The 115343-nt window shown below is 56.6% G+C and carries 100 protein-coding genes, 2 tRNA genes, 1 other RNA gene and 2 pseudogenes (2 of these 105 cut by a window edge); 82 read left to right on the top strand and 23 right to left on the bottom strand.

Going from position 1 to position 115343, the window contains the following annotated elements; genetic code table 11:
* From H0484_RS05785 to recR, 5 genes are all read left to right on the top strand, one after another.
* On the top strand, window positions 1-661 hold the end of the coding sequence (locus tag H0484_RS05785; protein ID WP_226953559.1) for a UvrD-helicase domain-containing protein. It extends 2654 nt beyond the left edge of the window; only the last 661 of its 3315 coding nucleotides appear in the window; its start codon lies beyond the left edge, outside the window; it ends in the stop codon at window positions 659-661.
* A 46-nt stretch (window positions 662-707) separates the two neighbouring features.
* Window positions 708-805: signal recognition particle sRNA small type (gene ffs, locus H0484_RS05780), an RNA gene on the top strand.
* 24 nt (window positions 806-829) lie between these two features.
* On the top strand, window positions 830-2884 hold the full coding sequence (locus H0484_RS05775) for a DNA polymerase III subunit gamma/tau (protein ID WP_226953557.1): 2055 nt from the start codon (window positions 830-832) through the stop codon (window positions 2882-2884).
* 38 nt (window positions 2885-2922) lie between these two features.
* Window positions 2923-3249 carry a YbaB/EbfC family nucleoid-associated protein gene (locus tag H0484_RS05770; protein ID WP_226953555.1) on the top strand — a complete coding sequence of 109 codons (327 nt, stop codon included), beginning with the start codon at window positions 2923-2925 and terminating at the stop codon, window positions 3247-3249.
* A gap of 10 nt (window positions 3250-3259) precedes the next feature.
* Complete coding sequence (gene recR / locus H0484_RS05765) at window positions 3260-3865, top strand: recombination mediator RecR (RefSeq protein WP_226953553.1); 606 nt, start codon at window positions 3260-3262, stop codon at window positions 3863-3865.
* Between the two features lie 23 nt (window positions 3866-3888).
* Here recR and tal read toward each other — a convergent pair whose 3' ends face one another.
* A complete protein-coding gene (tal, locus tag H0484_RS05760; RefSeq protein ID WP_226953551.1) occupies window positions 3889-4848 on the bottom strand; it encodes a transaldolase in 960 nt (319 codons plus the stop codon).
* A 211-nt stretch (window positions 4849-5059) separates the two neighbouring features.
* On the opposite strand from tal, the gene carA reads away from it, so the two are divergent.
* The 3 genes from carA to H0484_RS05745 all read left to right on the top strand — a co-directional run bounded on the left by carA (window position 5060) and on the right by H0484_RS05745 (window position 10896).
* The gene (gene carA, locus H0484_RS05755; RefSeq protein WP_390624815.1) at window positions 5060-6214 is read left to right on the top strand and encodes a glutamine-hydrolyzing carbamoyl-phosphate synthase small subunit; all 1155 of its coding nucleotides are present in this window, start codon (window positions 5060-5062) and stop codon (window positions 6212-6214) included.
* 11 nt (window positions 6215-6225) lie between these two features.
* The gene (gene carB, locus H0484_RS05750) at window positions 6226-9468 is read left to right on the top strand and encodes a carbamoyl-phosphate synthase large subunit (protein WP_226953550.1); all 3243 of its coding nucleotides are present in this window, start codon (window positions 6226-6228) and stop codon (window positions 9466-9468) included.
* A gap of 84 nt (window positions 9469-9552) precedes the next feature.
* Window positions 9553-10896 carry a solute carrier family 23 protein gene (locus H0484_RS05745; RefSeq protein WP_226953547.1) on the top strand — a complete coding sequence of 448 codons (1344 nt, stop codon included), beginning with the start codon at window positions 9553-9555 and terminating at the stop codon, window positions 10894-10896.
* Window positions 10897-10915: 19 nt separating this feature from the next.
* Here H0484_RS05745 and H0484_RS05740 read toward each other — a convergent pair whose 3' ends face one another.
* Together H0484_RS05740 and H0484_RS05735 are read right to left on the bottom strand one after the other, a co-directional pair.
* Window positions 10916-11938 carry a FomA family porin-like outer membrane protein gene (locus tag H0484_RS05740; protein WP_449288522.1) on the bottom strand — a complete coding sequence of 341 codons (1023 nt, stop codon included), beginning with the start codon at window positions 11936-11938 and terminating at the stop codon, window positions 10916-10918.
* Window positions 11939-12022: 84 nt separating this feature from the next.
* Window positions 12023-12505: a nucleoside deaminase gene (locus H0484_RS05735; RefSeq protein WP_226953544.1), complete on the bottom strand. Its 483-nt coding sequence runs from the start codon at window positions 12503-12505 to the stop codon at window positions 12023-12025.
* Between the two features lie 577 nt (window positions 12506-13082).
* On the opposite strand from H0484_RS05735, the gene H0484_RS05730 reads away from it, so the two are divergent.
* The 3 genes from H0484_RS05730 to H0484_RS05720 all read left to right on the top strand — a co-directional run bounded on the left by H0484_RS05730 (window position 13083) and on the right by H0484_RS05720 (window position 15398).
* Window positions 13083-13571 (top strand): GlcG/HbpS family heme-binding protein, encoded by a 489-nt coding sequence (locus H0484_RS05730; RefSeq protein ID WP_226953541.1) that lies wholly within the window; start codon window positions 13083-13085, stop codon window positions 13569-13571.
* 99 nt (window positions 13572-13670) lie between these two features.
* Window positions 13671-14795, top strand: a complete 1125-nt coding sequence (locus H0484_RS05725; RefSeq protein ID WP_315859932.1) for a metallophosphoesterase — start codon at window positions 13671-13673, stop codon at window positions 14793-14795.
* 276 nt (window positions 14796-15071) lie between these two features.
* Complete coding sequence (locus tag H0484_RS05720) at window positions 15072-15398, top strand: type II toxin-antitoxin system HicB family antitoxin (RefSeq protein ID WP_226953538.1); 327 nt, start codon at window positions 15072-15074, stop codon at window positions 15396-15398.
* A gap of 203 nt (window positions 15399-15601) precedes the next feature.
* Here the strand turns inward: H0484_RS05720 and H0484_RS05715 are convergent.
* Window positions 15602-15686: transfer RNA gene (locus tag H0484_RS05715), tRNA-Leu, on the bottom strand.
* Window positions 15687-15962: 276 nt separating this feature from the next.
* On the opposite strand from H0484_RS05715, the gene rnr reads away from it, so the two are divergent.
* From rnr to H0484_RS05675, 8 genes are all read left to right on the top strand, one after another.
* Window positions 15963-18434, top strand: a complete 2472-nt coding sequence (rnr, locus tag H0484_RS05710; protein WP_226953537.1) for a ribonuclease R — start codon at window positions 15963-15965, stop codon at window positions 18432-18434.
* A gap of 74 nt (window positions 18435-18508) precedes the next feature.
* Window positions 18509-19258, top strand: a complete 750-nt coding sequence (gene rlmB / locus H0484_RS05705; RefSeq protein ID WP_226953536.1) for a 23S rRNA (guanosine(2251)-2'-O)-methyltransferase RlmB — start codon at window positions 18509-18511, stop codon at window positions 19256-19258.
* A gap of 46 nt (window positions 19259-19304) precedes the next feature.
* Window positions 19305-20543 carry a cystathionine gamma-synthase family protein gene (locus tag H0484_RS05700; protein ID WP_226953534.1) on the top strand — a complete coding sequence of 413 codons (1239 nt, stop codon included), beginning with the start codon at window positions 19305-19307 and terminating at the stop codon, window positions 20541-20543.
* Window positions 20544-20811: 268 nt separating this feature from the next.
* Complete coding sequence (locus tag H0484_RS05695; protein ID WP_226953532.1) at window positions 20812-21084, top strand: HU family DNA-binding protein; 273 nt, start codon at window positions 20812-20814, stop codon at window positions 21082-21084.
* Window positions 21085-21208: 124 nt separating this feature from the next.
* Window positions 21209-21284, top strand: a tRNA-Val gene (locus tag H0484_RS05690).
* A gap of 419 nt (window positions 21285-21703) precedes the next feature.
* Window positions 21704-21904, top strand: a complete 201-nt coding sequence (locus H0484_RS05685; RefSeq protein WP_226953530.1) for a CsbD family protein — start codon at window positions 21704-21706, stop codon at window positions 21902-21904.
* A gap of 51 nt (window positions 21905-21955) precedes the next feature.
* A complete protein-coding gene (locus tag H0484_RS05680; RefSeq protein WP_226953529.1) occupies window positions 21956-22117 on the top strand; it encodes a DUF1328 domain-containing protein in 162 nt (53 codons plus the stop codon).
* A gap of 89 nt (window positions 22118-22206) precedes the next feature.
* Window positions 22207-22542 (top strand): BON domain-containing protein, encoded by a 336-nt coding sequence (locus H0484_RS05675; RefSeq protein WP_226953721.1) that lies wholly within the window; start codon window positions 22207-22209, stop codon window positions 22540-22542.
* A gap of 53 nt (window positions 22543-22595) precedes the next feature.
* Here the strand turns inward: H0484_RS05675 and H0484_RS05670 are convergent, their stop codons facing one another.
* Window positions 22596-23747, bottom strand: a complete 1152-nt coding sequence (locus H0484_RS05670; protein ID WP_226953527.1) for an alpha-hydroxy acid oxidase — start codon at window positions 23745-23747, stop codon at window positions 22596-22598.
* Window positions 23748-24183: 436 nt separating this feature from the next.
* Between H0484_RS05670 and H0484_RS05665 the strand changes: the two genes are divergently transcribed.
* The 18 genes from H0484_RS05665 (at window position 24184) to pbpC (ending at window position 51009) form a co-directional block, all read left to right on the top strand.
* Window positions 24184-25128 (top strand): Gfo/Idh/MocA family oxidoreductase, encoded by a 945-nt coding sequence (locus tag H0484_RS05665; RefSeq protein ID WP_226953525.1) that lies wholly within the window; start codon window positions 24184-24186, stop codon window positions 25126-25128.
* Between the two features lie 14 nt (window positions 25129-25142).
* The gene (locus H0484_RS05660) at window positions 25143-26996 is read left to right on the top strand and encodes an acyltransferase family protein (protein ID WP_226953524.1); all 1854 of its coding nucleotides are present in this window, start codon (window positions 25143-25145) and stop codon (window positions 26994-26996) included.
* 9 nt (window positions 26997-27005) lie between these two features.
* On the top strand, window positions 27006-27590 hold the full coding sequence (wbpD, locus tag H0484_RS05655) for an acyltransferase (RefSeq protein WP_226953523.1): 585 nt from the start codon (window positions 27006-27008) through the stop codon (window positions 27588-27590).
* A 51-nt stretch (window positions 27591-27641) separates the two neighbouring features.
* Window positions 27642-28736, top strand: a complete 1095-nt coding sequence (locus H0484_RS05650) for a DegT/DnrJ/EryC1/StrS family aminotransferase (protein WP_226953521.1) — start codon at window positions 27642-27644, stop codon at window positions 28734-28736.
* Window positions 28737-28750: 14 nt separating this feature from the next.
* Window positions 28751-29983, top strand: coding sequence for a lipopolysaccharide biosynthesis protein (locus H0484_RS05645; RefSeq protein WP_226953520.1), 1233 nt, complete (start codon window positions 28751-28753; stop codon window positions 29981-29983).
* Complete coding sequence (gene hisH, locus H0484_RS05640) at window positions 29980-30591, top strand: imidazole glycerol phosphate synthase subunit HisH (protein WP_226953516.1); 612 nt, start codon at window positions 29980-29982, stop codon at window positions 30589-30591. Before H0484_RS05645 ends, hisH begins: the two co-directional genes overlap by 4 nt.
* A complete protein-coding gene (locus H0484_RS05635; protein ID WP_226953514.1) occupies window positions 30592-31341 on the top strand; it encodes an AglZ/HisF2 family acetamidino modification protein in 750 nt (249 codons plus the stop codon). It abuts the gene before it with no gap.
* Window positions 31338-32645, top strand: a complete 1308-nt coding sequence (locus tag H0484_RS05630; protein ID WP_226953511.1) for a hypothetical protein — start codon at window positions 31338-31340, stop codon at window positions 32643-32645. The genes H0484_RS05635 and H0484_RS05630 overlap by 4 nt, the downstream gene beginning before the upstream one ends.
* A gap of 49 nt (window positions 32646-32694) precedes the next feature.
* On the top strand, window positions 32695-33843 hold the full coding sequence (locus H0484_RS05625) for an N-acetyl sugar amidotransferase (protein ID WP_226953510.1): 1149 nt from the start codon (window positions 32695-32697) through the stop codon (window positions 33841-33843).
* Entirely contained in the window at window positions 33840-34961 is a 1122-nt protein-coding gene (locus H0484_RS05620) for a glycosyltransferase family 4 protein (RefSeq protein WP_226953509.1), read from the top strand. Before H0484_RS05625 ends, H0484_RS05620 begins: the two co-directional genes overlap by 4 nt.
* Window positions 34958-36019: a non-hydrolyzing UDP-N-acetylglucosamine 2-epimerase gene (gene wecB, locus H0484_RS05615; protein ID WP_226953508.1), complete on the top strand. Its 1062-nt coding sequence runs from the start codon at window positions 34958-34960 to the stop codon at window positions 36017-36019. Before H0484_RS05620 ends, wecB begins: the two co-directional genes overlap by 4 nt.
* A gap of 76 nt (window positions 36020-36095) precedes the next feature.
* Window positions 36096-37856 carry a glucosamine 6-phosphate synthetase gene (locus H0484_RS05610; protein ID WP_226953720.1) on the top strand — a complete coding sequence of 587 codons (1761 nt, stop codon included), beginning with the start codon at window positions 36096-36098 and terminating at the stop codon, window positions 37854-37856.
* Window positions 37857-37876: 20 nt separating this feature from the next.
* Entirely contained in the window at window positions 37877-39094 is a 1218-nt protein-coding gene (locus tag H0484_RS05605; protein WP_226953507.1) for a glycosyltransferase family 4 protein, read from the top strand.
* A 39-nt stretch (window positions 39095-39133) separates the two neighbouring features.
* Window positions 39134-40081, top strand: coding sequence for an NAD-dependent epimerase/dehydratase family protein (locus H0484_RS05600; protein WP_226953506.1), 948 nt, complete (start codon window positions 39134-39136; stop codon window positions 40079-40081).
* Between the two features lie 80 nt (window positions 40082-40161).
* Window positions 40162-40752: a sugar transferase gene (locus tag H0484_RS05595; protein ID WP_226953505.1), complete on the top strand. Its 591-nt coding sequence runs from the start codon at window positions 40162-40164 to the stop codon at window positions 40750-40752.
* A 42-nt stretch (window positions 40753-40794) separates the two neighbouring features.
* Window positions 40795-42633 carry a polysaccharide biosynthesis protein gene (locus H0484_RS05590; RefSeq protein WP_226953504.1) on the top strand — a complete coding sequence of 613 codons (1839 nt, stop codon included), beginning with the start codon at window positions 40795-40797 and terminating at the stop codon, window positions 42631-42633.
* Between the two features lie 169 nt (window positions 42634-42802).
* Window positions 42803-48721, top strand: coding sequence for an alpha-2-macroglobulin family protein (locus H0484_RS05585; protein ID WP_226953502.1), 5919 nt, complete (start codon window positions 42803-42805; stop codon window positions 48719-48721).
* Complete coding sequence (pbpC, locus tag H0484_RS05580) at window positions 48718-51009, top strand: penicillin-binding protein 1C (RefSeq protein ID WP_226953501.1); 2292 nt, start codon at window positions 48718-48720, stop codon at window positions 51007-51009. Before H0484_RS05585 ends, pbpC begins: the two co-directional genes overlap by 4 nt.
* 16 nt (window positions 51010-51025) lie before the next feature.
* Here pbpC and H0484_RS15145 read toward each other — a convergent pair whose 3' ends face one another.
* A complete protein-coding gene (locus tag H0484_RS15145; RefSeq protein ID WP_255644534.1) occupies window positions 51026-51157 on the bottom strand; it encodes a hypothetical protein in 132 nt (43 codons plus the stop codon).
* A 188-nt stretch (window positions 51158-51345) separates the two neighbouring features.
* Between H0484_RS15145 and H0484_RS05575 the strand changes: the two genes are divergently transcribed.
* Complete coding sequence (locus H0484_RS05575) at window positions 51346-51948, top strand: hypothetical protein (protein ID WP_226953496.1); 603 nt, start codon at window positions 51346-51348, stop codon at window positions 51946-51948.
* A gap of 136 nt (window positions 51949-52084) precedes the next feature.
* Here the strand turns inward: H0484_RS05575 and H0484_RS05570 are convergent, their stop codons facing one another.
* Window positions 52085-52891, bottom strand: coding sequence for an AraC family transcriptional regulator (locus H0484_RS05570; RefSeq protein ID WP_226953495.1), 807 nt, complete (start codon window positions 52889-52891; stop codon window positions 52085-52087).
* A gap of 277 nt (window positions 52892-53168) precedes the next feature.
* Here H0484_RS05570 and H0484_RS05565 point away from each other — a divergent pair.
* The 5 genes and pseudogenes from H0484_RS05565 (at window position 53169) to H0484_RS05545 (ending at window position 59007) form a co-directional block, all read left to right on the top strand.
* A pseudogene (locus H0484_RS05565) lies at window positions 53169-54845 on the top strand (2-isopropylmalate synthase).
* 179 nt (window positions 54846-55024) lie between these two features.
* The gene (locus tag H0484_RS05560; RefSeq protein ID WP_226953494.1) at window positions 55025-56317 is read left to right on the top strand and encodes an aspartate carbamoyltransferase; all 1293 of its coding nucleotides are present in this window, start codon (window positions 55025-55027) and stop codon (window positions 56315-56317) included.
* 133 nt (window positions 56318-56450) lie between these two features.
* Complete coding sequence (locus H0484_RS05555) at window positions 56451-56723, top strand: hypothetical protein (protein ID WP_226953493.1); 273 nt, start codon at window positions 56451-56453, stop codon at window positions 56721-56723.
* 182 nt (window positions 56724-56905) lie between these two features.
* Window positions 56906-58210, top strand: coding sequence for a hypothetical protein (locus H0484_RS05550; protein ID WP_226953492.1), 1305 nt, complete (start codon window positions 56906-56908; stop codon window positions 58208-58210).
* Window positions 58207-59007: a hypothetical protein gene (locus tag H0484_RS05545; RefSeq protein WP_226953491.1), complete on the top strand. Its 801-nt coding sequence runs from the start codon at window positions 58207-58209 to the stop codon at window positions 59005-59007. The genes H0484_RS05550 and H0484_RS05545 overlap by 4 nt, the downstream gene beginning before the upstream one ends.
* A gap of 10 nt (window positions 59008-59017) precedes the next feature.
* Here H0484_RS05545 and H0484_RS05540 read toward each other — a convergent pair whose 3' ends face one another.
* Window positions 59018-59206 (bottom strand): hypothetical protein, encoded by a 189-nt coding sequence (locus H0484_RS05540; RefSeq protein WP_226953490.1) that lies wholly within the window; start codon window positions 59204-59206, stop codon window positions 59018-59020.
* Between H0484_RS05540 and H0484_RS05535 the strand changes: the two genes are divergently transcribed.
* The 10 genes from H0484_RS05535 to H0484_RS05490 all read left to right on the top strand — a co-directional run bounded on the left by H0484_RS05535 (window position 59205) and on the right by H0484_RS05490 (window position 71864).
* The gene (locus H0484_RS05535; RefSeq protein WP_226953489.1) at window positions 59205-59819 is read left to right on the top strand and encodes a hypothetical protein; all 615 of its coding nucleotides are present in this window, start codon (window positions 59205-59207) and stop codon (window positions 59817-59819) included. The genes H0484_RS05540 and H0484_RS05535 overlap by 2 nt on opposite strands.
* A gap of 12 nt (window positions 59820-59831) precedes the next feature.
* Window positions 59832-60785: a Flp pilus assembly protein CpaB gene (gene cpaB, locus H0484_RS05530; RefSeq protein ID WP_226953488.1), complete on the top strand. Its 954-nt coding sequence runs from the start codon at window positions 59832-59834 to the stop codon at window positions 60783-60785.
* Entirely contained in the window at window positions 60772-62229 is a 1458-nt protein-coding gene (locus H0484_RS05525; RefSeq protein WP_226953487.1) for a type II and III secretion system protein family protein, read from the top strand. Before cpaB ends, H0484_RS05525 begins: the two co-directional genes overlap by 14 nt.
* 3 nt (window positions 62230-62232) lie before the next feature.
* Window positions 62233-63975 carry an ATPase, T2SS/T4P/T4SS family gene (locus tag H0484_RS05520; RefSeq protein ID WP_226953486.1) on the top strand — a complete coding sequence of 581 codons (1743 nt, stop codon included), beginning with the start codon at window positions 62233-62235 and terminating at the stop codon, window positions 63973-63975.
* 13 nt (window positions 63976-63988) lie between these two features.
* On the top strand, window positions 63989-64813 hold the full coding sequence (locus tag H0484_RS05515) for a type II secretion system F family protein (protein WP_390624818.1): 825 nt from the start codon (window positions 63989-63991) through the stop codon (window positions 64811-64813).
* 9 nt (window positions 64814-64822) lie between these two features.
* A complete protein-coding gene (locus H0484_RS05510) occupies window positions 64823-65689 on the top strand; it encodes a type II secretion system F family protein (RefSeq protein WP_226953484.1) in 867 nt (288 codons plus the stop codon).
* Window positions 65686-66036, top strand: a complete 351-nt coding sequence (locus H0484_RS05505; protein ID WP_226953483.1) for a DUF192 domain-containing protein — start codon at window positions 65686-65688, stop codon at window positions 66034-66036. The genes H0484_RS05510 and H0484_RS05505 overlap by 4 nt, the downstream gene beginning before the upstream one ends.
* Before the next feature lie 72 nt (window positions 66037-66108).
* Window positions 66109-66675, top strand: a complete 567-nt coding sequence (greB, locus tag H0484_RS05500) for a transcription elongation factor GreB (RefSeq protein ID WP_226953481.1) — start codon at window positions 66109-66111, stop codon at window positions 66673-66675.
* Between the two features lie 98 nt (window positions 66676-66773).
* Complete coding sequence (gene purL, locus H0484_RS05495) at window positions 66774-70820, top strand: phosphoribosylformylglycinamidine synthase (RefSeq protein ID WP_226953479.1); 4047 nt, start codon at window positions 66774-66776, stop codon at window positions 70818-70820.
* Between the two features lie 144 nt (window positions 70821-70964).
* Window positions 70965-71864 (top strand): pirin family protein, encoded by a 900-nt coding sequence (locus H0484_RS05490; protein WP_226953475.1) that lies wholly within the window; start codon window positions 70965-70967, stop codon window positions 71862-71864.
* A gap of 58 nt (window positions 71865-71922) precedes the next feature.
* On the opposite strand, the gene H0484_RS05485 is transcribed toward H0484_RS05490, so the two are convergent.
* The gene (locus H0484_RS05485; RefSeq protein WP_226953473.1) at window positions 71923-73158 is read right to left on the bottom strand and encodes an MFS transporter; all 1236 of its coding nucleotides are present in this window, start codon (window positions 73156-73158) and stop codon (window positions 71923-71925) included.
* A gap of 123 nt (window positions 73159-73281) precedes the next feature.
* Here H0484_RS05485 and H0484_RS05480 point away from each other — a divergent pair, with 123 nt between their 5' ends.
* The 5 genes from H0484_RS05480 to tadA all read left to right on the top strand — a co-directional run bounded on the left by H0484_RS05480 (window position 73282) and on the right by tadA (window position 77509).
* Entirely contained in the window at window positions 73282-73650 is a 369-nt protein-coding gene (locus H0484_RS05480; RefSeq protein WP_226953472.1) for a CidA/LrgA family protein, read from the top strand.
* Entirely contained in the window at window positions 73647-74351 is a 705-nt protein-coding gene (locus tag H0484_RS05475) for an LrgB family protein (RefSeq protein ID WP_226953470.1), read from the top strand. The genes H0484_RS05480 and H0484_RS05475 overlap by 4 nt, the downstream gene beginning before the upstream one ends.
* A 112-nt stretch (window positions 74352-74463) precedes the next feature.
* Window positions 74464-75960 carry an NAD(P)H-hydrate dehydratase gene (locus tag H0484_RS05470; protein ID WP_226953469.1) on the top strand — a complete coding sequence of 499 codons (1497 nt, stop codon included), beginning with the start codon at window positions 74464-74466 and terminating at the stop codon, window positions 75958-75960.
* A gap of 123 nt (window positions 75961-76083) precedes the next feature.
* Window positions 76084-76932, top strand: a complete 849-nt coding sequence (locus H0484_RS05465) for an HAD family hydrolase (RefSeq protein WP_226953466.1) — start codon at window positions 76084-76086, stop codon at window positions 76930-76932.
* A 52-nt stretch (window positions 76933-76984) separates the two neighbouring features.
* Window positions 76985-77509: a tRNA adenosine(34) deaminase TadA gene (tadA, locus tag H0484_RS05460; RefSeq protein ID WP_226953719.1), complete on the top strand. Its 525-nt coding sequence runs from the start codon at window positions 76985-76987 to the stop codon at window positions 77507-77509.
* On the opposite strand, the gene H0484_RS05455 is transcribed toward tadA, so the two are convergent.
* Window positions 77406-78722 (bottom strand): MFS transporter, encoded by a 1317-nt coding sequence (locus H0484_RS05455; protein WP_226953465.1) that lies wholly within the window; start codon window positions 78720-78722, stop codon window positions 77406-77408. The two genes, tadA and H0484_RS05455, sit on opposite strands and share 104 nt — an antisense overlap.
* A gap of 111 nt (window positions 78723-78833) precedes the next feature.
* On the opposite strand from H0484_RS05455, the gene H0484_RS05450 reads away from it, so the two are divergent.
* Complete coding sequence (locus H0484_RS05450) at window positions 78834-79802, top strand: LD-carboxypeptidase (protein WP_226953464.1); 969 nt, start codon at window positions 78834-78836, stop codon at window positions 79800-79802.
* Window positions 79803-79934: 132 nt separating this feature from the next.
* The gene (locus tag H0484_RS05445; RefSeq protein ID WP_226953463.1) at window positions 79935-81536 is read left to right on the top strand and encodes an ABC-F family ATPase; all 1602 of its coding nucleotides are present in this window, start codon (window positions 79935-79937) and stop codon (window positions 81534-81536) included.
* On the opposite strand, the gene H0484_RS05440 is transcribed toward H0484_RS05445, so the two are convergent.
* Window positions 81533-82783, bottom strand: a complete 1251-nt coding sequence (locus H0484_RS05440; protein ID WP_226953462.1) for a ParB/Srx family N-terminal domain-containing protein — start codon at window positions 82781-82783, stop codon at window positions 81533-81535. The two genes, H0484_RS05445 and H0484_RS05440, sit on opposite strands and share 4 nt — an antisense overlap.
* Before the next feature lie 248 nt (window positions 82784-83031).
* On the opposite strand from H0484_RS05440, the gene H0484_RS05435 reads away from it, so the two are divergent.
* Window positions 83032-83643 (top strand): IMPACT family protein, encoded by a 612-nt coding sequence (locus tag H0484_RS05435; RefSeq protein WP_226953460.1) that lies wholly within the window; start codon window positions 83032-83034, stop codon window positions 83641-83643.
* 39 nt (window positions 83644-83682) lie between these two features.
* Here the strand turns inward: H0484_RS05435 and trxA are convergent, their stop codons facing one another.
* Both trxA and H0484_RS05425 read right to left on the bottom strand, forming a co-directional pair.
* Window positions 83683-84057 (bottom strand): thioredoxin, encoded by a 375-nt coding sequence (gene trxA, locus H0484_RS05430; RefSeq protein WP_226953459.1) that lies wholly within the window; start codon window positions 84055-84057, stop codon window positions 83683-83685.
* A 123-nt stretch (window positions 84058-84180) separates the two neighbouring features.
* A complete protein-coding gene (locus H0484_RS05425) occupies window positions 84181-85473 on the bottom strand; it encodes an NCS2 family permease (protein ID WP_226953457.1) in 1293 nt (430 codons plus the stop codon).
* 91 nt (window positions 85474-85564) lie between these two features.
* Here H0484_RS05425 and tsaD point away from each other — a divergent pair, with 91 nt between their 5' ends.
* Complete coding sequence (gene tsaD, locus H0484_RS05420; protein WP_226953454.1) at window positions 85565-86602, top strand: tRNA (adenosine(37)-N6)-threonylcarbamoyltransferase complex transferase subunit TsaD; 1038 nt, start codon at window positions 85565-85567, stop codon at window positions 86600-86602.
* A gap of 38 nt (window positions 86603-86640) precedes the next feature.
* Here tsaD and purT read toward each other — a convergent pair whose 3' ends face one another.
* Both purT and plsY read right to left on the bottom strand, forming a co-directional pair.
* Entirely contained in the window at window positions 86641-87861 is a 1221-nt protein-coding gene (purT, locus tag H0484_RS05415) for a formate-dependent phosphoribosylglycinamide formyltransferase (RefSeq protein ID WP_226953450.1), read from the bottom strand.
* Entirely contained in the window at window positions 87858-88505 is a 648-nt protein-coding gene (plsY, locus tag H0484_RS05410; protein WP_226953449.1) for a glycerol-3-phosphate 1-O-acyltransferase PlsY, read from the bottom strand. Before plsY ends, purT begins: the two co-directional genes overlap by 4 nt.
* Before the next feature lie 150 nt (window positions 88506-88655).
* Here plsY and surE point away from each other — a divergent pair, with 150 nt between their 5' ends.
* The 5 genes from surE to rlmD are packed head-to-tail and all read left to right on the top strand — an operon-like array spanning window position 88656 to window position 93135.
* A complete protein-coding gene (surE, locus tag H0484_RS05405) occupies window positions 88656-89414 on the top strand; it encodes a 5'/3'-nucleotidase SurE (protein ID WP_226953447.1) in 759 nt (252 codons plus the stop codon).
* Window positions 89399-90211 carry a protein-L-isoaspartate(D-aspartate) O-methyltransferase gene (locus tag H0484_RS05400; protein WP_226953446.1) on the top strand — a complete coding sequence of 271 codons (813 nt, stop codon included), beginning with the start codon at window positions 89399-89401 and terminating at the stop codon, window positions 90209-90211. Before surE ends, H0484_RS05400 begins: the two co-directional genes overlap by 16 nt.
* Before the next feature lie 15 nt (window positions 90212-90226).
* A complete protein-coding gene (locus H0484_RS05395; protein WP_226953444.1) occupies window positions 90227-91036 on the top strand; it encodes a peptidoglycan DD-metalloendopeptidase family protein in 810 nt (269 codons plus the stop codon).
* Window positions 91033-91809, top strand: a complete 777-nt coding sequence (locus H0484_RS05390) for a 3'-5' exonuclease (protein ID WP_226953443.1) — start codon at window positions 91033-91035, stop codon at window positions 91807-91809. Before H0484_RS05395 ends, H0484_RS05390 begins: the two co-directional genes overlap by 4 nt.
* 18 nt (window positions 91810-91827) lie before the next feature.
* On the top strand, window positions 91828-93135 hold the full coding sequence (gene rlmD, locus H0484_RS05385) for a 23S rRNA (uracil(1939)-C(5))-methyltransferase RlmD (RefSeq protein ID WP_226953442.1): 1308 nt from the start codon (window positions 91828-91830) through the stop codon (window positions 93133-93135).
* 63 nt (window positions 93136-93198) lie between these two features.
* Here rlmD and H0484_RS05380 read toward each other — a convergent pair whose 3' ends face one another.
* Both H0484_RS05380 and argH read right to left on the bottom strand, forming a co-directional pair.
* Complete coding sequence (locus H0484_RS05380) at window positions 93199-93420, bottom strand: SlyX family protein (protein WP_226953438.1); 222 nt, start codon at window positions 93418-93420, stop codon at window positions 93199-93201.
* A 6-nt stretch (window positions 93421-93426) separates the two neighbouring features.
* Window positions 93427-94851, bottom strand: coding sequence for an argininosuccinate lyase (argH, locus tag H0484_RS05375; RefSeq protein ID WP_226953436.1), 1425 nt, complete (start codon window positions 94849-94851; stop codon window positions 93427-93429).
* 66 nt (window positions 94852-94917) lie between these two features.
* Between argH and H0484_RS05370 the strand changes: the two genes are divergently transcribed.
* The 5 genes from H0484_RS05370 (at window position 94918) to H0484_RS05350 (ending at window position 99958) form a co-directional block, all read left to right on the top strand.
* Window positions 94918-96222, top strand: a complete 1305-nt coding sequence (locus H0484_RS05370; RefSeq protein WP_226953435.1) for a mechanosensitive ion channel family protein — start codon at window positions 94918-94920, stop codon at window positions 96220-96222.
* 69 nt (window positions 96223-96291) lie between these two features.
* Window positions 96292-97941 carry an NAD+ synthase gene (locus H0484_RS05365; protein WP_226953434.1) on the top strand — a complete coding sequence of 550 codons (1650 nt, stop codon included), beginning with the start codon at window positions 96292-96294 and terminating at the stop codon, window positions 97939-97941.
* Between the two features lie 27 nt (window positions 97942-97968).
* Window positions 97969-98307 carry a P-II family nitrogen regulator gene (locus H0484_RS05360; RefSeq protein WP_226953432.1) on the top strand — a complete coding sequence of 113 codons (339 nt, stop codon included), beginning with the start codon at window positions 97969-97971 and terminating at the stop codon, window positions 98305-98307.
* Between the two features lie 23 nt (window positions 98308-98330).
* On the top strand, window positions 98331-99227 hold the full coding sequence (locus tag H0484_RS05355) for an amino acid ABC transporter substrate-binding protein (RefSeq protein WP_226953430.1): 897 nt from the start codon (window positions 98331-98333) through the stop codon (window positions 99225-99227).
* Window positions 99224-99958 carry a pseudouridine synthase gene (locus tag H0484_RS05350; protein WP_226953429.1) on the top strand — a complete coding sequence of 245 codons (735 nt, stop codon included), beginning with the start codon at window positions 99224-99226 and terminating at the stop codon, window positions 99956-99958. The genes H0484_RS05355 and H0484_RS05350 overlap by 4 nt, the downstream gene beginning before the upstream one ends.
* A 141-nt stretch (window positions 99959-100099) precedes the next feature.
* Here H0484_RS05350 and H0484_RS05345 read toward each other — a convergent pair.
* A pseudogene (locus H0484_RS05345) lies at window positions 100100-100963 on the bottom strand (23S rRNA (adenine(2030)-N(6))-methyltransferase RlmJ); the annotation flags it as partial.
* A gap of 127 nt (window positions 100964-101090) precedes the next feature.
* Here H0484_RS05345 and H0484_RS05340 point away from each other — a divergent pair.
* Complete coding sequence (locus tag H0484_RS05340) at window positions 101091-103067, top strand: SurA N-terminal domain-containing protein (RefSeq protein ID WP_226953423.1); 1977 nt, start codon at window positions 101091-101093, stop codon at window positions 103065-103067.
* 35 nt (window positions 103068-103102) lie between these two features.
* Here H0484_RS05340 and H0484_RS05335 read toward each other — a convergent pair whose 3' ends face one another.
* Window positions 103103-103744, bottom strand: a complete 642-nt coding sequence (locus H0484_RS05335) for an arylesterase (protein ID WP_226953422.1) — start codon at window positions 103742-103744, stop codon at window positions 103103-103105.
* Here H0484_RS05335 and H0484_RS05330 point away from each other — a divergent pair.
* A complete protein-coding gene (locus H0484_RS05330; protein WP_390624814.1) occupies window positions 103722-104417 on the top strand; it encodes an ABC transporter ATP-binding protein in 696 nt (231 codons plus the stop codon). The genes H0484_RS05335 and H0484_RS05330 overlap by 23 nt on opposite strands.
* Window positions 104418-104495: 78 nt before the next feature.
* Window positions 104496-105380, top strand: coding sequence for a DMT family transporter (locus H0484_RS05325; RefSeq protein ID WP_226953420.1), 885 nt, complete (start codon window positions 104496-104498; stop codon window positions 105378-105380).
* Window positions 105381-105426: 46 nt separating this feature from the next.
* Here the strand turns inward: H0484_RS05325 and H0484_RS05320 are convergent, their stop codons facing one another.
* The 4 genes from H0484_RS05320 to H0484_RS05305 are packed head-to-tail and all read right to left on the bottom strand — an operon-like array spanning window position 105427 to window position 108995.
* Entirely contained in the window at window positions 105427-107721 is a 2295-nt protein-coding gene (locus tag H0484_RS05320; protein ID WP_226953416.1) for a RelA/SpoT family protein, read from the bottom strand.
* Window positions 107722-107749: 28 nt separating this feature from the next.
* Window positions 107750-107953, bottom strand: a complete 204-nt coding sequence (gene rpoZ, locus H0484_RS05315) for a DNA-directed RNA polymerase subunit omega (RefSeq protein WP_226953415.1) — start codon at window positions 107951-107953, stop codon at window positions 107750-107752.
* A 33-nt stretch (window positions 107954-107986) separates the two neighbouring features.
* Window positions 107987-108631: a guanylate kinase gene (gene gmk / locus H0484_RS05310; RefSeq protein WP_226953414.1), complete on the bottom strand. Its 645-nt coding sequence runs from the start codon at window positions 108629-108631 to the stop codon at window positions 107987-107989.
* A gap of 43 nt (window positions 108632-108674) precedes the next feature.
* Window positions 108675-108995 carry a hypothetical protein gene (locus H0484_RS05305; RefSeq protein ID WP_226953413.1) on the bottom strand — a complete coding sequence of 107 codons (321 nt, stop codon included), beginning with the start codon at window positions 108993-108995 and terminating at the stop codon, window positions 108675-108677.
* Window positions 108996-109191: 196 nt separating this feature from the next.
* On the opposite strand from H0484_RS05305, the gene xth reads away from it, so the two are divergent.
* The 7 genes from xth to H0484_RS05270 all read left to right on the top strand — a co-directional run.
* A complete protein-coding gene (gene xth, locus H0484_RS05300; RefSeq protein WP_226953412.1) occupies window positions 109192-109977 on the top strand; it encodes an exodeoxyribonuclease III in 786 nt (261 codons plus the stop codon).
* Between the two features lie 3 nt (window positions 109978-109980).
* Window positions 109981-110742, top strand: coding sequence for a spermidine synthase (locus tag H0484_RS05295; protein WP_226953411.1), 762 nt, complete (start codon window positions 109981-109983; stop codon window positions 110740-110742).
* Between the two features lie 29 nt (window positions 110743-110771).
* Window positions 110772-111740: an ABC transporter substrate-binding protein gene (locus H0484_RS05290; protein WP_226953410.1), complete on the top strand. Its 969-nt coding sequence runs from the start codon at window positions 110772-110774 to the stop codon at window positions 111738-111740.
* Window positions 111741-111762: 22 nt separating this feature from the next.
* Window positions 111763-112641, top strand: coding sequence for an ABC transporter permease (locus tag H0484_RS05285; RefSeq protein WP_226953409.1), 879 nt, complete (start codon window positions 111763-111765; stop codon window positions 112639-112641).
* A 16-nt stretch (window positions 112642-112657) separates the two neighbouring features.
* Window positions 112658-113452, top strand: a complete 795-nt coding sequence (locus H0484_RS05280; RefSeq protein ID WP_226953408.1) for an ABC transporter ATP-binding protein — start codon at window positions 112658-112660, stop codon at window positions 113450-113452.
* Between the two features lie 304 nt (window positions 113453-113756).
* Entirely contained in the window at window positions 113757-115025 is a 1269-nt protein-coding gene (locus H0484_RS05275; protein WP_226953407.1) for an efflux RND transporter periplasmic adaptor subunit, read from the top strand.
* A 69-nt stretch (window positions 115026-115094) separates the two neighbouring features.
* Window positions 115095-115343, top strand: partial view of an efflux RND transporter permease subunit gene (locus tag H0484_RS05270; RefSeq protein WP_226953406.1) — the start only. It continues 2955 nt past the right edge of the window; only the first 249 of its 3204 coding nucleotides appear in the window; the start codon lies at window positions 115095-115097; its stop codon lies beyond the right edge, outside the window.

Genomic DNA, 115343 nt, shown 5'->3' with positions numbered 1-115343 from the left:
GCCGCCGGTTGCAATGGCGTCTCTTAGCGACACCTTGGCCGTGGCCGTCCCCGCGAATCGTCCACTGCGTCGTCAAGCGTTAGAGAGTCTGCCTCCTGTCGTCGAAGCTTTACGCATGCCGACTGAACTCAGCTGGCAATGGCAGGCGGATGCGCAGCAGGATGAAGCTGTCGTTGGTACGGTGGCGCATGCATGGCTAGAGCGCATAGGTCGAGACGGCCTGGAGGCATGGCCTCGTGAACGTTTGGCCGACAGCTTGGGCTTGATGGTGCGCCAGTTGAGTCGCGCGGGAGTGGCTGGCGAAAGAGCGCAGGCCGCGGCCCAGATTGTGTTGGATACCTTGTTCGCAACATTGGCAAGCGAGCGAGGGCGCTGGCTGCTGCGGGTGGCGCAAGCCTCTAGAGAATGGTCTTTGTTGGATGCCAGCGGTCGAGTGTCGGTTATTGACCTGGCCATATCGGATGAGCGGGGCTGGTTGGTAGTGGACTATAAAACTGGCGTACCCAGAGAAAACGAAGGCCCTGCGCAGTTCGAGCAACGCATGCGCCAGCGGCATGGTGAACAACTGTTACGGTACTGCGCTCAGGTTTCCGCACTGGATGGTCGATCAGCGCGTGGCGCCTTGTATTTCCCGCGCGCAGACATCTGGGTCACATGCTAGAAGTCAGACAAAGACGCCGCGCGCCGATGCTGTTAAACTGTGGGCTGGCGGGCCCCTTCGCATGGTTCGGCGGCGAACCTGGTCAGGTCGGGAACGAAGCAGCCATAGTCGTGCAGAACCAGTGCCGAAGTCAGGCTCGCCTTCCTATTCTTCATTCTTGCCCCCCGCATGTCTTATCTGGTATTGGCGCGTAAGTGGCGGCCTCGTTTGTTTGACACCCTGGTTGGCCAGGATCACGTGGTCCGGGCGCTGACGCACGCGCTGTCTACGCAACGACTGCATCATGCCTGGTTATTCACCGGCACGCGCGGGGTGGGAAAAACCACCTTATCTCGCATACTTGCCAAGTCTTTGAATTGTGAGACCGGCATCACGGCTACCCCCTGTGGAGTCTGCCGTGCTTGTACCGAGATCGACAGTGGGCGTTTTGTGGATTACGTCGAGCTCGATGCCGCTTCCAATCGCGGCGTCGACGAAATGACGCAACTGCTTGAGCAAGCGGTATACGCGCCCGGAGTCGGTCGCTTCAAGGTCTACATGATCGACGAAGTGCACATGCTAAGCGGCCATGCTTTCAACGCCATGCTCAAAACGCTGGAAGAGCCGCCACCCCACGTCAAGTTCATCCTCGCCACGACTGACCCGCAAAAAATTCCTGTCACGGTGTTGTCGCGCTGCTTGCAGTTCAACCTCAAGCAGATGACGCCCGACGCCATCGTCGAGCATCTGCAGTATGTTTTGGGCCAAGAGGGCATCCCCTTCGAAGTCCCCGCGCTGCAACTGCTTGCGCGAGCTGCGAGCGGCTCCATGCGTGATGCGCTTTCTCTGACGGATCAGGGTATTGCCTATAGTGCCGGTAATCTGACTCAGGCCGCTATTCAGGGCATGCTGGGCACCATAGATCAACGCTATCTGGTGCGTTTGCTGGAGGCGTTGCTGCAAGCTAGCGGGCCCGGTGTATTGGCCATTGCCGACGAACTGGCTGACCGGGGATTGTCCTATCAAAGCGCGCTAGATGACTTGGCGGGCTTGCTGTCGCGTATAGCTATTTTGCAACGCGTACCCGATGCGCCTACGGGTGACGTGCAACTTGCGGCTTCGCTGCAAGATATTGCCCAGCGCATGCATCCCGACTTGGTACAGCTTTTCTATTCGGTGGCTGTGCACAGCCGCAGCGAGCTTGCCTTGGCGCCCGACGAATACGCGGGTTTTGTCATGGCTTGCTTGCGTATGTTGGCTTTTGTTTCGCCCGATGTGGCTACCCCTTCAGGTAGTGGCAGCGGGGGAGGGCAGCCCGGTGCTGAGAATCCTGGCCCGGAGGTAAAAGAGGTCGCTGAGGCTACGGTGCCTGCCGTCTCTGCCCAAGCGGCAACACCTGTCTTGCCCGTAGCTGTCACGCCTAAGCAAAACCTGCCTACCGAGGCACCTGTCGCCAAAGCCGAGGCTGAGGCTAAGCCTGTTGCAGCGCCTGAAGATGTCCCTGCATGGGAAGAATTGCCTGCTACGGTGCAAGCGGCCAAGTCCGTGCCGGCAAGGCCAAAGGCATCCGCCGCATCCGAACCCACTCACCCAGAGCCTCCGCCCGAATCAGTACCCGAAGTCACTCCAGTTTCCTCGCAGCCGGAAACCGCCGTCTCGGTAGCGTCCGAAGATAGCAGCGAACCGCCGGCTTGGTTGGAGGACGTGCCAGACGACGACACGTATGGTCCGGTAAGCGATGACGACGCGTATGCAGCGGATCTGGCAGGCGCTGTTTCGGCTCAAATGGCGTCGCTTGACGATGTCGAGGACTCTTCCACGCCTCCGCGTCTTGACGCGATGACGTCGGCGGCTTGGCCGGCGTTGGCGGCAGCGCTGCCCGTAACCGGTTGGGCTTCCGAGCTGGCGCGCCAAAGCGAATGGCTAGGTGTACAGAAAAATGTGGTCAAGCTTCGCGTAGGCTTGCTGACGCCAGAGCAAAGCGCAGGCCGTGCACGCTTGGCCACCGTCTTGGCCGAGCATTTCAGCCAGCCGCTGCGCCTGGAGATCGAGTTTGGCCAAACCGGCGAAGATACGGCGCATGCCGTCGCGCAAGCCGAGCGTGCCGAACGCCAGCATCAAGCCGAATTGGCGGTGCAACGAGATACCGTTGTGCAAGCCTTCATTGAAACCTTTGACGCGCGTATTATTGCGGGTTCCATTCGTCCCGAGCAGCCGATCGCGGTCGGTCGCACGGGTGCTTGAATTCTTATTTCACACAGAAAGATAAAGGATCGCTCCTCATGATGAAAGGTCAGATCGCGGGCCTGATGCGCCAAGCGCAGCAGATGCAAGAAAACATGCGCAAGGCTCAAGAAGCGCTTGCAGATATAGTGGTTGAAGGTGCGTCGGGTGGTGGCCTGGTCAAAGTCAACATGACTTGTCGCCACGATGTACGCCGGGTTGAAATCGACCCCAGCTTGCTGGAAGACGACAAAGACATGCTCGAAGACCTGGTGGCTGCCGCCATTAACGACGCCCTGCGCAAGGTGGAGTCTACCTCCCAAGAGAAAATGGCGGGTGTGACCGCTGGAATGCCATTGCCCCCCGGCATGAAGCTGCCTTTCTGATTTCGTACTCATGGACGTACTGGGTGAGCCCGCGCCTCTTCAAACCCTGATAGAAGCGCTTAAGCGTTTGCCGGGAGTGGGGCCGCGCACCGCGCAGCGCATGGCTTATCACCTGCTTCAGCATGACAAGCCAGGTGCGGCTCAGCTCGCGCTGGCTTTATCGCATGCCGTAGAAGGCTTGCTTCATTGCGAGCGCTGCAACGGTTTTACTGAAACCCCCATCTGTGCCACCTGTTCGCATCCCAAACGCGACGAATCTTTATTGTGCGTAGTGGAAACGCCCGCAGATCAGAACATGATCGAAGCCAGCCATGGTTATAAAGGCTTGTATTTCGTTCTGATGGGGCGCTTGGCGCCTCTAGAGGGGGTCGGCCCAGCGCAACTTCAGTTTGATCGCCTGCTTGCGCGCGCCACAGATGGCCTGGTCAAAGAGGTTATCCTGGCCACGAATTTCACCGCCGAAGGCGAAACCACTGCGCATTATCTCGCCGAGCTACTGCGCGAGCGAGGCCTGAAGGTGACCCGTTTGGCTCGCGGCGTGCCCGCCGGTAGCGAGCTCGAATATGTCGACGCAGGCACCATTGCCTGGGCGCTCATGGAGCGTAAGGCCCATTAATGGTGCCGCGTGCGAGCGGGGCGCTATTTTTGGCGCGCCTGCTCTAGTAGGGCGTCTAGATGCAGGGCGTCTGCTACAAACGCGCGTATTCCTTCTGCCAGTTTTTCGGTGGCCATGGCGTTTTCGTTAAGCCCTGTGCGAAATCCCACTTCATCCAGTACTTGACGCGTCAGCGCCAGCGCTGAACTATCGCTGGTTTTGAGCTGTGCCGACAGGGGGGTGTTGTCGGCGTTGAGCTCCGCTAGCAGTTCGGGGCTGATGGTTAGCAGATCGCATCCGGCCAGCGCACGGATTTGGCCGATATTGCGAAAGCTGGCGCCCATGACTTCGGTGACGATGCCGTGCGCTTTGTAATAATGAAAAATAGTACGCACGGACTGCACGCCGGGGTCGTTGGCCTCGGTGTGAGCGGCCTCGTCCCAATTGGCGCCGGCCTGTTTCTTGTGCCAGTCGTAAATACGGCCCACGAAAGGGGAAATCAACTGTACACCCGCTTGGCCGCAGGCAATCGCTTGTTCTAGAGAAAACAGTAAAGTCAGATTGCAGGCTATGCCTTCTGCCTGCAGGGCGCGAGCTGCTTGTATGCCTTCCCAGGTAGAAGCAATTTTGATCAGTATGCGTTCCCGCTCTATGCCGGCTTGGGCATAGGTGTCTATGATGTGCTTTGCCCGCACCAAGGTGGCGGCCGTGTCGAAGGATAAGCGGGCATCGACCTCGGTAGACACGCGCCCAGGAATAATCGCGAGAATTTCTTTTCCGAATGCCACCAGCAGGCGGTCGGTAAGCGTCGCCAGGTCGGCGTGCGGGTTGTCAGCCACCACTTTTTCCAGCAAAGGGCGATAGCGCTCTTGCTTGACGGCCTTAAGGATAAGGGAGGGGTTGGTCGTAGCGTCGGTAGGGCGGTGTACACGGATGGCGTCGACGTCGCCTGTATCGGCGACTACCGTGGTGAATTGACGCAGCGATTCCAACTGGGTGGGCATGACGGTTTCCTGCTGTAAGAGGGGTGAGGGCGCATGAATATTGGCGCCTGGCTAGCGATAGTATACGTATCTTGAATGACAACGCTGTGGTGGGCGGCGTTGACCAGCGGGGGATGATGAATAAAACTCTACGAGATTGAAGCGGGCAGGTGGCCAAGCAAGGTATAATCGATAAGTTTGATCATCGATTTTGAACCATTCGGGGTTTACTGTGCTGCCATCCCTTTTTTCAGAGGCGTCCCATCGCGCGCCCATCGCTATCCTGGCCTTGGCAGACGGTACGGTATTCAGGGGACACTCCATCGGAGCCGAGGGTGTCGCTGTTGCAGAGGCCGTCTTCAATACATCCATGACCGGCTACCAAGAGATCCTCACGGATCCCAGCTATAGCGGTCAGTTTGTCGTCTTTACCTATCCGCATATCGGCAACACCGGCATGAATGCCGACGATGTCGAGTCCACACGTATCCACGCCGCTGGCCTGGTGGTGCGTGATTGCCCCCAGCGCATGTCCAATTTTCGTGCCACCCATACCTTGCCCGACTACTTGAAGGCAGAGGGTGTGGTGGCCATTGCCGGCGTAGATACGCGTAAACTCACGCGTATCCTGCGTGACGGCGGTGCCCAGGGCGCATGTATCCTCGTCGGCGACGACGCCGAACGTGCGGTTCAGCTGGCGCGCGAATTCCCCGGCATGGCCGGGCAAGATCTTGCCAGCAAGGTTTCCACTCGCGAAACCCTGCAATGGAAGCAAAGCACGTGGAAGCCGGGTGCCGGCTACCATCAAGTGGGCGACGGCAAGTACCACGTCGTCGCTTTCGATTTTGGCGTCAAGTCCAACATCCTGCGTCTGCTGGCCGACCGTGATTGCAAAATCACTGTTGTGCCTGCCCAGACACCGGTAGAGGAAGTTCTTGCACTGAATCCCGACGGTATCTTTTTGTCCAATGGCCCCGGAGACCCAGAGCCTTGCGACTACGCCATTGCCACCGCCAAGGCGGCAATTGAGCGCAAGATTCCGTTGTTTGGCATTTGCCTGGGTCAGCAGATCATGGGCTTGGCCGTAGGGGCTCGCACTGTCAAGATGAAAGCGGGCCACCATGGTGCGAACCATCCCGTACAAGAGGTCGGTACTGACCGCCTCTTCATCACTAGCCAGAATCATGGCTTCAGTGTCGATGCGCAGACTTTGCCAGCCAATGCGCGCGTCACCCACGTTTCGCTGTTTGACGGCACTTTGCAGGGCTTCGAGCTTACCGATGCCCCGGCATTCTGCTTCCAAGGCCATCCAGAGGCCAGTCCGGGCCCGCGCGACATCACCGTGCTCTTCGATAAATTCATCAGCCTCATGGCCGGCCAAGCGTAAAAATACCCACTATGCCAAAGCGTACAGACATAAAAAGCATTCTCATCATTGGCGCCGGCCCGATTGTTATCGGCCAGGCTTGCGAGTTCGATTATTCGGGCGCACAAGCTTGCAAGGCGCTTAAAGCCGAAGGCTATCGAACCATCCTGGTCAACAGCAATCCGGCCACGATCATGACAGACCCCGAGACGGCCGATGTGGTTTACATCGAGCCCATCACTTGGGAGGCCGTCGAAAAAATCATCGAGCGTGAGAAACCCGATGCTTTGCTGCCCACAATGGGTGGCCAAACCGCCTTGAACTGCGCGCTGGACCTGGCCAAGCACGGTGTGCTCGATAAGCATGGGGTCGAGCTGATAGGCGCTAATGCCGAGGCCATCGATAAAGCCGAAGACAGGCAGAAATTCAAGCTGGCCATGGATTCCATCGGTCTGGAGTCGGCTAAATCCGGCATCGCTCACAGCATGGAAGAGGCCTGGCAAGTTCAAAAATCCATCTCCCAGAGCGTTGGTGGTCTGGGCTTTCCCATGGTCATTCGCCCTAGCTTCACGCTGGGTGGAACGGGGGGCGGTATTGCCTACAACCCCGAAGAGTTCGAGACCATTTGCCGTCGTGGCCTGGAAGCATCGCCCACTAAAGAGCTGCTGATCGAAGAATCGCTGCTGGGCTGGAAAGAATTCGAGATGGAGGTTATTCGCGACTGCGCTGATAACTGCATCATCGTCTGCTCTATTGAAAACCTTGACCCTATGGGCGTGCATACGGGTGACTCCATCACGGTTGCTCCCGCCCAGACGCTGACTGACAAGGAATACCAGATTCTGCGCGATGCCTCTATCGCTGTGTTGCGTGAAATCGGTGTCGATACCGGCGGTTCCAACGTACAGTTTGCCGTCAATCCCGATAATGGCCGCGTTATCGTCATCGAGATGAACCCACGCGTCTCCCGTTCGAGCGCCTTGGCTTCCAAGGCTACCGGCTTCCCCATTGCCAAAGTGGCTGCACGCCTGGCTGTGGGTTATACGCTGGACGAGCTCAAGAACGAAATCACGGGTGGGGCTACGCCCGCTTCGTTCGAGCCGGCCATCGACTACGTTGTCACCAAGGTGCCGCGTTTCGCCTTCGAAAAATTCCCGCAAGCAGATTCGCGCCTTACCACGCAAATGAAATCCGTGGGCGAGGTGATGGCTATCGGTCGCACCTTCCAGGAGTCTTTCCAGAAGGCCTTGCGTGGGCTGGAAGTGGGTGTCGATGGCTTGAATCAAAAGACCACAGACCGCGAAAAACTGCAGGTTGAGTTGGCCGAACCCGGCCCCGAGCGTATTTGGTACGTGGGCGATGCCTTTGCCCAAGGGTTTAGCCTGGACGAAGTGCACCAGCTCACCAAGATTGATCCTTGGTTCCTGGCTCAAGTCAAAGAAATCGTCGATATCGAACTTGCCCTCGAACAGAAAACGCTTTCCGAAATCGACAGAGACACGCTGTTCGCGCTTAAGCGCCATGGTTTCTCCGATCGCCGTCTGGCTTTCCTGCTCGACTCTACTGAAGCCGAAGTGCGCAAGCTGCGGCACCAGTTGGGTGTGCGCCCTGTGTACAAGCGCGTCGATACCTGCGCAGGCGAATTCCCCACCAACACGGCTTACATGTATTCCACATACGAAGAGGAATGCGAAGCCGAGCCCACCGATCGTAAAAAGATCATCGTGCTGGGCGGTGGCCCCAACCGTATCGGCCAGGGCATCGAGTTCGACTATTGCTGCGTGCATGCCGCCTTGGCGCTGCGTGAAGACGGGTACGAGACCATTATGGTCAACTGCAATCCCGAAACCGTCTCTACCGACTACGATACCTCCGATCGCCTGTATTTCGAGCCCCTGACGCTGGAAGACGTGCTTGAGATCGTGGAGAAAGAAAAACCCGTAGGCATCATCGTGCAATACGGCGGTCAAACGCCCTTGAAACTGGCGCGTGCCCTCGAAGCCAACGGTGTACCCATCATAGGTACCAGCCCCGACTCCATCGACGTTGCCGAAGACCGCGAACGCTTCCAGAAGCTGCTGCACAAGTTGGGTCTGCGTCAGCCACCCAACCGCACGGCACGCAACGAAGGCGAAGCCTTGACCATGGCAGCCGAAATCGGCTATCCCTTGGTGGTGCGTCCCAGCTATGTGCTGGGTGGCCGCGCCATGGAGATCGTGCACGAGCAGCAAGACCTTGAGCGCTACATGCGTGAAGCCGTCAAGGTCAGCAACGACTCGCCGGTGTTGTTGGACCACTTCCTCAACAACGCCACTGAAGTCGACGTGGACTGCATTGCAGACGGCGAACAAGTGTTCATCGGCGGCGTCATGCAGCATATCGAGCAGGCCGGCGTGCACTCCGGCGATTCGGCTTGCAGTTTGCCCCCGTACTCACTGGAACCGGCCATCGTCGAAGAGATCAAGCGCCAGACCTCGGTCATGGCCAAGGCCTTGAACGTCAAGGGCCTGATGAACGTGCAGTTCGCCATTCAAGATGGCGACGTCTACGTGCTCGAAGTCAATCCCCGTGCTTCGCGCACCGTGCCTTTCGTGTCCAAGGTAACCGGCTTGCAGTTGGCCAAGGTCGCAGCGCGTGTCATGGCAGGTCAGTCTTTGGCTAGCCAAGGCGTTCAGCACGAAGTCGTGCCTCCTTACTATTGCGTTAAAGAAGCTGTCTTCCCGTTCGTCAAGTTCCCCGGCGTTGACACCATTCTCGGTCCCGAGATGAAGTCCACTGGTGAAGTCATGGGCGTTGGCCAGAGCTTCGGCGAAGCTTTCGTCAAATCCCAGTTGGCGGCCGGCGTACATATGCCTGCCTCCGGCGTGGCTTTCATCAGCGTGCGCGACCAAGATAAGGGGCGTGCCGTCGAAGTGGCGCGTGGCTTGATTGGGCTGGGCTTCAGCATTGTGGCAACGCGTGGTACTGCGGCTGCCATGAAAGAGGCCGGTTTGACGGTGACGGTAGTCAACAAAATTACCGAGGGCCGCCCGCATATCGTCGATATGATGAAGAGCGGCGAAATCGCATTGGTGATCAATACGGTAGAAGAACGCCGTAACGCCATTGCCGATTCACGTCTGATTCGCACGAATGCGCTGAGCGGCGGGGTGACTTTCTTTACCACGATTGCCGGCGCCAGCGCTGCGGTCGAGGGCTTGAAGTACTTACGCCAAGGCGAAGGCTTGAAAGTCTATCCCTTGCGCGAGCTGCATGCCTTATTGAAGTCGGCATAACCCAAAAAAATGATGCGGCCTAGGCCGCATCATTTTTTTCTGTATATCTCATCCACAATCAACAAATAAAAAGGGGTTTTCATCATGTCGAGTCGATATTTTCCGAATTGGCGCCGCGTCCAGGTACGAGAGCAGGGGGCGGTGGTTCAGCCGGATGAGTACTTGCCCATGCCTCAAAGTGTGGCTTTGGGGGCGCAGCACGTTGTGGCCATGTTCGGCTCTACCATTTTGGCACCACTTTTGATGGGTTTTGACCCCAATGTGGCGGTCTTGATGTCCGGCGTGGGCACCTTGATTTTCTTCCTGCTGGTAGGTGGGCGTGTACCGAGCTATTTAGGTTCCAGTTTTGCTTTCATCGGCGGCGTGGTGGCGGTAACCGGTTATACCGGCTCGGGGCCTAACCCTAATATCGAAGTTGCCCTCGTTGCCATCGTGGTGTGTGGTTTGATCTACACCTTGATTGGTTTGCTGGTGTGGTGGGTGGGTTCACGCGGGGGCGATGGCGCCACGTGGATAGATAAGCTGATGCCGCCTGTGGTAACGGGTGCGATCGTGGCCGTCATTGGCTTGAATTTGGCGCCCATTGCTGTCAAAGGTGCCATGGGGGGCGGCAGTTTTGACACGATCATGGCCTTGATGACCATATTGTGCGTGATGGGCATGGGTGTGTATGCCCGCGGTACGCCCCAGCGATTGCTGGTTCTGCTGGGCCTGATGCTGGCCTATGTACTGTACTGGCTGTTTGCCAATCTCATGGGCTTGGGTCAGGCTATTGATTTCTCCGGCGTGACTCAGGCTGCCTGGGTGGGCTTGCCTAACTTCACCATGCCCTTTTCGGGAGAGGGGGCTGGCCGCGCCATAAACTACGGCGCGATTGCCGTCATTGCCCCGGTAGTACTGGTACTGGTGGCCGAGAACCTTGGCCATATCAAGGCGGTCAGCGCGATGACGGGCCGCAATCTCGATCCCTATCTAGGCAGGGCCTTCGTGGGTGACGGTATTGCCACCATGGTTGCGGGTTCGGTGGGTGGCACAGGCGTCACGACTTACGCCGAGAACATCGGAGTTATGGCCGTCACGCGTATTTACTCTTCGCTGATCTTCTTGATTGCAGCAGCTTTTGCCATTTTGCTGGGCTTTTCACCCAAATTCGGCGCACTCATACAGACTATTCCTGGCCCAGTGCTAGGGGGAATGGCCGTAGTGGTGTTTGGCTTGATCACCATTGCCGGCGCCCGCATCTGGGTGGTTAACCAAGTGGATTTCTCTGATAACCGCAACTTGCTCGTAGCTGCTGTCACCATGGTGTTGGGTGCCGGTAATTTCTCGGTAGAGTTTGGCGTTTTCCGTCTGGATGGCATAGGAACGGCAACTTTCGGTGCCATCATCCTGTACGCCCTGATGCGAGGCATGCGCAAGGCGAGCTGATGTTTGGCTCGCCCTAGCCTTAAAAACCGTAGCTTAAACCGAAACCGCCTTGGGGCTGAAAGCGCCAGTCTTTTTCGGTTTGACCCCACACTTGGTTGGAATACTTTACTTGTACAAAAGCGTTGATGGAGAAGTTCTTGTTGACGTTGTAAGTCAGGCTAAGTTGTGGGGTAGCAAAAAGATCATAAGTGCGCTTATAGTTGCCTTCCATTACCGTTGGCGATAGCCATTGGTTCATATCGTTGCCGGCCAAGAAAGGGTCCCATGAGGCACGCCGGTTGGACATGATGTAGGGGTCAAACCCACCCGAGAAATTGAAGGCCAGGGACGTTTTTGCATTGAACTGGTGCAGTATTTTTGAATACTCCAGCCATGCTGACAACATGAAATAAGTGGCGTTCTTGTAGTTAGTGTTGTTGTTGCTGATAACAAAGGTGCCGTTATACCAGTCTTTGAAAACATAGGCGTTAACGGTAAGAGAAAAATTGGCCGGTAGTGTCCAGTTGGTCAGTAGGCCCAGCCCTGCGGTGTGAACCTTGCCCGATGGCCCGCTGATGTTTTTGCCGTAAACATACATAGGCGCCAAAGCGAACTGCGTAGACTTAAGGTAATCATTCGAGGGCAGATATCGGGAAAAGTCGAAAACCGTCTGAGCCATAACATAGGCTTGACTGTTGTTATTGAAATTGCTTTGGGTCTCGATCTTTAAAGAAGAGGACCAATCGACCTTGGAGTCTCCGAGTGTGCCGTAGCTATAGTTCAGCGTTGCATCGGGTTGGCTAAAGTCGTTATTTTGCTGCTTGCGGCCACCATTGTATGAGTGCAGGTTCCAGGTTCTATCCCATTCAATATCTATGCTCCATTTGGGTGCAAACTGGTAGTTGAATACCAGCGATGGATGGGCGGTGGCGGTTTTATAACTACCCGAATTGCCATAAAAAGTTTGTGTCAGGCCTAAATTGCCCGAGGGTTGGAATTCTGTGGCCTGTGCGGCGCCAGCCATCAGTAGGGCTAGTCCAAGAAGTTTTGAATGGTTTTTCATTTTATTTGGCTGAAATGGATGGCGAGTTCGCATCTATCACCGAAAAATCGTCTGGTGAGCAGCAAATTTAAAAGAACGTAAATATTAAGCTTTTTGCGCTTGGGCCCACTGCTCATAAAGGCTGGGAGCAGACTCGTCCTTTTGGGGAAGGTGAGTAATGGACATGGATTGCTCAGAAAAAGGGCGTCTCAGGTCAGCATAAATATCAGCCGTAGATAAATGGTAAGGGGCTCCGTCTTCGTTGGAATAGGCGTAGAAAATTTGCTGAACACCTGCCATGCGCATTGCCGCCATGCACATGGGGCAAGGATGGCCACTGGCGTAGACTGTGCTGTTTTTCAAAGAGCCTGGCCCATGCGATGCACAAGCGGTGCGAATGGCTAAGAGTTCGGCATGAGCAGTAAGGTCATGAGTCCGGTGGATCTCATTGACGCCAGTGGCAATGACTTTTCCTTCGTTGACAATGACGGCACCAAAAGGCCGACCGCCTGACAGGACATTCTCATGGGCCAGCTTGATTGCAGTCGCTAAAAAATGGTTGGCCTCGTCTTTGTTTGCAACGATCATAATGTCTCCTTTTTAACGGCCACCGGCGGCCTGCAACAGCGCTTCGATATCGCGATAGCCTGCGCGTTGGGCATGCTGCAGCGGTGTTACGCCCTTGCTATCCAGATTCACGTCTGCGCCTCCTTTGATCAGCAACTCTACAAGAATAATAAAACGACTGCACCAGCAAATGAAATGCGACTAGAGACTATACGAGAGAGCATAATTACCCTTTAGCAGAAGAAGGTCAAAGTTTGCTATTAAATTAGTAGGCCCAGGCAAAAGTTACTTTTAGATTGTTTATTTAAAAAATGTTTCTGTTGGGTATGTGCGGAATAGCTGCATGTTATGGTGTTTTTCTTCTTGTGATAACCGGTGTTTATCGAGTAACCAATATTAGAAAAAGTACGATGGTGAAGAAGCGGGGAATTTTGTAAAAATGGCACTTGCTAGGCCATGATCTTTACCAATTGATTACTGGTATTAATTCAAATTTTTTCTAGTGCGTTTCTTGGTTTTTGTCAATTAAATTAAATCGGCATATTCGACCCAAGAACATTGTTTTATTGGGTATTGTTTTATAACAAAGGAACCTGAGATGATTCGTAAAATATTTATTGCTTCCGCGCTCCTCGCTCCCTTGTCTGTTACGGCGCAAGAGCTCCCCACAACACCTTATTTGCCGCTAGAATTGGCTACCAAGGCCGCAGACGCAGCGTTGAAAGCCTGCGTTGCCGAAGGATACAACGTCAGTGTTGCGATTGTGGCGCGCGACGGAGCAACCAAAGTACTCCTGAAGGCCGACAACTCGGGGGCCCATACCGGAGCCAGCGCGACGGGTAAGGCTTATACTTCTGCAGCCATGGGTCGGGACACAGCCGGCCTTTCCGCTTTTATTGCTTCCAAGCCCGAGAATGACGGCCTGCGTTATATGGATAACCGCATGGTGATTCAAGGGGGCGGCCTGCCAATCAGGGTAGGTAAGGCGCTGGTTGGCGGCATTGGCGTTGGTGGGGCCCCCAGCGGCGATATCGACGCCAAATGCGCTGTAGCCGGCCTGAAGGCAATCGGCGCGGCTACCGAATAAAGGGGTTTCAAGTTTCTCCGGTAGGAGCCTGATTTCCTTCAGGCGCTTACCGCCGAAGTTCTGTTCTGTTGGTTTAATGAGCGTATTGTGTTTCATGTTGTGAGCAGCCTGCTGGCGCTCTACGTCGCGTGGCGAGTCGTCTTTTTGCAACGTTGGCGTAGCGGAACGAAATGGGGCGTGGCTGTTGTTCTGGTGTTGATTTCACAGCACCATTTGGTGACGCGCAATTTTTTTGGCTCGATGGCGTCGCCAGAAATTCCGGCAGTTGGGTTGATGCTGCTTGGCTGGGCCTATAGTGCTGTGCTGCTGACCGCAGCTTTTGTTTTCTTCCTCGATCTATGCGGCCTGCTGGCCGTGCTTTGCTCCAAGCGAGTAGGGCGGTGCGTGCTTGGGGCTCCCGGTCCTCGAGCCGGCATGGGTTTGTGTGCCATGCTCTTGGCAGCTCTTGGGGTATGGCAGGCGGTGAAGGTCCCCGAAGTGCGAGACATCGAGATTGAAGTGGCGCATCTACCCGCCGAGCTGGACGGGTTTCAGCTTATTCAGCTTACCGATTTACATGCAAGCCGCCTGTTGCCGCGCACATGGATGCAAGCCGTTGTCGAGCGGACGAATGCGCTCGACGCTGACATGATAGTGATTACTGGTGATTTGCTTGATGGAACTGTGGCAGCGCGTACGAATGATGTAGAACCGCTGAAGTCCCTGGCGGCGCGCCATCCTGTTTACGCGGTGGTAGGCAACCATGAGTACTACGCAGAACACCAGCAATGGCTGGATCACTTCAAGCGTTTGGGTATCCGCATACTCAGTAACGAGCACGTAACTATCCGGCACAACGATGCTGAGTTCACCTTGGCCGGGGTCACTGACCCAGCCGCTGCGCCTTTAAGTCAACCCATGCCTGACATCGTCGCGGCGCTGGCAGGTGTGCCTGCGGACTCCGCCGTTATCCTGCTCAGCCATCGTCCGGGCGGGGCTCTCAAGAATGCCGGTGCTGGAGCCGATCTGCAGTTGTCTGGACACACGCACGGCGGCCAGATACTGGTATTGCACTGGCTTACTCAGTGGGCGAATGAGGGTTTTGTGTCTGGGCGCTATGACGTAGAGGGAATGGCGCTGTATGTCAGTAATGGCAGCGGTTTATGGCCTGGATTTCCGATACGTTTGGGCAAACCTTCAGAGATATCTAGAATTACCTTGCGATCGGCTGCGAGGCAAAGATAGCGTTCAAATTAGGCAAGCCTTATCCGCTGGGGCTTGTTGTGCTAGAACTTAAAATTAACAGAATCCCCACAATGTGGGGTTTGCTGATCTGCTCAAGGTTTGTACCCACCTATTTGGACCACCACGAACCACAGGTGGTAGCCACACAGTTTTTAAAATGCCCTGGGCGGGCGATCCTCGAATTAATCTGCAAAAGTCGGGTAATAAGGCTAAAGCCTATCAAGTTAGGCAAGTTATTGCTGCGATTGACAAATTGAATGCGCTATGAGGTCAAAAATGGAACATGCACGAAACTATACCTACAGGGTAATCTGGTCAGATGACGATGGTGAGCATGTCGGCCTGTGCGCTGAATTTCCTTCGCTATCCTGGCTTGACGCTGACCCAACAAAAGCCCTGGAAGGGATTATGGATGTGGTGAAAAACGTAATCGCCGAACTGACTGCGTCTGGCGAACCAGTGCCGCAACCTATGTCTAGCAAGAAGTTCAGCGGCAAAATTGCTGCACGTGTGACGCCGCTAGTACATCAGAAATTGGCTATCGAAGCTGCGGAGAAAGGGATTAGCATGAACCGGCTCATTTCTGCAAAACTGGCAATGTAGAGCAGGTTTTCATGTTTTAGCTTTCGTAGGCATTCATTTTGCCTATTGTGGACATGGTGATCAAGACAGATCGGCTGCCGATACTCCGAAGGGCTGAGGCACCGAGCGTTTGCTTAGCCTTGCACTCGGACGTTCAAGCAGAGTCCGGCACGACAAAAAACCCAGCTAAACCATTAAGCTTAGCTGGGTTCTCTGTTTAGCGGTGGTGCCCAGGAGAGGACTCGAACCTCCACACCTTGCGGCACATGGACCTGAACCATGCGCGTCTACCAATTCCGCCACCTGGGCATTTACAGAAAGTGCGCTATTTTATAGTGCAAAAAATTTTTCTGCAAGTGCTGCTCAAATCTTTAACAGGGTTGTCGCAAAGTTTGCTGTAAGCTTGCGCTTTTGCATATTGCTTTAACTCTGTGCCGATAAACCGTTAAACTAAGCCCTGAAACTTTAAGGCCTAAAGCCTTATTGTTTAGCTTGATTTAGTTAAGCGGCTTAGCTTGACTATTTGTCTTGCTTCGTGCAGCGAGAAAAAGATTATAGCGCACTTTTTTCAACTTGGAAAATTCCTTGGCAAAGTCATCAAAAAGCAACACTCAGAACAATAAACCATCCGCCGGGTCCAGCCCCTACGACGAGCCGGTCCTACCACCGGACTTCGATCCCGACGTCCCCTCTCGCGAGGCCATCATGCAAGTGCTGCGTGACGCAGCCGACGCCCTGACGCCGCGCGCGCTTGCGAAAGCGCTTGGGGCTAAATATCCATTTTCTGTTGGCCTGTCGCGCCGTTTAGGCGCCATGGAGCGAGACGGACAACTCACACAAGACGCACGAGGTAAGGTGCAAGCCGTTGCAAAAAGCAATTTCATAGCGGGCAGAGTGCAAGGGCATCGCGACGGGTTTGGTTTTCTTTTGCGCGACGATCGCGGGCCTGACCTTTTTCTGTCACCACGCGAAATGCTTAAAGTACTGCACGGCGATCGCGTGCTTGTGCGTCAAGACGGTGAATACCGTGGCAAACCTGAAGCCGCTATTGTCGAGGTCCTAGAGCGTCGCACTAACAAACTGGTGGGGCGTTTCTTGCGTGAAAGCGGCGCTTACATCGTTGTGCCAGAAGATCAACGTATCAAGCATGACATTCTTGTAACGCCCAGCGACGCTGGCGGGGCAGACTCAGGCCAAGTCGTAGTGGTTGAAATCTTGCAGCAGCCCACACGCCATACCCAGCCTTTGGGGCGGGTTGTCGAAGTGCTGGGGGCGATAGACGACCCTGGGATGGAGATAGAGATCGCCGTCCGTAAGTTCGACGTGCCTGTGGAGTTTTCTGATCAGACCAGGAAAGAGGCCGCCAAGCTGCCCGAAACTGTCCGTCGAGGCGATTTAAAGGGCAGGGTGGATCTGCGCGACGCTCCCTTTATCACCATAGATGGCGAAGACGCTCGGGATTTCGACGACGCGGTCTATTGTGAGCCGGTCGAGCTGGGCACCGGCCAGCGCAAGAGGCCGGGTTGGCGTTTGCTGGTGGCAATTGCTGATGTCAGCCATTACGTAACGCCGGGCAGCGGGCTTGATGCCGATGCTTTCGAGCGAGGCACCAGCGTTTATTTTCCGCGCCGCGTCATTCCCATGCTGCCGGAAAGCCTTTCAAATGGTTTGTGTTCCTTGAACCCCGATGTCGACCGCCTGGCATTGGTGTGCGACATGGTGATTCCACAGAAAGGCGCGAAGGCAGGCGTCGTGTCGGCCTACCAGTTCTATCCCGCCGTGATACGTTCGCATGCGCGCACCACTTACACCGATATATGGGCTGCGCTTCAACAGCCTACTGGGCCTGCGGCCCAGTCTTTGGGCGAACGCTTCGAGCACGTCAGTCATCTGTATACCTTGTATCAGCTGCTGCAAGACTCACGCGCCAAACGGGGGGCCATAGATTTTGACACTGTTGAAACGCGCATTGTGTGCAACCCCTTGGGGCGTATCGAGCGCATTGTGCCTTACGAGCGCAATGATGCGCATAAGCTGATCGAAGAGTGCATGCTGGCGGCCAATACCTGCGCAGCCGATTTCACGCGTCGCAATCGGCGCACCGGTTTGTACCGAGTGCATGAGGGCCCCACACCCGACAAATTGCGTAATCTGCGTGAATACCTGCGTACGCTGGGCCTGCACCTTGAAGGCGGGGACGAACCCAGTACCAAAGACTACATGCAGTTGCTAGAGCAGGCGCGGCATCGGCCAGATTATGCGGTATTGCAAACCATGTGTTTGCGGTCCATGCAACAGGCTATCTATAGCCCCGAAGAGTCCGGTCACTTTGGCTTGGCATACGAACAATATGCCCATTTCACTTCACCTATCCGTCGCTATCCCGATTTGCTGATGCACCGCGTTATCAAATCCATATTGGATAAGCGTCAATATGTTCCTCAAGTGCCCGATGCCGAGGCCCTCGAAGGCCTGCCTCCCAAAGAGCGGGACCGCAGCATCTGGGAGCAACTGGGTTTGGTGTTGTCTGCGCGTGAACGCCGTGCGGATGACGCCTCTCGTGATGTCGAGGCTTGGCTTAAGTGCTGGTTCGTCAAAGAGCACGTAGGCGAAGTTTTTAGCGGGCGCGTGACGGGTGTTGCCGCTTTTGGCTTGTTCATTACCTTGGACACCTTGTTCGTGGAAGGCATGGTCCATGTCTCCGAGCTGGGCTCGGATTATTTCCAGTACAACGATTCGCTGCACGAGCTGCGGGGCGAACGTACCGGTATGCGCTATCGCCTTACCGATGCCGTACAAGTGCAGGTGGCAAGGGTAGACCTCGAAGCCAGGCGTATTGATTTTCGTTTGGTCAAAGGCACAACGTTCAAGGCACTGCAAAAAGACATAAGCTCTGCTGAAGAAGAGTCGCCGCGTCGAGTAAAGAGGGCGGCTTCCACCAAGCCGGCAGCCTTGAAAGGGACAACCGCCCGACAACGCCGTGCCGATGAAAAGCGCAGCACACGCCAACCCACCGCCAGTACAAGCAGTAAGCCGGCGGTACGTAAGCGGCGCTGATTGCCTGTAGGAGTAGAATGCGAGCAGCGGGTGGAAGCGTATTTCCACCCAGATGAATACGTAAAAGGTAGCTCATGTCCTCGCAGCAAATATTGGCTGGGTTTCACGCTGTCACCGCGCGTCTGCGCCATGCACCCAGTACCATTCAGCAAATTTATATAGATGCCAGCCGCCAAGACAAGCGCATGGCGGGGCTCATGTCGCAGGCTGAAGCGGCAGGGCTGAAATGCTCTGCGGTGCCTGCCGAACGTCTCGACGGTTTGGCTCGCGGCACACGTCACCAAGGTGTGGTGGCATTGGCGCAAGCTAATGAATTGGCCAACGATCTTGACGAAATTCTCGATACGCTCGAAGCACAAGGCACAGCGCCATTTCTGCTGCTGTTAGATGGCGTCACTGACCCTCACAATCTGGGGGCTTGCCTGCGTACTGCGGATGCAGCAGGGGTGCATGCCGTGATTGCACCGCGCGATCGTGCCGTGGGCTTGAATGCCACGGTGCAGCGTGTGGCCTGCGGCGCTGCCGAAACTGTTCCTTATCTTATGGTCACCAATCTGGCACGTACCATGCGCCACTTGAAAACACGCGATGTGTGGGTGGTGGGTACCGATGATCAGGCTTCCGGAGACCTATACCAAGTGCAGGCGCGTCGCCCCATGGCCTGGGTAATGGGGGCCGAGGGCGAAGGTATGCGCCGCCTGACTCGGGAAACCTGTGATGAGCTTGTGCGCTTGCCCATGTTAGGGGCTGTGGAAAGCCTGAATGTCAGTGTGGCCAGTGCCATTTGCCTGTACGAAACCGTGCGTCAACGTCAATCAGCCTAAGACGCCTTTTGTTCCTTCACATTCCAGCCATCTCTCAGGGCTAATCATGTCAGACCAAGGTTTTACCACCGCTATTGTCCACTCTGATCGTCGTGCAGGCATAGAGCATGGGGCTATACATAAACCCCTGCATCCGTCTTCCGAATATGCGTTTAATGACGCGCGAGAGTTGGCGGCGGTTTTTCAAGGCAAGTCGGGCTTTACCTATGCGCGCCAAGGCACCCCTACGACGGCGGCGCTGGAAACCAAGGTGACTGCTATGGAAGGCGGCCTGGCTTCTGTCAGCTTCGCCACCGGTATGGCGGCGTTGACGGCTATTTTTTTCACGCTGTTGAAGCAGGGTGACCACCTGATTGCCAGTCAGTTTATTTTTGGTAATACCAATAGCTTGCTGATGACACTGGCAGGCTTAGGGGTAGAGGTAACTTTGGTCGATGCGACCGACGTAGAGCAGGTGAAGGCGGCCAAGCAAGCCAACACACGCATGGTTTTCGTGGAAACCATCGCCAATCCCGGTACGCAAATTGCCGACATGCAAAACATTGGCCGTTGGTGTAACGAAGAAAACTTAGTCTATGTCATCGACAATACGCTGACCACGCCTTGGCTTTGCCAAGGCAAAAAGATGGGCGCTTCTTTGGTGATGAACTCGCTGTCAAAGTATATAGGCGGACATGGCCATGCCTTAGGTGGGATGGTGACCGAGACCGGCTTATACGATTGGCAGCAGTACCCTAATATTGCCGATGTCTATCGCAACGGCAACCCGACCTCTTGGGGGCTCACGCAGATCAAAAAGAAAGGCTTGCGTGATATGGGGGGGACGCTCTCGTCCGATGCGGCGCACCGCATAGCGGTCGGTGCGGAAACATTGGCTTTGCGCATGGAGCGTTCTTGCACGAATGCGATGGCGCTGGCGCGCACACTCAGTTCGCATCCTAAAGTGGCACGTGTGCACTATCCAGGATTGCCCACTCATCCGCAGCATAAGCGTTCCCAGCAGTTTTTTGGCAATCATCATGGTGCGTTAGTGGCGATAGAGTTAGCGCCTTCCATCGATGTTTTCGACTTTTTGAACCATTTGAAAGTGTTTGTGCTCGCCACGCACTTGGGTGATACACGTACTTTGGTGTTACCCGTGGCGCACACCATCTATCACGAGATGGGGCCGGAGCGTCGGGCGTTAATGGGAATTGCAGATGGTTTACTGCGTGTTTCGGTGGGCATAGAAGACATAGCTGATCTTATCGGTGACTTTGCCCAGGCTTTGGAAAAGGCAGGCTGATTTACAATTCCTAAAACGTTTTTTTCCTGAAAGGCAGTGTTGGTGCGGGTTTTCAGCGTTTTTTGCTTGACACTGTATGTTTTCAAAGGCTTAATACGCCTTAACCGGATGGCATCTTTGGCGCCATCTTCAGGTTGCCAGCAGACGAAGCAATCCTTAGAGTTTTCTGTCTGGCAGCAGCACCAGCACCATCCGGGTGCTGTGTTTTTTTTGGTGCCAAGCGTTCTCCCACGCTTGGTAAAAAATTATCTTCAGGGGTGATTCTTAAATGAACAAAACAGAGCTCATCGAACACATCTCCACCAAGGCTGATCTGTCCAAGGCAGACGCCGGCCGGGCGCTTGATGCGTTCATTGGCGCGGTCAAGACTACGCTCAAAAAGAAAGGCACAGTTACGCTGGTTGGTTTCGGTACCTTCGCCGTGTCCGAGCGCGCTGCTCGCACGGGTCGTAACCCGCGCACGGGCGAAGCTATCAAGATCAAGAAGGCGCGCGTGCCCAAGTTCCGTCCCGGCAAAGCCCTGAAAGACGCCGTCAACTGATTCAGGCGTGCAAACGGGCAGCTTTTGCACTGCTCGTTTGCCCTGCAGGCAGCGGTACGCTATAATTCGCTTCGCTTTTGCAATGAGTCGGCCCCGCAGCAAAAATAGTTTGCTGCAAAAACAGGGGTGCTTAGCTCAGCTGGTAGAGCGGCGCCCTTACAAGGCGTAGGTCACAGGTTCGACCCCTGTAGCACCCACCATTCATTGCTAAAGAAATCAAGCACTTAAGGAAACTTAAGTGCTTTTTTTCTGCCCATTTGCCAACTCAAGCGGTAGCCTAAGAGAGTCTTAGCCAAGCAAAAAGAGCTTGCTACCTACCGCACTACACCTAGAGCAATCTAAGTGCCTTTTTCTTTTCCATCTCGCATTGACTGCAGTGATCTGGTTAAAGGCCTGCCAATTTGTAACTTCGATATTGGCGCTGCTTGGCTGAAATAGCCTAGTGAAAACCACGAGAATCAGCACAAAACATAATTTACAAAAACTTATATTCGGGTTTGACACTGCTTTCCTCAGTCTCTAGCATGAATTACAGGCTGATCAGCATTCTTAAGCAAAGCGAGTGCAGTTTCATAGGCCATGATTTCTGCCATTCGCGACACTTAATAAAGGGAAAACCATGAACAACGACATCGTGGCAGGTAAATGGAAGCAGCTGACAGGTAAGGCCAAGGCCGCCTGGGGTGACTTAACCGATGACGAATTGACCAAGACCGAAGGTAATGCCGAACGTCTGGCTGGCCTGATTCAAGAGCGTTATGGAAAAACCCGGGACCAGGCCGAAAAAGAGGTGCGTGATTTCTTCGATCACAATCGCTGACTCCTTTCAGGAGGCCGTGGATAACCCCAGCACCTAATCAGGAGAAGCACCATGCTTTATTACGCCGCCGTATTTTTTGTTATCGCGATCATCGCTGCCATCTTGGGTTTCGGGGGCATTGCCGCCGGGGCTGCGGGCATAGCCAAAGTGCTGTTCTTCGTGTTCTTGGTGTTGGCGCTGCTGTCCATTCTCAGTGGCGTGTTGCGTAAATAACGCCGCTCTGCACAGCACGATTTTCGTTTCGATTATGCAAAAGAGCGCTTAACGCGTCTTTTAAGGAGCATGCTATGAAAGCAAATACCATGAAGTTTCGCACCTTGTTATCTGCCACCATTCTTGGATGCGGGTTGGCGTTAGGCGGCGTTGCGCACGCTAACGACGATGGCAAGCCAGCTCAGTCCGTTGGCGAATATGCTTCTGATGCGGCAGTTACTACCAAAGTGAAGGCTGCATTCGTGGGACAGAAAGAGCTGAGTGCTCTGGAGATTTCAGTGGAAACCAACAACGGGGTAACTACCTTGAGTGGTACCGTTGGCACCCCTGCTGAGATTGAACTTGCCGAACGCGTTGCAGCCGATGTAGAGGGTGTAAAGCAAGTGGACAATCAATTGAAGGTGGATCCGGCAAAGGCCAACTGATCGTGACTTAAGCTTGGCTACCTCGCCTGCCCTTCCCCTGGGCAGGCGTTTTTTTAGCTGTTTTTTAACAGTATGCTGCTATCGACTTGATCCAGACTGGTTTTGCCGCAGAAAGCCAATGACAGGTCGAGCTCTTTGGCAATGATTTCCAGGCAACGGGTGACGCCGGCTTGGCCGGCAGCCCCTAGGCCGTACAGAAAGGGGCGGCCTATCATGGTGCCACGCGCACCCAAAGCGATGGCTCTTAATACATCTTGTCCGCTGCGTATCCCACCGTCGAGCCAGACTTCAGTGCCTTGCTTTACCGCTGCCACAACACTGGGCAAAGCCTGAATAGACGACGGCGCGCCGTCTAATTGGCGCCCGCCGTGGTTGGAAACCACAATGGCGTCAGCGCCATGGCGAACGGCCAATTCAGCATCCTCGGGGTCAAGGATACCTTTCAAAATGAGCTTGCCTCCCCACAAGTCTTTAATGCGCGCTACGTCATCCCAATTCAGGCTGGGGTCGAACTGCTCGGCTGTCCAGGAGGCCAGGGAAGACATATCTGTCACGCCCGTAACATGCCCGACGATATTGCCAAACTGGCGACGTGAAGTGCGCGCCATGTTCAGACACCAGCGTGGCCGTGTGGCTAAGTTCAATAAATTGCGCAGGGTAGGTTTGGGCGGCGTACTTAAGCCATTTTTAATGTCTAAGTGACGTTGGCCCATGACCTGAAGGTCGAGTGTCAACACGAGTGCGGAGCATTGAGCGGCTTTGGCTCGCTCGATGAGCCTGCGCATGAATTCCCGGTCACGCATGACGTACAGTTGAAACCAGAAGGGTTGCTGCACATGGGTAGCGATATCTTCGATCGAGCATATGCTCATCGTAGATAAGGTAAACGGCACACCGAACTGGTGCGCAGCTCGCGCCGCAAGGATTTCGCCATCCGCATGTTGCATGCCGGTAAGGCCCGTTGGTGCCAGCGCCACTGGCATGGCGACGGGGTTGCCCAGCAAGGTAGAGCGTATTGAGCGTTGGGCGATGTCTATAGCCACGCGCTGGCGAAAAAGCAGGCGCTGAAAATCCGCCTCGTTAGCACGCAAAGTTTGTTCAGTCCATGAGCCTGAAGCAGCGTAGTCGTAGAACATGGTGGGGACACGACGTTTAGCCAATGCTTCAAGGTCTTTGATGCAGGTGATGCGAGCGAGGTTAGTCATGAGAGGGGCATGCTAGCTTTAACTGCGGTAGTTTAGCGGTTTTAGCCAGCTTGCTAGAAGGCTAGGATTCAAATATCACGCTTTCTTTAGTAGTCCTCACAGCTAAGCTTAAGTTTGTAATATAATGTTTCTGTTGCTGTTTCTGCTGCGATGCAAGCTTTACGGCGGCTGTGCGGCTGTGCGGCTGTGCAGCTGTGCCTGTAGGGCTCAAGTCGCGGTTCTTTACAGAATTACTACATGTTAGAGTGGGCAAATCGATATGCCTGGGGTAGCATCGCGGTCTGTGTCTCATAGCCTAGGCAACTTACCGACTTACCTCTAAAAGCCGTACCGCTAGTGGGCCGCAGCGCCCAGCTTCACTGCCTTTCGGCAGGGGTGGCAAGTTATGATTGAGTTGTTACCGGTTTTTTGATTTTTATTTGCCCAAGGGGCCAGGATGAAGAATTTTGCGTTGATCGGTGTCGGTGGATACATAGCGCCACGGCACATGAAGGCCATCAAGGAAACGGGTAACGAGCTAGTGGCGGCGCTAGATCCCAACGACTCGGTCGGCATTATCGATAGCCATTTCCCAGAGGCCGAGTTCTTCACAGAGTTCGAGCGCTTCGACAGGCATGTAGACAAACTGAGCCGCGCCAATCATGCCAAAAAAATCGATTATGTAGCGATCTGCTCGCCTAATTATTTGCATGACTCGCACATGCGCTTTGCCTTGCGCGCGGGTGCCGATGCCATCTGTGAAAAACCTTTGGTTTTAAACCCCTGGAATATTGACGGCCTGCTTGAGATTGAAAAAGACACAGGGCGCAAAGTTAATACCATTTTGCAACTGCGCGTGCATCCCGCCATCATGGCGCTGCGCGACAAGATTCAAACACAAAGCAAGGGTAGTAAGCACGAGGTCGATCTCACCTACATAACCTCCCGAGGCCACTGGTATTTACAGTCCTGGAAGGGAAGTGTGGATAAATCCGGAGGCATCGCCACCAATATCGGTGTGCATTTTTTCGATATGCTGCACTTTATCTTCGGAGAGCTGCAAGACAACAAAGTGCATCTTTCAAGTGCTACCAAGGCCGCAGGTTATCTGGAATACGAGCGTGCACGTGTGCGGTGGTTTCTTTCTGTGGATGTCGAGGACGTGCCTGCGCAAGCGCGCGAGGCGGGGCAACGCACTTACCGCTCTATTACCGTTGACGGCGAGGAAATCGAGTTCTCTGGCGGTTTTACCGATTTGCATACGCGCAGCTACGAAGAAATTCTTGCCGGGCGTGGCTTTGGCCTAGAGGAAAATCGTATCGCCATCGAGACGGTTTCGCATATTCGGGGCGCCGCATTGTCGCCCCTGACGGGTGATTACCATCCTTTCCTGAAGCGTTAACAGTCGGCCCGTCTTTGAAACCTTCAGCAGGATCACCGCAAGCCGTTGGTCTGGATTTCCGTCAAGATATCCAGGGCTTGCGCGCTATCGCCGTGTTGGCGGTGATGGTGTTTCACGCGAATGCCCAGTGGTTGCCGGGCGGTTTTGTCGGCGTAGATATGTTCTTCGTCATCTCCGGCTATATCGTGTCCAGGTTGATTCTGAGTCCCGAGCGCAAGTTTCAATGGGCGGGCTTCTACCTGGGGCGCATCAAGCGCATCGTACCGGCCTACCTGGTCATGTTGCTGGTGGTGGGGCTAATTGCCGCCTTGTTACTGGTGCCGCAAGATTTTGCGTTTTTCAAAGATAGCCTGGGCAGTGCACTGATCTTCAATAGCAATCACTATTTTGCAGGGTTTGGTGATTACTTTGCACCCAGCTCCGACGAGCTCCCGCTGCTGCACACCTGGTCTTTGGCCATAGAAATGCAGTTCTATCTTGTTTTGCCTTTTCTGCTGGTGTTTCTGCCCAGACGCGCCTTGCGCTATGGCCTACCTGTGTTCGTCATTGCCGTTCTGGCTTGGTCTGATTATGCGATAGCGCAGCAACAGTCCCTGTATTTTTCCTTATTGGCTCGCTCGGCCGAGTTCGGATTCGGGGTGTGGTTGGCTCTGGTACAGCCTTCGCTGCGCCTGAGCACCCGGTTTACCGAGCTTGCCGGCATTTGCGGCGCAATACTGCTTGTGCTGGCTTTCTGGTTTACGCCCCAAACCACCTTTCCCGGGACATGGGTGTTGTTGCCGTGTGTGGGAACCTCATTGCTCTTGGCCGCCCGCGAGTCCCGCTTTAATAGGCTGATTTCCTGGCGTATTTTCGGCGCAATTGGCGCAATCTCTTATTCCCTTTACTTGTGGCATTGGCCGATTCTGGCGTTCATGCGTTATTACACGCAGCAATACGAGCTTGAAGCGTCGTGGCTGGTTTTCTATGGCATGGCTGCGTTTATTCTGGCTTTTCTTTCGTATCGATACATAGAAACGCCTTTCAGGAGTAGGCAGAACACCCGAAGGCTGATAGGCGCAATGCTGGGGCTTGTGGCATTGCTAGGCGGGCTGCAAGCAAAAGGTTCGGTGCTGAACGCCGGCGCAGTGGCGGCGCTGCCTGAAGAACGTACCCGCTACGCTCAGCCCCAAACCATATGCCATGGTCAGGTGGTGCAAGCGTGTATCCGAGGGGACCAAAGCAAGAGGCCTTCTGTGCTGGTCATCGGGGATTCGCACGCGGCGCAATTAAATTTGGCTTTTGACGAACTGGGCAATCGGCAAGGCCTGGCCTTCAAGGTGGTGACGGGGAGCAGTTGTGTCCCCATACCCGAGTTCGATATTGCGCGTTTACCGAGCTGGGCACAACAGGCTTGCGCCGAACAGATTGCCTATGTGCAAGGCCAAGAGCAAGACGTGGATGTCGTGGTGTTGGCCGCGATGTGGCAATATCAGAATGAAAGCCGTCTTTTCATGCAGGCATTGGAAGACTATTTGGCGTACTTGAAGGAGCGCGACGTGCGGGTTGTTGTATTGGGCCAGGTGCCCATGCTGAGCTCAAACGTGATCCGTATGCATCGTTTTGCCCAGCTTGGCTTGCCAAGGCAGCCGGTCAAGGTGCTTTCCACCGGGCAAAGCGATAAGCAGATCAGTGATTTGATCGCAGCCTACGAGAACGCTCGTTTCGTACAAGCTGCGGATTTTGGCCTGTTCAGCAGCCCGCCCATACATGCCGGCGAATACATCTATATGGACAGCCATCATCTGAACGAAAGTGGTGCACGCTTGTATGCGCAAGAGTTAGAAAAGATTTTCCCGACCTTGATCCAAAGTAAAGAAGGTAAATAGGCATTCATCATGAACTACTTCCAACATGACAGCGCTATCGTCGACGACGGTGCCCAGATCGGTGAGGGCTCGCGAGTTTGGCATTTTGTTCACGTGTGTGGTGGGGCTCGCATTGGCAAGGGCGTGTCTCTGGGGCAAAACGTTTTTGTTGGCAACCAAGTCGTCATAGGTGATCACTGCAAAATTCAGAACAACGTGTCGGTTTACGATAATGTCGTGCTCGAAGAGGGGGTATTTTGTGGGCCCAGCATGGTGTTCACGAATGTCTATAACCCCCGCTCACTCATTGAGCGAAAAAGCGAGTATCGGGACACGCTGGTCAAGAAAGGCGCCACCTTAGGTGCCAACTGCACCATCGTCTGTGGCGTCACGATAGGGGAGTACGCCTTTGTGGGCGCTGGCGCGGTCGTCAATAAGGATGTGCCTGCCTACGCTTTGATGCTTGGAGTGCCGGCGCGCCAGGCGGGCTGGATGAGCGAGTACGGTGAACGCCTGGAGCTGCCCCTTAGTGGCGAACAAGAGGCCATTTGCCCTCACACCGGCGATATTTACTCGCTAAAAGGTAAGACGCTTAGCAAAAAAGCTCGCGATTAAGCCCCTGATTTTTATCAAGGGCAGTGCTGAAACTTTGCTTGGATATTCGACATGATCCCATTTATAGATTTGGCTGCACAACAGCAGCGCATTCAATCTCAAATACAGGCCAACATCAGCAAGGTGCTGGCGCATGGGCAGTACATTCTTGGCCCTGAGGTTGCCGAGCTGGAAGAAAAACTAGCGGCTTATGTGGGGGCCAAGTACTGCATCAGTTGCGCGAATGGCACAGATGCCCTGCAGATTGCGCAGATGGCCTTGGGCATAGGCCCTGGTGACGAAGTCATCACTCCGGGGTTCACTTATATTGCGACGGCCGAAACGGTTGCGCTGTTGGGCGCCAAGCCTATCTACGTAGATGTGGATCCGCGTACTTACAACCTGGATCCCGCTTTGCTAGAGGCCGCGATTACCCCTCGCACCAAGGCCATTATCCCCGTCTCTTTGTATGGGCAATGTGCGGATTTCGACCTGATCAATGCGGTGGCACGCAAGCATGGTATTGCGGTGATCGAAGATGCCGCGCAAAGCATGGGGGCGACTTACAAAGGTCGTAAATCCTGTAACTTGAGTGATATTGCCTGCACTAGTTTCTTTCCCAGCAAGCCGCTGGGCGCTTATGGCGACGGCGGCGCCTTGTTTACGAACGATGAGGCCCTGGCTAAGGTCATTCGCCAAATTGCCCGCCATGGGCAGGATAGGCGCTATCACCATATCCGGGTGGGCATCAATAGCCGCCTTGACACCTTACAAGCAGCCATCTTGCTGCCAAAACTGCAAATACTCGATGACGAGATAACGCTGCGCCAAGCAGTGGCGCAGCGCTACGCGACAGGGCTGGATGCCATAGGGGTACGCACGGGGCCCCAGGTTTTGGAAGACAACATCAGTGTTTATGCCCAATACACAATCCAGGTGGCAGATCGTGCCGGCGTGCAGGAAAAATTGAACAAGGCAGGGGTGCCTACCGCCGTGCATTACCCCATTCCTCTCAATAAGCAGCCTGCCGTAAGGGATGATGCAGCCAGTCTGCCCGTTGGCGATGCCGTTGCCGAGCGCGTCATCAGTCTACCTATGGGGCCCTACCTTAGCCACGAGCACCAAGACCAGATATTGAATGCCTTGAACTCGGCCTTGAGTGGCTGAGGGTTGCTTGACACATGAGTAGTTTTTGGCGCAGCGTAAGCTCTGTTTTTATGGGCACTTTGTTGGCCCAGGTGATTCCCATCGCGGGGGCGCTGGTCATCGCGCGCCAATACTTGCCCGAGGCTTTCGGGGTGTATTCCGTATGGCTGGGCGTCGTCACTTTTCTCAGTGTGGTTTTAACAGCGCGCTACGAAGCCGCACTGGCGCTTGAGGAAGACGGCGCAGCGCGGCAGTATGCCGTGTTTGCAACGGTGATGATGACGCTGGTGCTGACCGCGCTGGCTGTTGTGGTCATCGGCGCCATGGCTTGGCTCACACCGTCCTGGCTGGATGAGCTCTCTGCAAGAGGGCTGTTATTGCTTACGCCTTCAGCCCTTGCTTTGGCCTTATCCCAAATTTGGCAGTCATGGGCGGCAGCCGAGGGTAGCTATAAATACTTGTCGGTCATGCGTATTGTTCAAGCAGCAGGAATCACCTTGCTGCAAATTCTGGCGGGCGTTTTTCTTGCCACAGCCGACGCCTTGGCGGCGGCCTATTTGGCAGGGGTATTGCTGGGTTGCTTGGTGTCGGTCATTGTGCTGCGTATAAACATTGTGTGGAAATGGCGTGCAATCTGGCCGGCCAGCAAAATCTTTTGGTATCGACAGAAAAACTTCCCCATTTTTGCGCTGCCGGCAGACTCCATCAGTGCCGCGTCCGCCCAGTTGCCTGTTCTGATTGTTGCGGCCAGGTTCGGCGCAGAAACCGCAGGTTGGCTGGCGATGGCCATGCGTATGTTGGGGGCGCCTATAGGCTTGCTCGGCAAGGCCGTGCTGGACGTGTTCAAAAGACGTGCTGCGCAAAGCTTTCGCGACAGAGGCGAATGCCGCGCAGACTACCTTCAAACGTTTCAGGTATTGGGGGCGGGTTCGCTGGCTTTCTGCCTTGTCATGTTTTTTTGGGGGCAAGAGGCTTTTGTTCTGCTGCTGGGGCCTGAGTGGGCGCAGGCCGGTGTTGTAGCGCTGTGGCTGACACCGCTTTTCATGATGAGGTTCATCGCCAGCCCCTTGAGCTACATGGTCTACATTGCGGGTAAACAGCATCTAGACCTGTTCTGGCAGGCAGCCTTGCTGGCCGTTACGTACTTTAGTCTTCATTTGCCCCAGCAGCATGATCTGGCCTTGCAACTTTATAGCGCCGGATACAGCTTGCTTTATGTGGTGTATCTCGTCATGTCGTATCGCTTTAGTCTTGGGAAAAACAGATGATTGCCATTATTGACTATGACGTAGGCAATATCTCGGCTGTGGCAAATATGCTCAGACGCGTGAATGCGCCGTGCACGATTACCGCCCAAGCAGATGTCCTTGAGCAGGCCGACCGCATTATTCTTCCTGGCAACGGCTCTTACGATGCATGCATGCGTAATCTGCGTGCCACGGGTTTGTTGCCTGTGCTAGAGCAGAAGGTACTGGGCGAGGGCGTACCCTTGCTGGGCATATGCGTAGGGGCGCAGATGTTGGGCCAAAGCAGCGAAGAGGGCAAAGAGCCCGGCCTCGGTTGGCTGGACATGAAGGTAAGGCGCTTTCCAGAGATGCCGGGTATGCGCATTCCGCATATGGGCTGGAATCAGGTGGTGACGGGCGCTACCCCGCACAGCCTGGTGCAAGACCTGCAAGCGGATGCGCGTTTTTATTTTGTGCACAGTTATTATCTGGATCCAGCTGCTCCCGCAGAGGTCATGTTGACGGCCCAGTATGGGATTCCGTTTGCCGCCGGCGTTGCCAAGCGCAATATTTATGGTGTGCAGTTTCACCCCGAGAAAAGCCATCGTTTTGGCAAACAGCTGTTATCCGCGTTCGCAAAAGGTGCCTGAATGTATCGTACGCGCGTTATTCCTTGTTTACTGCTGCGTGGCAATGGTTTGGTCAAGACCAAGAAATTCAAAGACGCCGTCTACGTAGGTGACCCGGTCAATGCCATGAGAATCTTCAGCGAGAAAGAAGCTGATGAAATTGTGGTGCTCGATATAGACGCCTCGCGTGAGGGCAGGGAGCCCAATTACGAATTGATTGCGGAAATGGCCGGCGAAGCGTTCATGCCCATGGCTTATGGCGGCGGCATACGTACGCTTGCGCAGGTGCGACAACTGATACGTTCCGGCATAGAAAAAGTTGTTATCAATACGGCAGCAACGGAATCCACTGCGCTGATACGCGAAGTTGCCGACATTTACGGTAATCAGGCAGTGGTCGGGGCGGTGGACGTCAAGAAAACCTTGTTTGGAGGCTTTCGTATCGTGGCCAAATCGGCTACGGTCGAGACCAAGCTGGACCTTCAGGCGCACGTACAAAGTCTGGCCCAAGCCGGGGCCGGCGAGATCCTGATCAACAGCGTGGACCGTGACGGCATGATGGCCGGCTATGATTTGCCGCTCATTCAGCGTGTGGCGCAAAGCGTCCACGTTCCCGTCGTGGCCTGTGGGGGGGCAGGGAGCATCGAGCACCTACAGCAGGCGGTCAAAGAAGGCGGGGCTTCTGCCGTGGCGGCAGGCAGCATGTTTGTCTTTCATGGCAAGCATCGTGCGGTGCTTATCAACTATCCCAAAGACATAGCGTTTCCATGACAGCGGCTGTGCTCATCTCGTGGCGGCATAGTGTCTCTCGCCTCTTGTGGGTGTTCGGGCTTGCCATGGGCATCCTGGCTGTGTATAGGCTGCAAATCGCTGAAACGAATGCCTATATGGGGTATGTGCTGTTTCCTCTGGATGCTGGTTACGCTTTTGCCATACTGCTGTCCTTGTTACTTGTCAGCGTTGTTATATCCATCAGGATTGACAAGCCTTCCGATTTTTTTCGCCTGCTATACAGCCTTTTCGTGCTGCTGCCCTATGTCGTGTTGCACGGCATCCGGGGGGAAATCGTCTTATCTCGATACTTTATGGATTTGGCGGTGCTGGTATTGCCGGTGCTTTTGTTGGCGATCAGCAGTCCGCTGGTGCCAGCCATACGCATGCCGGGAGTGCTGAAACAAGGGCAGGTGTTGTGGATATTGTTATGGCTATGCCTGCTAGGCCTGCTTTATGCCTTGTACAAGGCGCCGGCATCGGCTGGGTTCGGGCTCGCAGATGTTTATACCCGGCGCCTAGAGGGGCGTGACATCTTCCCTGACCGTTCTTTTTTCGCTTATCTCAATATGGCGATTGTTAACGGCTTTGCGCCTTTATTGGCTTTTATGGGTGGCTGGTTGGGTCGATGGCGTTATTTCATGTTCGCGTTGTTATGTGCCGTTGCGTATTACTACGTCATAGGTTTGAAGCTTCCAGTAGTATTCGTATTGCTTTCGTTCCTGCTGGGATACGCAGGCAGACGCGGTAGGCTTAGAGACATCGGGATGCTGATTTGCGGGCTGTTGCTGGCGCTGTTTCTCGTCTTCTTATTCGAATACCTAATCTTTGGGTTTTCGTACGTCGGTGATTACTTCTTTCGACGTGCCTATGGAGTTTCCGCCTTCATGATGGCGGTGTATTTTGACTTCGTCAGTGCTAGCGGAGCCTCTATGGGGTGGTCTATGCTGAATGGCATAGAGGCGAGCCAACCTGTCTCTTTTGTCATCGGAGAGCAGGTTCTGGGCGACCCTGGGCTAAATGCCAACACCAACAGCCTGCTACACGCGCTTGCCGATGGTGGCGTGCTGGCTTATGCCGCTACAGTGTTGTTGGTGATTGTGGTTTTTCTAATCTTGGATTCCGCGTATAAAAGCAAGGGCAATCCGGTGCTTTTATACCTAGGTTTTCTGTATGCGATCTTGCTAACCGAGCAGGCCGCCACCATTGCGCTGATTTCCTCAGGTGTGGGGGTGTTGATACTGCTTTTCCTTTTCGCCAGGGCAACAAGCTCGGCGATGGCGACGAGGCAGTTGTCGTACTGAAGCGCTTGGCTTTATAAGCAAACTCCAAAAAATTTTCTTATTGTCTGGTATGAATAAAAACTCTCCCGAGCAGGTTTGCAGCCGATGCGTCATGGATACATCGGACCCTGACATCACTTTCGATGAGCACGGTGTTTGCAACCATTGCATCAAGTTTGATGCGGTGACGCGCCCCAACTGGTTTCCCAATGCAGAGGGAGCCGAGCGTCTTGCAAAGATGGTGGAGCAGATCAAGGCGGCCGGGAAAGGGCAGGAATACGATTGCATTTTGGGTCTGAGCGGCGGGGTTGACAGCTCTTACCTGGCCTTGAAAGCCCGGGAGTGGGGGTTGAGGCCATTGGTTGTGCATGTGGATGCGGGCTGGAACAGCGAACTGGCCGTGGCCAATATCGAGGCCATCATCAAGTACTGCAACTACGATTTGCATACCCATGTCGTGGATTGGGAAGAAATGCGCGACTTGCACCTGGCCTATTTGCGGGCGGGTATTTCCAATCAGGATGTTCCCCAGGACCACATATTCTTTGCCAGCCTTTACCATTTTGCGACCAGCAATGGCATTCAGTATATTTTTTCGGGGGGCAATATTGCTACCGAAGGCATTTTTCCGGATGCCTGGCACGGGAGCGCCATGGATGCCATCAACCTGAAAGCGATTCATCGCAAATACGGTGAGCGGCCCCTCAAGCATTACAAAACCATCAGTTTCTTTGATTATTATTTTTGGTATCCCTTCGTCAAGAAGATGCGTACCGTTCGGCCTCTGAACTACATGCCCTACGACAAAGAGCAGGCTCTGCAAGAGTTACAGCAGACCATAGGCTACAAACCCTATGCACGTAAGCATGGCGAGTCTCTCTTTACCAAACTGTTCCAGAACTACTATTTGCCGACCAAGTTTGGCTACGACAAAAGAAAACCCCATTTATCCAGCCTGATAGCCTCCGGTCAAATGACGCGAGAACAGGCTCTGGAGAAATTGGCCGAGCCTTTGTATGACGCAGACGAGCTGGAAACGGATATTGCATATTTTTGCAAGAAGCTCAGGATTTCAAGACAGCAGTTTGATGAGCTGATGCAAGCACCCATTCACCATTACACCGATTTTCCCAATTGGGATGCCCGGCATCGTCTGCTTAAGAAGGCCCAGGCATTGGTGACTGAAGTCACCGGGCGTCGCATCAAGGTGTATTCATGATCAAAGTCTGTCATCTGACGTCAGCACACCCCCGTTTTGATACACGCATTTTTCTTAAAGAAAGCTGTTCATTGGCGCAAGCCGGTTATCAGGTCAGTCTGGTAGTGGCTGATGGGAAAGGCGATGAGAAGGTGCGGGAGGTTAGTATTTACGATGTGGGCGCTTCTAGCGGACGATGGGATCGCATCAGAAACGCGCCTGCGCGCGTATTAAAAAAAGCGCTTGAACTGGATGCTGACCTTTATCATTTTCATGATCCCGAACTCACCTCCGTGGGTTTGAAACTAAAGAAAAAAAACAAGATCGTTATCTTTGATGCGCATGAAGATGTACCCAGGCAGCTTTTGAGCAAACCCTATCTGAACCGGCCTGCGCGCTGGGCGCTTTCTCATGGTGTGGCCATTTACGAGAAATGGGCGTGTCGCAAGTTCGATGGCGTGATTGCGGCGACCCCTTTCATTCGCGATAAATTCCTGAATATGGGTATTCATTGCATAGACATCAATAACTATCCACTGTTGGGTGAACTCTCGCTGGAAAACATAGATTGGGCCCAAAAGAAGAACTGGATAAGCTATGTCGGCGGCATTGCTGAAATACGTGGAATTTTCCAGATTGTTCAAGCCATGGAGCTAATGCGTAGCGAAGGGCGTTTGGCCTTGGCAGGAGAGTTCGGAGAAGCTCATACGCAAGAAGCGGCGCAGGCAGCGCCCGGGTGGCGCCATGTAGATGCATTGGGGCAGTTGTCTCGAACAGAAGTACGGGATTTGTTGGCTGGCAGCGTGGCGGGTTTGGTGACCTTTCTCCCGCTTCCCAACCATATCGATGCACAGCCGAACAAAATGTTCGAATACATGAGCGCCGGGGTTCCTGTCATTGGGTCGCATTTTCCGCTTTGGAAGCAGATTATCGAGGGTAATGCCTGTGGGATATGTGTGGACCCCGAGCAGCCGCAGCAGATCGCCGATGCCATGGATTATTTGTTGAATAATCCCGAGGCGGCTTGCCAAATGGGCAAGAACGGCCAGCGAGCAGTGCAAGAAAAATATAACTGGACGATGGAAGAAAGCAAGCTGATTGATTTTTACCAAACTCTGGTCAAGCGGAGGGCTGCATGAAAAAGATCATCACGATTGTGGGTGCGCGCCCGCAGTTCATCAAGGCTAGCGTGGTCTCTAAAAGCATTAAAGAGTCGGGCGCAATGCAAGAGTTGGTGGTGCATACCGGGCAGCACTTCGACGCCAATATGTCAGACGTGTTTTTTGAGCAGTTGGGGATCAGCAAACCCGCGTTCGAGTTGGGTATCCATAGTGCCAAGCATGGGGAGATGACCGGCAGAATGCTCATTGAAATAGAAAAAATCTTGATTCAAGAGCAGGCGGATCGTGTCATGGTATACGGAGACACCAACTCGACCTTGGCAGGTGCCTTGGCGGCTTCCAAACTACATATTCCTGTGGCTCATGTTGAGGCGGGTTTGCGTAGTTTCAATATGCAGATGCCCGAAGAAATCAACAGGATACTGACGGATCAGCTCAGTGATATTTTGTTCTGCCCCACTGAAACAGCCGTAAGTAATCTAAGAGCCGAAGGCTTTGAAAGCAAGCCGGTTGCCATACACAATGTGGGCGACGTCATGCAGGACGCGGCCTTGCATTTTGCCGCCAAGGCAGTACCACCCTCGGGATTGCAGGGCCACACGGGCTTCATATTGGCGACGCTGCACCGAGCAGAAAACACCGACGACTTGGCGCGCCTGGCCGATATTGTTCAGGCTTTAAATGACGTACATAAAAATCTGGCCACAGTCGTTTTGCCCTTGCATCCTCGCACACGTAAAGCGATACAGCAGGCTGGCATACACCTAGAGGTCGAGGTCATCGACCCTGTTGGCTACCTAGAGATGATCTGGCTGCTCGAAAAAGCAGAGTTGGTCATGACTGATAGCGGTGGCGTGCAAAAAGAAGCTTTCTTCTTTGGCAAATCCTGCGTGACATTACGTGATCAAACTGAGTGGGTTGAACTTGTGGAAGTAGGGGCCAATACCTTGGTGGGCGCTGACCCAGAGCGGATACGGGCCGCCGCACAAAGCGCATTCGGCCGGCGAGTTCAAGACACTCAGCAACTGTATGGTGGTGGTCAAGCGGCCGCTCGCATCGTTGCATTAATGAATTAATAGGCAAGCAGACACGGATATGTGTGGAATATTTGGATTGGTTTCTGGAAGCGCGGTAAAAGCTTCCAACTTGAAAGTGCTTGCTGAACACGCCAGACAGCGTGGTAGGGATTCGAGCGGCTTGGTGTACGAGACGCCAGCTGGCTATGTGATTGAAAGAGCCGACAAAGACATAAATTGGCTGCTCAAGCGCACCAACCACAAAAAATCTCGGGTTGTTTTCGGCCATAGTCGTTTGATCACCAATGGCTTGTCCGACAACCAGCCTGTTGTGCGCGAGGATGTCTTCGTGATTCACAATGGCATCATCGTGAATCACGAAGAGTTGTGGAAACACATATCTTCTAAAAGGCTGCAGCAGATTGACACCGAGGTGATTGCGGCCTTGGCCGTTGAGCACGTCAAGCAAGGTCGAGATTTAAACGAGTTGGCAGAGAAGGTCTTGTCGCTGTGCAAGGGCGTAGTAGCGTGCGCAATTGGGTTTCCCAAGCTAGGCAAGCTGATGATCTTTTCAAATAACGGCAGCCTTTATCTCGGTGCGAGCCAAGACGAAAAAGCATTTTCTTCCGAGCGCTATCCTCTTGAGAAACTGGGCTTCTCAGATATCCAGCAAGTTAGGCGTGAGCCCGTTGTTATTGACATCCCGCTTAGCGCAGCCGACTTGAAGGTGTCTGATTTTTCTAAGCGGCGCAATAACATTGTTCCTGCCCTGCAGAGTAATCTTCAAGAGGCTGCTCTGCTTGAGTACCCCGAGCACCACCTTAGGCGCTGCACGAAGTGCATACTGCCCGAGACCATGCCTTTCATTGATTTTGATGAGCATGGGGTGTGCAACTATTGCCGAGCTTACAAGCCGCGCAATATTCCCAAGCCCAAAGAAGAGCTTTTCAAGCTGGTTGAACCCTATAGGCGTAGCACGGGCATTGATTGCATAGTGCCGTTTTCGGGCGGGCGCGACAGCTGCTATGGGCTGCATCTGATCGTTAAAGAGTTGAAGATGAACCCAGTTACCTATACCTACGACTGGGGTATGGTGACCGACCTGGGGCGCAGAAACATCAGCAGAATGTGTGCTGAACTAGGCGTGGAAAACATTATCATTGCGGATGACATAGAGAAAAAGCGCCGAAATATTCGGGTCAATCTGCAGGCATGGCTGAAGTCGCCTCATTTGGGCATGATCAGCATGCTTACTGCGGGCGACAAGCATTTTTTCCGCCACGTTGAAACGGTTAAGAAGCAAACCGGGGTAAGTCTGAACTTGTGGGGGGTGAATCCCCTGGAAGTGACCCATTTCAAAGCCGGGTTCTTGGGTATCCCCCCAGACTTCGACGAAAAACGGGTGTATATGCATGGTTGGCAAAAGCAGATTGAATATCAAAAACTGCGGTTCAAGGCTATGTTAGCCAGCCCGGGGTATTTCAATAGTTCGCTGTGGGACACTTTGTCGGGTGAATACTACCGAAGCTTCACCGAGAAAAAAGATTACTACCACATCTTTGATTATTGGCGCTGGGACGAAGCGCTGATAGATGGCACCCTGATCAATCAATATGATTGGGAAACCGCCATTGATACGAATACGACCTGGCGGATAGGTGACGGTACAGCTGCGTTCTACAACTACATTTATTACTTGGTGGCAGGGTTTACCGAGCACGATACTTTCCGTAGCAACCAAATCAGAGAAGGTGACATCAGTCGGGAACAGGCGCTTGAACTGGTAAAAGACGAGAATCGTCCCCGCTATGAAAACATCAAGTGGTATCTAGACGCCTTGGGCATGGACTTTGCTGAAGTCATCAAGGTGGTGAATAAGATTCCGCGACTGTATTAAGTGCCTGGGAACAGCCTTACATGAAAAAAACGATTTGGTATGTGTCGAAGTATTTTGAGTCGCCGACGGAAAACTCCCCCGGTGGTCGGCCCTTTCTGGTTTGGAAAGAGCTAGCCAAAGATGGTTTTGATGCGGTCGTCATCACCTCCGATTCCAACCACCTGATGTATGTGCCTAAGGTCGAGGGCAGCGTGCTAGAGCAGAACCTTGAGGGGGTAAAGGTTTACTGGCTCAACACACTCAAAATCACCACGGCCAAATCTTTTAGGCGAATTCTTAGCTGGTTGCACTTCGAGTTCAAGCTGTTCTTCATGAATAAGAAAAAGCTGCCCACCCCCGACCTTGTCGTTGTCTCTAGTCTCTCGCTTCTGACGATATTGAATGGCTTTCTCTTGCGTCGCAAATACGGGTGCAAGCTGGCTTTCGAGATTCGCGATATTTGGCCAATGACGTTGACCGAAGAGGGGGGTTACAGCAAAAGCAATGTTTTTGTGCGGGTGTTGGCCTATATAGAGAAGCTGGGCTATAAGCATGCCGACTACATCATAGGCACCATGCCTAATTTAGGCGAACATGTAAAAAACGTTCTGGGCTACGAAAAACCCGCATATTGCTTGCCCATGGGAGTGCCGAACGAAGTCATAGACATATCTACCGACCTGGTAGATGCAAGTTATTTCGACCAATACTTTCCAAAAGGGAAGTTTTTCGTGGTTTACGCCGGTACGGTGGGTATTACCAATGCCTTGGATATTTTCTTTGAATGTGCCCAGAAGATGGCTGGGCATGAAAACATCCATTTTGTGGTGCTGGGTGACGGTGGGCTCAGGGCGAGCTATCAAGAAAAATATGGTTCCTTGCCCAATCTGACATTTGCCGCAAGAGTAGAAAAATACCAAGTGCAGTCGGTGCTAAGCCGCGCGGACGTGCTGTATTTGTCCACCTTTCCATCCGAGATCTGGCGTTATGGCCAGTCCTTGAATAAGATGATCGACTATATGTTGGCGGGTAAACCTGTCATTGCTTCGTACAATGGCTACCCCTCTATGATCAACGAAGCTGAGTCTGGTTACTTCATTCCAGCCGGTGATCTGTCGGCCTTGGTAAGCAAAATCGAAGCGCTGTATGCCCTGCCTGAAACAGAAAGGGTAGAGATAGGGAAACGGGGGCGACGCTGGCTTCTGGAAAACCGAAGCTATCAAAAGATAAAAGACGATTTTGTGAAAGATTTCCTTTAAGCCGCGGTCAATATCGCTCACACGGGCCAGAGGATGCAAATGAACGTGCTTTTGACGGGTGCCAATGGTTTTCTCGGAAGATTCTTGCTGGGCTATCTGTCTGAGCAGGAAGATGTCTGGGTGTTTCCCGTCTATAGATCAAGCTCCCATATACCGCAAGGTTTGGGGGCCAAGGTGCAGCCCTGGCTGGTAGAGCAGCCTTTCGAGACACACGCTTGGGAGGCCGAGCTAGATGGGATGGATGTCGTTGTTCACGCTGCCGGAAAGGCGCATGTCCCAGCCGGCCAGAACGATAGACTCGAGTTTCAGCGTGCCAATGTCGAGGCCACGATGAATCTGGCAAGGCGGGCTGCGCTGGCGGGGGTTAAGCGCTTCGTTTTCATTAGTTCCATTGGGGTCAATGGCAATACTAGTGATGTGCCCTATACCGAGGAAAGTGTGCCCCAGCCCAGTGGCGCCTATGCAATCTCGAAATACGAGGCCGAGCTCGCACTATTGAAGTTGGCTGAGACTTCATCTATGGAGGTCGTGATCATCCGGCCCCCCCTTATTTATGGGGCAGGGGCTCCAGGAAGTTTTGCTCAGTTGCTGCGCGCTGTCAAAAAAGGGGTGCCTCTACCTTTCGGCATGGTCAACAATCGGCGAACACTGGTGGGGCTCGAAAATCTTGCCAGTTTGATACTCGTTTGTCTCCATCATCCGGGGGCTGCCAACCAGGTGTTTCTGGCGGGAGACGCCGAAACCGTATCTACTACCGAGCTATTGAGAACCATGGCGGAAGGCTTAGGTAAAAAAAGTAGGCTGCTTCCCATTCCTTTGTCCTTGCTTGAGGCTGTGGCTGGCGTATTTGGCAAAAAAGACCTCATGGATAAGGTCTGTGGCAACTTGCCGGTTGACATCGCCAAAGCCAAGCGGCTGCTGGGTTGGAGCCCACCGCTTAGCTTTCGGGAGGCCATGCTTGGGTCGTTACGGGAAGGGGTCAAGTAAGCAGGCCGGTTATCGCTGCGTCTTACTGCGTAGCGCAAGCAACAGAAAAGCAGATTCAAGTAATGGGGCGTGGTATCGCCATGACCCTGTCACAGGCTTTAATTTTTGAGGTTGTGTTCGTGACACGTATTTTCGACGTCATTTTCTCGGTGCTGGGCTTGGTGGTGGCTTCACCCGTGCTGCTGTTCATCTATGTTGCGGGTTTATTCGATACGGGTTCTCCGCTCTTCAAACAGGAAAGAGTGGGAAGGCATAAAAAGCCTTTTGTACTGGTCAAGTTTCGCACCATGACGGTGGGCACGGCGTCAGTGGCTACCCACCTTGCCGCCTCGGCCTCGGTGACCCGGATGGGCGCTTTTCTGCGCCGTACCAAGTTAGACGAGCTGCCGCAGCTGTGGAATGTGCTCAAGGGCGAAATGAGCCTGGTCGGCCCGAGGCCCAATCTATTCAACCAAAGCGAACTTATCGTCGAACGTGAGGCTTTAGGGGTGTATACGGTTAGGCCAGGCATTACCGGCTTGGCGCAGGTGGCGGGCATAGATATGTCGACGCCGGCTTTATTGGCGGAAACTGACGCCAAAATGATCCGGGAGCTATCGCTGCCCATGTACTTCAAGCTGATCTTTCAAACTATTGCCGGCAAGGGCAGTGGTGATAGGGTCGTGCATTGAAAGTGGTCGCACCCAAAGCTTCAGCAAGGAATATTCGCCAAAATGCATGTCAGTGTCTCGGTTCGTAGTTTATTAGTATGGCTGTTCGACTTGGTGTCGGTGGTTGCGGCGTGGCTACTGGCTTTTCTGCTGCGATTCAATTTTGAATGGCCAAGCGCTTTTGCGGAAACGATACTGCTGGTGCTGCCGGTCTTGATACTCGTGCAGCTCGTGGCTTGTCGGTGGGCGGGGCTATACCGGGGAATATGGCGCTTTGCCAGCTTGCCTGATCTCTATCGTGTGTTGAAAGCGGTCGTGGTGTCTGCTGTGGCGCTGTTGGTGATCGTGGTGTTGGGGCTGGGGCAGTTCGTGATTCCACGCTCTGTCGTGGCGCTTTACCCTTTCCTGCTTCTGTTCCTGATGGGGGGCGGCAGGTTTGCATGGCGCATGTGGCGTGAGCGCGATTACTACTTGCACCGTCAGCGCGGCAAGCCTGTGGTGGTGGTCGGTGCGGGTACGGCGGGTGCCATGCTGGTGCGGGAACTGGCGCGCAGCAACGATTGGCGAGTCGTGGCTCTGGTAGATGACGACCGTAGCAAATGGGGGCGCGAGCTGGCCGGGAAGCCGGTAGAGCAAGGCGGGGTGAGGGCTTTAGCCGAGGTGCTGACGCGCTGGGGGGCCCGTCACGTGATTCTGGCCATGCCCTCGGCCAGCGCCGAGGTTTTGCAGCGCGTGGCGCAGTTGGCGACAAAATCGGGCGCCAGCATGTTTACCGTACCCGGGCTGAATGAGCTGATGAGCGGGCGGGTGGCCATCAATGTGATGCGGCCCGTCAAAATAGAAGACCTGCTGGGCCGTGAAACTGTCAGTATCGATAGCGAGAATGTCAGTCGCATGCTTGAAGGCAAGCGTTTGCTGGTAACGGGGGCGGGCGGTTCAATCGGCAGCGAGCTTTGTCGTCAGCTGTCTAGGTTTGCGCCTGAGTGCATTGTGTTGGTGGAAACCAGTGAGTTTGCGCTTTACATGATTGATCAGTGGTTCAAAGAACACCAGCCTGGCGTCAGGGTCATTCCCTTGGTCGGCGATGTTAAATGCCGCCATCGCATGCAGGAAATATTCGAGGCATGGCAGCCGCAAGTTGTTTTTCACGCAGCGGCATACAAGCACGTGCCGCTCATGGAGATAGACAATGCCTGGCAGGCCCTGCGTAACAACGTAGTAGGTACTTACCTGGCTGCCAAGTTTGCGCAGCGCTTTAACGCCGAAAGATTTGTGCTGATCTCTACCGATAAAGCGGTGAATCCCACCAATGTCATGGGGGCCAGCAAACGTTTAGCCGAAATGGTGTGTGAGCGGCTTCAACATCAAGCCGGTGTGACACGGTTCGAGGTTGTGCGTTTTGGTAATGTGTTGGGCAGCACCGGCAGTGTGATCCCCAAGTTTCAGCAGCAGATTGCGCATGGTGGGCCGGTGACGGTCACGCATCCCGACATCACCCGCTACTTCATGTCCATTCCCGAGGCGGCACAGTTGGTGTTGCAAGCCGCTTCCATGGGGCAAGGCGGCGAGATCTTCGTGCTGGATATGGGTGAGCCAGTCAAAATTGTTGATTTGGCGCACAACATGATTCGGCTTGCCGGTTTTGCCGAAGATGAGATTCGCGTCGAGTTTACGGGTTTGCGGCCGGGCGAGAAACTGTATGAGGAGTTGCTTGCCGATTCCGAGGAAACTTTGGAAACACCGCACCCTAAGCTACGTATTGCGCAGTCCAGAGAAGTCGCAGAGGCTTTGGATCAGCAGGTAGAGCGTTGGTCGCAGCAGGAGCAGCCCCTGGGCGACGAAGAAGTGCGTAAACTGCTTAAGCACTGGGTGCCGGAATACCAACCTTATTCCTTTGAGTAAGCGCCTTCCGAGCTGTAAGCGTGCCGTCCACTTCCTGAGTCGGCAATCTGTCGTGTGTTTCGCAAGGCTGTTTGGTGAGCTAGGCGTAACCATGTGTGGCATACGGCTTTTTCACGATCTATCCGTTTTAAACTGTCGCAGTTAAAAAATTGGGTGGTAGGGGATGGGCATGGCAAAGCGCGCAATTCTGATAGCATTGGCCGCAATGTGGACGTTCGACGCCTCTGCGGCGCAGCTTGTCCAGGTAACGCCCAAAGGGCAAGTGCCAACGGTCGAACAAGTACGCTTGCGCTTTGACGCAGATATGGTCGACTTGGGTAATGACCAAGCGCCTGCACCGGCCACGGTGCAATGTACCGGCGAGCCCTCAGCTTCAGGCAGGTGGGTGGACACTCAACAATGGGTCTATACCTTCGATAAAGCTTTGGGCCCCGGCGTGCGTTGCACGGTCAAGCCGCGTTCAGGCATGCTAACGGTGGATGGGCAGTCGGTTAGCGCGCAAGCGCAGTACACCTTCAGCACCGGCGGCCCGCAAGTGATTGCCTATCGGCCCTATGGTTCGCAAATCGTTGAAGATCAGGTTTTTGTATTGCGCTTCAATGGCGCGGTGACGCCCGCCTCGTTAATCAAGAACACCCATTGCGTGGTTGAAGGCTTGGGCGAACAAGTGCCCGTCAAGTTGATCAACGACGCTCAAACGCGTCAGGCCGTGCTTGAGTCCTCGTATATGCTTGGGGCTCAAAGCGACGCAGCCGACCAACTGCTGCAATGCAGCCGCCGCCTGCCTGCTGATGCCGACGTGCGTCTGGTCGTGGGGGCGGGTGTTGCGACGCCTTCCGGTCTGACCATGGGTAAACCTTGGCACGCAGACTATCAAGTGCGGCCCGCGTTTCGCGTAGGGCTCAGTTGCCAACGAGACAACGCACGCGCTGACTGCAATCCCTTATTGCCGGTACGCGTGACGTTCAATGCCCCTGTCTTGCAAGAGGCCGCTGAGCAAATCCGATTACGTACAGCGAAGGGGGAAGAGCTTTCTCCGACTGAGCCGTCAGAGGGGTGGGAGGGTGTTGTGGAAGGGCTGGATTTTGCCGGCCCTTTCGATGCGCAAGCCGAGCTCACGCTGGTGTTGCCTGAGGGTTTGCGTGACGATGCGGGCCGCACGCCGGTGAACGCCGCAGATTTTCCTCTTGCGATTCGCACGGCGGAGTATCCGGCTTTACTGAAGTTCTCTTCCGGCTCTTTTGGGATTATCGAGCGTTTTGCCAATGCGTCTCCAGGGGGCGATGAGGCCGATGATCCCCCTGCGGTGCCTCTTACCGTGCGCAATGTAGAGGCTATCCTGGCCGGCCGTGATTTGCGTTTGTCGCCCGGGCGCGTCACCGATGTTCAGCCCAAAGAGGACGTCGACATCTTGCGCTGGTATGCGCGGGTACGCAATTTGAATACCGGCAGTTATACCCGTCGCCAATGGGCGCAGGCCATGGCGGGTAAAAGCATGGGTCCCGACGACGATCAGCCGCGTATCGATGCCCGTGCGCTTTCCATGTTGGACGGGCGCCCTGGTGCCAAGGTCATGGAGTTACCTGGTAGCGTAGGCTCAGTACGTGATGCCGACGTATTGGGTGTGCCTCTCACCGAGCCGGGCTTCCATGTGTTGGAAGCCGCTTCACCGCGTTTGGGGCGAGACTTGCTGGGCGAAGCAACCCCCATGTATGTGCGCACGGCTGTGCTGGTGACGAATCTGGCTGTGCATTTAAAGCGCGGGCGCGACGATGCACTGGTATGGGTGACAACTTTGGACGAGGGCAAAGTGGTGCCCGAGGCTCAAGTGGCGGTACGAGATTGCGCCGGTCGTTTGCTGGCCAGCGGACTGACCGATGAGCGAGGTATTTTGCACATACAACAGCCTTTGGGTAGCGATGGTTATTGCGACGAAACCGGTTTGTTCGGGTCTTTCGCATCAGCTCGTATTGCGGCGGATCATCCGCTGGCGCGTGGCAAAGAAGATTTCTCGTTTGTTCTTTCCAGCTGGGATGATGGCATAGAAAGCTGGCGGTTCAATTTGCCTACCGATCGTCAGCCTTTGCCCGACGTCATCACCCACACGGTGTTTGATCGCGGTTTGTATCGTGCGGGCGAAACCGTGCACATGAAGCATTTCGTACGCTGGCAAGTGCGCGACGGTCTGGAAACGCCGGTAGACGACGAGATGCTGCCGCGTAAGCTGGTCATTACTCATCTGGGCTCGGGCGAGCGGACCGAGCAGGCGATTGAGTGGGTGAAAACACCCTCGGGTGGCATGAGCGCGGTCAGCACGCTGGATACGACGCGGGGCGCCAAGCTGGGTTCTTATCAAGTCAGCTTGCAAAGCGACGGTGAAAAATACTATTACGACGCCCATCCCGGTGTTTTCCGCATAGAAGCTTTTAAATTGCCTGTGCTCACGGGTTCCTTATTAATCAGCGATGGGGGTGCAGGTAAAAATCTGGTGGCGCCTGGCTCAGTCAAAGCCGACATAGATTTACGCTATGTAGCCGGCGGAGCAGCCAGTGGGCAGTCGGTCAGCTTGTCTGCGCTGGCTCGTGATCGGACGCCTAACTTTCCTGATGCGGAAGGCTTTGATTTCTTTTTGCCCGAGGCTCAAGTCATCAGCGATGACACTGCCGATCCCCGCGATGGCGGGCAGCGGTTGTTTTTGGATAAGCAGCCACTGACGCTGGACGCCCAAGGGAGCGCTTCGATAGAGCTGGACAGTCTGCCCAAAGTGAACCGGCCTATGGACTGGCTTTTCGAAGCCAGCTTCAGCGACCCCAACGGCCAGGTGCAGACTTTGTCCCGAGTCGTGTCGGTCTGGCCGTCGGCTGTTGTGCCTGGTATTCGGTCTAACTCGTGGGCCGAGCAAGATAAAGAGACGGCCATTTCGGCGATCGCCTTGTCGCCTCAAGGCGATCCCATGGCCAAGGTACCGATGAAAGTGACGGCAAGGCGATTGGACATGCTGACGACGCGTAAGCGTTTGGTGGGCGGATTCTACAGTTACGACAGCCACCTGCAAGTGGAAGACCTTGGTGAGGTTTGCAGTGGAGTCTCTGACGAACAAGGCATTTTGCGTTGTGCATTCACACCCGATGTCAGTGGCCGTATTGAACTGCTTGTGACGGCGGACGACGATAAGGGACGTCAAGCTCAGGCGGCGACGACTGTTTGGGTCATGGGGGGCGACGATTTATGGTTTGGCGGTGGTAACGACGACCGCATGGATGTCGTGCCGGTCAAACGCAGCTACGCACCGGGTGAGCAGGCGGAGTTTCTCGTGAAAATGCCTTTCCGCACGGCTCTGGCTTTGGTGACGGTAGAGCGTGAGGGCGTGCTGGATTCGCGAGTGGTGCATTTAGAAGGAGACGAACCTTTGGTGCGCTTACCGGTATCGGCGCAATGGGGACCAAACGTTTATGTGTCCGTGCTGGCCTTGCGTCATCGTCTGCACGATGTGCCTTGGTATTCATTTTTTAACTGGGGCTGGAAGCGTCCGACCGCTTGGTGGCAGGCCTGGCGTCAAGCTGCGGGCTCCGACTATCAAGCGCCAACGGGTTACGTGGATTTATCCAAGCCTACCTTCCGTTTTGGCGTGGCTGAAATTCGTGTCAGTGATGAACAGGACCGCCTGCAAGTGCAGGTGCAAGCAGATCAGTCGCGCTACGGCATACGTGAGCAAGCGCAAGTGAAGATCAAGGTGAGTTTGCCTGACGGTAAACCTGCTGCCAAAGCGCAAGCCATGGTGGCCGTCGTGGATGAGGCCTTGCTAGAACTGTCGCCCAACGCATCTTGGGACTTGCTGCAGGCCATGCGCCAGCGGCGCCCCTATGGCGTGGAAACCGCCACGGCACAGTCGCAGGTGGTGGGCCGGCGCCATTACGGGCGTAAAGCCTTGCCACCGGGTGGCGGCGGGGGCGCGTCTCAGCCTACTCGTGAGTTGCTGGATACGCTGGTCTTCTGGCAGCCCGATGTGCAGTTGGACGAAAGCGGTCAAGCCACCGTGACGCTGACATTGAACGACAGCCTCTCGGCCTTCCGAGTGGTGGCTGTGGCTGATTATGGTGCCGATAACTTCGGCACGGGTGAAACGCGTTTCATTACTGCGCAAGATCTGCAGATTATTAGCGGCTTGCCGGCGGTAGTGCGCGAAGGGGATAGCTATCAAGGCGGGTTTACCTTGCGCAATGGAACCGAGTCCGAGATGAAAGTCCGGGTGCAGGCGCAGATCAGTGGCCCAGGCAGTGGCATGTCGCTGCCCGCTCAAGAGCTTACGGTTCCTGCCGGCGGAGCGACGCTGGCGGTATGGCCGGTGGAAGTTCCCGTGCGGCAACTGGACGCCGGCCCTGATGCGGAGTTGGTCTGGGAGGTTGAAGCGCAGGCGGGTAAAGATGGGGCTTCAGATCGAGTCCGTTTAACGCAGCAGTTGCTGCCTTCTGTGCCAGTGGCGGTCACGCACTCCACACTTCAGCCCTTGACGGCTGATCAGCCTATACAGTTGGCACTGCGTGCGCCGGAGGGGGCGCAGCGCGGTCTGAACGACGTTTTGCAGGGTGGGGTACAAGTGGCAGCCCTTTCCAATCTGGGAGACGGTCTGCCTGGTGTTCAAGCCTGGTTTCAGGACTACCCCTACACCTGCGTAGAGCAATTAAGCGCCAAAGCCATAGGCTTGCGCGACATGGCGCAATGGCAGACCTTGGCTGCACAAATGGCCGACTACCAGGATGCCGATGGGCTGCTGTCGTATTTTCCCGGCATGCGTAATGGCAGTGAGGTGCTGACGGCGCATATGCTGGTCCTGACGGATGAAGCACAGCGACTTGGCTTGGATTTTGCCTTGCCCACGCAAGTGCGCGACCGCATGGTGCAAGGGCTGGAGTCGTTTGTTCAAGGTCGTTTGCAGCGCCGTGCTTGGGCGCCGGTACGCGATCAAGAGGCGCGCAAGCTGATGGCGATGGAGGCTCTTTCACGGGCTGGCGCATTTCAGCCAGCCATGTTGGACACCATCAGTATCACCCCCGAACGCTGGTTTACCTCGGCTTTGATCGATTGGGCCAGTCTGCTGCATCGTGAGGCGGGTATTCCCGGTCGTCAGGGCTTGGCCGAGCAAGCATGGCAGTTATTGCAAGGGCGTTTGCTGTTGCAGGGCGATGGCCTGGTCTTTCCTGACGATAGACAGAACGACGCCTGGTGGCTGATGTCCAGTCCGCAGGTCAACGCGGCGCGTCTGCTGTTGCTGTGGGCCCAGATACCCAAAGGTAGGGAAGAACTTCCAGGCCTGGCTCTGGGCTTGTTGCATCGCCAGCAAGAAGGGGCGTGGGGAACCACGACCGAGAACGTCATGGGCTCATTGGCTTTCGAGCAGTTTGCCAAAGTGGCGCAAGACGGCGAAGTGAGCGGGGCCGTCACGGCCCAATGGTTGAACCTGACTGGCAATACCGCTTCCAAGGCCGAGACAGCCGCTCAAATTGAGCCTGATGCGGCGCCGGTGGTCTTGGCGTGGCCAGCTACTGGCAATGGCCAATTAAGCTTGACGCACGCGGGTACAGGGCAGCCCTGGGTGGCCGTGCGTACGCTGGCTGCCGTTCCTCAGGACAAAGCCATAACAGCTGGGCTGACACTGGAGCGTAAAGTGGTACCGGTGTCTCAAGCCAAGCCGGGTGTATGGTCCAGCGGTGATGTCTATCGTGTTGAGCTGAGTCTGACGGCAAGAGCACCGACAGTATGGGCGGTGGTTTCCGACCCTGTGCCTGCGGGAGCATCGGTGCTGGGTGGCGGCCTGGGCCGCGATAGCGCCATTCTGGCCCAGGCTGGTGGGGACGTCCGTCAGGAAGGCGACACTTGGGCTTGGCCTAGCTATGAGGAGCGCCGTTTCGACAGCTACCAAGCCTACTTTGAGTATTTGCCGCAGGGTGTCACGCGCCTTTCCTATACCGTGCGTCTGAATACGGTAGGCGTATTTCATCTACCTTCACCACGTGCAGAGGCTTTGTATCAAGCTGGTGTGTACGGCCTTCTACCGCAGTCGAGCATGCAGGTTCACGGCCAGCCATGAGCAGGCGCACATTTTCAGTTTTTTGCGCGGCAGGTGGTTGGAGAGGCAAAGTAGGCTTAGGCTTGATGGTGCTGGCGATGTCGGGTGGGCAGGCCGAGCCCGCCCCCTCGCCTGACGCCTTGCCTAGCTTCCAGGCTGCCCGGCAAGCTTACCGAGCTTCTGATTTGATCGTGCTGGACAGACAAGATCATGTTTTGCAGCGGGTGCGGCAGGATTTCCAGGGTAGGCGCGGCGATTGGTTGGCCTTGGAGGATATCTCTCCGGCGTTGCTGCAAGCTGTACTGGTATCCGAAGACCGGCGTTTTCATGAGCACCACGGTGTGGATGTGCCGGCCATTGCCGCAGCAGCCTGGCAATGGGTGGCGAACGGCCCACGTCGGGGGGCATCTACGGTAAGCATGCAGCTGGTAGGCATGCTGGATGAACACTTGCGTGCTTACGGCGCACGCACCCCGGCTCAGAAAGTCAGGCAGGTGGTTCAAGCCTGGGCGCTGGAACGCAGGTGGGACAAAGACGAAATACTTGAAGCCTATTTGAACCTGGCGCCGTTTCGCGGCGAATTGGTGGGGGTGGATAGTGCGGCGCGGGTGCTGTTCCAAAAACATGCTGCGGGCCTGAACGCGCGCGAATCAGCCTTGCTGGCGGCGATGCTGCGCTCGCCTAATGTAGCAGCGGGCCTTTTGGCGCGTCGAGCCTGTGGCGTGCTTGAGGCCATGGATAAGCCTGAGGCTTGCGATAACTTGACGCTGGCGGCGCAATCGGCCTTGAGGCGTAGCGCAGCCCCTTTTTATGATGGGGCCGATCTGGCTCCTCATGCCGCAAGGCGGGTGGCCGCCAGCGTGCACTTATCGCCTTCTGCCGGGGATGAGGGCGTACGGGTACGAAGCACCTTGGAGGGAGATCTGCAACGCGCGGTTTTATCCAGTGTGCAGCGTCGATTGGGTAGTCTGAATGCCGGAGTAGGGGTGGATGCCGCGGTAGTGGTGCTCAACAACGCCACCGGTGATGTGCTGGCCTATGTGGGGTCTGCTGGGGCCGCCTCTACCGCCCCTTGGGTGGATCATGCCCAAGCATTGCGGCAAGCAGGCTCTACGCTCAAACCTTTTCTATATGCGCAAGCTTTCGACGAATTGCGCTTGACGCCGGCATCGTTGCTGGATGATAGCCCTGTGGGTTTGGCCACGGCGTCGGGTTTGTATACACCACAAAATTACGATGAGCGGTTTTCAGGATGGGTGACGAGTCGCACTGCTTTGGCTGCTTCGCTGAACATTCCCGCTGTACGGGTGCTGACCATGGTGTCTCCCGAGGCCTTTCATGATCGCTTGCTGCGCCTGGGCTTGCCGTTAACAGAAGAGGGTGGTTTTTACGGATACAGCCTGGCTCTGGGGAGTGCCGACGTTAGCTTGTTGAGTCTGACAAATGCGTTCCGCGCTTTGGCCAATGGCGGTCGCACGAGCCCGGTGCGATGGTTGGCAGACAAAGCGCAAGACGCTGCCGTTGCGGGGCCTCCGGTGTTTTCGGAGTCTGCGGCATGGATGGTGGGGGATGTTTTGTCCGATCGCCAGGCCCGTGTGCGCACCTTCGGGATGGACAGCCCCCTGGAAACGACAATTTGGTCTGCGGTTAAGACCGGCACGAGTAAGGACATGCGTGACAACTGGTGCTTGGGCTGGTCCAGCCTGTATACGGTAGGGGTATGGGTAGGTAACAGCGCAGGTGATGCCATGCGCGAGGTGTCGGGGGTTTCCGGGGCCGGCCCTATCTGGCAGGACATCATGAATTGGTTAGGGCAGCGCGAGATGATGACGCAACCAGCCATGCCCGAGGGCGTTGTGCAGCAGCGTGTAAGTTTCGAGCCTTCGTTTGAGCCGCCGCGATTAGAGGTGTTCATGGCCGGGACGCAGCAGTCAGTCGTGCGGGCGGTAGCGCGGCAAGATAAGCCCTTACCTGAACGGGAAGATCAAGCGATTGCTGAGCAAAAGATGCAGGGGGGGAGTTTGGCAGTGGGCCGCCCACGCATTGCGGGGCCGGTTGACGGCACTCTGATTGCCTTGGATCCGGACATCCCTCCAGCCAACCAACGCTTGCAACTACGGGCGGCAAACGTGCCACAAGGGCAGGAGGTTTACTGGCTGGCAGGTACGCAAACCATAGGGCAGGGAAGCGTAAGCTACTGGTTGCCTATGCCGGGCAGGCAGGTGTTGACGCTGACTGACAAAGACGGAACCGTGCTGGATAGGGTAAGCATACAAGTGCGAGGGGCGACTTTAGCCGTGGCCCCTTAACACTGCTTGAGCGGTATCAATGCAGCCCTTCGGCGCCCTTGACAACGAAGTAAACAAAAAAGCCTATCCAAAACAAAGCAATGATGGCGGTGACAAGACCTGCCGAGAATCGGGGTTTGTTTCGGGATGCGACGGAAGTTTGCGACACGATAAGTCTCCGCGAATGGTGTGTTTTCTTCTGAACTTGCAGGGATGCGGGGCCAAGCGCTTATCCGCATCCATGAGTGCTTCGGTATTGAACCATAAATTCACAATTCTTGGCGTATGCGGCAGATACATTTGGGAGGCGGCTGCTAGAATGTAAGCCATATTTGCTTTTATAAACAGGGGAACATGATGAAATCAGCGCATGTATTTAGCCGGGTCTTATTGCCAGTGACTTTGGCGGGTTTGCTGGCGGCTTGCCAAACGGTTCCGCCTGGTTCCAGCGCCTCGGCTCCACAAACGCCCGATGCCACCACGCCTGCCGAACCTGGCCTAACACAGCCTGGCGTCGATACGCAGCAGCCCACGGCAAGCCAGCCGGCTCCGGTGGCCGTTCTACTGGCCGACACCGTAGAACAAGAAGGCTGGCGCCCTGTGCCGGTTCAGTCTGGCACTTTGTATGTCAATCCTGAACCCATCATCATCCGTGACGATCTCACCGGCGTGCAAGCCGGTCGTGGCCGCTCGGGCGAAGGCCTTTTGGCTTTGGGCTTAAGCCCCGATGCCCGTTTGCGCTTGCAGCAGGCTACCACTCAGTTCCCCAACAAAAGGCTGGCACTGATCGTCGGGCGCACCATGCTGGCGGCCCCTAGTTACACCACACCGGTTGATACCGATCAATTGGTTTTCCCGGTAGGCACCGAGCAAAATGCGGCGGCTGCTGCCCGTGCGATTGCTGGGCGAGATGAGCCTGACGAGATCGGCCCAGCTGCTACTGAACAGCCAAAACCGTAACGCTGTCTCACAGTTGACGCTAAACGAGTTGAACCGGCAGGGTGTTATTACTACCCTAGCCGGTTTTTTATTTCATGCGCGCAGGGGGGGCGTTCCTGGCCGCTGGCCATTTCGAGAGCGTGATTTTTATATGACTTTATACCTTTGCTGAAAACAAAGAGGGTGGTTGTCCGAATTGTTTGCTGAATGCGGTGGTGTAGGCGCTGTGGCTATCGTAGCCGCTTGCCAGCGCTACCTGTGTAATCGGTATCCCTTGCATCAATAGAGTCAACGATGACGTCAGTCGTAGTTGCTGACGCCATTTTCCGAAGGTCATGCCGGTCGATTGCATAAAGCGTCTGTGGAAAGTTTTATCGCCCATCGCCAGTCTGTTTGCCCACTCGACGGCCGTGCTCGTATCGCTTGGGTTGTCCAGTAAGGTTTGACACACATGCTGTATCGGGCTGCCAGCATTATCAGCTGGCCACGGCAAATGAAGTGGGAGAACCGGCTGGGCTTGCAATTCTTCGAGCACTAGCTCGCCAAGCAAACGTATACGTTTAGAAGACATGGCTTGACTGTCGGATTGGGTCAAGGCGATGATCAGCTCTCGCAGTAGACCGCCGACAGACACGACGCAATCGACCACTGGTAGGCGGGCGCAAACGTCCTTGCGCACGAACAGGCCGTGCGCTTGCAGGGCCACAGAAACCACTAAACGGTGTCGTACGTTCGGCCGTAGCCAGACGGCTGCCGTAGGTGGAACCAGCCATTGACCACTTTCGGCCTCAACACGTAACAGGCCGCGATCTGCATAGATCAGATGGCCATAAGCGTGCGTATGCAGAGGCACCACATGGCCTGCAGGGTAACGAACGGTGACTCCGAATACAGGCGAATCTCTGAACTCTGCCGCAGTAAGGTCGAGTGCATGACCTCCATCTTCTGGGGAGAAAAATCCCATATGAGTGTGATTTGTCCAAATAGATAAAGATTTTGTCTATTTTTATGTAGATGGACTTTTTGCGCAAGCCTATCATGGGTGCTGAAACAATTTTCCAGGGCTGTTTGCTCATGTTCGCACTCGTTTTTCTACAGGAGCTACTAAGCCTGACCTTCGGTCGGGGTCTGCGCGCGTCTAGTCGTGCCATGACCCATCCTGATTCCCCCTGACCCCGACCATAGTCAGCTTGTGCCGAGCAAGGGGAGTCGGGTGTCAACGATTTCCTTAGAGTATTTTCATGCTGACTGATCCCTCCTTTAAGTACCTTCCTGCTGCCTCAGTCGATCTTGCTGATCGTCAATGGCCGTCATGCACACTGAAGCAAGCCCCCATCTGGTTATCCACCGACCTGCGTGACGGCAATCAGGCATTGTTCGAGCCGATGAACCGCGAACGTAAATTGCGCTTGTTCCATGAGCTGGTGCGAATTGGCTTCAAAGAAATTGAGGTCGGGTTTCCGGCTGCCTCGCGCACGGATTTTGAGATTGTGCGTCACCTTATCGAAACGAAGCAGATTCCCGAAGACGTCACACCTATGATCATGACGCAATTGCGTGAGGATCTGATTAGCGAAACGGTGCGCAGCGCAGTCGGTGCTCGGCGGGTCATTGTGCATTTCTACAATGCCATTGCACCCGCGTGGCGCGAAATTGTGTTTGGCATGAGTGTGCCGCAGATTATCGCAATGGTGGAGGGGCACATTGCTCTGTTCAAACGGTTGATTGCGGCTCACCCGGAAACAGAATGGATCTTGCAGTATTCGCCTGAAACGTTCTGTATGGCGGAACTGGATGTCTCGCTCGCTGTGTGCAACGCTGCAATCCGCGCTTGAGATGCCGGGCCGAATCGAACGATGATCATCAACCTGCCAACGACGGTAGAGGTCTCTACTCCTAACGTTTTCGCTGATCAAATTGAGTGGATGAGCAGGCGCTTGGAGCGCCGCGAGCACATTGTCCTGTCGGTGCACCCCCACAATGATCGGGGCACGGGTGTGGCTTGTGCAGAACAAGCCATGCTGGCCGGCGCACAACGAGTCGAGGGCTGTCTGTTTGGTAATGGAGAGCGTAGCGGCAACGTTGATGTGGTGACACTGGCATTGAACCTGTATACGCAGGGCATCGCACCCAACCTGGATTTTTCCGATATAGCGGCTGTTGCCCGTGTGGCCGAGGAATGTACCGCGCTGCCCATTCATCCACGTCATCCCTATGCGGGCGATCTCGTATTCACGGCGTTTTCGGGTTCTCATCAAGATGCCATTGCCAAGGGGTTCGCCGCGCACCAGGCTGATGCGCCTTGGCGTGTGCCTTATTTGCCAATAGATCCAAGAGACTTAGCTCGCACTTATGACAGCATCGTGCGAGTGAATAGCCAGTCCGGAAAAGGCGGAATCGCATTTTTGCTGCAGCGTGATCATGGCATCACCATGCCACGCCGCATGCAAGTGGAGTTCAGCGCCATTGTTCAGGCTTTGGCGGACGCTAGTGAAACGGAGCTTAGCAGCGAGCAAATATGGGAAGTATTCGAGCGTACTTATCTTGCTCCGGTCAGGGAACAGTCTAACTTCATCTATCGCAGCCATCGCTTGTTCGAGCATAAGGAAGGGCAAGGCGTAAGTCTGGAACTAGCGGATGAGGCGGCTAAGGTTAAGACCGTCACGGGGGCGGGTAACGGCCCGATTGCAGCGACGATAGCGGCCATCGGTGTGCCCTTGCGCATCGATAGTTACGAAGAGCGCAGTTTGGGTGCGGGATCCGATGCCTTGGCCTTGGCCATTGTAGAAGCCTCCATGCTCGGTGTGCCGGGTACACGCTTCGGTGTAGGACTGCATGCAAACATTGTGACAGCCTCTGTATTAGCGGTGTTAAGTGCGGCGTCGAGGTTCCCGAGCTCAGCTAAGGCGGCTGACTAAGGAGGAAGGGCCGTTGCTGAACTTGTGATGCGTGACGGTGATTACGCATCAGGAATGATGAGAGTGGAGTAAGTTGGATTTTGGCAACGGGGCTTTATCTTGCTTGCTGATTTTTCCCGCGCATAGACAAGCCCTAATATAAAATATGCGCATTGCGTATATTTTTATTGGGGTGCCCTATGTCTGTCTCTCAGCAGGTTTTCTTGCGCGACGCGATGCGACGTCTGAATTTGACGCGTGATGTATTTGCTGCGCGTATAGGGGTTAAGCGTCGCGCTTTAGATACCTGGCTGCTGCCCGAAGACTCGCAAGAGGCGCGTAGCATGCCCGAAGTCGTCGAACGGTTTGTACGCGAAATCGTTGAAAACGAAGCCTTGCTGCAAAAATATGCGCAAAGCGCACAGTCTGGCCCTTTGCGCGACCGCATTGCGGTAGAAGGCAAACATCAGTTGCTGTCGGTAGATCAGTTTTCACGCGAATCTGTTGAAGAGTTGTTTCGTATAGCCGACCTTATGCAGCCTATTGCACGCCGGCAGAAAGTCTCGCGCGTGTTGGAAGGCGCTGTATTGGGCAACCTGTTTTTCGAAGCCAGCACGCGTACCCGGGTGAGTTTTGGCGCTGCCTTTTGCCGTTTGGGCGGTTCGGTGTGCGACACCACGGGCTTCACCTTCTCTTCTATGGCCAAGGGTGAATCCATTTACGATACCAGCCGGGTCATGAGCGGCTATGTCGATGCCATGGTCATACGTCATCCCGAAAAAGGCTCGGTAGCCGAGTTTGCCCGTGCAACGAATATCCCCGTGGTGAATGGCGGTGACGGGCCCGGCGAACATCCCAGCCAAGCGCTGCTTGATCTGTACACCATTCTGACCGAGTTTTCCCGATTGGGTAAGTTGCTGGACGGTGCACATGTTGCCCTGGTGGGCGACCTCAAATATGGCCGCACCGTGCATTCCTTGCTGAAGTTGCTGGCCTTGTACCGGGGCTTGAAGTTCACGCTGATAGCTCCTAAAGGGCTGGAAATGCCCGACTACATCTTGGATCAGGTCAGCAAGCACGGCCATGTCATAGAGCAAACCTCTTCTTTGGCCGAAGGCCTGCCTGGAGCAGATGTGGTGTACGCCACACGTGTGCAAAAAGAGCGCTTTGCCGATGAGCAGCTTGAGGGTTATAGCGCTGAATTCCAAGTCAATAAGGCTGTCATTGATCGCTACGCCAAGCCAGAAACCATCATCATGCATCCTCTGCCTCGCGATAGCCGCGAGGACGCACATGATTTAAGCATCGATCTGAATCTTGACCCGCGCCTGGCTATTTTCCGTCAGGCCGATAACGGCATCCCGGTGCGCATGGCCATTTTTGCCGTACTGATGGGGGTGGAAGGCTTGGTACAGCATTCGCTGAGGGACGCCACTTGGCAGTCGCCCAGTCATGTAGGGCCCGACGATAGCGCCTTTCACGGCCTGGATTAAACCTAGCTAGATCTGTCTTTTGCAGTAAGAAAAGCCGAGTGGGATGCTCTCATCCTCCTCGGCTTTTGCGAATTGTCGACGGCTTGCACTACTCGCACACTGACTCCTTCACATTCACATGTCGGAGGGCATTATGCAAGTCAGAGACAAGCGGTTTGGCCAACGCGGCCAGGGAATGACCGAGTACTTGATTATCGTCGCCTTGGTAGCGGTAGCCGCCATCGCGGTATATCAACTTTTCGGGCAAGTCATACGCTCACAAACTGCCGCCATGGCTCAAGAACTGGCAGGTGAGGATGGCTCGGCACAATCGCAGACAGCCCAGACTGCCGCCCAGGCCGCTGCGGGTCAGGCTGCCGCAAAAAGTCTGAAGTCATTTACCGGAAATGCCGGCGCCGGGCAATGAGCGTCATCATGCCATGCGCCGCTTGCCGTGATGACGCTCATTGTCGCGTCTGCGGCCCAAACGCTGCCCGTGCCGCAGCTTGCCCCATGCGCAAATTTCTCGCGGACTTCGGCTTTTGCGAATTGTCGACGGCTTGCACTACTCGCACACTGTGCCGTCACAGCAAGCAGGCGAGGGCAGGTATGAAAATCAAGCGGGTACATCGCCGACAACAAGGGCAGGCTCTGGTGTTGGGCTTGTTGCTGGCCGCCGTCGGAGCCTTGGCGCTGACTCGCTATTTTTCGGTGGGTCAGGCTGTGGCTGAAAAATCCCGGCTGACGCATACGGCGGATGCTGCGGCATACAGCGGGGCGTTGACGCAGGCGCGTGCTTTGAACATGTTGGCCTTGCTCAATCGCACCCAGACGGCTCATCAGGTCGCAATGGCGCATCTACTCACCTTGGGAAGCTGGGCCATGTTGGGGGGAAGCCAAAGTCTCAAAGCCGGTATGGGCAACCCGCCTGTGTATCTGATTGCCATGTTGTTTGGCCCAGCGTACGGTCAGGCTTATGCGGCCTCCTTGCCTGCGCTAGGTTTGGACATGCTTGCGCGAGAAGGGACAGGTCAGTTGGCGCAGGCCTTTTCACGACACGACTCTTTGGTTCATGACATGCTGGCCGGTGTACAACAAGACATCGTGGCCGGCTTGCCTGAGGCGCGTATGGCGGCCATTTCGGAAGTGGTGGCGCTGCAGTACGGCGACACCCAAACAAACGCGACCATCTTGAACGATGCTTGGCCAGGCTACTTAAAAGCATATGGCCCCAAGCATTGGATGCCCTCAGTTAAAGAGGTGGCGGGCCTGCACCCTTTTCTAGCGCCGCGTAACCATACCGAGCGCAATGCTTGGCTGGTACAGGCACGCTGCCCCACACGCCGTCACGAACTTAGGCGTAGGGGACAAACTGAGCTGAATGAGGCCGGCGTGTGGGAATCGATAGACACACAGTCTTATCACGCCTTGCGCTCCAATCGATGGATTGGCTGCTACTTTCGAGAGTATGAAATGGGTTGGGGCTGGATCCCCGCCGAGCGGGGTGGTGGTGCGGCAGTGAGCTATACCGAGCAGGCGCCTGATGATTTTTCCCAGCAAGACTTCTGGCGTTGGGTGCTTTCTAGCACCGACTGGAACCTACTCAGTGATGACGGCAACCCCTTGGCCAATTCACGTGCCTATGCAGATAGAGCACGTTGGCCCAGTCGCGGCTTGCCGACTTTGTGGGATGTTCCCGCTCTCGCGGAATCCAGTGTGGGTTTTGCTTTACGTCTGTCCAGGTCTGGTGCGCAAGGGCTCCAATATACAAGCCAAGCAGCGGCTGAGGCTTACTTTCGGCGGCCTTCCAAGCGTTCAGATGGCCGAGCCGAGCAAGCGAATCTGTTCAGGCCTTACTGGCAAGCGCGTCTGAGCGCCGAGCCCAAAGGCACAGCTTCGGGGGTGATTCCATGACCTTGAGGTTGAGGAATCATTGCGGACAATCTGCGGGTGGTGGGCTGGCTAGGCTGAGTGCTCTGGTTGCGGGGCAGGCTTTGGTAGAGCTGCTTGTGGCCATGCTGGCGCTGCTGCTTTTATGGGCAGCCACTGCGTGGCTTGGGCGTTTACAGGACATTGCTCTGCAGGCAGGTCATGCCGCCCGTCATCTGGCCTTTAGCGCCGTGCGACAGAAAGAGGGTGATTGGGGCGGACTGGTGCGTGCCGCCTATTTCGATGGCTTGCAACACCGCTGGATGGATAGGCGTGGGCAAAGCTTGTTAAAGCCCGATGAACAGGGGGTAGCTGCCCAAGTGAGTCGTCTTGATGTGCTCTTGGCCGCAGCTCAACCAGGGGGCGCAAGTTTACAGGCGGGGCAACTGCGCAACGATTGGAAAGTGAGCGACAACGGCGTAGTGCACGCAAGTGTGCGGATAGCCTTCCAAAATGCGCTCAAGCCGGTAGCGGGGCCCGCATGGGGAGACGGCTTGCGTGCTATGGACAGTATTTTGCCTTCCATACATAGACATGCCTACATACTCGAAGGGGCAGGGCATGCGGATGATGACATCAGTACACGTCAACGGCTTGAGCAGGCAAGTATGCCTTGGGCGCGTGCGGCTGCGACTTCTTACGGCTTATCGGGGCGTGTAAGCGGTTTCATGGAAGCAGTAGACCGGCCCTGGGGCAGAGCCAACCCGGGTTCTGATTGGTTGACTCGGTGGCAAGAATGGCTGCCTCAGAACCACATCGTCGATTACGAGGTGCAGCCATGAAAAGGCCAAGTTACTGGGTGCGTAAACCTTCAGTGTCTGTGTCGTTCAGCGATGGCACGGGTAGCACATGTTTGCTTGCGAGAAATAGGAGGATGGCGATATGGGCCTCGGCCCGATGGCGCTCATGCCGGCTGTGGCGTAGGCGTTCTTCGTGGAAGCTGCCGTGCGTGGCGCTCACAGCCTTGGGGTCGACGCCCATGCTTGCGCACGGCGAAATGCCTGGGTTTCCGTTCTGGTCGCAGCCGCAGGTGCAATGGTCTCAGCCTTTCACCGCGCAACTTTGGGAAAGCAAGCTGCATTACCTGCATTTCAAAGCGCCTTGGTCGCTGGAAAGAACCGCTGCAGAACTGGCGCATGACAAATTGAGGTTTCAGGTTTTCACGCGTTTGCCCGCAAGCCTATTGCTGTCCGGGTATTTCATGGGCCAACACTGGGTGGCGCAGCTTAGCGCAGACGGGAAGGGCAGCACAGGAGTGATATCTGTGCTGCTTCCCGAGCCCAAGGCCCTAAAACATCAATCCTCTCCGGGAGAGCTCAAGGCTCTGTTTCGGTTGCCGGGTCATTGGCAGGTTTTGCTGCACGTGCGGCAACAGCAAGAGGGGCGTCTGGTTGAACAGGCCATCTACCGCAGCGCTGCTGAATTGACAGCCTCATTGGTCGATATGCGCAGACGTCTGCAGTTGGCGGGGTGGAAGCCCGAGACTAGGGAGGGACTTCAAGCAGAGACCTGGCAAAGATCCGGCCGTAAGTTGCATTGGCAATACCGCCAGCAGCAGGGGCAAGTGATGGTGTTCATGCATTACAGCGAATAAAGGAGCTCTGCGATGCGTTTACCTGTTTCGAGACAGTCAGCCGTTTTGTTGGGGCTGGCGGTGTTCGCAGGCTTGGGAGCGGCCTGGTTTGCCCGCCAACATATTCAGCAGCAGGTCGCCCGCATTGAAGCACGTGCGCAGGTACCTATGGTTGCGCGTGTGGTGGCGGCTCACGATCTGCCGCCTGGGTCTCGCATAGAAGCCCATCACGTCGCGATACGTGAGTTTCCCGCACAGCTTGTCGCCAGCGACAGTGTTGCTCCGACGCAGTATGCGACCGAACTACAGGGGCGGGTGTTGACCGCGCCCTTGCGAGCCGGAGACCCCATTCTTGCTGTGCATGCCCAGACGCCTATAGAAGCGCCTTTTTCGTCTCGCCTGACCAAGGGCCGACGTGCCATTACCATGCCCATAGATGAGGTGAATTCGACATCAGGCTTGTTGGCACCGGGGGACTTGATTGATTTATATGTCTCCTTCGAGCATCAACGTAAACGGATAACTGCCCCCTTGTTGCAAGGCGTTCTTGTTTTGGCAACGGGGCAGGCTACCTCTTTACAAGGTGCTCAAGGGGGTTATGGAACCGTAACCTTGGATACCGCTCCTGAGGATGCCATCAAGCTGGTGGCCGCCAGACAAGGGGGCATCATCACGGCTTTGTTGCGTCAGCGTGGTGACGAGCAATCGACACTTCGTGCGGTACGCGGCGACCTTGCCGCTTTATTAGGCGTAGGTGCTGACAAAGATCAGAATGCCTCGGATCGCGTGGCGGTCATTTATGGCGATCGCCCCGTTCGCAGCGTGGCTGCCTTGCGTAGCGACCAAACGGGTCAGCCTGAGTCGGCCTTATTCGATTTGCCCGAAGGGCAACAGCTGGTGAGCGCTTGGTTGCAGGCTGCCACAGAAGAAATGGCGCGAGATCTCGGTCTGCGAACCGAGTCAGGAGCAGACCATGAAGCGCCTTAAGCCAGTTCCGCGCAGTTTATGGCGCTTGTTTGACGGGCGTATGTGGCTGGCGGTGTTGCTACTGATCTGTCCCTTACCGATTCAAGCCAATGAGACGGTCATCGACATGCAGGTAGGGGAGCTGCAGGTGTTGGACATCTCGGATGTCGCCCGAGTGGCGGTGGGCAATAGCCGCTACGTCAATGCCGTCACCACTGAAGAGAAGGAAGTCATTGTCTTTGCTCGGCAACCCGGTCGTACCAGTGTCCAAGTCTGGTCTGCCGATGGCAAGCGCCAACGATATGTCGTCAACGTCGCCGAACAGGGCGCCAAACAAACTCGGCAAGCGCTGCATGATTTGTTGGCGCGCATGCCCAATGTGCGACTCAGTACGGTGGGCGAGAAGCTGGTGATTGAAGGCGAAGATATTTCCGATGCTGATCGCGAGCGTTTGGCGATGTTAAGTAAGCAATATCCGCAGATGCTGGATTTCACGGGGCAGGTAGGGTGGGACCGCATGGTATTGCTGGACGTTCAGGTCGTAGAGGTGCCCAGGTCGCGTTTACGCGAGCTGGGGGTGCGCTGGGATACGCAAAGTCAAGGTGGGCTTACCGCCGGCTTGGCCTGGGATGGCGGCACGCGCCGATGGGAGCAGCGCCCCGGTACGGCAGACGGCACAGTCTCGGCTATGCCGATGGCGCAGATTGTGTCCACAGCGGCTGGCTACCTGGGGATTAACGCTGTTTTGTCTGCCCAGATTCAGGCGATGGCGCAAAGCGGCGAAGCTGTTGTGCTGGCTCAGCCCCAATTGGTTGCGCGCAGCGGCGCAACAGCCGAGTTCCTGGCTGGGGGAGAAGTGCCCTATGCAACCACAGACTCCCAAGGCAATACACAGACTGCTTTCAAGCCGTATGGGGTGTCCCTGCGTATCACTCCACAAGTGGAAAGCAACGGTGCAGTGCGTTCGCGCATTGAGGTAGAGGTCAGCTCTATTGATTCGGCAGTGTCGGTGCCGACCGGGCCGGCACTCAAGACGCGACGCGCATCTACAGAATTCAACGCGCATTCTGGGCAAACCCTGGTGCTGGCGGGTTTCGTTTCACGCGAGCACGCTCGCAATGTCGATCAGGTGCCAGGCTTGGGAGACATCCCTTTGCTGGGCCGCTTGTTTCGTTCGGAGCGTGAGCAGCGCGGTGATACGGAGTTGGCGATCTTCGTGACGCCCGTGGTGGTATCGGCTGAGCATCCTGATTTTCAACAACGAGTACAGCTCGGCAGCGAAATCGTGCAATCGGCCTTTCCTGAGCCCGCTTTGCTGAACGTGCCGGTGAAATCTGGCGGCAGCTTGCCGCAGCCGGTGCCAGACACTTTCTTGCAAGGTGTATTTGCTACCGACTTGCCTGATGATGGCTGGCCACCTCAAACCGCCCGTCTGGGTAGCAATACGTATCGCTTCAAGGAGTAAGCCATGTTGATCTTGTCGCTGGAATATGAGGATGGTCGCAAGGAACGCAGGCAACTGGCGCTACCTGCGCGTATCGGACGCAGCCGAGAGGCAGAGCTGCATATTGCGGCTTGGCGTGTGGCCAAAGAGCATGCGAATCTTAGCTGTGGCGCGGCTGGCGTGTTTCTAGAGGACAGCGGTTCTTTGCAGGGTACTTTCTTGAACGGGCGCCGCATTTCTCATCACGGCCCTCTGCGCATTGGTGATGAAATCGTAATCGGGCCTTGTCGTATGCAGGTCGACGCCTTGCCCGAGCCGACTTATTTACCGCTTGCCAAGCGCGAGGCAAGTGGAGTTGCCATGGCTATGAAGGAAGTGGAGCCCGATACCCTGGCTTTGGCTTATGAAGGCCACACACAGTCAAACGCGAGCCGGCCAAACACGTATGAAGGTGTGAGCACTCCCGAGGCTGCTGCGGCCAAACTGGCTTATCGGCAACGATTGCACAATGAACTACTACAGGCCCTGGATCTGCGTCGCCGAGACTTGGCGGCCATGAGTGATGAGGCGTTGCGGGTCGAAGCTGTGGGTGTTCTGCGCCGCATCATGCGCGAACACGACGACCTGCCGCCAGAATGGAGCGCGCAGGCCCTGGTGCAAGAGGTCGTGGATGAAGCGGTAGGCCTAGGGCCATTGGAAACCTTGCTTGCCGATAATGACATCACCGAGATCATGGTCAATCGCCATGACGAGATCTATGTTGAGGTCAACGGCAGCTTGAAACGGCATTCGGCCCAGTTCAGTAGCGAGCAGGCAGTGCTGGGTGTGGTGGATCGCATTGTGTCGCCTATAGGGCGACGCATCGATGATAGCTCCCCCATGGTGGATGCACGCTTGCAAGACGGCTCTCGCGTCAACGCCGTCATTCCCCCCATTGCATTGCGTGGCCCTTGCCTAACCATACGAAAATTCCCGCAGCGCAGATTGAATATGGACGACTTGCTGCGTGTCGGCGCATTGGATGCGTCCATGAGTGACTTTCTACATGCCTGTGTGATGCAGCGGCGCAATATCATCGTTTCAGGGGGGACAGGCTCAGGCAAGACCACGCTGTTGAATGTGCTTTCGCATTGCATCCCATTGCCGGAGCGCATTGTCACCATAGAAGATGCGGCCGAGCTGCGTTTGAATCATCCCCATCTGGTGTCTTTGGAAGCACGTCCTGCCAATATAGAGGGAAGGGGGGCGGTGACGATTCGCGATCTGGTGCGTAACGCCTTGCGCATGAGGCCCGATCGCATCGTTGTGGGCGAGTGTCGGGGGGCAGAAGCCTTCGACATGCTGACGGCCATGAATACGGGGCATGAAGGTTCACTGACCACTTTGCACGCTAACAGCCCGCGCGATGCACTGGCGCGTCTGGAGACCATGATCTTGATGGCCGGTATGGATTTGCCTTTGGCTGCCGTGCGGGAGCATATCGCCGCCAGCGTAGACCTTATCGTCCAGCAGGTGCGCGCTGTCGATGGGCGTAGACGCATCAACGCCATTGTCGAAGTCACCGGCATGGAAAGCGGTCGAATCCAGACCCAGGATCTATTTCGTCTGGAAGCTGGGCCTCCTCTGTCTTTCGTGGGTTGCCAAGTCATGCCTGAGTTTCTTTCGCGGGGTGGCGGGCTGTCTTCTGCTCATTCAGGTATCGACATGGCTATGCTAAGCCGACGCACCGTCGTGCCTGATGCGCTGCAAGGAGGCCGCCTTGCTTGATGGCTTGATGCTTATGGTGTTTATTGCGGCGGCATCCGCCGGGGTGTGGCTAGCCTTGCGCACCGCGAAGGCCTATACGGGATACCGCCGTCAGTTCACAAACACGGCGCAGCATGGCTTGAGGGAGTTTTTTCTTTTTGTAGACCCTGCCAAGTTATGGATTGCCCAGTTGTGGGTCTGCGCCGGTGTTGGCGCTATTGTGTGGCTCTTGTCTCGTGCGACCGGTGTAACCATAGCCGTTATGGTGTTGGTGCTGATCTTGCCACGTTTTGGTCTGGTGGCGTTAAGACGTTCCCGGTTAGCCCGGTTCGAGCGCCAATTACCTGATTTTCTGATGAGTTTGGCGGCGGCTTTACGAGCCGGGTCGGGTTTGCAGATAGCCGTTCGGCACATAGTCCAACAATCTCCGATACCTCTGGCTCAAGAGATGGGGCTGATGTTGCAGGAGCAGCGTATGGGGCTGTCGTTCGACGAGGCATTGCTGATGTTGGGCAGGCGTGTGCCCGGTGAAGGAACCGCGCTGATGGTGTCTGCGCTGCGGGTAGCGCTGCACAGCGGCGGCAATCTTTCCGAAACTTTAGAAAAAACCGCCGCAACCCTTAGGTCTAGGCTGTACATGCAAGGGCGTATCCAGGCTCTGACCTCGCAGGGGCGTATGCAAGCGTGGGTCATGGCGCTGCTTCCCTTGTTGTTGGCCGTAGTGCTTGATCAACTGGACCCGGAGGCGATGGCCTTACTGTGGCATACCCCCATGGGGTGGGCCACCTTGGCCGTTATTCTTTTGTTAGAGGTGTGCGGCATGCTGCTGATACGGCGTATTGTCGCCATTGATGTATAGGCGACGGCTATGGCTTTGTGGATCAGCGTTCTCATGGCGGCCTTGTGCTTAAGCGCCTGCACCTGGGTTTTCTTGCAGCCAGGGCGGCAGCCTGATCGCCCGGGGAAACCCTCCAGTCTGGGCAAAATGGCGTGGTTCTGGCCGTGGGTGGATGCCATGGCGCATGTTTGCCGCCCCTTTCTGTTTTGGCATTGGCGGGCTGCGTTAAAGCACCGTATAGAAAAGGCGGGGCTTATCCATGCCTGGTCACCCGAGCACTGGGTGGCCATGCAGCTGTGGCTGGCGATAGGGCTGGGGTTGCTGAGCCTGCTGTTACTGATGCAAACCGACTTGGCGACAGCGAAGGTCGTGTCCATAATCACCGTTGTGGCCGGTTTGGCCGGTATGTGGCCGTGGCTATGGTTGGGTGTACGTCAGCGTGCCAGGCAACGCGCATTAGCGCGCGAGCTGCCGTTTTTTCTGGATTTGCTGACTTTATGTGTTGAAGCCGGTATGAGCTTGCAGGGTGCATTGCAACAGGCAGTAGAGAACAGCCCCTCGGGGCCGCTGACACAAGAGTTAACGGAAGTGTTGGCGCAGTTGCGCACGGGCTTGATGCGGGCGGATGCTTTTGATGCATTGGCCAGTAGAACAGGCCTGCCTGCTTTGCGGCAACTTGCTCTGACACTACGCCAGGCAGATCAGTTCGGCATGAGTTTGGGGCCCATCTTGCGCGCTCAATCCACCCAGCAGCGTGACGAGCGCTTCCTGCGTGCGGAAAAGCTGGCCTTGCAGGCACCTGTCAAGATGTTGTTCCCCTTGGTAGTCTGCATCTTTCCGTGCACCTTTCTGATCATCGGTTTTCCGCTCGTAGCGAGTTTCTTGAGCTTGGCATGAGCGAACTCGACTTAAACGCGCCAGTGCGCATCTTTCGCGCCCATCGTTTTTCTGATCGGCTCTTTGGCGTGTGGCGGCGACCTCTTCAAGAGCACGAAGGCTTGTGGTTGCTGCCTTGTCGGGGTGTGCACACTTTTGGTTTGCCTGTGGCCCTGGATGTCTTGTTTCTGGATCGCCGAGGCAGGCTTTTGCGTCTGCTTCCCAGCCTGCCACCCAACCGGTGGGCTTGGCATAGTCAAGCTGATTCAGTCTTGGAGCTCCCGGGAGGATACTGCCGTCGCCACCCCGGTTTTCCGCATGCGCTGCCGCAGGCGCTTTGCAAGGCAGAAGAAGTCAGCTCAAACTAGAGTGCTTACGCCGGTAGAATGTCAGCTTCCCATCTCTGAAAACAATTGGTTGCGCTGTTTGGAATTCCTGTCATGAATAAAGCTTTTGTCAAAGAATCCGATGACGAAGACGACGACCTCGAACCGGAAGCCGTCGCTTTGCCGCAGGGCACGCGTAATTACATGACCCCGGAGGGGTATCAACGCTTGCGCAGCGAACTCGAGCATTTGATGAACGAGGAGCGCCCGTCTGTCGTACAGGTGGTTTCCTGGGCGGCGTCCAACGGCGATCGTTCCGAAAACGGCGACTATCTGTATGGCAAGAAGCGTTTGCGTGAAATAGACAGGCGCATCCGCTTTCTTACCAAGCGCCTGGAGCTCGCTGAAGTGGTCGAAGCATGGCGTCAGCCTAACCGGGACCAAGTGTTTTTTGGCGCAACAGTCGTCTATGAAGACAAAGTGGGCGAAGCGTTCACCGTCACTATTGTTGGCGTAGACGAGGCTGAACCCCTGCAAGGTCGCATCAGCTGGATTTCTCCGGTGGCGCGTGCCTTGACCAAGGCCAGAGAGGGCGAAGTTGTAACCTTGCGCACGCCCGCAGGCCTGGATGAGCTTGAAATCCTGGAAGTCCATTATCCGCAGGCGCCCGACCAAGCCTAGCGTTTAGTCAGATAACGCGGCGGTATACGGGTTTACAGCAGCTAGGGCTAAAATGAGAGGTTGGTCTTATTTATTCCCCATTTTCTGGTCTGCCCGCCGTGTCCGCCATCCTGAATTTTTCTGGTTCGTCCGCCTTGTCGCCGTTCCGTCGTGAACGCCTGCTGAAGCAGTTTACCGCCTTGTCTTTGCCCATTGCCGACATCCAGGCGACCTACGAATTTTATGTCTGGTCGAACGATGTGCTGGGCGCCGATCAAGCGCAACGAGTGGCCGAACTGCTCAGCGCTACCGCGCAAGAAGCCGATTCGGCTCAGCGCCAAGGTTTGGTGCTGCGCGTTATCCCTCGTCCGGGTACGGTTTCCCCCTGGGCCAGCAAGGCCACCGATATCGCCCGTAACTGTGGTTTCGACGGGGTAAAACGTATTGAGCGCGGTGTGCGCTACCTAATTCAGCCCACGCGTGGCTTGTTGCGCACACAGCAGCTGGACGAAGCCCAATTGGCCCAGTTGGCCGAACTGTTGCACGATCGCATGACCGAGTCCGTGGTGGATGCCGATTTCGACGGCCAAGCCATGTTTGTCTCGTTGCCCGGTAAGCCCGTGCAAACGGTGGCCGTCTTGGCGCAAGGGCGTCAGGCGCTTGAACAGGCCAACCAAGACCTTGGCCTGGCCTTGTCGGACGACGAGATCGAATACCTAGAGCAAGCTTTCAAGAATTTGCGTCGCGACCCCACCGATGTCGAATTGATGATGTTTGCGCAAGCCAATAGCGAACATTGCCGCCACAAGATTTTCAATGCGACGTGGGTTATCGACGGGGTAGCCCAGCCTAACACCTTGTTCGGCATGATACGGGCTACCCATGCAGCCCAGCCCGAAGGCACGATTGTTGCGTATTCCGACAATGCCGCCGTCATGCAAGGCGGCGTGCGTTCCGTGTTTCACGCGGGCAAGAACAAAACCGAGCAAGGGCAGCCTGTCTATGCGGCCCACGAACAGCTCATGCACACCTTGATGAAGGTAGAGACTCACAACCATCCTACCGCCATCGCACCTTTCCCGGGTGCCGCAACTGGGGCCGGCGGTGAAATCCGCGACGAGGGTGCGACGGGCCGTGGCTCCAAGCCCAAGGCCGGGCTGACAGGCTTTACGGTTTCCAATCTGAATTTCCCCGACGCCATCGAGCCCTGGGAGCAAGATGCCTACGGGCGTCCCGACCGCATCGCCAGCGCCCTGGACATCATGATTGAAGGGCCCATAGGCGGCGCTGCCTTCAACAACGAGTTTGGTCGCCCCAATCTGCTGGGTTATTTTCGCGCCTTCGAACAAACTGCGGGTGATACCCGCTGGGGCTATCACAAGCCCATCATGATCGCGGGCGGTTTGGGCAGCATAGACGACCGTCTGGTCAAGAAAGACCCCATCCCTCCCGGCGCCTTGCTGATTCAGCTGGGCGGGCCCGGCATGCGTATCGGTATGGGCGGCGGCGCAGCCTCCAGCATGGGGGTAGGCGCCAATCGCGCCGAACTGGATTTCGACTCGGTACAGCGCGGCAACCCCGAACTCGAGCGTCGTGCTCAAGAGGTCATCGATCGCTGCTGGCAGATGGGCGAGGACAACCCCATATTGGCCATTCACGATGTGGGGGCGGGCGGTTTATCCAATGCTTTCCCCGAACTCGTCAACGATGCAGGCCGTGGCGCTATTTTTGAGTTGCAGCAGGTGCATCTTGAAGAGTCTGGGCTATCGGCTGCCGAGATCTGGAGTAATGAGTCGCAAGAGCGTTATGTGCTGGCCTTGCTCGAACAAGACCTGCCGCGTTTTGCAGCCTTGGCCAAGCGCGAACGCTGCCCCTTTGCCATCGTCGGTGTCGCTACCGAAGAGCGCCAGCTGCGCGTCACCTGGGGTGAGGGCTTGGAGGGGGTCGCTGCACCTGAAGACGACGCCGAACCGCAACTGCCGCGCCCTGTAGACGTGCCTATCGATGTTATTTTGGGCAAGCCCCCGCGCATGCAGCGCGATGTGCAGCGCCTGCCCGGTGTCGCTCAAGCCTTGGACCTCACTGTCATCGACTTGGAAGATGCCGTCAAACGTGTGTTGCGTCATCCTACTGTTGCTAACAAAAGCTTTTTGATCACCATAGGGGACCGCACCGTTGGAGGCCTCAGCAGCCGCGATCAAATGGTCGGGCCCTGGCAAGTACCGGTCGCCGATTGCGCAGTCACACTGGGTGATTACGAAGGCTTGGCAGGCGAAGCCATGTCTATGGGCGAACGTAGCCCGCTGGCGGTTATCGACGCCGCGGCCTCGGGCCGCATGGCGGTCGCCGAAGCCCTGACGAATCTGGTCAGTGCTGATGTACGCAAATTGGAAGATATCAAACTGTCGGCCAACTGGATGGCCGCTTGCGGGACGCCTGGCCAAGACGCCGCCTTATACGACACCGTCAGTGCCATCAGCGAATGGTGTCAGGCCATGGGCTTGTCCATCCCGGTAGGCAAGGATTCGTTGTCTATGCGCACTACTTGGCAGGATGACAACGGCGTAGATAAAGCCGTTGTGTCGCCGGTTTCCTTGGTGGTCACCGCATTTGCAGCGGTGCAAGACGTTCGTCGCACGCTGACGCCACAACTGCGCACCGATGTCGGGGCGACTTCCCTGATTCTGATTGATTTGGGCCAAGGGCGCCAACGTCTGGGCGGTTCAGTGCTGGCACATGCTTATGGCCAAGTCGGTACCAGTGTGCCCGATGCGGCAGCAGCCGACACCATGAAGGCCTTCTTCAATATTGTGCGTCAGCTTGCCGACGATGGCTTGGTGCTTGCCTACCACGATCGTTCTGACGGTGGTCTGCTGGCGGCAGCCTGCGAAATGGCGTTTGCGGGTAATACGGGCGTCAGCTTGAACCTGGATATGCTGACCATAGACCCGCACACGGCAGACTGGGGGGATTACAAGATCCGTCCAGAGCAGGTGGCGGTTCAACGCAACGAGGCCGTCTTGGCAGCCTTGTTCAACGAAGAGCTTGGTGCCTTGCTGCAAGTGCCGCAAGCTGAACGTAATAATGTGCTCAAGCGCCTGCGTGAAGCGGGTCTGTCGGCTTGCTCGCATGTGGTGGGTAGCCTCAACGATAATCACCAGATCCAGGTTTTCAGCGACGGCAAATGCGTGTTTCAGGCGACCCGTGCTGAATTGGCCCTTGAATGGAGCGCAGTGACGCACCGTATCATGACCCTGCGCGACAACCCGGATTGCGCTCAGGCCGAGCATGATGTCTGGTTGTTGGCCGAGAACCCCGGCCTTAACGTGCGTGTGCCTTTCGACCCTCAGCAAGATGTCGCCGCGCCCTTCATCGCCACTGGCAAGCGTCCGCGCGTGGCCATTTTGCGCGAGCAGGGTTGCAACAGCCAGGTGGAAATGGCTTGGGCGTTTGACAAGGCAGGCTTTGAGTCCTGGGATGTGCACATGAGCGATCTCATCTCGGGTCGCACCCGCCTGGACGACGTGCAAGGCGTAGTCGCCGTGGGCGGCTTCAGCTATGGCGACGTCTTGGGCGCAGGCGAAGGCTGGGCAAGGTCCATACGCTTTAACAACAAGCTGGCCGATGAGTTTGCAGCCTTCTTTGGCCGTACCGATACCTTTGCGCTTGGTGTGTGCAATGGCTGCCAGATGATGGCGGCCTTGGCCGACCTGATTCCCGGAGCAGGCCATTGGCCACGCTTTGTGCGCAATACCTCGGAGAAATACGAAGCCCGCCTTACCTTGGTGGAGGTGCCTGAGTCTCCTTCATTGTTCTTGCAAGGTATGGCCGGCACGCAGGTGCCCATTGTGGTGGCCCACGGAGAAGGGCGTGCCGATTTTGCGCCGCAAGGCGATGCCTCGCAGGTGCTGGGTGCCTTGTATTACGTCGATAATCACGGCAAGCGCACCGAAACCTATCCCTTCAATCCCAATGGCAGCCCCGGCGGCTTGGCGGGTGTCACCACGCAAGACGGTCGCTTCACCATTATGATGCCGCACCCCGAGCGCGTGACGCGCCGCGCCATGTTCTCTTGGGCGCCCGAAAACTGGGGCCCTCAGGATAGCGGCGGCGATGCCAGCCCATGGTTGCGCATGTTCCGTAATGCACGAGTCTGGGTAGACTAAATCCGATGCGTCATTGTTCTATAAATAGAACAGTCTAGTGGTTTCGCAGCAGCTACCGCAGTGTGCTGCTGCGAATTATCATAGGTACATGCCTGTTTTACCCATATTGGGTGCTTAAACGGCGTTCAACCAGGAGAAATGACCATGAAGACCATCATTCGCGTCCACGATGCCCCACGCCCTCACTGGGTGGGCAACGGCTTCCCTGTGCGTTCGCTGTTCAATTACAACGATCATGCAGATATTGCCAGCCCCTTCTTGCTGCTGGACTACGCCGGGCCGCACGAGTTTGAGCCCGGCGGTGGCATCCGCGGAGTAGGCGAGCATCCTCATAAAGGCTTTGAAACCGTCACTATTGTGTACGAGGGCGAAGTCGCGCACCGAGATTCTACGGGGGCCGGCGGCGTAATCGGGCCGGGCGACGTGCAGTGGATGACGGCTGCCAACGGCATCGTGCATGAAGAGTTCCACTCTGAAGCCTTCGCTGCGCGAGGGGGAGCCTTGGAAATGGTGCAGCTATGGGTGAACCTGCCTGCTCAAGACAAGACCCGTGCCCCCGGCTACCAAAGCCTGCTGTCCGAAGATATTCCCGTGCTTGCCTTGCCTGACCAGGCTGGCAGCCTTAGGGCAATCGCCGGTGCTTACGAAGGCCGCTCGGGGCCGGCGTATACGCATACGCCCATGAATGTCTGGGACGTGCGTTTGTCGGCAGGAGGGCAGACCGTGTTTGATCTACCTGATGGCGACACCACGATTTTGGTCGTGTTGCGAGGCACTGTCCTGGTCAACGACAGTGAGGTTGCTCGTGAAGCGCAGTGGGTGCAGTTCGATCGCGAAGGCACAAGCGTGAAGCTTGAAGCCAATGGCGAGGCAGTCGTGTTGCTATTGTCGGGTAAGCCTATAGACGAGCCGGTAGTGGGGTATGGCCCTTTTGTCATGAACACCCAAGCCGAGATTATTCGGGCCGTTGCCGACTTGCGCAGCGGGCGCTTTGGGCAGTTACAGGCGGCGCAACAGACTGCGGAAATCGGGCGTCACGCTTAACCCTGCTGTTGTTTTTGCGGTGAGCGTCGGTGCTTGGTGTCAGCCAGCACCGACGCTTTTATTCTTGCTTGAGCCGCTGCCCTTGCCGCAAACCTGGTACTTTGGCGGGCTGGTTATCAGCCGGCAGCCAACGCCAGAACAAGGCTGCCGCTATCAGCCCCACGACCGAGATCAGCGAAATGCCCGTAGCGAGCGTGGCGGCTGCAGCCAAGGCGGAAACCAGGATGGGACCACCACTGGAGCCCACATCGTTCAGCAGCCTCCAGCCCCCCAAAAACTGGGTGCGGGCATTCGGAGGGGAAATGTCGGCGCCTATGGTCATGACGATGCCCGAACCCATGCCGTTGCCCAGACCTATCAGCATGCAAGCCAAGGTGAAGGAAAGCAGTGAGTCGCTGGCTATCATCCAGGCAAAACCGGCGGCCATCAACAACATGGAGGGCACGACCGCCCAGCGTCTGCCTCGAATATCCATGATACGGCCGGCAGGGTAGAACAAGAGGACGTCCATGGCCGCCATCAGGCCGTAAACCAAAGTGGTAGTGGCGGGGTCCAGGCCGATATGCAGCCCCCACAACGGGACTATGACTTGACGGCAGGCACGGATGCCGTTGACCAGCGCGCACACCGAGCCCAAGGTGACGTAGGCGCGCCAATGCTTGCGCAATGTGCGCAGCAGGCCGGGGGATATGGGGCTTGCTTGGGTTTTGGCCGGCGCGGTGACCAGATCGGGCAAGGAATAGGACAGCAAGCCCGCAGCGAGCAGCGCCGCAATGGCAACCCAATAAGCGCCTGCCAGATCCAGGCTATGCATCAAGGCTGCCGCACAGAATGGCCCTATGAACATTCCTATGCGCATGACACCGCCTAGCGTAGATAAGGCCCGGGCGCGCAAGGCCATAGGCACGGCTTCGGTCAGATAGGTAAGGCGTGCAAGCAAGAAGACGGAAGAGCCGGCGCCAAACAGCAGGACTCCCACGCCCAGCCACCAGACATTGTTTGCCAAGACGCATAACAACAGGGCCAGCGAACAGAAAACGGCAGCGGCCATCATGGCACGGCGCTCGCCGTGTCGCGCCGTAAAGAGCGCGGCGGGAAGGTTGGCCAATAGGGCACCTATGCCCAGCAAGGTGACTACTACCCCCGCTTGGGCGACGTTCGCACCCAGCGCCTTGGCACTAAGCGCCATCACCGGAAAAAGTGCGCCTTCGGCGATGCCAAACAAAAAAGAGGGGCCATAGGCGGAAATGGCAATGGCGCGCCAGCTAAAGGCAGAAGAATCGTTATTGGACACGAAGGCGAGAATGGCTGGAAACGCCCTGGTATCATGCTTGATGTGTCGGGCGTGCCTAAAAGATGGGCAGGGTTACACTACTATGAACGACGACGGATGCAGGCACGCACAACAGAGGAACACATGCCGGTACTCACCGCCATCACGGTGCTTATTTTAATGCAGTTGCTGGGCGAGACGCTTGTGGCGTGGCTGCATTTGCCTTTTCCCGGTGCGCTGGCCGGCCTGTTGTTGCTCTTGGCGTGGTTTGTCTGGCGCGGCCAGGTGCCCCGTGGCCTGCGTGATACCGCCGGCCATGCCTTGCCTCATCTGATGCTGCTTTTCATTGCGCCGGTAACGGCGCTGCTGCTGCACCTAGACCGCATTGCCGCCGAATGGCTGGCTTTTTTGGCGGCCTGTTTGGGCAGCGCGGCGCTGGCAACGCTGGTGACCGCTTTCACGTTTCGCTGGATGCTGGCGCGGCAGGCACGTAAAGGCAAGTCTATCTCATGAGTTCATGGGCCTTGACTAGCCTGCCTTTATTCTGGACGGGTGTGACGCTACTGGTTTACCTGTTCACGTTGACGGTGTACCGGCGCTGTGGAAGTCATCCATTATTGCTTCCCGTACTGACATCCGTGGCGATCATCATCGCGCTGCTATATGCAACCGATACGCCTTATCCCGTCTATGCCGAACACACCCGATTCCTGACCTTGCTGATAGGCCCGGCTACCGTGGCGCTGGCAGTACCGCTATATGGGCAGTGGGGGCGACTCAAACGTTTGTGGCAACCCCTGTTGGTGGCCTTGCTGGCCGGCTCGGTGACGGCAATTGTCTCGGCTGTGGGTATTGCTTGGTGGTTGGGGGCTTCCCTAGAGACCGTGCGATCGCTAGCGCCGCGCGCGGCCACCATGCCCATCGCCATGGACGTGGCCGCCATCACAGGCGGCCTGCCTTCATTTACCAATGTGGCAGTCGCCATGACCGGGGTCAGTGGCGCCATGTTCACTTTTGGCTTGTTGAGGCTGGTGGGGGTACGTGACCCTGCAGTACAGGGCTTTGCCATGGGTTTAAGTGCGCATGCTATTGGCACAGCAAGGGCTTTTCAGGAAAACGACACTGCTGGCGCTTTTTCCGCATTGGGCATGGGCTTGAACGGCATCGCCACTGCATTGCTGGTGCCGCTGATATTGATGTTGTGGGGGCTGTAAGCCGCGCCAATACTTGGTTTCAACCCTCACAACTCGTATCCTTGCCTGCAGGCGAGCGGCGTATCATGCCCATATGAATCAAGCGGGCTCAGTAAAAACGGTACGGCGCACCATGAATCACATGTATGAAACGGCCTTGTTGGCGCCTGCACGCATGGCAAAAGCCGATGCGGCAGCGATTAAAGCGGGGATATCCAGTCTGGAGCTAATGCGGGCGGCCGGTTTGGCTGTAGCGCAAGCGGTATCGCGTCATTGGCCGCGAGGCGCTGTGGTCGTGCTATGCGGGCCAGGCAATAATGGCGGCGATGGCTTTGTGGCTGCCGAGCAGTTGCGTCAGTGGGGGTGGCCGGTTCGCCTGGGCTTACTCGGTGAACGCTCTGCGCTCAAGGGGGATGCGGCTCACTATGCCAAGCGTTTCCAAGGGCGTATCGAGGCTTTCGGACCGCAGCTGCTCAAAGATGCCACGGTAGTGGTCGATGCGCTATTCGGCGCTGGGTTAAGTAAAGCGCTGGAGGGCCCGGCACGCGAGATGGTGCAGGCGGTGCGCGACAGTCGTCTGCCGGTGTGCGCAGTCGACGTTCCCACTGGCCTGGATGGGGCTACCGGACAAGCGCTGGGCGATACCTATATTCGTGCTGACCACACGGTCACGTTCTTTAGAAAAAAACCAGGGCATGTGCTGATGCCGGGGCGCGCATGGTGTGGCGCAGTCGAAGTGGCCGATATTGGTATTGCTGCTAGCGTACTTGGCGATGTGGGCTTGGACGCCTGTGAGAACGCCCCGGTTCTATGGAGCGATGTCTACCCGTGGCCTCAACTCGACGGTCACAAATATCACCGTGGGCATGTGCTGGTGGTGGGGGGTGAGAGCATGACGGGAGCTGCACGGCTGTCGGCCATGGCGGCTGCTCGGGTCGGGGCTGGCTTGGTTACCGTGGCGGCGCCTGAACCCGTCTGGCCCATCTATGCGGCGGCGCTCACCAGCGTCATGGTGCATAGCTTAAGCGACGCCGAGGGCCTGGATACCTTGTTGGCGGATACTCGTATGAACGCCATTGTGGTGGGGCCGGGGGCGGGGGCTTCCGAAGCCACCCGTCAGCATGTGCTGGCGGCGCTGGCGACGCGGCGCGCCACGGTATTGGATGCTGATGCCATCACGGCTTTTGCACCGGAGCCGGCCAGTCTGTTTCGTGCCATACGCGGGCCTTGTATATTGACACCGCACGAGGGGGAGTTTGCCCGCCTGTTCGGCCAGGTCCCGGGCGATAAACTTTGGCGGGCGCGCCAAGCTGCTTCCATCAGCGGGGCGGTGGTCGTGATCAAAGGGGCCGATACTGTGGTGGCGGCGCCCGATGGCCGGGCCGTCATTAATTCGAATGCACCTGCCTGGTTGGCAACAGGCGGAAGCGGGGACGTACTAAGCGGTTTGATCGCGGGTCTGCTGGCCCAAGGGATGGCGCCTTTCGATGCGACCTCGGCTGCTGTCTGGCTGCATGGCGAAGCGGCCCAAGCTTTTGGCCCTGGCCTGATTGCCGAGGATTTGCCGACACTGATACCCTCTGTGCTTCGTGCTCTGTATGAAAGCGTGTGTCAGATCAGGGCTTTATAGGCGCTTAGTTCCGATCTCGTTCAAATAGCAAGCGCGATAGGCTTGCGTTCGGGCGTAGGCTTTTCCGGGCGGGGCGCAAGCCCGACAGGTTATGATGTCTTGTCATGTTTTCAGGCCCTTTTCATGTCCGACGTCATTGCCCTGGTATTCGATTTCGACGATACGCTGGCCCCCGACAGCACGAGTGGTTTGCTTGCCGACATGGGCCTGGATGTGCCGCATTTCTGGCGCGATGAGGTGGGGCCTTTACTGTCAGAGCACGACTGGGACCCAGTGCCGGCGTATCTGTATCAGATGATCCGCTTGTCGCAGTCTGGCAAACATGGGCTCATTACCCAGCAACGCTTGCAAGAATGGGGCAGGCGCCTGCCTTTGCACGAAGGCGTACCCACCTTGTTTGAGCGGCTCAGGCGAGTGGTGCGGGCCAGCCACCCACAGGTGCAATTGGAGTTCTACCTGATTTCCAGCGGCATAGGCGATGTCATGCGCCACACGCCGATTGCCCACGAATTCACCGACATCTGGGCTTCCGAGTTTATCTATGACGAGCAAGGGGGCATCTGTTTTCCGCGTCGTATCGTCAGCTTTACCGATAAAACACGGTATTTGTTCCATATCCAAAAAGGTATCGTAGGCCAAGCCTCGCGCAACAAGCCTTTCGAGGTCAATCGCAAGGTCGAAGCGGACAAATTGCGCGTTCCCTTCCAGCATATGATTTTCGTGGGCGACGGCTATACCGACATACCCTGCTTTTCTTTGATTCGGCGCTCAGGTGGGGTCGCTTTCGGCGTGTGGGACCCTAAACATCGCGACAAGCGCAGCCGTGCTTGGGGCTTCATCCAAGAGGGTAGGGTTTCCAACCTGAATCATGCGCGATATAGCGATGAATCCGAGCTTTATCAGTTGCTGGAGCAGGCTGTAGAGAGTCTGGCCGGCAGCATTGCTCTGCGCCGCCACAGCTATGTGGGATGAAGGCTTGATCATGCTGGAACCTGGGCAGATTCTGCCCGAGGCCGAAACCGGCATGCGCGATGAATCGGGCATGTGGCAGGCTTTGCTGCAAGCCGAACGAGCCCGCGAACTAGACGAGGTGCCAGTAGGTGCCGTGGTGGTGGATGCGCAGGGGTTGATACTGGGTGTAGGCTACAACCGCACCATTACCGACCACGACCCCACGGCCCATGCAGAGGTCGTAGCGGTGCGCGAAGCGGCGCGACGGGTAGGCAACTATCGTCTGCCGGGCGCCACGTTATACGTGACGCTGGAGCCTTGCACCATGTGCGTGGGCGCCATTTTGCATGCGCGGCTGGCACGCATTGTTTACGGCGCAGCAGACCCCAAAACCGGGGCATGCGACAGCGTGCTGCACATACCCGCGTACGAAAACCTGAATCATCAAACCTGCGTCACGGGCGGGGTGCTTGCCGAAGTTTGCAGTGAACGCCTCAGGCTGTTTTTTCGGCAACGACGCGAGCAGGCGCGCGAGGCGGCGCTGAGGCGCCGGGCGTGCGTATCCATAGAACCGCAAGAGCCGCCAGCAGACAAGTAATGCCTGCGGCATAGATGGCGGGCGTGTAAGTCAGCATCATGGTTCTGGAAAGGCCCGCGGCGTAGGCCGCCAAACCCGCGCCCAACTGATGAATGGCGAAAATCCAGCCTATCAGTATGCCCGCATGTTCTTTACCGAAAGCATTGGTGGCCAACCTGACCGTTGGCGGCACGGTGGCAATCCAGTCCATGCCGTAAAACATGGCAAATAGACTCAGGCCATAAAAGGTAAATTCAGAGTGGGGCAGCCAGAATAGGGAAAGACCGCGCAGACCGTAATACCAGAATAAAAGCTTGCGATTGTCGTAGCGGTCGGCCAGCCAGCCTGATAATACCGTGCCCACGAGGTCGAACAGCCCCATCATGGAGAGCACGGAGGCGGCAGGAATGGGGCTAAGCCCGAAGTCGCCGCATAAAGAAATGAAGTGGGTTTGTATCAGCCCGCTGGTGCTAAGCCCGCAGACGAAGAAGGTGCCGGACAAAATCCAGAATGTGCGGTCGGCCCGTACTGCATACAGCACACGTAAGGGTGTCATAAAAGACATTTTGGCCAAGGAAGGAGGCGGCAATGGGGTGTCTGCCATGCTGCCATAGGGGCGTAAGCCTAGATCTTCGGGTTGATCGCGAACCAGGCTGTTCACCAGCAGACCCACAAACAAGGCCAAGCCAAACAAGGGGTAAAGAGCGGAGCGCCAGCCGTAGGCTTCAACCAGCCAGGCCCCAATAGGAAGAAAAAGCAGTTGGCCGGTTGCGATGCTGGAAGTGAGCACCCCTATGACCACGCCGCGATGACTTTCGAACCAGCGATTCGTGACGATGGTGCCCAACACCAGCGCCGCCAAGCTGGTGGCAATGCCCAGCAATATGCCCCACAGCAAAACCAATTGCCAGAATGAGCGCATGAAAACCGCCAGTATCATGCCCAAAGCCATCATCATCATGGCTGCGCGCATGGTGCGGCGCAGGCCATAGCGACTGATAAGAATGGCCACGAACGGGCCCATCAACCCGTACAAGACAAAACGCAAGGCCAGGGCGCCGGAGATCTGGTCTGTGCTCCAGCCGAATTCCTCGCTTAGTGGCTGCAGCAGTATGCCCGGCAGGCCGAGCATGGCTGATGACGTCAGGATGGTCAGGAAGGTCAGTGCGGCTATCACCCAGCCATAATGGATATGGCGGCGTTCAAGAGCTTGGGCGAGCTTGAGAGCGAGCATGACGAATTCCGTTTGCAAGAAGGGTTGGCGCGGGCAGCGCGGCCCACCTTGAGTCAAGCCGTAAACTATACTTGCGTCTGTCTATTTTTGCTTGGCTAAGCGCCCCTAATCATGACCGCTGCACACGATCACGACCACTCCCATGATCACGAGCATCACCACGACCACGATCATGCTCATTCGCATGCCACGCCCAGCGGCGTTTACCTCATCTCGCCATCAGGCGCGGTGGCGGATCCCGCAGCGCTAGACCTGGCCCGCCAACGCTTGAAAAAACTGGGTCTGCGAACCACTGTTGACCGCACAGCGTTAGCCGTGCACGAGCGCTTTGCCGGCACTGACGCGCAGCGGCTGGCAGGCATACAACGCGCCTTGAAGCAGAAGCACCCCATCGTCATGGCCACGCGTGGCGGCTACGGGCTCAGTCGTTTGCTGGCCGATATAGACTGGCAAGCCGTGGCCGACAGCGGCAAACTGTTCATAGGGCAAAGCGACTTCACCGTGTTTAATCTGGCGCTTTTGGCCAAAACCGGTGCCGTCAGCTTGGCCGGGCCGACCGCCATCTACGATTTTGGGGGTAATACAGTAGATGAGCTGACTTGCGATCTGCTGATGGAAACGCTGCGTAGTGAGCTGGAAGTACTGAGCTTCGAAACCCAGGACGCCGACCCCGTCGATGCGCGCGGCATATTGTGGGGGGGGAACCTCGCCATGGTGGCTTCTCTGGTAGGCACGCCCTATATGCCCAAAATCAAAGGCGGCATTCTATTTCTGGAAGATGTTTCCGAACACCCATTCCGTATCGAACGCATGCTGACCCAGTTATGGCATGCGGGTATCTTGCAGCGTCAGAAAGCCATTTTGTTGGGTAAGTTTACCCAGTACCGCCTGGCGTCCAGCGACAATGGCTACGACCTGCCCAGTGTGGTCGAGTGGCTGCGCCGCACTGTCAAGGTGCCGGTCATCACTGGCTTGCCCTATGGTCATGTGCGCGTCAAAGCCACCTTGCCTATAGGCGCCAAAGTGGGTATCGCTACCGAGGCGGGCATGGCCCACTTGCTGCTACGCGAGCATGCCTGAATACACGGGCGGCTGGCGCTAGGCTGGGCAGAAATGCTCCGGCCTTGTTAAACTAGGCTGCTTTCCCCCTTATTCATCTCGCCCGCCGCATTCGCGCGCGGGCGTGTTTTCTTTTTCCGGTCTTGCCATATCGTGATCTCCACTTTCAACCTCACCATGCAGTTTGGCGCCAAGCCATTGTTCGAGAATGTCAGCGCCAAATTTGGCGATGGCAACCGCTATGGCTTGATAGGTGCCAACGGCTCGGGCAAATCCACGTTGATGAAGATTATCGGCGGCGATCTGGAGCCCAGCTCGGGTAGCGTTGCGCTAGAGCCTGGTATGCGCCTGGGTAAATTGCGCCAAGACCAGTTTGCTTACGAAGATGTGCGCGTGCTTGACGTCGTGCTGATGGGCCACGATGAAATGTGGCAAGTGATGAGCGAGCGCGACGCGATCTATGCCAACCCCGAAGCCACCGAGGACGACTACATGCGTGCCGCCGAGCTTGAGGCCAAGTTCGCCGAGTACGATGGCTACACGGCCGAGGCGCGAGCAGGCGAGTTGCTGCTGGGTCTGGAAATCCCCACCGCTCAGCACCAGTTACCCATGCACGAGGTTGCGCCAGGCTGGAAGCTGCGTGTGTTGCTGGCCCAGGCCTTGTTTTCGAATCCCGATGTGCTGTTGCTGGACGAACCCACCAACAACCTGGACATCAACACCATTCGGTGGTTGGAAGATGTGCTCAATGGTTACCAGAGCACCATGATCATCATCAGTCACGATCGTCACTTTCTTAACCAGGTTTGTACGCACATGGCCGACCTGGACTTCCGCGAGTTGCGGGTGTATCCGGGCAACTACGACGACTACATGATTGCATCCACGCAGGCTCGCGAACGCCAGGTATCGGCTAACGCCAAGGCCAAAGAACGCGTAGCCGAACTGCAAGACTTCGTGCGTCGCTTCTCGGCCAACAAGTCCAAGGCCAGACAAGCCACTTCACGTCTTAAGCAGATAGACAAAATCAAGGCTGAAGCAGTCGAGGTCAAGCCTTCCTCGCGTCAGAATCCTTATATCCGATTCGAGCAGAAAAAGGTCATGCACCGCCTGGCAGTAGAGCTGCAGAACATTTCCAAGGCTTACGACCAGCCCGTGATTCGGCCGTTCTCGGCCATGGTTGAGGCCGGCGAAAAAATCGCCATTGTGGGCGCTAACGGTGTGGGTAAAACCACTTTGCTGCGTTTGCTTGCGGGCGATCTGGAACCGGACAGCGGCTTGGTAAAGTGGTCTGAAAACGCCGACCGTGGCTATATGGCGCAGGATGTCTCAGATCAGTTCAGCAACGGTGAAAATCTATTCGACTGGATGAGTGACTGGCGTCAGCCCGGCGATGACGATCAGTCGATTCGCTCGGTACTGGGTCGTTTGCTGTTTTCTGGCGACGATTTGCCCAAGCGTCCCGCCATCCTCTCGGGCGGCGAGAAAAACCGCATGATGTTCGGCAAGCTGATGTTGGGGCGCCATAACGTCTTGTTGCTGGACGAACCCACCAACCACCTGGATATGGAGTCCATAGAATCGCTGCAGTTTGCTCTGGAGAAATTCGCTGGTACCTTGGTGTTTGTCTCGCATGACCGCGAGTTCGTATCCGGCTTGGCCAGCCGTGTGATCGAGATTCTGCCCACGGGCGAAATCGTTGACTACCACGGTGGTTACGACGATTACCTGGCCTCGCGTGGTATTGAGGTTTAAGGCTGGGCCAAGACTGAGGCCTGGCTCTTGCAGCGGGGTAGCTGTTGGCGTGCCATCAAGGCATACCATAGCTTGCCCCCGGTACGGGGTTTGCCATTGGGTGTTTCATCGCTGCGCAGTAAGGCATTGACGTCGCGTAGCCACGTTTGCCGGGGCGATAGCTTGGTTTTTGCAGGTTCCGGCGTATGGTCGGCCGTAGCGTGGCCATAAGCCCCCAACTGCTTGGCGCTGTAGCGGTCGCTTACCGCGCTGTCGGGTGCCAAGTCCCGCATTTGTTTCACCGCGTCGAACACGGCTTGCGCATAAGCGGGCCTGCCGTTGACGGCGCCATCCAGTGTGGCCGGGGTGGGGCTGTTCAGATCGTAATGGCCCAGCGCCCAGGGTTCATGGTTTGCTTGCGCATGGGCACGTAGCCAAGCGGCCCAATGAAATTCCGCAAAATTGGGTAGGTTCTGGGGTTTGAAACCTATGCCGCGGGCGTAGTAAACCAAAGAGCGATAGGGGTCGTCAGCCATGAGGCCGGTTTGCCCTGGGCAGGCCAGGCCCAGATGTCGGGGCAGATGTTCGGGTAAGACCGCGTGGCCTTGCGCATCATGCAGCCAAGCATGGCCTTCTTGTGCCATGCGTTGCCAGAAGGCATCCACCGGCAAATGTGAGAAATCCGCTGCTACCCGTACCCGCACCGGCAGTTCGAGACCGCCGTCGGGCGCTTCGGCCAGTGCGGTAAAGCCGTGGTGACCATCAATCAGATAGAGCCGGCCACCTGGCCCCACGACGACGGGTTGTAGTGCCGCATGGCCAGGGTCGCCTGCTGTCTTGGGCGCTTGACCCGCGCAGCTGAAACTGCCCGGTTCGTCCAAGCTGGCGGCCAATGCCTGAGCGGGATCGCTGAAAGGCTGTGCCAAGCCTTGTTGGCCCATGTCTTTGCAGTAGCCGGCCAGTTTGTGCCCCACCGTACGATTCAAATATGACAACTGCAGGGCCGGGTCGTGGGACCAGCGCTTGGGGTTCACTTGCCATCGAGCCAGTTTGCCCAGCACCTCATCGTGGCCTACGCTGGGCTGCGTAGGGTGCAGCTTGCCTAAAGGCACTTCCAGCACAGTGCCAACGGCTTGCGTCCTAGCGTCGACTGCTCCCGGATGCGCGATCAGCCATACACATGCCAGCGCGCCAAACACTTGCTTGAGGATGGCAGACGGATAGCGTTCAGAAGCCGGTTTCAGGGGAGGGGTAAGCAAGGGCAGCATGATGGCAGGGGCACGATGTGCGGCAAGCGTCTTTTCAGCGATAAAGTTGCCATTCTAGAGGGTATGGAGGGTGTTGGGTGGGTGAGTACCCAAGCGTGAAGGGGGCACGGCCATGCTATCCTTCGTGCGCCATGGGCGCCGCGCTTGACGCGGGTGATGCGGCACGTGGATGCCGTGCTCAAAACGATTGACATGCATGATGTGGCAGCGTCGGGCGTGCCCGACTTTGCCAGTAGGAGGCGGATGGCATGGCCTATGTATTAAGCAAAACCAGCAGCTATCAAGAAGAAATCAAGAAAAGTCGATTCGAAGTCGTGGCAGGGCCGGTGAATAGCCCTGAGGAGGCATTGGCGTTCTTTGCCGCTCATGCTGTACCGACGGCGACGCATAACTGCTGGGCCTATCGCATTGGTCAGTTGTATCGCTTCAACGACGACGGAGAGCCCGGTGGAACCGCCGGGCGTCCTATCCTGCAAGCCATTGAGGGCCAAGACTGCGACAGTGTGGCGGTGTTGGTGGTGCGCTGGTTTGGGGGCATCAAGCTGGGGCCTGGCGGTCTAATCCGTGCCTACGGAGGTACCGCTGCTCAATGCCTGCGTTTGGCCGAAAAACAGATATGGGTGCCGCGTGTCTCGGTGCGGTGTTACTGCGGTTTTTCGGATATGGCGCTGGTCCAATCCAGACTGCCGGCTTTTCAGGCCGAAGTGGCTTCTGAGCAATTTGATGGGCAGGGCGTAATCTGGAGCCTGACGCTACCCGAAGCGCAAGCGCAGGCTTTCAGACTGGCCTTTGTGGATCTGACGCGCGGCCAAGGGCGATTTTTGGACGATGCGGAAGTGTCAGGTGGCTTGGCTGACTGAGCGGCCAAGCCACCTGACACTTATCTGAGCAGTAAGCCTTTAAGCCTCGGGCTGCCCGTCTTGGCCGGCAATTTGGGCGTGAATGCTGGCCATATCCAGATCGCGTACTTGATTGATCAGGTCGTCTAACTGCGATGCCGACAGTGCACCGGCTTCGTTAAAGAGCATGACGCGCTCACGGAAAATCATGAGCGTGGGAATCGAACGGATTTTCAGCGCAGTCGCGATTTCCTGCTGTTCTTCGGTATTGACTTTGGCAAAAACGAAATCGGTGTGTTTCTCGGAGGCGGCTTCAAAAGTGGGCGCGAAACTACGGCAGGGGCCGCACCACGATGCCCAGAAGTCCACGATCAGCGGCTTTTCGGAATCGATGGCTTCCTGGAAGGACGTTTGGTTCAGTTCGATGGTGCTCATGGGGTGCTCCTGGGGCGTTAAAAAGGCGGCTTATCGAGGCCGCCTGTATTGCATAGTCTATTGGTGACAGTGTAGCGCGTATGGGGCGCCGACCCAAAGCGCAAGCTTGGGCCGGCGTAGTGGCTAGAAGAAGGCGTACTTAATGACGAACAGGATGGCGACAATGAGCGTTGCCAGATGAATTTCACGGAAGCGCCCGGTGGCAGCCTTGAGCACGACATAGCTGATGAAGCCGAAAGCCAGACCGTTGGCAATGGAATACGTGAATGGCATGATCAGCGTAGTGAGCGCTGCGGGAGCGGCTTCAGTGACGTCGTTCCATTCGATATCCATGACTTCACGCAGCATGAGGCCGGCCACATAAAGCAGGGCGGGGGCCGTGGCATAGCCGGGTACCGAACCAGCCAGTGGCGAGAACATCAGCGCCAGCAGAAACAGGACACCTACCACCAAAGCGGTTAAACCCGTACGACCACCGGCCTGCACGCCCGAAGCGCTTTCTATGTAGGCGGTGGTGCTGCTGGTACCCAGCATGGAACCGGCCACAATGGCAGTACTGTCGGCGAACAAAGCGCGGCCCAGGCGGTTGGGTTTACCTTCGGGGATAAGGTTGGCGCGTTTGGCCACGCCTATCATGGTGCCGGTGGCATCGAAGACTTCAACCAGTACCAACACCAGAATCACGTGCACGAAGCCCGTATGCAGGGCACCGATGATGTCCAGTTGCAGAAAGGTAGGCGCCAGGCTGGGAGGCGCGGAAAACACACCCTTGAACTCGTTGTTGCCGGTTAGCATGGACAGCACAGTCACGACCAGGATGCCAATGAGGATGGCACCGCGCACCTTCAGGGCGTCAAGTGCGGCAATGATGAAAAAACCCAAAATGGCAAACAGCACAGGGGGCGAGGACAGATCGCCCAGGCCGACAATGGTGGCAGGGTTGGCGACAACGATGCCCGCGCCTGCTGGGCTGAGCGCGATGATACCCAGGAACAAGCCAATACCTGCGGCAATGGCCGAACGCAGCGACTTGGGAATACCTTGTATCAGCCAGGAGCGCGCCCCTGTTACGGTAAGCAGGATAAAAATAACGCCGGAAATGAAGACGGCACCCAGCGCTTGCTGCCAGCTGTAGCCCATGGCGCCGACGACGGTAAAGGCGAAGAAAGCGTTCAAGCCCATGCCGGGCGCCATGCCTATGGGCCAGTTGGCCACGAAAGCCATGATGAACGTACCGATGGCTGCAGCCAAACACGTTGCCACGAAAACGGCGCTGTGCTCCATGCCCGTGGTAGAGAGGATGGCCGGGTTGACGAAAATGATGTAAGACATCGTGAGGAAGGTGGTGATCCCCGCCACGACCTCGGTGCGCACGTTGGTGCCGTGCTCTTTCAGCTTGAACAGGCTTTCTAACATAATGGACCCCTAAGAATTGCTGATTGTTATATGGCTTCTACCGCTGCTGCATTCTAAGATGGTTTGCGCGCCGTTGTACACTGTCACAATCATGATTGTTCTTGGTTACGAAAGCTCTTGCGACGAGACGGGTGTCGCCCTGGTTTGCACCGAACGTGGCTTGTTGGCGCATGCGCTGCACAGCCAGGTTGCCATGCATGAAGCTTATGGGGGCGTCGTCCCGGAATTAGCTTCGCGCGATCATATCCAAAGAGTTCTGCCTCTTACCGACCAAACCCTCAACGAGGCGGGCCTGACGCTTGCGCAAGTTGATGTGGTGGCCTATACCGCCGGGCCTGGTTTGGCCGGCGCGCTCTTGGTCGGGGCCAGTGTGGCTCAGTCTGTGGCCTGGGCTTTGGGCAAACCCGCTATACCGGTGCATCACCTCGAAGGGCATTTGCTATCGCCCCTTCTGGCCGAGCCCGCCCCTGAGTTTCCCTTCGTGGCCTTGTTGGTATCCGGTGGGCACACGCAATTGATGCGCGTTGATGGCGTGGGTCGCTACGAGTTGCTGGGTGAAACACTGGACGACGCCGCAGGCGAGGCTTTTGACAAGACAGCCAAGCTGCTGGGGCTGGGTTACCCGGGCGGGCCAGCGCTCTCGCGTTTGGCCGAGCAAGGGGATGCGCAGGCTTACGCGCTGCCTAGGCCCATGCTGCATAGCGGCGACCTCGATTTCAGCTTCAGTGGCTTGAAAACCGCCGTGCTCACGCAGGTGCGCAAGCACGAAGCAGACGGCGGTGTCACAGAGGCCAGGCGCGCCGATCTGGCAGCAGCCACCGAGGCGGCCATCGTTGATGTGCTAGCAAGCAAAGCGTTGAAAGCCATGCGCCAAACCGGCCTGAAACAGTTGGTGGTGGCCGGAGGGGTAGGCGCGAACCGGCATCTGCGCCAGCGATTGCAAACTGAAATAAGCAAGCTCAAGGGGCGGGTGTTTTTCCCGCCTGTGGCTTTGTGTACCGATAACGGCGCCATGATTGCGTTTGCTGCGGCACAGCGCCTGAAGGCGGGCTTGGTGGATTTGGCCCAGTCAAACTCGCATGCTTTTACGATTCGACCGCGCTGGGCGCTGGAAGACCTGGCGGTTTAGCGCCAGGTGCCGAATACAGGCGGCCTGGCCGCCCTGACTTAGCCGGCTTTTACCTTTACCGCCATCGACACGGCGCGTGCTTTGGCGCGGGCCGTGTCGACATCCTCGGCCTTGGCCAGTGCCACACCCATACGACGCTTCACGAAAGACTCGGGTTTGCCGAAAAGACGCAGGTCTACCCCGGGTTCGGCCAAGGCTTGCGCCAGGTTTTCGAAGCTGACGGCTTGGGCATCGACGCCGCCGTAAATCACGCTGCTGGCACCGGGGCTGCGCAACTCGACCTGCACAGGCAAGCCCAGCAATGCACGAGCATGCAGGACGAACTCGCTTTGCTCTTGCGTAATCATGGTGACCATGCCGGTGTCGTGTGGGCGAGGACTGACTTCGGAGAACCAGACTTCGTCGCCGGCAATGAAGAGTTCGACGCCGAAGACACCCCAGCCCCCGAGTTCGTCGGTGACGGCACGGGCGATTTCTTGGGCGCGTGACAAGGCGATAGGGGACATGGCCTGAGGCTGCCAGCTTTCCACGTAGTCGCCGTCTACCTGCCTATGGCCTATGGGCGCGCAAAAATCAGTGTGGGTTTGCCCATCGGCACCGCGCCAGCGCACGGTTAAAAGCGTGATTTCGTATTCGAAGCGAATAAAGCCCTCGACGATGGCGCGCCCACCCCCGACACGACCGCCTTCTTGGGCCAGACGCCAAGCGGCTTCGATGTCTTGGGGGCCGTGTATGACAGACTGGCCTTTGCCCGAAGAGGACATGACGGGCTTGATGACACAGGGGTAGCCGATAGCCTCGTCTATGGCGTGCAAGAGTTCGGCTTCGCTGTTGATGAAACGATAAGGCGAGGTAGGCAGCCCCAGTTGTTCGGCAGCCAAACGGCGAATGCCCTCGCGGTTCATGGTAAGCGACGTGGCGCGCGCGGTGGGAGTGACGCGCGCAGTGCCGACAGCTTCGATCTCGACTAAGACATCGGTAGCGATAGCCTCGATTTCAGGCACGATGATGTGGGGTTGTTCCAACGCTATGACCTTGCGCAGCGCGTCGGCGTCTGTCATGGGCAAGGTATGGCTGCGGTGTGCGACTTGATGGCCGGGTGCATTGTCGTAACGATCGACGGCGATGACCTCTGCGCCCAGTTGTTGCAAAGCAATGATGACTTCTTTGCCCAGCTCGCCCGACCCGAGCATCATGACGCGTACGGCCAGTGGGGACAAAGGGGTGCCCAAGGAAGGAGAGGGAAGGGTTTGGCTCATGATTTTTTCCGTTTGCCGCCGATGCGGCTTTCTTTACCTTGGAGCAAACGCTCGATGTTGGCGCGGTGACGCACACACAGCAGCAATGCAATGACGACCAGCGCGAAGCAGATGGCACCGTCGAAACGCCATGCGGCGCCGCCGCCGAAAATATAGTAAAGGGGGGTGAATACGGCGGCGGCTATGGCCGCCAGCGACGAATAACCCGAAGCCCGTGCGACGATAAGCCACGTGGCGGCGCACGCCACGCCCAGCCAGGGTTGCAAGGCTAGCACCACCCCCAAAGCCGTGGCGACGCCTTTGCCTCCTTTGAATTTGAGGAAAACGGGAAACAAATGCCCCAGGAACACCGCGACGGCACAGGCCCCCAATAAAACCGACGGTAGTTGCCAGGTGTCGATCGCCCATCGCGCAAGGCAAACTGCCAGCACACCCTTGGCGGCGTCTCCCAAAAGCGTTAGGGCGGCCGCCAACTTATTGCCGGTGCGCAGCACATTGGTGGCGCCAGGGTTGCCCGAACCATAGCTACGAGGGTCGGCCAGGCCCATGGCTTGGCTGACGATAACGGCAAAAGGCAGTGAACCTATCAGATAGGCAAGCAACAGCAGGCCAGAGCCTGCCAATGCAGGGGGGAAGGCGGACATCAATTGCGCTCCGGATGGGAGGGTAAAAGGAATGGGGGGACGGGGAGTTGCCTGGATTCTACCGTGCCGTCGCCACTGGCGCGAGTGTCACGATCTCTTTGCACACTGCGAGTACAATGAGCAGTCGATTTTGTCGGATTTGGAAGGGTCATGCGCATATTGGTTACGAACGATGATGGGTACAACGCTTTAGGCATAGAGGCCTTGGTGGAAGCCATGAAAGGCCTGGGAGAACTCACCGTCGTAGCGCCGGAAACGAATCATAGCGGTGCGTCCAACTCGCTGACGCTTAATCGGCCTCTCTCAGTCAGGCAGGCTGCCAATGGTTTTTATTTCATCAACGGCACGCCTTCCGATTGTGTGCACATCGCTCTCACGGGTATGCTTGATTTTCGCCCCGATTTAGTGGTGTCAGGTATCAACAATGGCGCCAACCTGGGCGAAGATACCCTGTATTCGGGTACGGTGGCTGCGGCTTCCGAGGGCTATCTGTTCGGTATTCCCTCTATCGCCTTCTCGCTCGTGCGAAAAGGCTGGGAACACCTGGATGCGGCCACGCATATCGCCCGAGAGGTCGTGCAGCGGCATCTGGCCCAGCCCTTACAGGGCAACACCTTATTGAATGTCAATATTCCTTCGGTGCCGCTCATCGATATTCAGGGTTACGCAGTCACTCGTTTGGGCAAGCGGCATCCCTCAGAGCCGGTCGTCAAGTCAACCACCCCTTATGGCGAGCCTGTTTATTGGATAGGGCCGGTGGGGATGGTTTCCGACTCCGCCGGAGACACCGATTTCGGCGTCATAGAGCAAAACAAGGTGTCAATTACGCCGTTGCGGCTAGACTTGACCCACTTCGAGCAGCTTGCCGGTGTCAGCGCCTGGGCGGGGCCGCTATGCGAAAGCCGCTAGGCCGCTCTCCTTTCGAGTCGGGAACCACCAATCGCTTTGGGCGATCCCGCTTGGGTAGCGGGCTAACAACTACCAACAGCAACGCCCGCGTCAGTTTGCCTCCCGCGTTATCGCGGCAAGCCGCTGCGCCATCCGCTCCAGAAGCCGGCAACCTGGGGCTGAATTCCGAGCGCTTGCGTCAGGCCATGGTGCAGCGCTTGCGAGAGCAAGGAATACAAAACGAAACCGTGCTTGCCGCCATGGGCAAGGTGCCGCGCCATCTCTTCGTCGATGAAGGGCTGGCCAGCCGCGCCTACGAAGATGCGGCCTTGCCCATAGGTTATGGTCAAACCATTTCTCAGCCATGGGTCGTAGCACGCATGATCAGCGCAGTATGCGAAAATGGTGTACCCGCGAATGTGCTGGAGGTGGGTGCAGGATGTGGCTATCAAGCAGCAGTACTGGCGCATGTGGTTCGACAGGTGCATGCCATCGAAAGAGTGCGTGGCCTGTATGATATGGCACGCCAGCAACTGCGCGACAGCGGCTTGGGTACGCGAGTCCGGTTGGTCTATGGCGATGGCATGCTGGGTCTGCCCACGCAGGCTCCGTTCAGTGCCATTGTTGTGGCGGCGGCTGGTCTTGCCATACCCCAAGCTTTGCTAGAGCAGCTTGCACTAGGTGGCCGCCTGATTGCCCCCGAAGGCGGCAGCGCGCAGCGCTTGGTTTTGGTCGAGCGCACCGGCCCGTCCAGCTGGCACCGTAAAGAGCTCGAAGCGGTGCGTTTCGTTCCCCTTCGGGCGGGAACACAGTCTTGATGTTCGGAGAATTACATGCATGCCCAGGCGTTGCAACTTTTAGATAAAACCACTCACCCTATCAAGCAGGCCGTGGCCTGGCGTGCGCTGGGCGCCGTGTTGGTGGCGGTCGCTTTGGCGGGGTGTGCGTCCAAAAAAACCAGCGCGCCCATCACCGACCTGAACCAAGGGGGCCAGTCCGGCACTGCCGCCGCTATGGGCGGAACCTACGTCGTCAAGTCGGGTGACACCTTGTTCGGCATTGCGCGTGCGCACAATACCAGCGTGGCTCAATTGGTACGCATGAACGACCTCATCGACCCGAATCGACTGTGGGCCGGGCAAATTCTGCGTCTTAGCGATGATGCTTCTCCAGTTGCCTCCAGCTCGTCAGTGGCAGGCACCTCCACGCCTCGCGAACCCGTTGCCAAGCCCGTCCAAACGGTCGAAACCAAGGCGCCTGCGCGTGCTTCTGATGCCGGCGTGGTCTCGTGGGGCTGGCCTGCGCAGGGCAAGATCATCCAAGGTTTCAATACCAATACCAAGGGTGTAGACATCGAAGGCAAGCAGGGCGACCCTGTTGCCGCAGCCGCCGCCGGCAAGGTCATGTACGTAGGTAATGGCGTACGCGGCTTGGGTAATTTGGTTTTGCTCGATCACGGTAACGGTTTCATGACGGCTTATGCGCACAACCAGAAGTTACTGGTCACGGCGGGTCAACAGGTCAAGAAGGGGGATCGCATTGCCTTGCTGGGCATGACGGATACCACCTCTCCACGGCTGCACTTTGAGATCCGCCGCGGCGGTACGCCGGTCAATCCGCTGTCTTACCTGCCTGCACGATGATCCCAACCCTGGTATTCGATCTCGAAACCATTCCCGACGCCCAAGCGCTGAGGCAATTGGGCGACTACGACCCCCAATGGACAGACGTGCAAGTCATCGAAGCCGCCCAGCAAGCGCGGCTGGCGTCGCACGGCTCCGACTTCATGCCGCTGCATTTGCAGCGCATCGTCGTGGTGGGCTGCGTGTTTCGCGACGATAACGGGTTTCGCGTTAAAACACTGGGCAACCCCGAAGACGGCGAGGCTGTGCTCATCAATGGTTTTTTCAAGACCATAGAGCGCTACACGCCTCGTCTGGTCAGCTGGAACGGTTCGGGCTTTGATCTTCCCGTTCTGCACTATCGCAGCCTGATTCATGGCGTACAGGCGCCGCGATACTGGGATATGGGCGACGACGATAGAGACTTCAAGTTCAATAACTATCTGAATCGCTACCATACGCGCCATACCGATCTGATGGATCTGCTAGCCAAATATAACGGCAGAGCCAATGCGCCCATGGATGACCTCGCCAAATTGTGCGGTTTTCCGGGCAAACTGGGTATGGACGGCAGCCAAGTCTGGCGCGCCTGGTCAGACGGCCAGCAAGACGAAGTCCGTGCCTATTGCGAGACCGACGTGGTCAATACCTGGCTCATGTACTGCCGCTTCCGTTTTATACGCGGCGAAATAGACTCACAAGCTTACGAAGCCGAAATTGCCTTGGTGCGCGAGACGCTGCAAGGCATAGATGCCCCGCATTGGCGCGAATATCTGGCCGCCTGGGGTCACTAAAACCGTTTTACCTACATCATGACAGTCGTACTGGACATCGAATCCCTGGATTTGGAAGGGCGTGGCGTCGCCCACCGTGAAGGCAAAGTTATTTTCGTGACAGGGGCTTTGCCCGGCGAGCGCATCGAGGCTCAGCCCGGACGTAGTAAAAAAAACTATGAGTTGGCCAGTATGGTTCGCGTACTCACGCCATCGTCTCAGCGCGTTGAGCCTGCCTGTCCGCATTTTGGAACCTGTGGGGGCTGTGCCATACAGCACTTGTCGCCTGCGGCGCAAGTGGCTGTCAAGCAGCGTGTTTTGGAAGATGCGCTGGAGCACATAGGCAGGGTTACAGATTACACCGTGCTTCCGCCTTTGCATGGGCCTAATTGGCACTATCGCTATCGTGCCCGCCTATCTACCCGCTTCGTAAGAAAAAAAGGTGGCGTGCTGGTGGGCTTCCGTGAGAAGCGCGGTGCCTATGTGGCGGATATGCAAGAGTGCCGTGTGCTGCCGAAGCAAGTGTCCGATTTGCTGATGCCTTTACGCGAATTGCTGGGCGGTTTATCTACCCCGGATCGTCTTCCCCAGATCGAATTGGCCATGGGTGACGATTTGATTGTATTGAACCTGCGCCATATGGAAGCGCTTACCGATGAAGATAAGCGTAAATTGGCAGAGTTTGGCGCCGCCCGTGGCGTGAGCTGGTGGTTGCAGCCCAAAGGGCCGGATTCCGTGCATCCTTTGCAAGCCGAGGATGCCGAAAAACTAGCCTACAGCATGCCCGAGTTCGGGCTGCGCATGGCTTTCAAGCCCACCGACTTTACACAGGTTAATCATCAGCTGAATCGCACCATGGTTTCGCGTGCCTTGCGCTTATTGCAAGTGGAAAGCCACCATCGTGTAGCCGACATGTTCTGTGGTCTGGGTAATTTCAGTCTTCCTCTGGCCACTCAGGCCGCCTACGTGCTGGGAGTCGAGGGGAGCGAGACCTTGACGCGTCGGGCTCAAGAGGCCGCGCAAGCCAACGGCTTGGCCGAGAAAGCCGAGTTCATGCCCTGTAACCTGTTCGAGATTGATGCCGAATGGCTGCGTGCGCGAGGACATTTTGACCGCATGCTGATAGATCCGCCCCGAGAGGGCGCCGAAGCACTCGTGACGGCCTTGTCAGCGCTTGCCCCCGCCGAGCGCCCAAAACGCATCGTCTACGTTTCATGCAACCCTGCCACCTTGGCACGAGACACCGCGATCATGACTGAGCAAGGCGGCTACCGCCTGTTGGCTGCCGGCGTTATGAATATGTTTCCTCATACCGCTCACGTAGAGTCTATCGCGGTGTTCGAGTAAAGCGCAGCGCCAATCTTCTAGCTAAACCGGCGGCCATCTTAAGGATGGCCGTTTTTTTTGCCTTCAATAATGTGGCGGGATTTCGTCTTTGATGCTAGAGCCCGTGGAGGGGCGGTTTTCTTGGCTTTGGCGTTGCAGCTCTAGCAGCTCGCGCATCAAAAGCTCAATCTGCTGTTGCTGCTTGAAAATGGTGTGATTCAGCTGCTCTAGCATGTCGTCGGCCAAACCCACTTTGATCTCTAAGTCGATCAGACGGTTCTCGATTTCTGGAGGCAAAGGGGTCATGAGTGATCAGCTTTCGCTTAAGGCCTTCAGTACTTTTTGTGCCTCGATACGAACGCGTTCGGGGGCGGTGCCGCCTTCGTGATTGCGTGCCGAGACTGAGCCTTCCAGCGTCAAGACTTGATGCACGTCCGACTCGATGCTGGCATGCAATGCTTGCAGCTCGGGCAAAGTCAGGTCGGCCAGGTCGCAGCCGCGGTCTTCGCACATGCGTACGGCATGAGCCACGGTTTCGTGCGCATCGCGGAAGGGCAAGCCCTTCTTGACGAGATAATCGGCCAAGTCGGTTGCGGTAGAGAAGCCTTGCAAAGCGGCGGCGCGCATGGCGTCGGCCTTGACGCGTATGCCGCTGACCATGTCGGCAAAAATAACCAGGGTGTCGCGCAAAGTGTCAGCCGTGTCGAACAGACCTTCTTTGTCTTCTTGGTTATCTTTGTTGTAGGCCAGGGGTTGGCCTTTCATGAGCGTAAGCAGGCCCATCAAGTTGCCGTATACGCGACCGGTTTTCCCGCGTGCCAACTCAGGCACGTCGGGGTTCTTCTTTTGCGGCATGATAGAGCTGCCGGTGCAGAAGCGGTCGGCCAGGTCAATGAAGCCAACGCGTGGGCTCATCCACAGAATCAGTTCTTCGGACAGGCGCGAAACGTGCATCATCACCAGGGCGGCGGCGGCACAAAACTCTATGGCGAAGTCACGGTCGGAGACGGCATCGAGCGAGTTGTGGCAAATGTCGTCAAAACCCAGCGTGCGCGCGACGCGCAGGCGGTCTATGGGGTAGGTGGTGCCGGCCAAGGCGGCTGCGCCCAGGGGAAGGCGGTTGATGCGCTTGCGGGCGTCTTGCAGACGCTCGGCGTCTCGGCCGAACATCTCGGCATAAGCCAGCAGGTGATGGCCAAAAGTGACGGGTTGAGCCACTTGTAAATGGGTAAAGCCCGGCAAAATCGTTTCGGCGTGCTCTAGTGCCAGCCCCGCCAGGTTAAGGCGCAGCTGCTGCAACTGGTGTAGGCTAGCGTCGATTTCGTCGCGTAGCCAAAGACGGATGTCGGTGGCGACTTGGTCGTTCCGCGAGCGACCGGTATGCAAGCGTTTGCCGGCATCGCCTATTAATTCGACCAGCCGTTTTTCGATGTTCAGGTGCACGTCTTCGAGATCGAGCAACCATTCGAAGCTTCCGGCGTCTATTTCTTGGGTGATTTGCAGCATGCCGCGCTGGATGTCGGCTAGGTCTTGAGCGCTAATGACACCTACCGCAGCCAGCATGTCGGCATGCGCCAAAGAGCCGCGGATATCTGCGTGTGCCAAACGCTTGTCGAAGTCGACCGAAGCGGTATAACGCTTGACGAGGTCGGAGACGGGCTCGGAGAATCGGGCGGACCAGGCTTGGGCCTTGTTGGCAAACTGATTGTTGGCTGGGTTTGAGGCTTGCGCGGACATGATGTTTTAATGAATGGGAGTAATCCCTCTATTGTATTAGAAGCTGAACAGGAGAACTTTTACCCAATGCAGCCCCACCTGGAAACCAATAAATTCGTCGAATGGCTCAAGCACCAAGGCTTGTACTCCTATGTGCCTGATGCGCTCTGGGCGCAAGTTCTGACAGGCCTGGTCATCCTCTTCTTGCTGGTCCTGATCACAGGGTGGATCGTAGATAAAGTGCTGGTGGCACTGGCCCATCGCGCCTTGAGCGCCGTGGGGCGTGCTCATTGGTCGCATGCTTTGGACAGGCACAACGTGTTCCGCAGCGTGGGTTATGTGGCGTCGCTGACGGTGGTGCTGTTCAACCTGACGCTGCTGCCTTTGGATGATCAGTACCTTTTGCCTTTTGCCCGACTGCTTCAGGCTATCAGCGTCTTCTATCTTTTCAAGGCCCTGATAGGTTTGCTGAAGTCGTGGCAAGACACCTATGCCGCATCGACTCAGGCGCAGACCCGGTCAATCAAGAGTTATCTGGAACTGGCCAAGATCATCTTGTGGGGCGTATGCGCCATCTTGATTTTCTCTTTGCTGATCGATCAGTCTCCCTTGCTGATGTTGTCCGGTTTGGGTGCCATGTCAGCGGTACTGCTGTTGGTGTTCAAAGATACCTTGCTGTCCTTGGTGGCAAGCACCCAACTGACCTCGAATGATTTGTTGCGTATAGGCGATTGGATAGAAATGCCTCAGGCCAACGCCGACGGTTTCGTGGTGGATATCGCTTTGCATACGGTCAAAGTCGAGAACTGGGATAAGACCATCACCACCATCCCCACCTATAAGCTCTTTTCCGAGGCTTATAGAAACTGGCGCAATATGTTCGAAGTCGGAGCACGCCGTATCAAACGTACCCTGCGCATCAATGCGGCTTCTGTGCGTTTCCTGACACCCGAAGAAATCCAGGGTTTGTCACGATACCGCCTGTTGTCGGACTATCTGGCCGGCAAGCGCCAGGAGCTGGACGAGGCCAATAGCGCGCTGGGTGATGCGAGCAGCGTGCCGGCCAATCAACGCCGGTTGACGAATCTGGGGACTTTCAGAGCCTATGCCTTGGCCTATTTGGAGCAGAACCAAGAGCTGCACTCTGACATGACGATGATGGTGCGGATGATGGAGCCTACCTCTGAAGGCATACCGATAGAGCTTTATTGCTTTACGGCCAAAACTGCCTGGGTAGAGTACGAGCGCATACAGGGCGACATTTTTGACCATCTTCTGGCGATATTGCCCGAGTTGTCCTTGCAGCTTTATCAATCGCCCTCGGGGGCCGACTTTGCCTTGGCCTTGGGCCGGGACTCGTTTGGCGAAAAAGAACAGCGTTTGCCTCATTAAGGCGTGGTGGTCTGCGGTGCGTGTGCCGCAGGCCATGCGATAATTTTTCCTTTTGTTCAGAGTAGGCCCATGAGCAGCATCCGAATCGCCTTGGCACAGATCAACCCTACGGTTGGCGGCTTGCTTGCCAACGCCACGCTGATTCTAGAGCAGGCTAAGCTGGCGCATGCGCAAGGGGCTGATGTCCTTATTACGCCCGAGCTTGCCCTGACGGGCTATCCGCCCGAAGACCTTTTGCTGCGGCCGGCTTTCGTCTCCCAGCAGCAGCAGGTGCTGGATACGCTTCAAGAGCAATTGGCCGGGCTGGCCGGCTTGCATGTTGTGGTGGGCCACGTAGATAGCCAGGGTCAGCAGCTATTCAATGCGGCCACCATCTTGCATGAAGGGCGCCGGGTCGGCACTTATCACAAGCATCAACTGCCCAATTACGGCGTCTTCGACGAGCTTCGCTATTTCCAGCCGGGCGACCAAACGCTGGTTTTTGATTGCAAGGGTGTGCGTTTGGGCATACTGATTTGCGAAGATATGTGGCTGCCGGAAACTCCCGCAGCTTGCCTGCAGCGCGGGGCACAGGCTTTGCTTGTGCTCAACGCTTCGCCTTATTGTCTGGGCAAGCAAGGGCAGCGTGAGCAAATTGTGCGTGATTCGGCCCAGGGTTGCCCAGTGGTTTACCTGAACCTGGTAGGCGGCCAAGACGAGCTTATATTCGATGGCGCCAGCATGGTGATGGATGATGCTGGTCAAATTGTGGCGCGTTTACCCATGTTCCAAGAGGCCTTGGGTGTGCTCGACCTGATTTGCGATGCGCAAGGCAAAGTGACGGTACAAACCGGTGCTCAAGAGCAGGGGGGCTGGGTTGCTCATTGGCCAAGTGACGAAGCACAAGTCTATGCCGCCTTGGTCATGGCTTTGCGCGATTACGTGCGCAAAGCGGGCTTCTCTTCTGTGCTGCTGGGTTTGTCGGGGGGGCTGGATTCCGCTTTGGTGCTGGCCTTGGCGGTAGACGCCTTGGGCGCGCAAGCGGTACGTACCATCATGATGCCGTCCCCTTACACTGCGCAGATCTCATTGGATGATGCCTCGGCGATGGCGCAAGGCCTGGGTGTTGCATACGAAGAGATTGCCATAGCACCTTTGTCTACAGTCTTCGACGCCGCCTTGGCCCCATTGTTTCAAGGTCTGGAGCCCGACGCCACGGAAGAAAACATTCAGGCACGTGTGCGCGGCACCTTGCTGATGGCGATCTCCAATAAATTCGGTGGCTTGTTGCTGACCACTGGCAATAAGTCAGAGTTGGCTACGGGTTATTGCACGCTTTATGGGGATATGGCGGGCGGTTTTGCACCCATTAAAGATATCCCCAAGACTTTGGCCTATCGCTTGGCTCACTGGCGCAATCAGCAGTCGCAGGTGATTCCCGAACGTATCCTTACCCGTGCCCCATCTGCCGAGTTGCGACCTGACCAGACCGATCAAGACAGTTTGCCTTCCTATGAAGAACTGGACGATATCCTGGAGCGTCACGTCGAACAGAATCAGTCTGCCGCCGAGATCGTGGCTGCCGGCAGGGATGCCCAGACCGTAGAAGATGTGCTCAGGCGGGTTAGGTTCAACGAGTACAAACGGCGCCAAGGGGCCATAGGGCCCAAAGTTACGTCAAGGGCCTTCGGGCGCGATTGGCGCCATCCCATCATAAATGCCTATCGCGACGTGCGGTAAGGCTCAAGAATAAAGCAGGTACTAGCTATGAAACTGATTGTGGCGATCATCAAACCCTTCAAACTTGACGAAGTGCGCGAGGCTTTGGCCGAGGTTGGCGTCAGCGGCCTCACGGTTACCGAAGTCAAAGGCTTCGGTCGCCAGAAGGGGCACACTGAACTCTATCGCGGTGCAGAATACGTCGTCGATTTCCTTCCCAAGATACGTGTAGAGCTGGCTGTTTCAGCCGAACAGGCCGACCGCGCCATAGAGGCGATTGTGAAGGCCGCTCATACAGGCAAAATAGGCGACGGCAAAATTTTTGTATTGCCGATAGAACAAGCCATACGCATACGCACGAGTGAATCGGGCCGACAGGCGCTGTAGTCCATGAACCAAGGAGAATCCGCATGACACACTGGAAAAAATGGCTGCTCGGTGGCGCCATGCTTGGCATGGCGCTATGCGCGCAGGCTGGTCGGCTGGATCAAATACGCGACCGCGGCGAGGTGACGTTGGGCTATCGTGAAGCGTCCTTGCCTTTTTCTTACCTTGACGACAAGCAGCAGCCCATAGGCTATTCCATGGATATTTGCATGGGTGTGGTCGAGGTGCTCAAGCAGCAACTGGGCTTGCCCGATTTGCGCGTGAAGCGTGTGGCGGTGACGTCTTCTACGCGCATCCCGCTGGTGGCCAACGGCACCATAGACATGGCCTGCGGTTCTGCCACCAATAATGAGCAGCGCCAGCAACAGGTGGCGTTTGCGCCCACTATGTTCATCACGAGTACCCGCCTGGCATCTCTCAAAGACTCCGGCGTTACTGATTTGCAAAGTCTTAAGGGCAAAACCGTGGTGTCAACGGCGGGCACCAGCAGTTTGCTATGGCTGACCCAAGAGAATGCCGAACGCAAGTTGGGCATACGTATCATGCCGGCCAAAGATCACGCGGAAGCTTTTCTGGCCGTAGAACGCGGGCGGGCGGCGGCCTTTCTGATGGACGACGTGCTGTTGGCAGGCTTGATAGCCAATTCGCGCCAGCCCGACGACTGGCAGATAGGCGAGGAAACGTTCAGCACGGAACCTTATGCCGTCATCCTTCCCAGAAACGACCCTGAATTCAAGGCAGCAGTCGATGACGCCATCAAAGCCATGATGCAAGACGGCCGTATGGAAAAACTTTATGAAAAATGGTTTACGCAGCCGATTGCGCCGCGCGACATCAACCTGAACTGGCCGATTGGCGATGCGCTCAAACGCGTCTTCGCAGAGCCTACCGATTCCCCCGACCCAGCGGTGTATCAATGAACGAACCCGTCAGGGTATCCAAACTTCTCGCCGAACGCGGCATGTGCTCACGGCGTGAAGCAGACCACTATATTGAAAGAGGCTGGGTGCGTGTGGACGGCCAGGTGATAGGCTTGGGCGCCAAGGCCTTGCCGAATCAAACCATCACGCTGGAAAACGCCGCACGCAAGCGCCAAACCGAGCGCGTGACCATTTTGCTTAATAAGCCTGTGGGAGTGGTCTCCGGTCAGGCCGAGCAGGGCTACAAACCCGCTGTTACGCTGATTACCGCGCAGTCTCGACACGCGGGTGACCGTTCCGCGCGCGTGTTTCAGGCTTCGCATTTGCGTGGCCTTGCCCCAGCAGGCCGGCTGGATATTGATTCTCAGGGCTTGCTGGTTTTGACCCAGGATGGCCGCATTGCTCGGCAATTGATAGATGCCGATTCACAAATAGAGAAAGAGTATTTGGTGCGTGTGCAAGGCAAACTGTCGCCCAATGGCCTGGCCATGCTCAATCATGGGCTAAGCCTTGACGGCCAGGCGCTGAAACCTGCAAAGGTGAGTTGGCAAAACGACGACCAGCTGCGCTTTTTGCTGCGCGAAGGTAAAAAGCGCCAGATCCGGCGCATGTGCGAAATGGTAGGCCTGAAAGCAGTGGGCCTGAAGCGGGTGCGTATGGGCCGTATTGTGCTGGGCGATCTGCCGCCCGGTAAGTGGCGTTACCTGGGCGAACACGAAAGCTTTTTCTAGGTTTGCACCACCCTAGGGGCGCCGAGGTGGTCGCTTGACCGCTGGGCGCCGGGCTGCGGGATGCCGCTGTTGGGGCCGGGCCGGGGTGCGGTGGTTTGGCAACGAAGCCTCATCCTCATCGTCTGTCGTTTTCTTGCGGGTGTTATCGCCGCTTTCTAGGGTGTGGCGGTTATGCGAGTCTTGCGCCAAGGTTTTGTTTAGCCACGGTAGTGCTTGGTGCAGACTGGCTGCCAGCGTATAAGGCGGGTTGATGACGAACACCCCGCTGCCGTACAGCCCCAGCCCATCGGCAGAGGGTTTATTGACCTGCAAAGAAGCATGCAGCCACTCGTTGGGTGCGAGTTTGCGCATTCCTTTGACCATAGCCTCGACTTCGCGGCGTTGCACCAGCGGATACCAGACAAAATAAGTACCGCTGGCGAAACGCTTAAGGCCTTCTTCCAGCGTTTGCAGCACCCGCTTGTAATCTTGCTTGTCTTCGTAAGAAGGGTCGATAACGGCTAAACCGCGTCGGCTGGGGGGCGGGAAAAAGGCTTTCAAACCACCGAAGCCATCAGTGTCGCGCAGTTCCGTTTGGCGTTGCTGGCGGCTATCGAGGCAGTTGAGGTTGTGGGCCAGGATCTCGCCTTCGGAAGGGTGCATTTCAAAAAGGCGTAGGCGGTCTTGCGAACGCATGGCGTGCAAAGCCAGCCAAGGGGAGCCTGGATACCAGCGTAACGAGCCCTGCTCGTTGTAGGTTTGGATAGCTTGCAAGTAGCGCTGTACCAAGGCTGGCGCGGAGCTGCCTGCCGCAGCGTGCCAGACGCGCGCCACGCCTAAGTCGGACTCGGCCTTGGTGCGTGCCCAATCATCGCTGAGGTCGTAAATACCGGCCCCCGCATGGGTGTCTACAAGCGTGTAGGCGGTGTCTTTTTTGCCCAGGTGATCCAGGATGTGTAAAAGCATGGCGTGCTTGAGCACGTCGGCGTGGTTGCCTGCATGAAAGGCGTGGCGATAGCTGAACAATACGACCTCTGTCCGGTGTTAAACTGCCAGATTAATTTTTAGTGACGCCCCTTCTGGTTGTATGCGCTATTCAAGCGCAAACAGAGGCCAGACCAGGGAAGGCATAGACGCTTACGAGCCTGATGACATGTTCGATTTTATCCGCACGCACCAACGCTTGATGCAGCTTATTTTGTTGGTACTGATAGTGCCGTCGTTTGCGCTCTTCGGCGTAAGTAGTTATACCAGCTTCAATTCCGGCGACCAAGAACTGGTTGAAGTCGGCAACAGCGGCATTACCCTGCAAGAATTCGACCAGGCACGTCGCGAGCAGCTGCAACGCATTCAGGCCAATATGGGGGCGGCTTTTGATCCCGCCGTCGTCGATACCCCCGAAACACGCCTGGCCTTGCTCGACTCGCTGATCGAGCGCCGCGTGCTCATCGATCAGCTTCAACAGCATCACTTTACCGTCTCCGATGCCGCGCTACGCCGTGCCATTGCCGCGATTCCCGACTTCCAAGAAGACGGTCGATTCTCTGCCGAACGCTATCGTGCCGTATTGGCCAGCATGGGCCTGAACAGCAAGGATTTCGAAGAAGGGCAGCGCGGCGAGTTGGCCTTGCAGCGCGTGCTGGGGCCCGTGGCAGCGACAGCGCACGTGCCAGACGCCACAGTCACGACAGTGGGGCAAGCGCTCACCGAGCGTCGCGTTGTCCGTCAGCGCGAGTTTCCACTGAGCGCTTTCGAGGCTGATGTTCAGGTAGACGACGCACAGATAAAAGCCTGGTACGAGGCCAATCAGCAAGCGCTGAGCGTCCCCGAGTACGCCACTGTGGAATACCTTGTGTTGGATGAGGCTGCCGCCACGCAAAGTCTGCCGGCTATCAATGAATCCGACCTGCGTGCCTATTACGACCAAAACAAGTCGCGTTATGTCCAGGCCGCACGTAGCAATGTCAGCCATATTCAATTTGCGGTTCCAGCCGATGCCTCCGAAGCCCAGCGTGCCGAAGTTCGCCAGCAAGCACAGCAAGTAGCAGACCAGGCGGCAGCCGACACTACGCAATTTGCAGAACTTGCCAAAACCCATTCACAGGACGCGGGTACGTCGGCCAACGGCGGGCAGTTGGGTTGGATCACACGGGGCACTTGGCCTGCCGAGATCGAAAGCGCCGTGTTCGAGCTCAAGCAAGGGCAGGTGTCGGGCGTTGTAGAAGTCTCAGGCAATTACCATGTGTTCCTGGCTAACGAGGTTCAGCCCGAACAAGGCGAGAGCTTCGAGCAGGCGCGTGCCCAAGTTGAACAAGAGGTCAAGCGTCAGTTGGCCGCCGACCGCTATGCAGAGCTGGCCACCCGTTTAACCGAGCAAGCCTACGAAGACAATAGCAGCTTGGTTCCGGCAGCTCAGGCATTGGGCCTGGAGGTGCGCAAGGCCACCGGGGTAGCGGTAGACCGGTTGTTGTCCAAGGACGTGTTGCCCGAGACTGAAATCGCTGCGGCGATTGATAACGCAGATGCGCAATTGCTCGACGATCCCCGCGTGCGTCGCGCCTTGTTTTCCGAAGCCAGTCGCAAAGAACAACATAGTTCCGGTGTCATAGAAATCGCGCCGGGGGTGATGGTTGTCGTGCGTGCCGAAACCCTGCATCCAGCCCAAGTTCGTCCGCTCGAACAGGCGCGTGAATTCATTCGCGAGCAGCTGGTGGCAGAGAAGGCTCGCGAAGCGGCTACGCAAGCGGGTGAAAAAGTATTAGCCAGCCTGCGCGAAGCAGAGGGCAAGGCTTCCGAAGAGGGCTTTAGTGCCCCGATAACGGTCAGCCGTATGGATGCCCAAGGTTTGGGGAGCAACGAGCTCAAGGCTATTTTCGAGGCCCGTAGCATTGCTTTGCCGGCTTTCATCGGTGTAGAGAATGAGCAGGGTTACGCCATCGTGCGTCTCGAAGAAGTACAAGAGGGCGAACTTGAATCCTTCATGAGCATGTCCTTGCGCGCCCAGCTGGATCAGGCTCAGGCTGTGGCCGAGCAGCAGGCCGTATTGGCGGCCATGCGTGAGCAAGCCAAGGTCAAGATGCTTCCCGAGGCAAAACAGGCCTTGGAGCAAACCGACGAGCAGGACAGCTGAACAAGCTTGGCCAGCCTTGATCGATCAGGGATCGTTCAGGGCTGGCGCTTCAGCACCGTATTCAGTACCGTCCAGACATTGTCGGCAATGATGGGCTGGGCTTCTTCAGTGGGGTGCATCTGATCGGGCTGAAAAAGTTCGGGTCGGGTCGCTACGCCCTCTAGAAGAAACGGAATCAGCGGCGCCTGCTGGTTCTGGGCCAGCGTGTCGTACATGCTGGCGAATGCTTCGGCATAGCTGCGGCCATAGTTTGGGGGCATGCGCATGCCGACCAGCACGGGCACGGCGCCGGCTTCGCGGCTAAGCGCCATCATTTTTTCCAGATTGGCCTGGGTCATCTCCAGGGGCAGGCCGCGCAGGGCATCATTGCTGCCCAAGGCCAGAATGACAATGCTTGGCTGATGGCGTTGCAAGGCTGCGGGCAAGCGGCTAAGGCCTGCACTGGTGGTGTCGCCGCTGACGCTGGCGTTGCGCATGGTGTAAGGCAGATTGCTCTGGCTTAGTCTTTGCTGCACAAGGCCCACCCAGCCACTGTCTCGGCGAATACCGTATTCAGCGGATAAACTATCGCCCAAGACCAAAATGTTAGACGTGGAGCCGTTTGGAGATTGAGCCCAGATGCAAGGTGCAAGCGTCAGCAGGCCGGCAGCCAGTATGAAGTTTCTACGGGTAGGCAAGATGCAATCGTATTCCATTGAAGTAACCGGTTTAACGCAGCAGGTACAAGATGCCGGCGGCGTATTGAGCATACTGGATAATATTGGCTTTCGTGTCGAGCGCGGCGAATCTTTGGCCATCATGGGAAGCTCGGGTTCGGGCAAGTCGACTTTGCTTGGACTGCTGGCCGGCCTGGACGTTCCCACATCGGGCCAGGTGCGCTTATTGGGTCACGACCTTTTTACCTTGGGTGAAGAGGCGCGTGCCGCCATCAGAGCCAACCATGTGGGTTTCGTCTTTCAGACCTTTCAGCTCTTACCCAACCTCACGGCCCTGGAAAACGTGATGTTGCCGTTGGAACTGCGTGGCATTGCACAAGCCCGCACACTGGCCCATGCGGCTCTGGCACGCATGGGTTTGGAGTCCCGTCTGCAGCACTATCCCCGCACCTTGTCGGGCGGCGAGCAACAGCGGGTTTCCCTGGCGCGTGCCTTCGTGCAGCGCCCGGATGTGCTTTTTGCCGATGAGCCCACCGGCAGCCTGGATGCCGCCAATGGCGAGAAAGTGGCCGACTTGCTGTTCGGGCAAGTGGCCGAACAGGGTTCTACGCTTATCTTGGTGACGCATGATGCTGCCTTGGCGGCGCGCTGCGACCGTATCCTTACGCTGCAGGGCGGGCGCTTGATCAATTAAGCATGCGGTCAATAGAGGCCCGGGCTGTGCTAAGGTTGCGACTTTGCTGCAGCCAGCGGTCGGAGCCAGACCCTTTTCATGTTCATAGCCGTCGCGTTATTCGTCTTTATCTGGTCCACGGGTTTCACTGTGGGCAAGATCATCGTCCCGTACGCCGACCCCACACTTTTTTTATTCGTGAGGGTAAGTATTGCAGCGGTATTGTTCATCGGGGTGGCTTGGCTGACTCGAGCTCCCCGCTTGCCGTGGCGCGAGGTGCCCAAGCATATTCTGGCGGGCATCTTGTTGCAGGGGCTGTATCTCTCGGGCTGTTATTGGGCCATAGGCGGGGGCCTGCCGCCTTCCATCATGGCGCTGATAGGCTCTACGCAGCCTATTTTGACGGCTGTGCTGGCGATTCCTTTGCTGGGCGAACTGCCAACCCGCAGGGTGTGGGCAGGTTTGGCTTTGGGCTTGACGGGTGTGTTGCTGGTTATCGCACCGGGCTTAAGTGGCACGCTGGAGCAATCCTATACCTGGCTGGCACTGTTCTATGCAGTGCTGGCCATGGTCTCTTTAACCTTAGGCACATTGCTGCAAAAGACGTCCATTGCAAAAGCCGATATACGCTCTTCGGCGGTATGGCAAAACCTGGGGACTTGGCTCTTCACCGGCAGTTTCACGCTCATGTTGGGGGAGAGCAAATGGATCATGTCAACCGAGTTATGGGCATCCTTGCTATGGGCGGCCATCGTCATGACTGGGGTGGGCACTTCCTTGCTGGTATGGATTATTAGGCGGGGCGGCGCCACCAAAGCCTCTGCGCTCATGTTTCTGTCTCCACCCTTGGTGGCGATAGAGTCGTATCTGCTTTTTGGCGATGTTCTGCTGAACGTGCAGTTGCTGGGCTTTGTGATTGCGGTTGCAGGCGTGTTGATCTGCAATATGCGCACGTGGCCAGCTTGGTTGACGCGCAAAAGCTGAGAACGCGTAACACCGCCCGAGCGGGCGGCTAGGCAGCCTGCCTAGCTTAGCCTTTGACGCGCACTATCTTTTGTACTTGCGGCACCCGCCGTATGGTGCGTATGACTTGCGCCAGATGCTTGCGGCTGTCAACCTGCAGCGTCAGGTGCAACACGGCATTAGAGGCCGAATCATCTTGCATGGTCATGTGCACGATATTGGATTCAGCATCGCTGATCGCGGCTGCCAAGCGGCCCAATACGCCGCGCTCGTTGACTACGGTGACGTCCAGGCGCGTAGAGAGGTGGCGGGCGGTATTGTTGATGTCCCAGGCAACAGGGATCCAGCGCTCGGGCTCTTTGGCGCGCAAGCGCTGTGCCACGGCACATTCGCTCATGTGCACGACCAAACCGTGACCCAGCCGTATGCCACCGATGATGGCGTCGCCGGGCAGGGGGCCGCAGCAAGGTGCCAGCTGCACGGCTTGCCCTTCGTTGCCATGAATGAGCACGGCTGTGCCTGTGGCGGCGGTGAGTTCGTCCATGGCGGCAGCCGTGGTGGCCAACATGGAGTTTTCGGGTGCGAAGCGACGGGCTACGACGGCCGCCAGGCGTTTGCCCAAGCCGATATCGGCGAGTATTTCTTCACGCGAAATGGCGCCTGAACCCTTGGCCAGCTTGTCCCATTCGGGGTCGTCGTCCGGAGGGCGAGGTAATGCCAGCTGTTCGAAAGCCTGGTTAAGCAGGCGCTCGCCAAAGGCGACGGACTCTTCGTAACGTTGGGTACGCAGGTAATGACGGATTTCGGATCGTGCGCGGCCTGTGCGTACGTAATTAAGCCATTGGGCACTAGGCCTTGAGGTAGCGGAAGTGATGATCTCGATGGCGTCGCCGCTTTTCAGTTCGGTGCGCAACGGAGAATACTCGCCATTGATCTTGGCCGCGATGGCGTGATTACCGATGTCGGTGTGTATGGTGTAGGCAAAATCTACCGGCGTGGCGCCCCGTGGCAGCGAGAGGATTTTGCCCTGAGGCGTGAAGACGTAGACGGAATCGGGGAACAGGTCGACTTTGACATGTTCGAGGAACTCGCCCGAATCACCTGTTTGGCTTTGGATGTCCAGCAAGGACTGCAACCATTGATGGGTGCGTTTTTGCAGGGTGTTGAGCGTTGTGTCGTCGTCTTTGTACAGCCAATGCGAGGCCACGCCGTCTTCGGCCACCTGATCCATTTCACGGGTGCGGATCTGGAATTCAACCGGCGTGCCATAAGGGCCTACCAGCGTAGTATGCAGGGACTGATAGCCATTCAGTTTGGGGATGGCGATGTAGTCTTTGAACTTGCCTGGCACAGGGCGGTAGAGCTGGTGCAGGGTGCCCAGAGCCAGATAGCATTCAGGCAGGGTGTGCACGATGATGCGAAAGCCGTAGATATCGAGCACGTCGGAGAGCGACTTTTTTTGCTCGGCCATCTTGTTATAGATGCTGTACAACGATTTTTCGCGGCCTGAGACTTCGGCCTCGATACCCGCTGCCGGCAGAGCACCGCCAACATCTTCGCTGATTCGACCTAGAACCTCGCGGCGATTACCCCTGGCGGCCATGATGGCCTTATGCAGCACTTGGTATCGGTTGGGGTGAATGGCCTGAAAACACAGGTCTTGAAGCTCTCGGACGAGGGCGTTAAGACCTAGGCGATGTGCAATAGGTGCGTAGATTTCCAGCGTTTCACGCGCAACCCGGCGGCGTTTTTCGGGGCTGACCGCATCGAGCGTGCGCATATTGTGCAGGCGGTCGGCCAGCTTGATGAGTATGACTCGTACATCGCGCGCCATGGCCAACAGCATTTTGCGAAAGCTTTCAGCTTGCTGTTCGGCCTTGGTGGCGAATTCCAGGCGGTCTAGCTTAGAGAGACCGTCGACGATTTCGGCAACATCGGAGCTGAAGCGCTCGGCGAGTTCCTGCTTGGAAACGTCTTGATCTTCGATGACGTCATGTAACAACGCCGCCATAAGCGAATCGGCGTCGAGCTTCCAGCCGGCACAGATTTCGGTGACGGCGATGGGGTGCGAAATGTAGGGTTGGCCACTGGCGCGAAACTGCCCTAGATGAGCTTGGTCGGCGAAGCGATAGGCTTCGCGCACGCGTTCTATTTCTTTGGGGCTGAGGTACTGACTGATGATTTGCGTAAGCGGTGCCAGCGAAGCGATGGCAGGGCTTGACGCTTCGGGCGGTGTGGTCGTACCGACCTTGGGCGTTTCGGGGGCAAGCGAGGTGTTGCGGTTGCGGCGACGCAGCCGCGGCCCTTTTTTGAGCACGGCCAAGATACCTGAAGATGCACCTCTCAGGGAACTGAATGCCATGAGCGCCCTCGCTTACCGAATACTATGCTTAGGTGGGGACTTTGCGCAGCATTTCGGCGCCGGTCAGGCCCGCAGCCACTTCACGCAATGCCAGCACGGTAGGCTTGTCGTCGGCGACGATACGGGCTTCGTGGCCTTGGGCCAGTTCGCGTGCGCGGTATGTGGCGGCCAGGGTGAGGTCGAAGCGGTTGGGGATTTTATCGAGACAATCTTCGACAGTAATACGTGCCATGGTGTTTACCTACGATTGAAGGAAGAAATGGCATCAAACGTTGGAGACGCTGATGCCCAATTGTGAAAAGAGTTCGGCATGACGAGCAACCTGGCTTGCATAGCGCAAGCGAGAAGCTGTCACAATTTGTGCCAGTTGCGATAGAGCGATGCTAAATTCTTGATTAATAATAACATATTGGCACTCAACCACATGTGCCATTTCGCCTCCGGCAGCCAGAAGGCGCTTGGTGATCACCTGCGAGGAGTCCTGGCCACGATTGCGTAACCTGGCCTCGAGCGCTTCGAGCGAGGGCGGCAAGATGAAAATGCCTATGGCGTCGGGGAAATGACGTTTAATCTGGCGCGCACCCTGCCAATCTATCTCTAGCAGGACGTCTCGGCCATTCTGGATGCAGTCTTCGACGTGATCACGGGGAGTGCCGTAGAAATTACCGTGCACTTCGGCCCACTCGAGTAATTGGTTGGCATCTCGCAGAGCTAAAAAGGCCTCTTTATCGATAAAACGATAGTGCTGGTTATGAACTTCGCCGGGCCGTGGGTCGCGGGTGGTGCACGAAATGGACAGGGAAATGGCGGAATCCTGGGCCAAAAGCGCATTGACCAGGCTGGACTTGCCCGCGCCGCTGGGCGCGACGACCATGAAAATATTGCCGGGGCTGAGAGTAGAGGAGTTCATGTGCGAATAGGCGGCGAAAGCAGGGGGAGGTTCGGGCTGGGAGTCAGGCGGCGTCGGGGGTGTAGCCCAGTTCGCGCAGCGCTTGTTCTTGAGTTTGCACCGAGTCGCACAACAGCACCAGGGTATCGTCAGGATTCAAGTTGAAGAGCAGCTCGGCCAAGGCCTCGGCGACAGGTGACGAAGCATCCAGCGAGGCCACGTGAACTTCGCCCAATTCGAATTGTTCGGCATGCACCCACTCGGCGGCGCGTTCTATGTCGGGCGCGCTAACGCCTATATACGCAGTGAAGCGGGCGTCTTCGTGGCTGACGTCTAGGATGATGGGTTCGTTGCCGGGCGGGGTGGTGCCGTTGGGGATGGACATGATGGGGTGCTACAGCCTGAAAGACTGCAACGAAGTCTGCAAAGCATAATCATACCAAGAGCCATCGCGGTAAATGCGAGCACTTACTGGATAGACCACGAAGTTGACGGTTGTTGTGGGCGCGTGCGACACAAGCCCGACGCAGGGTCTGGCATACTGTGGCCTGCCTAGCTACTATGGATTCCTTCTGAGCATCATGAAATTCGCCACCTGGAACGTCAATTCCTTAAAAGTGCGCCTGCCGCAGGTACTGGACTGGCTCAAGGCCACCGAAGTCGACGTGCTTTGTTTGCAAGAACTCAAGTTGGCCGACGAGCATTTTCCGCTGCAGGCTTTTGTCGATTTGGGCTATGAAGCCAGTTGGGCGGGCCAGAAAACCTATAACGGCGTGGCCATTGTGTCGCGTCTTCCGGGTACCGACGTACAGCGTAATATTCCTGGGTTCGAAGACCCTCAGCGTCGCATTATTGCCGCAACCTTGCCGGCGCCGGATGGGCCGGTACGCGTGATTAGTGCCTATTGCCCCAACGGGCAGTCGCTGGACAGCGATAAATACCCTTATAAATTGAGCTGGTTTGCGGCTTTGCGTGACTGGCTTGAACAAGAATTACGCGCGCATCCCCGCCTGCTGGTGCTAGGGGATTACAACGTGGCGCCTCATGATGAAGACGTGCACGACCCCGAAAAATGGGCAGGCCAGGTGCTGGTGTCCGAACCCGAGCGTCGGGCCTTCAACGAGTTGCTGGGGCTGGGTCTGTCTGATGCATTCAGGCTGTTCGAGCAAGAACCCAAGCAGTTCAGCTGGTGGGATTACCGTCAACTGGGCTTTCGACGCAATGCGGGCATGCGCATAGATCATGTTCTGGTGTCGGATGCCCTCAAATCAGCGTGTGTCTCCTGTGTCATTGACAAAGAACCGCGTCGTTTGCCGCAGCCGTCTGATCACGCGCCAGTGGTGGCGCAGTTCGATTTTGGGGCTTGAAGCATGAGCCGCAGCGCAAGCCGCTACGAGCCCTGGGAGGACGATGAGCCCACTTTGTCGGAGTTGTCGGGGGTGCGTTATTTGCACTTTGGCACCGAGTGGGTTCAGGGCGCCATGCGCGTGCGCAAGCCCGACGAACTGGTGCTGGCTTACACCAAGCAGATGATGGCCTGGTTATTGTTTCAAGCGCCGGATGACACCCAGACGCTAGGCATGCTTGGCTTGGGCGCGGGGTCGTTACTGCGTTTTGCCCTGAAGCACACGCCTGCGCAGCTGGTGACGGTGGAATGGAACCCCAATGTCACTGCCATGTGCCATGCTTATTTCAAGCTGCCCAGCCACGCACGCTCGCGTATCGTGCACGAGGATGCCGGCGAGTGGGTGATGCACCCCGAGAACACGGGCCTGTGCAGCGCGCTGATGGTCGATTTATACGACGCCACGGCACAGGGGCCTGTGCGCGACTCTTTGGCGTTCTACCAAGGATGCAGGCAAACGCTGGCGCCAGGTGGCATCATGACGGTGAACCTGTTTGGTGAGCACGAGAGTTTTCCGCGTAACATGACAAACATAGGCGAGGCCTTTTCAGGAAGAGTGCTGGCGCTACCTGAGGTGGATGCGGGCAATCGTATTGTTCTGGCCTTTCGCGACGCCTGGCCCGACATAGAAGACAACGCCTTGCTTGATCGCGCCCAGGCGCTGGAAGCGGCAAGCAAGTTACCCGCCATGCGCTGGGCCAGGCATGTGCTGGCGCAATTGGGTTAGGCAAGAAATTCCCTTTCAAGGAGCTTCTCATGAGCAAAAACAACTGCCAATGGCGTAACTGGTTATTGGGCGCAAGTTTGGCCCTGGCTTCCGCCGCAACGTTTGCGCAATCTGTGGCGGTGGTGTCTTTTGTCGAGCATCCCGCGCTGGATGCCATGCGTGATGGTGTGGCAGAGGCACTGGCTGAAGCCGGCTACGACCAAAACAACAAAAACTTCAGCTGGCAGTTCCAAAGTGCGCAAGGCAATAACGCCGTGGCCGCTCAGATTGCTCGCAAGTTTGTCGGCGACAAGCCTGACGTGATTGTGGCGATTGCCACGCCCGCAGCGCAGGCGGTCGTGGCCGCCACGCGGCGTATTCCTGTCGTATATGGGGCAGTCACAGACCCTGTGGGCGCTCAACTCGTGCCCAGCTTGCAGGCTTCCGATACCAACGTGACCGGGGTGTCCGATGCTTTGCCCATAGATGACCAGATCGCCTTGATCCAACAGCTGCTGCCGCAAGCCAAACGTATAGGGGTGGTGTACAACCCTGGCGAAGCCAATTCGGTGGCGGTGCTAGAACAGTTGCGCGATAAGCTGCCTGAGGCAGGGATGAGCCTGGTTGAGGCCAGCGCGCCGCGTACGCTGGATGTGGGCGCTGCTGCGCGCAGCCTGATAGGCCGCGTCGATGCTATCTATACCAGTACAGACAACAATGTGGTTTCTGCTTATGAGGCCTTGGTAAAAGAGGGTAACGAGGCGGACATCCCCTTGATTGCCGCCGATGTGGATAGCGTCAAGCGGGGTGCCGTGGCGGCCTTGGGGCAAAAGTATCACGAGATGGGCAAACAGGCCGGACGCATGGCCGTGCGTATTCTGAAAGGCGAGAACCCCGGTGATATGCCTTCGGAAGGGGGCACGGAGCTGGAACTCTACCTGAACGAGAATGCCGCGCGTGAGCAGGGTGTAACCTTGCCTCAAGCGTTATTGGATCAGGCCGCCGTCGTACTTCGCTAAGCCTTTCCCTAGAGAGAACGGTATGAGCGCCTATGCATTCTGGGGGGCCATAGAGGTGGGGCTGGTGTTCAGCCTGGTGGCTCTGGCTGTGTATCTGTCGTTTCGGGTGCTGCGGTTTCCCGACCTGACCGTAGACGGCAGCTTTCCCCTGGGGGCTGCGGTCTGCGCCACCCTCATCAGCATGGGCTGGGATCCTTTCGCGGCAACCGCCATGGCGTTTCTGGCAGGCGCTTTGGCGGGTGCCCTGACGGGCTGGCTGAACGTCGGTTTGCGCATCATGGACCTGCTCGCCGGTATCCTGGTCATGATTGCCTTGTACTCGATCAACTTGCGCATCATGGGCAGGCCCAACGTGCCATTGATCATGGAGCCCACGGTGTTCAATGCCTTCCAGTCCGAAGGCTTGGACGATATGTTGCTGCGCCCGGCTATTTTGCTGGTGGTGGTGATTGCCGCCAAACTGTTGCTAGATGCGTTTCTGCGCTCCCAAATGGGTTTGGCCATGCGCGCCACCGGGGCTAACCCACGCATGGCGCGTGCTCAGGGCGTACCCACCGGGGGCGTGGTTGTGATCGGGCTGGCTTTATCCAACGCCTTGTGTGCCTTGGGCGGTGCTTTGTTCGCTCAATCGCAGGGAGGTGCGGATATTTCCATGGGTATCGGTACCATCGTCATAGGCTTGGCGGCGGTGATTGTGGGAGAAAGCCTGTTCCATAGCCGGCGCTTGGTTTGGATGACCTTGGCTGTCATCATCGGTGCGGTCTTGTACCGATTCTTTGTCGCCTTGGCGCTGAATGCCGACATGATAGGCCTGGAGGCGCAAGACCTGAATTTGATTACCGCCGTTTTAGTGACGATAGCGCTGGTGGTGCCCATGCTGCGCCGGCGCCGCCGATCCTGACTCCACGGAGAACCGCATGCTCACACTAAAAGACTTGCGCGTTGTTTTCAATGCCGGCACGCCCATACAGAATGTCGCTCTGGATGGGCTGGCTCTGCATGTGCCGGCAGGCCAGTTTGTCACGGTGATAGGCAGCAACGGCGCGGGTAAGTCCACCTTGTTGAACGTGATTTCCGGTGAGGTCACGCTAGATGAAGGCAGTATTCAAATAGATGGCATGGAGATGGCGGGGCTTAGCGCCTGGCGCAGGGCAGGCCACGTCGCGCGCGTATTTCAAGACCCGCTGGCCGGAACCTGCGAAGACCTCAGCATAGAAGAAAACCTGGCTTTGGCCGATGCCCGAGGTCAGCGGCGTGGGCTGGGGCGTGCGGTAAGACGGGAGAGACGAGAGGAATACCGCGAGCAGTTGCGCCTATTAGACCTGGGTTTGGAGGATCGCCTTGAGGACCCCATAGGTCTGTTGTCGGGTGGTCAGCGGCAGTCGGTGAGCCTGTTGATGGCGGCGCTACGCCCCTCCCGTATTTTGCTGCTGGATGAGCACACTGCTGCCCTAGACCCACGCACCGCCGACTATGTATTGGCGCTGACGCGTAAGCTGGTCAAGGACAAAGGCTTGACGACGCTGATGGTGACACACAGCATGAGGCAGGCCTTGGAGATAGGTGATAGGCTGGTGATGCTGCATCGTGGCAAGGTGGCGCTGGACGTTGCTGAGCCAGCCAGCAAAGGGCTGGGCGTGCCCGATTTGTTAGAGATGTTCCAACGCGTGCGGGCGGAGGCGATTTCCGACGACGCTCTGTTGTTGGGTTAAGCGTCAAAAAGGGTGATGTTGACACCCATCGAAATATTTAAAGGCCGTACGTAACGAAGTTGAAGCTAGCGATTTTTTGTTTTTTCCCTTAACATCCGGTTGGTCGTTAGCGTGATGCACATGCAGCAATCTTTTTGCTCGACTTGAGGCACTCGCAGACGAGATCAGTATTTGTTTCGATTTATACTCTAGTGACATTTTTTCGGGCGCCGCTCATTGCTGCGGCGCTCGTGTCGTTCCCATTCATTCCATTACGTCTTGTCATTCAGCGATACGCGGGCAAGGCGTCAGCAGGAGCCATTCAATGCGCAAAGCGTCACTGCCGCTACAGCAGAAATTCCGTGTGCTTGCCCTGACATCCGTCTTGTTGTTGGCGGCCTGCGGCGATAAGCCGAAGCAGGGGCCGGACATGGCAAACATGCAGGTCCCCGTCAGTGTAGTGACGGTGCAGCCTAGCCGTGCGGAAATCTCCGTCGAACTGCCCGGACGTGTGAGCGCCATCAAGGATGCTCAGATTCGCGCACGAGTCGATGGCATTGTCGAGTCCATCAATTTCAAGCAGGGTGGCGATGTCAAGGCGGGCGACTTGTTGTTCACCATAGACCCGGCGCCTTATCAGGCTGCGCGAGCCAGCGCTTACGCCGAACTTAAACGTGCCGAAGCCAATGCTATCAGTGCTCGTCAACTGGCTCAGCGTTACAGCAAGTTGATTCAGGCTAATGCTGTCAGCCGTCAAGATTACGATAACGCTGTGGCGCAAGCCGCACAGGCGGATGCGGCGATTGCGGCGGCCAAGGCAGCTTTGCAAGCGGCTGACATCAATCTGGGCTATACCAAAGTCACCTCACCCATAAACGGCCGCATTGGCCAGTCCATGGTTACCGAAGGGGCTCTGGTCAGCGCGGCGGCGGCGACGCAAATGGCTGTGGTGCAACAGATCGATGATGTTTACGTCGACGTCACCCGCTCTACCACTGAATTAGCGGCCATGCGTCGCGATTTGGCTAGTGGTCGTTATCAACGGACCGAAGACGGCGCGGCGCAAGCACGCGTAGTGCTGGAAGACGGCTCTTTGTACGACCAAGATGGTGAGATGCTGTTTTCGGGCATTAGCGTTGATCCTGGCACAGGGCAGGTGACGATTCGTTCCGAGTTCCCCAACCCCGAGCAGATTCTTTTGCCCGGCATGTATGTGCGTGTGCGTTTGCCTCAGGCCGTGGATGTAAACGCCATGCTGGTGCCTCAGCAAGCGTTGCAACGCGCTGCCGACGGAAGTAGTAGCCTGATGGTGGTGGTAGACGGTAAGGTACAGGTCAGACCTGTAGAGGCCGGCATTTCCATAGGCAGCAACTGGCTGATCAATAAGGGTTTGGCGGCCGGAGACGTAGTGATCGTGGCGGGCTTCCAGAAGCTTCGTCCTGGCGCTCCAGTGCAGGCTATGCCCTGGAAGCCCGAGGCCGCCAATGGTGCAGCCCAGGGGGCCGCGCCCGCGCAGCCTGATCAAGCCGGCGCCGCGCCATCCGGTGAATCGGCTCCAGGCCAAGCCGCCGATGGCGGCGCGCAAAGCAAGTAAGCCCCTCTCTCCTGACATGCCCCGGCAAACCCGGGGCGTGCGCAGTCCAAGCCTGCAAAGTGAGTGCACATGCCACAGTTTTTCATAGATAGACCGATTTTTGCCTGGGTGGTGGCGCTAGCCATTACTCTGGCCGGCCTGCTGGCAATTCCCAATATGCCGGTATCGCAATACCCCGACGTCGCTCCGCCGTCGGTCACCATTAACGCCACTTACCCTGGGGCGTCGGCTCAAGACGTTGCCGACTCGGTTGCCAGCGTCATTGAAAACGAGCTCAACGGTGCCAAGGGCCTGCTTTACTACGAGTCGGTCAGTGAC

Origin of the sequence: Mesopusillimonas faecipullorum (genome assembly GCF_020539505.1) — a bacterium.
GTDB lineage: Bacteria > Pseudomonadota > Gammaproteobacteria > Burkholderiales > Burkholderiaceae_B > Mesopusillimonas > Mesopusillimonas faecipullorum.
Note: the sequence above shows the minus strand (reverse complement) of the source record. Positions and strands in the feature narration are given on the sequence as shown.

What these genes read in the sequence shown, in the direction of transcription:
- H0484_RS05680 (WP_226953529.1), top strand. Translation starts at nt 21,956, where the DNA reads ATGCTTTATTACGCCGCCGTATTTTTTGTTATCGCGATCATCGCTGCC.
- argH (WP_226953436.1), bottom strand. Translation starts at nt 94,851, where the DNA reads ATGTCCGCGCAAGCCTCAAACCCAGCCAACAATCAGTTTGCCAACAAG.
- H0484_RS05295 (WP_226953411.1), top strand. Translation starts at nt 109,981, where the DNA reads ATGAGCCGCAGCGCAAGCCGCTACGAGCCCTGGGAGGACGATGAGCCC.
- H0484_RS05730 (WP_226953541.1), top strand. Translation starts at nt 13,083, where the DNA reads ATGATTCGTAAAATATTTATTGCTTCCGCGCTCCTCGCTCCCTTGTCT.
- H0484_RS05355 (WP_226953430.1), top strand. Translation starts at nt 98,331, where the DNA reads ATGACACACTGGAAAAAATGGCTGCTCGGTGGCGCCATGCTTGGCATG.
- H0484_RS05330 (WP_390624814.1), top strand. Translation starts at nt 103,722, where the DNA reads ATGAAGTTTCTACGGGTAGGCAAGATGCAATCGTATTCCATTGAAGTA.
- H0484_RS05450 (WP_226953464.1), top strand. Translation starts at nt 78,834, where the DNA reads ATGACCGCTGCACACGATCACGACCACTCCCATGATCACGAGCATCAC.
- H0484_RS05665 (WP_226953525.1), top strand. Translation starts at nt 24,184, where the DNA reads ATGAAGAATTTTGCGTTGATCGGTGTCGGTGGATACATAGCGCCACGG.
- H0484_RS05545 (WP_226953491.1), top strand. Translation starts at nt 58,207, where the DNA reads ATGACCTTGAGGTTGAGGAATCATTGCGGACAATCTGCGGGTGGTGGG.
- H0484_RS05320 (WP_226953416.1), bottom strand. Translation starts at nt 107,721, where the DNA reads ATGGCATTCAGTTCCCTGAGAGGTGCATCTTCAGGTATCTTGGCCGTG.
- tsaD (WP_226953454.1), top strand. Translation starts at nt 85,565, where the DNA reads ATGATTGTTCTTGGTTACGAAAGCTCTTGCGACGAGACGGGTGTCGCC.
- rlmD (WP_226953442.1), top strand. Translation starts at nt 91,828, where the DNA reads ATGACAGTCGTACTGGACATCGAATCCCTGGATTTGGAAGGGCGTGGC.
- H0484_RS05465 (WP_226953466.1), top strand. Translation starts at nt 76,084, where the DNA reads ATGTCCGACGTCATTGCCCTGGTATTCGATTTCGACGATACGCTGGCC.
- H0484_RS05695 (WP_226953532.1), top strand. Translation starts at nt 20,812, where the DNA reads ATGAACAAAACAGAGCTCATCGAACACATCTCCACCAAGGCTGATCTG.
- greB (WP_226953481.1), top strand. Translation starts at nt 66,109, where the DNA reads ATGAATAAAGCTTTTGTCAAAGAATCCGATGACGAAGACGACGACCTC.
- gmk (WP_226953414.1), bottom strand. Translation starts at nt 108,631, where the DNA reads ATGAACTCCTCTACTCTCAGCCCCGGCAATATTTTCATGGTCGTCGCG.
- H0484_RS05740 (WP_449288522.1), bottom strand. Translation starts at nt 11,938, where the DNA reads ATGAAAAACCATTCAAAACTTCTTGGACTAGCCCTACTGATGGCTGGC.
- trxA (WP_226953459.1), bottom strand. Translation starts at nt 84,057, where the DNA reads ATGAGCACCATCGAACTGAACCAAACGTCCTTCCAGGAAGCCATCGAT.
- H0484_RS05600 (WP_226953506.1), top strand. Translation starts at nt 39,134, where the DNA reads ATGAACGTGCTTTTGACGGGTGCCAATGGTTTTCTCGGAAGATTCTTG.
- H0484_RS05400 (WP_226953446.1), top strand. Translation starts at nt 89,399, where the DNA reads ATGCGAAAGCCGCTAGGCCGCTCTCCTTTCGAGTCGGGAACCACCAAT.
- H0484_RS05505 (WP_226953483.1), top strand. Translation starts at nt 65,686, where the DNA reads ATGAGCGAACTCGACTTAAACGCGCCAGTGCGCATCTTTCGCGCCCAT.
- H0484_RS05720 (WP_226953538.1), top strand. Translation starts at nt 15,072, where the DNA reads ATGGAACATGCACGAAACTATACCTACAGGGTAATCTGGTCAGATGAC.
- H0484_RS05435 (WP_226953460.1), top strand. Translation starts at nt 83,032, where the DNA reads ATGGCCTATGTATTAAGCAAAACCAGCAGCTATCAAGAAGAAATCAAG.
- H0484_RS05630 (WP_226953511.1), top strand. Translation starts at nt 31,338, where the DNA reads ATGACAGCGGCTGTGCTCATCTCGTGGCGGCATAGTGTCTCTCGCCTC.
- H0484_RS05490 (WP_226953475.1), top strand. Translation starts at nt 70,965, where the DNA reads ATGAAGACCATCATTCGCGTCCACGATGCCCCACGCCCTCACTGGGTG.
- H0484_RS05470 (WP_226953469.1), top strand. Translation starts at nt 74,464, where the DNA reads ATGAATCACATGTATGAAACGGCCTTGTTGGCGCCTGCACGCATGGCA.
- H0484_RS05395 (WP_226953444.1), top strand. Translation starts at nt 90,227, where the DNA reads ATGCATGCCCAGGCGTTGCAACTTTTAGATAAAACCACTCACCCTATC.
- purT (WP_226953450.1), bottom strand. Translation starts at nt 87,861, where the DNA reads ATGAGCCAAACCCTTCCCTCTCCTTCCTTGGGCACCCCTTTGTCCCCA.
- H0484_RS05305 (WP_226953413.1), bottom strand. Translation starts at nt 108,995, where the DNA reads ATGTCCATCCCCAACGGCACCACCCCGCCCGGCAACGAACCCATCATC.
- pbpC (WP_226953501.1), top strand. Translation starts at nt 48,718, where the DNA reads ATGAGCAGGCGCACATTTTCAGTTTTTTGCGCGGCAGGTGGTTGGAGA.
- rlmB (WP_226953536.1), top strand. Translation starts at nt 18,509, where the DNA reads ATGTCCTCGCAGCAAATATTGGCTGGGTTTCACGCTGTCACCGCGCGT.
- H0484_RS05285 (WP_226953409.1), top strand. Translation starts at nt 111,763, where the DNA reads ATGAGCGCCTATGCATTCTGGGGGGCCATAGAGGTGGGGCTGGTGTTC.
- H0484_RS05480 (WP_226953472.1), top strand. Translation starts at nt 73,282, where the DNA reads ATGCCGGTACTCACCGCCATCACGGTGCTTATTTTAATGCAGTTGCTG.
- tal (WP_226953551.1), bottom strand. Translation starts at nt 4,848, where the DNA reads ATGCCCACCCAGTTGGAATCGCTGCGTCAATTCACCACGGTAGTCGCC.
- tadA (WP_226953719.1), top strand. Translation starts at nt 76,985, where the DNA reads ATGCGCGATGAATCGGGCATGTGGCAGGCTTTGCTGCAAGCCGAACGA.
- H0484_RS05365 (WP_226953434.1), top strand. Translation starts at nt 96,292, where the DNA reads ATGAGCAGCATCCGAATCGCCTTGGCACAGATCAACCCTACGGTTGGC.
- rpoZ (WP_226953415.1), bottom strand. Translation starts at nt 107,953, where the DNA reads ATGGCACGTATTACTGTCGAAGATTGTCTCGATAAAATCCCCAACCGC.
- H0484_RS05590 (WP_226953504.1), top strand. Translation starts at nt 40,795, where the DNA reads ATGCATGTCAGTGTCTCGGTTCGTAGTTTATTAGTATGGCTGTTCGAC.
- H0484_RS05380 (WP_226953438.1), bottom strand. Translation starts at nt 93,420, where the DNA reads ATGACCCCTTTGCCTCCAGAAATCGAGAACCGTCTGATCGACTTAGAG.
- surE (WP_226953447.1), top strand. Translation starts at nt 88,656, where the DNA reads ATGCGCATATTGGTTACGAACGATGATGGGTACAACGCTTTAGGCATA.
- H0484_RS05510 (WP_226953484.1), top strand. Translation starts at nt 64,823, where the DNA reads ATGGCTTTGTGGATCAGCGTTCTCATGGCGGCCTTGTGCTTAAGCGCC.
- H0484_RS05340 (WP_226953423.1), top strand. Translation starts at nt 101,091, where the DNA reads ATGTTCGATTTTATCCGCACGCACCAACGCTTGATGCAGCTTATTTTG.
- H0484_RS05585 (WP_226953502.1), top strand. Translation starts at nt 42,803, where the DNA reads ATGGCAAAGCGCGCAATTCTGATAGCATTGGCCGCAATGTGGACGTTC.
- H0484_RS05735 (WP_226953544.1), bottom strand. Translation starts at nt 12,505, where the DNA reads ATGATCGTTGCAAACAAAGACGAGGCCAACCATTTTTTAGCGACTGCA.
- H0484_RS05605 (WP_226953507.1), top strand. Translation starts at nt 37,877, where the DNA reads ATGAAAAAAACGATTTGGTATGTGTCGAAGTATTTTGAGTCGCCGACG.
- xth (WP_226953412.1), top strand. Translation starts at nt 109,192, where the DNA reads ATGAAATTCGCCACCTGGAACGTCAATTCCTTAAAAGTGCGCCTGCCG.
- H0484_RS05560 (WP_226953494.1), top strand. Translation starts at nt 55,025, where the DNA reads ATGTCTGTCTCTCAGCAGGTTTTCTTGCGCGACGCGATGCGACGTCTG.
- H0484_RS05670 (WP_226953527.1), bottom strand. Translation starts at nt 23,747, where the DNA reads ATGACTAACCTCGCTCGCATCACCTGCATCAAAGACCTTGAAGCATTG.
- H0484_RS05555 (WP_226953493.1), top strand. Translation starts at nt 56,451, where the DNA reads ATGCAAGTCAGAGACAAGCGGTTTGGCCAACGCGGCCAGGGAATGACC.
- cpaB (WP_226953488.1), top strand. Translation starts at nt 59,832, where the DNA reads ATGCGTTTACCTGTTTCGAGACAGTCAGCCGTTTTGTTGGGGCTGGCG.
- recR (WP_226953553.1), top strand. Translation starts at nt 3,260, where the DNA reads ATGGACGTACTGGGTGAGCCCGCGCCTCTTCAAACCCTGATAGAAGCG.
- H0484_RS05540 (WP_226953490.1), bottom strand. Translation starts at nt 59,206, where the DNA reads ATGGGCGTCGACCCCAAGGCTGTGAGCGCCACGCACGGCAGCTTCCAC.
- plsY (WP_226953449.1), bottom strand. Translation starts at nt 88,505, where the DNA reads ATGTCCGCCTTCCCCCCTGCATTGGCAGGCTCTGGCCTGCTGTTGCTT.
- H0484_RS05595 (WP_226953505.1), top strand. Translation starts at nt 40,162, where the DNA reads ATGACCCTGTCACAGGCTTTAATTTTTGAGGTTGTGTTCGTGACACGT.
- H0484_RS05360 (WP_226953432.1), top strand. Translation starts at nt 97,969, where the DNA reads ATGAAACTGATTGTGGCGATCATCAAACCCTTCAAACTTGACGAAGTG.
- H0484_RS05625 (WP_226953510.1), top strand. Translation starts at nt 32,695, where the DNA reads ATGAATAAAAACTCTCCCGAGCAGGTTTGCAGCCGATGCGTCATGGAT.
- H0484_RS05650 (WP_226953521.1), top strand. Translation starts at nt 27,642, where the DNA reads ATGATCCCATTTATAGATTTGGCTGCACAACAGCAGCGCATTCAATCT.
- H0484_RS05515 (WP_390624818.1), top strand. Translation starts at nt 63,989, where the DNA reads ATGGTGTTTATTGCGGCGGCATCCGCCGGGGTGTGGCTAGCCTTGCGC.
- H0484_RS05525 (WP_226953487.1), top strand. Translation starts at nt 60,772, where the DNA reads ATGAAGCGCCTTAAGCCAGTTCCGCGCAGTTTATGGCGCTTGTTTGAC.
- H0484_RS05770 (WP_226953555.1), top strand. Translation starts at nt 2,923, where the DNA reads ATGATGAAAGGTCAGATCGCGGGCCTGATGCGCCAAGCGCAGCAGATG.
- H0484_RS05745 (WP_226953547.1), top strand. Translation starts at nt 9,553, where the DNA reads ATGTCGAGTCGATATTTTCCGAATTGGCGCCGCGTCCAGGTACGAGAG.
- H0484_RS05570 (WP_226953495.1), bottom strand. Translation starts at nt 52,891, where the DNA reads ATGGGATTTTTCTCCCCAGAAGATGGAGGTCATGCACTCGACCTTACT.
- carB (WP_226953550.1), top strand. Translation starts at nt 6,226, where the DNA reads ATGCCAAAGCGTACAGACATAAAAAGCATTCTCATCATTGGCGCCGGC.
- H0484_RS05275 (WP_226953407.1), top strand. Translation starts at nt 113,757, where the DNA reads ATGCGCAAAGCGTCACTGCCGCTACAGCAGAAATTCCGTGTGCTTGCC.
- H0484_RS05520 (WP_226953486.1), top strand. Translation starts at nt 62,233, where the DNA reads ATGTTGATCTTGTCGCTGGAATATGAGGATGGTCGCAAGGAACGCAGG.
- H0484_RS05325 (WP_226953420.1), top strand. Translation starts at nt 104,496, where the DNA reads ATGTTCATAGCCGTCGCGTTATTCGTCTTTATCTGGTCCACGGGTTTC.
- H0484_RS05635 (WP_226953514.1), top strand. Translation starts at nt 30,592, where the DNA reads ATGTATCGTACGCGCGTTATTCCTTGTTTACTGCTGCGTGGCAATGGT.
- hisH (WP_226953516.1), top strand. Translation starts at nt 29,980, where the DNA reads ATGATTGCCATTATTGACTATGACGTAGGCAATATCTCGGCTGTGGCA.
- H0484_RS05350 (WP_226953429.1), top strand. Translation starts at nt 99,224, where the DNA reads ATGAACGAACCCGTCAGGGTATCCAAACTTCTCGCCGAACGCGGCATG.
- H0484_RS05775 (WP_226953557.1), top strand. Translation starts at nt 830, where the DNA reads ATGTCTTATCTGGTATTGGCGCGTAAGTGGCGGCCTCGTTTGTTTGAC.
- H0484_RS05645 (WP_226953520.1), top strand. Translation starts at nt 28,751, where the DNA reads ATGAGTAGTTTTTGGCGCAGCGTAAGCTCTGTTTTTATGGGCACTTTG.
- wecB (WP_226953508.1), top strand. Translation starts at nt 34,958, where the DNA reads ATGAAAAAGATCATCACGATTGTGGGTGCGCGCCCGCAGTTCATCAAG.
- H0484_RS05440 (WP_226953462.1), bottom strand. Translation starts at nt 82,783, where the DNA reads ATGCTGCCCTTGCTTACCCCTCCCCTGAAACCGGCTTCTGAACGCTAT.
- H0484_RS05535 (WP_226953489.1), top strand. Translation starts at nt 59,205, where the DNA reads ATGCTTGCGCACGGCGAAATGCCTGGGTTTCCGTTCTGGTCGCAGCCG.
- H0484_RS05280 (WP_226953408.1), top strand. Translation starts at nt 112,658, where the DNA reads ATGCTCACACTAAAAGACTTGCGCGTTGTTTTCAATGCCGGCACGCCC.
- wbpD (WP_226953523.1), top strand. Translation starts at nt 27,006, where the DNA reads ATGAACTACTTCCAACATGACAGCGCTATCGTCGACGACGGTGCCCAG.
- H0484_RS05370 (WP_226953435.1), top strand. Translation starts at nt 94,918, where the DNA reads ATGCAGCCCCACCTGGAAACCAATAAATTCGTCGAATGGCTCAAGCAC.
- H0484_RS05685 (WP_226953530.1), top strand. Translation starts at nt 21,704, where the DNA reads ATGAACAACGACATCGTGGCAGGTAAATGGAAGCAGCTGACAGGTAAG.
- H0484_RS05425 (WP_226953457.1), bottom strand. Translation starts at nt 85,473, where the DNA reads ATGTTAGAAAGCCTGTTCAAGCTGAAAGAGCACGGCACCAACGTGCGC.
- H0484_RS05290 (WP_226953410.1), top strand. Translation starts at nt 110,772, where the DNA reads ATGAGCAAAAACAACTGCCAATGGCGTAACTGGTTATTGGGCGCAAGT.
- H0484_RS05575 (WP_226953496.1), top strand. Translation starts at nt 51,346, where the DNA reads ATGAAATCAGCGCATGTATTTAGCCGGGTCTTATTGCCAGTGACTTTG.
- H0484_RS05700 (WP_226953534.1), top strand. Translation starts at nt 19,305, where the DNA reads ATGTCAGACCAAGGTTTTACCACCGCTATTGTCCACTCTGATCGTCGT.
- H0484_RS05455 (WP_226953465.1), bottom strand. Translation starts at nt 78,722, where the DNA reads ATGCTCGCTCTCAAGCTCGCCCAAGCTCTTGAACGCCGCCATATCCAT.
- H0484_RS05390 (WP_226953443.1), top strand. Translation starts at nt 91,033, where the DNA reads ATGATCCCAACCCTGGTATTCGATCTCGAAACCATTCCCGACGCCCAA.
- H0484_RS05675 (WP_226953721.1), top strand. Translation starts at nt 22,207, where the DNA reads ATGAAGTTTCGCACCTTGTTATCTGCCACCATTCTTGGATGCGGGTTG.
- H0484_RS05475 (WP_226953470.1), top strand. Translation starts at nt 73,647, where the DNA reads ATGAGTTCATGGGCCTTGACTAGCCTGCCTTTATTCTGGACGGGTGTG.
- H0484_RS05550 (WP_226953492.1), top strand. Translation starts at nt 56,906, where the DNA reads ATGAAAATCAAGCGGGTACATCGCCGACAACAAGGGCAGGCTCTGGTG.
- H0484_RS05620 (WP_226953509.1), top strand. Translation starts at nt 33,840, where the DNA reads ATGATCAAAGTCTGTCATCTGACGTCAGCACACCCCCGTTTTGATACA.